The sequence below is a fragment of the Terasakiella sp. genome, from assembly GCF_048267425.1.
Classification (GTDB): domain Bacteria; phylum Pseudomonadota; class Alphaproteobacteria; order Rhodospirillales; family Terasakiellaceae; genus Terasakiella.
The window spans coordinates 113760-229102 of sequence record NZ_JBLWXN010000004.1 but is presented as its reverse complement, the minus strand read 5'-3'; the positions used below and the strand labels follow the sequence as shown (position 1 = coordinate 229102).

Below are 115343 nucleotides of genomic sequence, written 5' to 3'. Positions count from 1 at the left end.
ATTATGGTCTTGATATGGCAGCATCAAAGAAATCGCCCGTTTATGTGACCGCCCCTGGCAAAGTTACCTTTGTCGGCTGGAAAGGAAACTATGGTAATTTCATCATGGTGGACCACGGAAACGGCATTGAAACACGATATGGTCACCTTCATAAGATACTCGTGAAAAAAGGTGATCCGGTCGATTATAGAACTAAAATTGGACTGGTCGGCAGTACCGGTCGCAGCACGGGGGCGCATTTGCACTATGAAGTACGTGTAAATGGCACAAACGTTGACCCGTTCAAATTCATAAAGGCAGGACGTAATGTTTTCCAAGGCTAGTAAAAAAAGGTCCACACCCACAACTGGTTCTACGCCAAACAAACGTGTACCGCCATCTATTATCAGTGAAGATTTAACTATTACCGGCAACATGAAAAGTGACGGTGAAATCCAAATCGACGGTAAGGTGATCGGTGATATTCAAAGCCATGATCTGCTTGTTGGGGATACGGCCCATATCACGGGCGAAATTGTCGCGGAATCCATTCGCGTACATGGCAAAGTCGTCGGACAAATAAAAGCCCGAAACGTCAGTCTTGCCAAAAGCGCCCACGTGGTCGGTGATATCTTGCATGACAACTTGTCAATCGAGACAGGCGCTTTCCTTGAAGGCCATTGCAAACGATTGGCCGAAGGTGAGTTTAAGCTGAGTGTTAAGGTGGAACCTGCACCGAACACAGTCAAACCCGCACAAGTGGAAACCAAAGCCAAAGCATCCGCCTAGTAGGCTCTCATTACAAGATTATGAGATTGAAGACCGCTTTTTAAATGAAGCGGTCTTTTTCTTTTAGGCAGAGATAAAGTTTAAAACAGCCTGTCGAACATCTTCTTCATCTAACGCCGGAGCGTGCCCCACATCTTTGACTTCAATACCTGTGATATGCGGCAATCTTTCCAGCATCCGCAAATACGTTTCCCGATTAAAAACACTGGAAGCCTGCCCACGGATCAACAAAACCGGGCGCTCAGCCAAGGCATAAAAATACGGCCATAAATCCTGTTTTTGATCATTAGCTGCACTTTGACGCAGGCTATCTGCAATTTTGACATCCCAGCTCGGTACATAGCGCCCCTTTTCCAGTCTATATGTTTTTTTCGCAATCCGGTGCCAATCTGCATCCACAAAGCCATGTTCATCTTTATAGTGCTTTTTCAACTTCTGAACGGCCCCCTCCAGATCGGCTACGCTTTCACCATCCCCCGTATAGGCGATGATTTTTTCCACACCAGTTTCATCAAGGTCCGGGCCAACATCATTTAAAATCACGCTATGGACCAAACCGGGAGATACAACACACATCGCCATACTCAGCAAGCCGCCAAGTGACGTCCCGATTAAATGGCAGTTATGGAGACCTAAGGCAGAGGCGACATTAAAAATATCGGACACATAAACAGTAGGATTATAATTTTCCCAATTGGCATCATATTCAGATTTCCCACGTCCGCGGTAATCGAGCGTTACAACCCGATGACCCAGGCTGTGTAAATGATCTGCAATATTTTCAAAATCCTGAGAATTTCGCGTCAAACCAGACAAGCATAGGATAGGGCGTTTAGCCGGGTCTCCCCCGCGATAGTCACGCGTATACAACCGCAATCCATCTGCCGCACCGATTTCTTTTTCGATATAATTATTCATAAGCGCCCGAAATCAACGTCGGTAATTGATCGAGAGACCGAATTTCAAATTGAGGAATCGCATTGGGGCCAAGCTTTTCCTGTTTCTGGCCAAAACGGTTCACCCATATCACTTGAAAACCGAAAGTTGCCGCACCGACGGCATCCCATGAATTTGCAGATAAAAAACATCCCTGCGACGGATCAATGTCCAATTGGTTGCACACGAATTCATAAATGTTCGGATGAACCTTAAAAACTCCAACATCATCGGCAGAATAAACACCATCCAGCAAATGATAAAGTCCCGCCTTTCGCACGGCACTGGTCAACATGGTGCGTGACCCATTCGATAAAATAACTGTTTTAATATTTCTATCTTTTAGATTTTTCAGCATTTTGCCGACTTCCGGGTAAGCATCAAGCTTCAAATACAATTCCATCAATTTTGCACGCAAAGCCGGATCATGCATATTGAAGGTTTCCATCGTGAAATCTAACGCATCACCGGTCACATGCCAGAAATCCTGAAAATCGCCCATCATGGTGCGTAACCAAGTGTACTCCACTTGCTTCTTTCGCCATAACGCGGAAAAATCCAGCCAGTTCTCGCCGATATCACAGGCACATCGACGAGCAGAAGCTGCAACATCAAATAAAGTGCCATAAGCATCAAACATACAAACTTCTATATTTTTTAACTGTTGCGTCATCCCACGTCTCTCAAATCATTGCTTACGCTGGAGATCCCCCTCCAAAGAAGTTGCAACCTCTTTGGATTTTAAGCGATAGCGGTATACCTGCAAATTTTCAAGCACACGCTGCACATAATTACGCGTTTCACTAAACGGTATTTGCTCAACCCAATCTATCACATAATCATGGTCATCGGTACGTGGATCACCAAACTCGCGTATCCATTGCCGCGTCCGATGGGGACCGGCATTGTAGGAGGACAAGGTCAGTACATAAGACCCTTTAAATTTCTTTAAAAGATCATCCAGATATTCACTGCCCAGCCACACATTCAACTTGGGATGAGTGGTTAGTTTTTTACGAGAATACTTATAATTTTTCTGCTTAGCCAGACGATGTGCTGTACGCGGCATCAATTGCATCAACCCGCGTGCACCAGCACGACTGGTCGCACGTTCATAAAATGCACTTTCCTGACGCACAATACTGTGTACCAAAGCGGATTCCGGTGTTTTCCTCATCAGTTTTTGATCGAGCAAGGGATAAGCTGCTTCAATAACGCCGTGTCCCTCACGCAGGGCTTTTTTCCCGACATAAACAGCCAAGTCAGGCCGTCCGGCATCAATCGCCAACTCGGCAACCAGCGTGCGCCAACCCGCCGTCGTACTCATGGTATTCAGTTGATAGATAAAGTGGCGCATGAGGTCGCGTTCCCCCATACGTTTTAGGAAGTTTACAACATCAACCAAATCACTTTGATGAAAGAAAATCCGTTCCTGACGGTTCGGCTTGGCTTTTTCATTCAATTCGACCTGAATGCGCTTGTTCATACGCTCACCGGCCAATTGCCCATAATAGGCCGTAGGATACAGCGCCGCCGTCTCATACCATTTTTTGGCTTCGTCTGTACGTTTCAAGCTTTCCATCGTACGTGCAATCCAATAGGCGCCACGGGCTTTGCTAATCGGATATTTCACTGCCTCGTACAAATTTTGAAAATGCGTGAGTGCCACTTCGGGTTCTTGTAGAAAACGTAACTTAATCCAACCGGCAATCCATTCTGCATCCGCATAGTCGGCGCCTTCGGTTAAACCGTGATTTTTCACCATTCGATAGGCTTCGCTGTAATAACCATCACGCACGGCACTGCGGGCCATAATGGATCGCTGTTTCCACCAAATTTCGGGGTAGGGGACAACGTCGGGAGTCTCAAACAACAACGCACGTGCGTCTTCCTCACGCCCTTTGATCCGGCGCCAACGCATACGTTCAAACAAAAGGCCCGGATGATCTTTCAATTCATCCGGCACACGGGCAATGGCGCGGTCCACACCGCCCCGCATTTTACGCAAAGCCAGACGTGCCTCTGCCAAATGCTTCCAGTCTTTTTTGACATATCCCAACATACGGCGGGCGGTATAATATCGGCCTTGCCATAACAAACGGTCCAGACGTGCGATATGATCTTCATAGCGCAGTTCGGATTTATAACGTTTGTAAAAATCTTTTTGCTGGTGACGTCCAAAATTTACATCCCGCCACGATTTGCGAATTTGCTCGCGGGCCTCTTGCTTTCGTCCCAATTGGGACAAAGCGGCCGACAATCGAATATGACCGTTTGCACTGAGTGGTTGACGACCATTAAACCATTGAATGACCGATTCTGGCGGGATAGCTTCCGACATGGCTTCTTCTGCACGACGTTGCAAGGCCGACTGACGCGGCCAATCGGAATTATGCGCAATAAAAGCCGCAATTTCCTGAAAGGGAACATCTTTCACCGGATCAACAATCTGCATCCAACGAATGAATTTCGCCGGTAATGGATTATCGGCTTTAACCGCACGGTTAAGCGCGGATTTCCATTTTTTCTTTTTAGCCTGTGCGAAAGCTTCCTTCGCGATCTTGTAATCCTGATCGGACAAAGGTTTTGCCGTTGCCACATGCAACGATCCAAGCCCCCATAAAACAAGTACACAGACGAAAAATATTCTGCCTAATCGGTATAGTCGACGCAAAGCCACGAGCCTTCCTATTCCATGTTATTTCCTGCAACGATACCTTCTCACGTTCGTTGCTTGAAGACACACTTTAAAAGCCTGCAATCCGCCTAGCAAGGGTTGTGACATACTTTTTTAATTTAGAATTCTTGCCCATTGACAATGAAAGAGCTATGTTCCCCAGTTCTTAAAGTAATATAATTTTGTGTGTCGAGAAATTTCTCGCACATTCCAAGGAGATAAACATGTTTCAGGGTTCTATTCCTGCCCTGATCACGCCGTTCAAAAACGGTCAGATCGACGAACAAGCGTTCCAAGATCACGTTGAATGGCAGATCGAGCAAGGGTCTGATGCACTCGTCCCGGTCGGCACCACAGGTGAATCACCGACTCTCAGCCACCAAGAACATCATCGCGTTGTCGAACTGTGTCTTGAAGCGGCCAAGGGACGCGTACCGGTTATTGCCGGTACCGGTTCAAACAACACGGCCGAAGCCATCAGCTTGCAGAAACATGCGAAGAAGGCGGGCGCGGCTGCGGGCCTCGTCGTCACACCTTATTATAACAAGCCGACACAAGCCGGTTTGATTGCACATTACAAAGCAATCCATGACGCTGTTGATCTGCCGATTGTGATTTACAACATCCCCGGTCGTTCCATTATCGATATGTCCGTGGAAACAATGGCTGAATTGTCAAGGCTTCCCAATATCGTTGGTGTGAAAGACGCAACGGGCGATTTGACGCGTCCTCTCAACACCTATCTGGGTTGTGGTGCGGATTTCTGCCAATTGTCCGGCGAAGACGCAACAGCTGTTCAGTTCCTGTCCGCAGGTGGTTCAGGCTGTATCTCCGTTACTGCCAATATTGCCCCCAAACTATGTGCTGATATGCAGCGCGCATGGCGTGAAGGCGACACAAAAACAGCAATGGACATTCAGTTCAAACTGTTGCCGTTACACAATGCCATGTTCTGTGAAAGCAGCCCCGGTCCGGTCAAATATGCCGGCGAACTGATGGGCCGTTGTTCTTCAGAAACACGTTTGCCGCTGGTTGAAATTGCCGAAACCAGCAAAGAACGCGTGCGCAAGGTATTGGCCGATCTTGATATGATCTAAGAAGATGGCTTCTAAAAACAAAAAAGACGACTTTTCGGCGCGCATTGCGGCACAAAACCGCAAGGCGCGCCATAACTATTTTATCGAAGATATTATTGAATGCGGCATGGTTCTGACCGGTACGGAAGTTAAATCCCTGCGCAATGGCCGAGCCAGTATTCAAGAATCGTACGCTGCCGAAAAAAACGGTGAGCTTTACCTCATTAACGCCAATATCCCGGAATATGAAGGCGGCAACCGGTTTAACCACGAACCCAAACGCATGCGCAAATTGCTGCTGCATAGACGGGAACTGGATAAGCTTCTTGGGATGTCGACCCAGAAGGGCTATACGCTCGTTCCTTTACATATTCATTTTAACGATCGCGGTATCGCCAAAGTCGCCATTGGAATCGGTAAAGGGAAACAAAGTCACGACAAGCGCGACAGTATCAAAGATCGCGACTGGAAACGTGATAAAGCACGCCTCATGCGTGAAAAATATTAGACCGTACCTCCCCTAAAAAGAAAAATGCCCCGGCATAGTCAAGCTGGGGCATTTTTAATTTATACAGAGTAATCTGCGCAATAAAGGCAGGTGGATTACATTTTCTTTTTAGCGGCACAAGGGTTCTTAGCTGCACAGGGATTGGCAGCGCAAGGATTCTTTGCAGCACAGGGATTTTTCGCGGCACAGGGGTTTTTAGCCGCACAAGGGTTCGCAGCACAGGGATTTTTTGCGGCACAGGGATTTGCAGCACAAGGATTAGCGGCAACTTCAAACGCACCACTGACAGACGCAGCTTGTACAGGGGCAACAGCGGCACTCATCGCGCCAACCACCACGGCACAGGCCACACCATTGATGATTTGTTTTTTGCTAATTACGGACATATTGGAAACCTCCAGATTAAAATAGAAACATATAAAAGCGGCGTGTTGAACAATGCCGATAAATAGTTTGTCTCACATTTTTGATGTAGAAGGGGAATCACAACGGATCACAAGAACGTGATTACCTGCCTATACTTGACCATATTTTGAAATTTAAAATAAAAATAATATAAACAAATCATAAATACATGTAATAACTATCCGGTATTACCTTTTTCTTGGTAATACCAAATATTTATTAAAATAACTGATTGAAATACATATATCGCATGCGTATATTTATTAAAAATTTCGCTGTTTGTTACTTTTACTTGAAAAGGAAAGTTCTATGGAGAAGCCTCTGCTTCATTTGGTTTTTGGCGGTGAAGTTGCCGATCCGCAAACCAATGATTTCGTCGATCCTGACAATCTTGATATCGTCGGCATTTTCCCCAGCTACGAAGCTGCATTGAATGCATGGCGTGGCGCTAGCCAAGCGCGCGTAGACGAAGCACACACAAAATATGTGATCGTCCATATGCACAAGATGCTCGATCCGGACAAATCCGAATAAGTCGAAAAAACATCAAACACAAAAAAACGCTCCCCATATTTGAGGGAGCGTTTTTTACTGATCATATGAGGCCTATTCGTCCTCGCGCTTTGCGTCATCTACATTTTTACGCAGCTTATCTGCTTCAAATGCTTCTTTTTTCTTCTGCTCTTTTGTGCGTCCAAATTTCACGCGATTTTCTTCGGCCTGTTTTTCTTTATCGGTGCGCGCCTTTTGCTTTCGTTTTTGCCTCAAATTAATAATATCAGCCAAAACGTGGGCTCGCTGTACGAATATGAGCCATCAATTCATCATATTTAAAGGCTGTTTTAAACTGCGGAAATTCAGCAATCACATTATCCGGCGCGCTAAATAGAATGCCGGTATCGGCTTCGCCCAACATCGTTGTATCATTATAGGAATCACCGGCTGCAATCGTATAAAAGTTCAGCTTCTTAAAGGCTTCAACCGCTTTGCGTTTATGGTCGCTCAGGCGCAATTTGTAATCCGCTACCCGATCATTTTCATCAACGATCAAACGGTGGCAGAACAGGGTCGGCAAATCCAATTGACGCATCAAAGGTTCAGCAAATTCATAGAATGTATCCGACAGGATAACCACTTGAAAATCTTCGCGTAACTTCCCCAAAAAATCACGTGCACCGTCCAGCGGGCCAAGACTGTCGATGACATCCTGGATGTCTTTCATCTTCAAACCGTGCTGATCCAGAATATCCAGACGATAACGCATGAGAACATCGTAATCCGGTTCATCACGTGTCGTCCGTTTCAGCGCTTCGATCCCGGTTTTTTCTGCAAAATTAACCCAGATTTCCGGGATTAAAACCCCTTCAAGATCAAGACATACGATTTCCATTTATTTTCCCCTTAGATTAAACGTTTAATTCTGCACAGACAGAACGAAATACATCGTGAAACATCTCTTGTGTCAAACGGCCTGTATTCGTGTTGTAGCGCGAACAGTGATAGCTGTTGAACAGGACGGGCAAACCATCCCCAAGGTCGTGACGTATATTATGACCAAATTTCCAATGTGATTTTTTAAGCCCCAATGTTTGAATAACCGCATTGTGTGCCACACCGCCCAAGGCAACAAGAACACGCAAGTTCTTCATAGCCGCCATTTCATCAATCAAGAAGGGACGACATGCCCGTTCTTCAGCTGCAATGGTTTTATTCTGCGGCGGAACGCACCGCACCGCATTGGTAATCCGACAATTGTGCAGTTCAAAGCCATCATCCGGGCGCGCTCCATACTCACCGTGCGCAAAACCAAATGCTTTCAGCGTGGGGTAAAGCAAGTCACCTGCATAATCACCGGTAAAAGGACGCCCTGTACAATTGGCCCCCTTCAATCCGGGTGCCAAACCAACGACCAACATCTGAGCCTCAAGCGGACCAAACGAGGGCACAGGGCCATTGAAAAAATCCGGGAATTTTTCACGATTATTTTCACGAAATTCAACCAAACGCGGGCAGAACCCGCAATCGTGTGCCGGCATAGAAGGGGCGTTAAAAGTCATCGTAACTTACTCGTCGTAGTCTTCTTCTTCCTCGTCGTCGATAAAATCGGCATCTAAGGTCGGTTGAGAAGAACCGCCCCCAAGCGGTCGCGTAATAGTATCTTCCAAATCGCTCAGTTCAATAAAGTTATCGGCTTGGCGGCGCAATTCATCGGCAACCATTGGCGGATTGGATCGAACCGTACTGACCACAGTAACCCGTACCCCTTTGCGCTGAACAGCATCAACAAGACGTCGAAAATCACCATCACCAGAGAAAATAACAATATGATCGAGGTGCTCAGCCATTTCCATAACGTCAATAGCCAGTTCGATATCCATATTGCCTTTAATTTTACGACGCCCTTGTGCATCGGTAAATTCCTTGGTCGGTTTTGTCACCATCGTATAACCGTTATAGTCGAGCCAATCGACAAGCGGGCGAATCGGTGAATATTCTTGATCCTCAACCAAGGCCGTATAGTAAAATGCCCGAATAAGATGTCCCTTGCTGGCAAACACTTCTAAAAGGCGTTTGTAATCAATGTCAAAATTGAGGGCACGGGCAGCGGCATAAAGGTTGGAACCATCAATAAATAAACCCATACGTTCTTGTGGATAAAAAATCATCTTTATTTCCAATTGTTAAAGTATAAATACATTGCCAAAATACAGCGGCAACACTATAAAAACGCCTAACATATTACGCGAAATCTCTTTTTTCGCAAGGATTTATCACATGATCTACATCGGACTTGGCGCAAATCTGCCATCCCCTGTTCACGGCAGCCCGGTCGACACGTTAAATGCCTGTATAAAGCGCCTTCACGACTTTGACTTACAGGTTGTCAACGTCTCACGCTGGTATGAAAGTGCTCCGGTTCCCATGTCGGACCAACCTTGGTACGTAAACGGTGTGGCCGCAATTAAAACGAACCTAAATGCTCGTGACGTCTTAAAGCGCCTTTTAGAAATCGAACATGAATTCGGGCGGGTCCGCTCAGAACTCAATGCCCCGCGCGTTCTAGACCTTGACCTGATCGCCTATAACACCCAAATCATTGAAGATGAGGGAAAAATAGAAGACAAACCGTTTTGCGTCCCACACCCGCGCATGCATGAACGGGCCTTTGTTCTTCTGCCACTTACGGACCTCAACCCGCAATGGATACACCCAAAACTGAAATCAAACCTTTCAGATTTGGTGGCGCAATTGCCAAAAGATCAGATTATTCGCCCGATTGAGCAAGAATAGGCTTGATTTAACAGGTATCGGCGCTATATTTTGCGCCCTTCGCATTTTTATATATTTTGGAGTGACGACTTAATGGCTCGCGTTACCGTAGAAGATTGTATCGTTAAGATCCCGAACCGCTTTGAGCTGGTGATGTCTGCAGCGCAGCGCACACGCGACATTTCCGCTGGCGCAGAACTGACTGTAGAGCGTGACAACGATAAAAACCCGGTCGTCTCCTTGCGTGAAATCGCTGATGAGACCATCGCAATCCCCGAATTGAAAGAGTCTTTGATCCGTGGTTCTCAACGCATGGCCCCGTCTCGCGACGAAGACGACGACGCGGAAGATAATGCAAACGAAATCGAAGAAAGTGCAGATGCTTTGGCAGATGCCTTAAATGCACAAGACGATAGCGCCACATTGGATGCTGCTGGCGCCTTTGCTTTCCAAGACGAAGTTGAAATCGACGACGAAGACTAAGGAAAAGACCCCATGATCCGTCAATATGAGCTGGTTGAGCGGGTCAAGGCCTATGATCCAAGCGCGGATGAGGATGCCCTCAACCGCGCTTATGTTTTTGCCATGAAGGCACACGGTTCACAAAAACGTGCCTCTGGCGACCCTTATTTCATGCACCCGCTGGAAGTCGCCGGTATCCTGACCGATTACAGGATGGATACGGACACCATCATTACAGCGTTGCTGCACGACACCGTTGAAGACACCGAAGTCACACAAAAAGATATTGAAAATGCCTTCGGTGAACGGGTATCACGTCTGGTGTCCGGTGTGACCAAGCTGACGCAGATCGAGTTACAGTCTTCGCATACCAAACAGGCGGAAAACCTGCGCAAGCTGGTCATCGCCATGTCGGATGACATTCGCGTCCTGCTGGTCAAACTAGCCGATCGCCTGCACAACATGCGCACGATCCACTTTATTAAAAAAGAGGAAAAACGCCGTCGTATCGCTGCCGAAACAATGGAAATTTATGCCCCATTGGCGGAACGGATCGGTATGCATGAAATCAAGGACGAATTGCAGGATATGTCCTTTGCCCAGTTGAACCCGGAAGCCCGCGATTCCATTATCACACGACTGGAATTCCTGCGTGAACAAGGCGGCGGCTTGGTCGGGCGCATTCTCAAAGAGCTCCGCGACACGGTAAAAGAACAGGATATCGATGCCGATATCACCGGGCGGGAAAAAGCCCCTTATTCCATCTGGCGCAAAATGCAGCGCCAAGACGTCGGTTTTGAACAGCTTTGCGATATCATGGCCTTTCGTATCATTGTCGATAGTGTCGAAGATTGTTATCGCACGCTTGGTATTATCCACGGTAAATATTCGGTCGTTCCCGGTCGCTTTAAAGATTATCTGTCCACACCAAAACCAAACGGATACCAATCCTTGCACACCGGTGTTTTTGGACCAGACCATCATCGTATCGAAATTCAAATTCGCACCTGTGAAATGCATGAAATTGCCGAATACGGTGTCGCAGCCCATTGGCATTACAAAGCACAAGGTGGCTCAAACAGCCAAATGACCGAAGGGCGCCAGTATCGTTGGTTGCGTGAGTTATTGGATATTCTTGACAGTGCGGATGATCCCGAAGAATTTTTGGAACATACCAAATTGAGCATGTTTCAGGATCAAGTCTTCTGTTTTTCACCAAAGGGCGACTTGATCAACTTGCCACGTGGGGCCACACCCGTTGACTTTGCCTATGCTGTTCATACGGAAATAGGTAATCGTTGCGTCGGTGCAAAAATCAATCGTCGCATTGTTCCCTTACGCACAGAATTACAAAACGGTGATCAGGTCGAAATTATCACGTCCAAAGTCCCGCAACCGTCCCCAACATGGGAACGTTTTGTGGTTACCGGCAAAGCGCGCGCCTGTATTCGGCGATATATCCGCCTGCAACAACGTGACGAATATCTTGCCCTCGGCAAAATCATGCTGCAACGCGCTTTCAAGCAGGAAGATTATCAGTATTCAGAAAAAGCACTGCACGGCGTTCTTAAGAAGTTTAACGTTACAGATTCAGAAGATTTGATCGCCGAAGTTGGTAGTGGTCACACACCGGCACGCGAAGTCGTCGAGGCCGTTTTCCCAGGCATTAAGGCCAAGAAAACTACAACATCAACAAAAATTCCGGTTAAGTCTCATAAAGACAAACCGTCTGCAGACTCTGTCCCTATTCGTGGACTCATCCCCGGCATGGCAATGCATTTTGCCGGTTGCTGTCATCCCTTGCCGGGGGACCGGATCGTCGGCATCGTAACAACCGGGCGCGGTGTCACAATTCATACAATTGATTGTGATAGCCTCATGCAATTCCAAAACGAGCCGGAACGCTGGCTGGATGTATCGTGGGATATGTCACAGCACGATATTTCGGCCAAACACGTAGGACGCATGAAGCTGATGGTTATGAATGATAAAGGGGCACTGGGCGCACTTTCTATGGTTATTGCCAAAAATAACGGCAATATTCACAACCTTAAAATTATGAACCGCACTCAAGAATTTTTCGAAATGATCATTGATGTGGAAGTGGACGATGTCCGCCACCTGACCAATATCATCGCGGCCTTGCGCGCGACACCGGAAATCAATTCCGTTGAACGTTCCAGAAGTTAGGAGCGGATATGTTTCGACGTCGCAACAAACCTTCCATTCTGCAACGGATCTCTGGCTTTTTCTGGCCTTCAATCGGATGGAAACGATCCTCGAAATATGTCGGACACCGTGTTGCTCGCTTGCCCGGAACGCCTTATAGCATCGCAGCCGGTTTTGCCTGTGGAGCCGCCATTTCCTTTACCCCTTTTGTTGGCCTTCATCTGGCAGGTGGGGCGCTGTTTGCATGGTTGATGCGTGGTAATCTGCTGGCCTCGTGGATCGGTACATTGGTCGGGAACCCTTGGACTTTCCCCTTCATCTGGGTTGGCATTTATCGCTTGGGCTTATGGATGGGGGCAGGGGATGTTCATGCCGCAAATGATCTGGATTTTATCAGCTTCTTCGAACATCTGATGACCGCGGTTAAAAGTCTCAACCTCGCCTATATCGGTGAAATTGCATGGCCTGTGCTTTGGCCTATGTTTATAGGCGGGCTTCCCAGTTTTGTTGTTGTCTGGATTTTATTTTTCTTTCCGATTAAAATCATGGTTCAACGTTATCATGCCCGTCGTGTAAAGAAACACGCGATTGCACAAAAATCTACGTTCAAAGGACATTCCCATGATGACCAATAAATTGCGTCTGGGCGTCAATATCGACCATGTTGCAACCATTCGAAATGCCCGCGGCGGTTCGTTTCCCGATCCGGTACGTGCGGCCCAATTGGCGGCAAGCGCAGGGGCCGATGGTATCACAGCCCATTTGCGCGAAGATCGCCGTCATATTTCAGATAATGACATAACCCGGCTGACGAACGAGATTAATCTACCGCTTAATTTTGAAATGGCGGCGACCGAAGAGATGGTTTCCATTGCGTTGCGCCACCGTCCGCACGCAGCCTGCATCGTGCCGGAAAAACGTGAAGAACGCACCACCGAAGGCGGGTTGGACGCAAAAGGGCAATTCGATCATCTAAAACCGATTGTCGCAAAACTGTCTGATGCCGGTATGCGGGTCTCCCTTTTTATCGAGGCTGACCCGGCACAATTGGAAGCGGCAAAAGAACTCGGCGCACCGGTGATTGAACTTCATACGGGGGCGTATTGTGATGAAACAGGGGCGGCCCGTGATCGTGAATTAACCCGCATCATCAAGGCCGCAGCCTATGCCGATGAATTAGGGTTGGAATGTCACGCCGGTCATGGCTTGACATTCAACACCGTTAAACCCATTGCCGAAATCTCCAGTATTGTTGAACTCAACATCGGACATTTCCTGATTGGTGAGGCTATCTTCTGTGGCTTAGCCGAAGCAATGGAAAAAATGCGCAGCCTGATGAACGAAGCACGTCTGGGCGTTCAAAAATGATCATCGGTATTGGGACGGATCTCATTGATATCCGGCGCATCGAAAAAACTCTGGAAAAATTTGGGGATCGTTTTATTGAACGGGTCTATGCCCCGGAAGAAATTCAAAAAGTACAAAAGCGTGCCCATGTCGCAAATGGTTTTGCCATGCGCTATGCTGCAAAAGAAGCTGCCTCCAAGGCTCTGGGCACAGGCTTTCGAGAGGGTGTTTTTTGGCGCGACCTTATCAATGATAACTTGCCTTCCGGTAAGCCAACCCTGACTTTGCGCGGTGGGGCAAAAGAACGTTTGGATAAATTAATCCCCGCAGGCATGACAGCGCAAATCGACATTTCCTTAACGGATGAATACCCTATGGCCCATGCTATCGTCATTATTTCTGCCCTTGCAAAGGCAGATGATGCTTGACAAGTTACCCATAAGGTTGGATTCATCTTCCCTCAAATTTAACGAGACATAAAAGCTTATTCATGGATACGATTAAAACAGTCTTTTGGGCAATTGTTCTTGCCTTGGGCATCCGCACCATCGCCTACGAACCTTTCAACATCCCATCCGGCTCAATGAAACCGACACTTTTGATCGGGGACTACCTGTTCGTATCCAAATTTTCTTATGGATATAGCACCTATTCCTTACCTCTTGGTGTCAACCTGTTTGATGGACGCATTTTTGAAAGTCAGCCGGAACGTGGCGATGTCGCCGTTTTCAAATTGCCGACCAATACGTCCAAAGACTATATCAAACGCATCGTTGGTTTGCCGGGTGATAAAATCCAAGTGACCAACGGTATTCTCCATATCAACGGTGAAGCCGTCAAACGCGAAAAAATCGGGGAATTCGTTTCCCGCGATCAATACGGCAGCGTTCAACGTACAACCAAATATATGGAAACCCTTCCCAATGGGGTGAAACACCTGATTGCAGAAGCCAGCGATAACTGGCGTTGGAACGATAACACACCGGTCTATACCGTTCCGCCGCAACATTATTTTGCAATGGGGGATAACCGCGACCATTCACAAGATAGCCGCTGGATTGCCGAAGTCGGCTTTATCCCGGCAAAAAATCTGGTTGGTCGTGCGGAGTTTCTCTTTTATTCTAAAGACACATTGGAACCGATCTGGGATTTGTCTGCTATTCGCTTTTCCCGCCTCTTTACAGGTATTGAATAACATATGCTTGACCCGGCACAGCTTGAAGACACGATAGGCTACGCCTTTAACGACAGGGCCACTTTAAAACTGGCCCTTGTTCATTCCAGCACACATCGTCGTAAAAAAGACGGACAAAGCGTCGATAACGAACGTCTCGAATTTTTAGGAGACCGCGTTGTCGGCCTCGTCGTCGCCGATATGCTCTTTAATCGCTTCCCCAAAGACAGGGAAGGGGACTTGGCACGCCGTCACACCGCCTTGGTGCGCCGCGAAGCCTTAGCCCGCGTTGCAGAGACTATTTTGCTGGGTGAATATATTGATATGCTTCCGGCCGAAGCAGCAAGCGGCGGGCGTGAAAACCCAGCCATACTTGCCAATACATGCGAGGCCGTCATCGGTGCCATTTTCACAGACGGTGGATTTGATGCGGCAGAAACCTTTATATCGCGTTTTTGGGCTGAACTGGTCGAAGAAGACCTAACACCACCGCAAGACAATAAAACCGCCTTGCAAGAATGGGCCCAAGGCCGTGGTTTGCCATTGCCTGCCTATAAAATCGTCGAGCAAACCGGTCCCGCACATGCCCCTGTTTTTGAAATTGAAGTCAGGGTCTTAAACCATACACCACAACGCGCACAAGGCACCTCAAAACGCAAAGCTGAACAGGCTGCTGCCGGTGCCCTTTTAGATGTACTTTTGGATCAAAACAAATGACAGAGCAAAACGATTTTGCCAATCAACGTGCCGGTTTCGTCGCCTTTGTAGGCGCCCCGAATGCAGGTAAATCCACCGCGATCAACCATATGGTCGGCACAAAAGTTTCCATCGTCTCCCCGAAGGTGCAAACCACGCGTACCCGCGTATTGGGCATTATGATGCGCGGTGACAGCCAGATCATTTTTGTGGACACACCTGGGATTTTTGCTCCGAAACGACGTTTGGACCGCGCAATGGTTGCCGCCGCGTGGGGCGGGGCAGCCGATGCCGACCACATCGTTTTATTGATTGATGCCAAACGCGGGATCAGCCACGAAACACAAAGCATCATTGATACGTTGAAAGAACAGAAACGCAAAGCCATCCTGATTATCAATAAGATTGATCTGGTTGACAAAGCAGCCTTACTGGAATTGACGCAAAAATTGAATGATGAAGGCATCTTCACAGATACCTTTATGGTTTCCGCCATCAAAGGGGACGGTTTGGATCATTTTGTTGATTTTATCGCAGAGAAGCTTCCCAAAAGTCCGTGGCTTTTCCCGGAAGATCAAGTTTCTGATATGCCGGAACGTCTTTTGGCGGCTGAGATCACCCGAGAACAGCTATATCTTAAACTGCGCCAAGAACTTCCCTATTCAACAACTGTTGAAACAGAAACATGGGAAGAAAAGAAAGACGGCAGCGTCAAAATCGAACAAATCATCTATGTTGCCCGCGATGGTCAGAAGAAAATCATTCTGGGGAAAGGTGGTCAACAGATCAAAGCGATTGGCGCAAACGCCCGAAAACAGCTTGAAGAAATTCTGGATTGTCGTGTTCACCTATTCTTGTTTGTCAAAGTCCGTGACAAATGGGGGGACGACCCGGAACGTTTCAATTACTGGGGGCTGGATTACAACGCGTAAACCATATTAATCTTATGATTTTCTTTCCCATTTCTGCTGTTCTGATGTCTGCTGTTTGGCTGTTAAGCCTGACCTTATGGCTTATCCCCGAACAAACGAGATGGGACTACGGGTTGTTTTCGATCTACACCAGTACTTTTTTTGAACTGCCTATATTAGCTGTTCTTATCGGCACCCTTGGTATTTTCCTACATAAAAAATGCACCGATAGCCGCCTGTTCAAAATAACTATGGCGTTGAGCTGGGGATATGTCTTTTTCCCCATTCTCACCTCCGCCTTATTGATTCTCGCTGCCTTTACAGGCTTGACCGGCTATTAACGACTGCTGCGCAATTCTTCATTAAAGGCTAAAATCTTCTCAGCCAGCGTATCGACAAATACGTCTACACCAGTGAACTTAATCATTTCGTTCACTGCTTTGATCTTCTTATCTTTAAGAATTTTGCCTGATCTTTCATCGATCTTGACATCAAAATCCATTTCTAATTCTTCTGAATAAAGCCCCAACCACGTACAATTGGGTTCCAGATCGTGTTCAACACTGACAAAAAGGCAACCGTTCTCTTCGTCAGTCACTTGGATGCGGTGCTCCTCGTTACAAAGAAGCGGGTCCGGCCCCAGTTTTTTGCGCAATTTTTTGATGACCATATCGACAGGTGTCTGACGTCCCACAGCCTTATTCCTTATGTTGTCTTATTGTTGAGTAGTAAAACGATCCAGTTCCAGCCCTAAACGGGCAAAAACATCCGCCCAATCCCCATGCGCCGATTGACGGTACAGTTTCACAGACGGATACCACAGACTTGTGACAGCTTCGCCCGCAACAGGCAAGCCCCAACGCCAATCAACCGCATAAGGCAAAACCATCCAGACAGGTTTACCCATTGCACCAGCCAGATGCCCAACGGCCGTGTCACAGGTGATAACCAGATCCAGTGCTTCGATCAGGGCTGCGGTATCGGCAAAATCCAATAAATCCAAACCGTAATTGCGCACGACCTTAGAAAGCTGCGGGTCTGTCAGAACATCTGCGCCATCCCCCACCTGCAGGCTGAAAAAATCGATATTGCGCATATAAAAAAGACGTGAAAACGGCCAAATTCCGGGGGAGCGGCGGAGGTCCTTGCGATATTGACGATCACCTTGCCACACAAGGCCAACCTTTGTGCCCTCTGCCTCTTTCTCCAAGCGATCCTGCCATTGCGCAACATCACGCTCCGCAGCTTTCAGATAAGGTGTAAAGGCCGGTAAATCATCGGGGGAACCAATGCCAAGTAAACCGGGCAGGCTATTTAAGGATGCCCGTAGATCATGGCGCGGCAAGGGGGTATCTTGTGGTACAACACCATCCAGACAATCCAATGGCGCAAACAAGCGGGCCAAATCTTTGGGACAGACGAGATAAACTTCCCCGACATGTTTTTTAACCAAAGGAACAAAGCGGGCAAATTGAATCGCCTCACTGAAGCCACCTTCGGTGTACAAGACTATTCTTTTGTTTTTAGCCGGTTGTCCATCCCATAAAGGCGCATCATCGCCCCCCTTGGGTAAGACACAATGATAATGGGGTAGTTGAATGCGACTTTCATAGGCTGTCCAACCCTCGGCCCAATCCCCGTTTTGCAACAAAATCTGGGCTTTACGGAAATCAACTTCCGCATCTTTCGGGGCTAAGTCCTGTGCCTTTAAAATGTACTTCAAGGCACGCTTGGCATTTAAGTCATCCTGATAGGCTAACGCCAACTCCAGACAAGGGCGAACCTCGGTCGGGGCCAGTTTGGCGGCCTTCCCCAAATAATCAATCGCATCCAGAATGTCGTTATCTTCACGCATAACAACGCCAAGCGCACATAGGCCTTCCCAATCACCCGCATCAATCTGGACGGCTTTTTGGCAGGCTTGGCGCGCTTCCTGTATCTGTGCGAGATTAAGCAGGGCCAAGCCGCGCCGTGCATGTGCTTTGGCCAGCATAGGACGGTTTTCAAGGGCGCGTTCATAACTTAAAATCGCACCGTCATATTCTTCTTTGCTAGACAGGCAGTCCCCCATCATAAGATAGGCTTCTGCATGATTTCCATCCAACTTGGTTTCGCGACGCAAAACAACAAGGGCACCATTCCAATCCTTCAAGTGCATCAGTTTTGCAGCCGATTTCATATGAATATCATTTCGCCCTTTGCTATGTTCTGAAGCCAACAGGAAATGTTTGCGCGCACGTTGCGTATCCCCGACAGCCAAGACCAACAAGGCATAAAGCAAATGCGCTTCGGCATAATTTGCTTTAATTTCAAGGGCTTTCTTTACATATTCACGGGCTTGATCCCGGTTGCCAAGACGGGCTTCAATGGCCCCGCACCGATAAAAGGCTTCAAACAAATCTGGCCATTTTTCTAAAATATAGCGATATTGCTGAACAGCCCCCTGAATGTCGCCATTGCGTTCCAACAGTTGCGCCCGCCCGATATGAAATCGCACATCATCTGGGGCAAGGTCAGCGGCGCGCTCATACGCCGCATTTGCCCGTTCAGAACGCCCCAATAAGGTGAGGATTTCGCCAAGTTTACCAAAATAAGCCGCGTTATGTGGATCGGCCTCAATCGCACGTTCGATCATGGCAACCGCATCCATTTTCAACCCTCGTTCAAACGCGGCAACGCCCAACAGGTAATTTGCATCCGCATGATCAGGGTACTTGCGCAGAATATCACTGTAGATCTGAACCGCTTTTTCCATTTTCCCTTTCTTATGGGCGCGAATGGCAGCGGCTAAAGACAAGGAAACAGCAATGGGAATAGGAGCGGGCGTTGCTTTATCCTCATTGGAATCAACGCCGTTTGTGGCATGATCATTTTCTTGCGCTTGATCGGTCAAGCCGGAAAATGCAGACACGTTCTTCACCCCGTTTACTGAATTTCATCACTTTAAGCTTCCATCATATGAAATCATAGGCCATGTTCCCATAGTGTTTTTTAACTTTTTTTCTTTTTTGGTCTTACGACAATGATCTGGTCCGACCTCGGCATCGTTCTCTCCACACGAAAACATGGCGAAAACAGTATTATTCTATCTGTTTTAACACGCCAACATGGCCGCCATAACGGACTGGTACGTGGCGGGGCGGGAAAACGGTTATCGGCAATCGCTCAACCCGGCAACCTGCTGCATTTGGAATGGAAAGGGCGATTGGATGAACATCTGGGGCAATTCACCCTTGAACTGGAAGAATCCTACAGCGCCAAAGCCCTGCATTCGCGTGAAAAACTAACATACCTGAATGTTGTCTGCGCCATGTGTGAAACCTGCCTTGCAGATCGTCAACCCGTTGAGGGCTTGTTCGGCGCTACATTGATCTTGCTGGATATGCTGGATCAGCCCCGTTTATGGCCGGAAATCTACCAACGCTGGGAATTAGGTCTTTTAAATGAGCTTGGTTTTGGATTGGACTTAACTTCATGTGCAGCCACAGGGCAAACAGGCGATTTAATTTACATTTCCCCCAAAACCGGACGGGCCGTCAGCCGCGATGCCGGGGAACCTTATAAAAACAAGCTTTTCCCTTTACCTCATCATCTACTTGTAGATGAGATAAAACCAACGAAAAAAGACCTTCTCAGCGCTTTTACCATTACAGGACACTTTTTGGACCGCTGCGTTCTTGCCCCCATGAACAAGAAGATTCCCTCGGCACGTACGCGATTTATTGACCGAATGAAATAGATGGTTAAACTAGGGCCAAATCTATTTGATCAAATTTTTTCCTTAATTTTCGAGGACCAATGACCGATACAAACCCAGCAGGCGACATTCGCGAAACGCGATTAGCCGACGCCTTAGGCGAGCGTTATCTCGCTTATGCCATGTCCACAATTATGTCGCGCTCTCTGCCCGACGTGCGCGACGGCCTCAAGCCCGTTCACCGGCGCTTGTTATTTGCCATGCGCCAACTCAAACTGGACCCACAGAAAGGCTTTAAAAAATGTGCCCGTGTGGTCGGGGACGTCATCGGTAAATATCACCCGCATGGTGACAGTGCGGTTTATGATGCGATGGTTCGCCTCGCACAGGACTTTGCCGTGCGTTACCCCTTGGTCGATGGTCAAGGAAACTTCGGTAACATCGACGGTGATAATGCCGCCGCCATGCGTTATACCGAAGCCCGCCTGACCGAAGTTGCAATGGCCTTGCTGAGCGGAATTGACGAAGATTCTGTTGATTTTCGCGATACCTATGACGGGGAAGAAGAAGAACCCTGTGTCCTGCCCGCAGCTTTTCCAAACTTGCTGGCAAACGGATCCAGCGGTATCGCAGTCGGCATGGCCACAAACATTCCCCCGCACAACGCAGGTGAACTTTGTGACGGCCTATTACATTTGATCAAATTCCCCAATGCCAGTATCGAAAAATTGGTCGACCTTATCCCCGGACCTGATTTCCCGACCGGTGGCGTATTGGTCGAAGAACGTGCCAGCATCATCGAAACCTACACAAAGGGGAAAGGCTCGTTCCGTATTCGAGCAAAATGGGAAAAAGAAGAACTTTCCCACGGCATGTATCAAATCGTCATTACCGATATTCCCTATCAGGTCCAAAAATCCAAACTGATTGAAAAAGTAGCCGAGCTTCTGATTGCGAAAAAACTGCCTTTGCTGGCCGACATTCGCGACGAGTCCACCGAAGAAGTGCGCGTTGTACTGGAACCGCGTAACCGGACCGTTGAAGCCGAAATTTTGATGGAACAGTTATTCAAACTAACGGATTTTGAGGTTCGTTTCGGATTGAATATGAACGTTCTTGACGCAGACCAGACCCCGCGCGTCATGGATTTGCGCGAAGTCTTGCAGGCTTTTCTGGATCACCGCCGTGTCGTCTTGCAACGTCGTTCCAATTATCGTTTACAAAAGATCGAACACAGGTTGGAAATTTTGGAAGGCTACTTGATTGCTTTCCTCAATCTGGATGAAGTCATTCGTATTATCCGCGAAGAAGACCATCCCAAAGAAGACCTTATGTCGACCTTCAAGCTGACAGATGTGCAAGCCGAAGCCATTTTAAACATGCGCCTGCGTTCCCTTCGTAAGCTTGAAGAAATGGAAATCAAGACCGAACACGACCAACTCAGTGCAGAACGTGACGGTTTACAAACCTTGCTCGCTGACGAAACATTACAATGGGCACGTATTTCCGATGAAATTCGTGAAACCAAGAAAAAATTCGGTCAAAAAACCGAACTGGGGAAACGCCGCACTAACTTTGGGGATGCCCCCAGTGCAGATATCGTCAATTTCGAAGCCTTCATTGAACGCGAACCTGTCACCATTGTCTGTTCGCAAAAAGGCTGGATCCGTGCCTTTAAAGGGCACAACAACGACGAAGCCGCCATGAAATATAAAGATGGCGACAAAGAACGCTTTATTCTGAAAGGCTACACAACGGATAAGCTTTTGGTCTTTGCAACAAATGGTCGTTTTTTCACCATCGGCTGCGACAAGCTGCCGCCGGGACGCGGGCAGGGGGAACCCATCCGCCTGATGGTTGATATGGGCAATGAAAACGAGATCGTCGATATGTTCATTCATCAACCGGAACGCCAAGTCTTGCTGGCCTCAAGTGCTGGGCGCGGTTTTGCCATTCAGGAAAAAGATGTCGCTGCCCAAACCAAAAACGGGAAGCAAATTCTCAACCTGCAAGACGGTGAGAAAGCCAAAATATGCTTGCCCCTTACCGGTAATGCTATTGCCGTGGTTGGGGATAACCGCAAAATCCTGATCTTTAAAACTGAGGAATTGCCAAATATGGCCCGTGGGCGTGGTGTCATCTTACAAAAATACCGTGATGGCGGTATGTCCGATGTCACAACCTTTAACCTCGAAGATGGCCTCAGTTGGCAAATGGGCGGGGATAGTGAACGCACCCGCACCGTAACGGACCTGTTGCCCTGGATTGGTAAACGAGCCGGGGCAGGGCGCTTGGCCCCCACCGGCTTCCCCCGCAACAACAAATTCACCTAAGGTTTTGATCATCAATAAAAAATGGCGTCTCTGGTAAAACAGAGACGCCAAAGCCTGATATACCCACAAAAAATAAATCGGCATTCCAATACCGATTTATCTTGAAAACTATTTTCGGCTGGTATATCTAGGTATTCAAATAACGTGGTGCGCCACTCAGGTATTATGGAAAAAAAGAACATGACCCCCACTATTTCTGCTACGCCGCGCAATGACTGGACCTTGGAAGAAGTCGAAGCGCTTTTTGCCCTTCCTTTCAACGATCTTCTCTTTCATGCGCAGAGTGTTCATCGCCAAAATTTCGATCCGAACCGTGTACAGCTTAGTACGCTGTTAAACATCAAAACAGGCGGTTGTGCAGAAGATTGCAATTACTGTTCTCAATCAGCCCACCACGAAGCGGAACTAAAAGCGGAAAAGATGATCCCGTCTGCCGATGTCATCGAAGCTGCCAAAGCTGCCAAAGAAGGCGGGGCAACCCGTTTTTGTATGGGCGCGGCCTGGAGCTCCCCCAAAGATCGCGACATGCCGGAAATTCTGAATATGGTCAAATCTGTTAAAGATCTGGGCATGGACACCTGTATGACATTGGGCATGTTGTCTGATCAACAAACCGAACAGTTAAAAGAAGCCGGTCTGGATTATTATAACCACAACATCGACACGTCCCGTGAGTATTACGACAAGGTTGTCAGCACACGTACATTTGATGACCGTCTCGCCACATTGGACCGCTGCCGTGACAATGGCATTAAACTGTGCACTGGCGGTATCATTGGCATGGGCGAAACGCGCACAGATCGTGCATCCATGATGGTAACCTTGGCAAACCTGCCCAAGCATCCGGAAAGTGTGCCGATTAACATGCTGATCCCGATCGAAGGCACACCGTTTGAAGCCAAAGCTAAAATCGACGATTTTGATTTTGTCAGAACCATCGCGGTTGCCCGTATCGTTATGCCCGCATCCTACGTTCGTCTATCCGCAGGACGGGAAGAAATGAGCGAAGAATTACAAGCCTTGTGCTTCTTTGCCGGTGCGAACTCCATGTTCTATGGTGACAAGTTGCTCACCGCTGGAAACCAAAGCGTCTCCAGTGACCGCAACATGTTTGAGCGCCTCGGCATTCAGCCCGAAGAACACCGCGAAGGTAAACCCATGTTGGAAGCAGCCAGTTAAGCTGACACCACAAAAACGCGAAAAAGGCTGTCGAAACATCGGCAGCCTTTTTTATTGTAAGAAAAAAAAGGGCCCCTGAAATTCTTCAGGAGCCCTTTTTTAAATCCGGTTAATCCTATCCGAAGATCACCGTCGGCAACCAGGTTGCCAACCCCGGGAACAAGGCCAGCAAGCCAAGTCCGATCATTTGAATAAGAATGAACGGGACAACGCCTTTGTAAATTTGCATCGTTGAGACCTCTTTCGGGGCAACACCACGCAAATAGAACAGCGCAAAACCGAAAGGCGGTGTCAGGAACGATGTTTGCAAGTTCATCGCCATCATCACACCCAACCAAACCGGGTTCAAATCCATCATCAACAGAACCGGGGCCACAATCGGAACAACCACGAATGTGATCTCGATAAAGTCGAGGAAGAAGCCCAGAACAAACATAACGGCCATCACAACCAACATGGCACCGACAACACCACCCGGCAGATCGTGCAACATCTCGTGAACCATATCGTCGCCACCAAGGCCACGGAAGACCAAGGAAAAGACAGACGCCCCGATCAAAATGACAAACACCATCGAGGTGATGTCCATCGTTGAACGACAAACCGTTTGCAGGATTTCTGCATCCCAGACCCGTTTCAACGCCATGATAAGGCCGTATACTAGAACCAGACAGCAAACAACGGACAGTCCAATCCCGAACATATTGGCGAGATTAATCTCGTTCATGCCAACGCGTAAGTCCATTGTATTGGTCAAAATGAGCATCACAACCAAGGACAACCCCGCCGCATAGAAAGGAACACCGTGGTTTTCATCAATACGCAACCCAGCCAAAAGCAAAGCGCCGATTGAACCAACTGCTGCGGCTTCGGTCGGTGTCGCAACCCCTGCCAAGATAGATCCCAACACAGCCACAATCAAAATGATTGGCGGGATCAGGGCATGAGCGATACGTTTGCCCAAACCTTCAACATTCAGTTCTTCTTCCGGGATCGCCGGTGATGTTTCCGGCTTTAACCACGCGACAATCAATTGATAGGTAATATACATACCAACCAAGCCGAGGCCCGGGATCAAGGCACCCGCAAACAAATCACCAACAGAAACAGGTTCCGGTGAAAAATTCCCCATAGCCCGTTGCGCATCGGAATAGGCGTTTGAAATCTGATCGCCCAACAAGACCAAAACAATAGAAGGCGGAATGATTTGCCCCAAAGTCCCAGCGGCACAAATGGAACCACAAGCCAGTGACGGGTTATATCCGCGCTTTAACATGGTCGGCAAAGACAACAAACCCATTGTCACAACAGTTGCCCCCACGATCCCCGTCGATGCAGCCAACAAAGCCCCAACGATAGAGACAGAGACACCCAGACCACCCCGCATGGTTCCAAACAACATCCCCATGCTGTCCAGCAATTCTTCAGCAACCTTGGAACGTTCTAGCATAACCCCCATGAAAATAAATAAGGGGACGGCCACCAAAACCTCGTTGGTCATCGCGTTGCCAAAGATACGCGAGGGCAGAGCCCCAAATAAGGACCACGTGAAAACATCCGTGGCAACCCCCATAGCGGCGAAGAAAATACTTGTACCCGCCAACGTAAACGCGACAGGGAAACCCAACATCAAAAAGCCGCATGTCACGACGAACATGGCAAGGCATAAAATTTCAGCGATTTCCATAATCAGGGCACCTCGTGTAATTCATGGTCTTCTTCCGGTACCACGACGCCCTTTAAGATCAGGAACGAGCGCAACGCCAGCCCAATTCCTTGTAGGGCAAGCAGAAAACAGAATACCAAAATAACGGATTTTAAGATAAACAAAGCCTGAATACCGCTTGTCTCAACAGAACCTTCCATAATCGACCAGGATTGGTAGACATATTTCCATGAGGAATCTGCGATCAAAACACAAACGGGTAAAAGCAGGAAGACAACGCCGAAAATATCAATCACGGCCTTTTTATGAATGCTGGCTTCACGGTAAAAGACATCGACCCTGACGTGTCCATTGTGCAACAGGGTATAACCGGCACCGATCATAAAAAGGAAGGAATGCATATAGACGACTGATTCCTGCATCATAATGGAACCAAAGCCGAAAACGTAACGCAACACTACGACAGAAAACTGGGTGATTACCATAATCACGGCCAACCAAGCGACAGTCTTACCGATCGTCTGATTCAATCCATCGATGAAACGCATTAAAGCCACAAGAAAACCCAAGGCTTTTCTCCTTTTAAAAAGAGAGTGTGTATCATCATAAAAATTTATGATTTTTCTTGATTATTGGATGGAAAATGGTGGATCGAAATAAATCCGACCCACCATTTTGTTCATCATTAGTCGTATTTGAACGGCAAGCGACGTGCATCCCAGTACGCGTTCTCAGACATATCAGACCAACGCATTGCTTTCTTACGGAAGTCTGCAAAGTGTTTGAAGACCTTGCCTGTCATGTCGTCACTGGCAGCCACTTCGCGCATAACTTCACCAGACGCTTCACCAATTTTGGTCATAACGTCATCAGAGAATTTACGCAATTGTACACCATGCTTGTTCAACAGAACATCAAGGCTGTCACCGTTACGGGCGTTGAATTCAGCCATCATGTAGTTGTTTTCCGCCATTGTAGCATTGCGAACGATTTCTTGATGCGCCGGAGATAAAGATTTCCAGACATCCAGGTTTACGCCGCAAGACAATGTAGAACCCGGCTCGTGGAAACCCGGGTAGTAGTAGAATTTGGTTGTTTTATAGAAACCAAATGCCAAATCATTCCACGGACCAACCCATTCCGTTGCGTCAATCGCACCGGACTGAAGGGACGGGAAGATTTCGCCGCCCGGCAGTGTGATCGCTGCTGCGCCCAATTTACGCAGAACTTCGCCACCCAGACCCGGCATACGGATTTTCAGACCTTTCAGGTCTTCTACTGTATTGATTTCTTTATTGAACCAACCGCCCATCTGAACGCCTGTGTTACCACAAGCAAACGGTTTTACGTTAAAGCCGGCTGCCAGTTCGTCCCACAGTTCCTGACCGCCTGCATGATGGATCCATGCATCCATTTCACCCGCTGTCAAACCAAACGGCACAGCAGTGAAGAAGTTGAATGCTTTGTGTTTACCTTGCCAATAGTATTCTGCACCGTGGTACATATCGGCTGTACCACTGGAAACAGCATCAAACGCTTCAAGAGCCGGTACCAATTCACCGGCTGCAAACAATTTAACGGTCAACTGACCGTCTGTCATGTCCGTGATACGTTTCGCAGCACGTGCAGCACCTGTACCTAGGCCGGGAAAATTTTTCGGCCAAGTTGTAACCATTTTCAGTGTACGTTTACCGCTGGCGATTGCAGGCGAAGAAACTGCAGCCGCTGCACCAACCGCGACGCCGGAAGCAGCTCCGGCGAGAAAATCACGACGCTTCATGTGAAAACCTCCCTAATCACATTACAAATAAGAGCTCGGGATTAATCCCGAACATCGGTATAATCAAACCAATGAGAAATAATGTTACGGGAGATGCAAATGCGATGCAATGAAAAGCAGCTACCAAGTACTACTTAGTCCGTTGCATTAATTAATTTTTTCTAGGTATTAGTCGGTATCCAGCGGTACCCAAAGTCCGTCAACACAGCCTTCCAGAGGTGTGTAACGTTGCTTGTACGACATTTTGCGGCACTCTTTAATCAAGTAACCGAGATAAACATAGGGCAAGGCATTTTCCCGAACATGTTGAATGCACCAAAGCACTATATAGTTTCCGACTCCACTATAGGCATTGTCGCTGGAAAAAAAGCTATAAACAGCAGATATACCGTCATCCAAATGATCCAACAATAACGCGGCAACCAACTTCCCTTGGTCGCGAAACTCGACAATAGATGTTTCCACTGGTGTTTCTTCGACCATCGAACGATAGTCAAAAAAGTCCATAGACGCCATATCCCCATCGGTATGACGCCCATGTTGATATTTTTCAAACAATTGAAATTGTTCCTGCGTCGCAATAGGCTCGCAAAATTGTGCCTGCAAGTGTGAAAAACGTTTTGCACTGCGCCGCTGATTTTTAGAAAAGACAAATTGCGTCGCATCAACACGTACCGGAATGCAGGCAGAACAATTGGGACACACGGGCGAATAGGCCATAAAATGACTGCGTCGAAAACCGCCCTTGGACAAGGCATTATGTAGGGCGTTCGCGTCCTTACCGCTCAACTCCGTCACAATACGTCGTTCCACCTGCCCATCCAGATACGGACAGGCGAGGGGAGAGGTCGTATAGAAAAAGACTTTGGGTTTTACCCGGTCCTGACGCATGACACTCCGCCTTACTGTTTAATTACGTTCCACGCTATTCAACACCAACGTTCCTGCTAACATATCATGTAAGCAGCGTCTTTTGGTATTGAAAAGACTGACAATTAGAATCAAAAACGACGTTGGCGGTGCCGTAAAGAAAAAAACCGCCGTTTGGATAAAAGCCTGCAATATTTCCGGTTGCCCGCCATCCAGACGATAGACACGAATGCCGACAAAACGCATGCCGTATGTCGCACTTTGGGGCGAGGCAATTAAAAACGTATGATAAAGGATCGGGATCAGTGCCAAAACCGCCATTAAAGGGCCAAACAACAAGCCAAACGACATAATCCCGGCGATACTCGCAACAACGGCCCCAACCAACCCCAGGCTTGCACATATAATGAAATCAATCACATATGCGATAATCCGTTTGACTGAAATACCCTCATAATATTCAGGACTTTCAATCGGATCTGGGCCTTCCGCTTTTCGGTTGGCACTCGTCTCTTGCCACCGCGCAGACGGTGTTACGGATCGAATTTCAGTCATTCTTTTTCCTTCGTTTTCGACATTTCGTTCATATATATATACAATTAGGTCGAAGGTAATAAATAAACAAGTTATTGACGGAAGTTCCTTCAATCTCTATTGAATGCTTCCAAGTGACACTTACACGATAAAGAAGTATAAAGAAATGAATATCGATCCACGAGAGTTTAGAGACGCGTTAGGAAATTTTGCAACCGGAATTACGGTTGTGACAACCTTGTGCCCCGACGGGAAACCGATCGGCGTGACAATCAATTCCTTTGCCTCTGTTTCTCTGGAACCGCCGTTGGTGCTCTTTTCCCTGAAAACCGACAGCCCCTTAAGCGATTTTTTCCTAACACAAGATCATTTCAATATCTGCATTCTGTCTGAATCACAGGAAAAGGTCTCCAACCTGTTTGCTGGTCGTGAAGAAAATAAATTCGATCAAGTCGAATGGGTTCGCGGTGAAAACGGTTGTCCCAACCTAAAAGGGGCGCTCGCCATTTTAGAATGCAAACGGGCCGAAGCCCATATCGGGGGCGACCACACCATTTTCGTTGGTGAAGTCACCCGCATTGAAATGGAAGAAAACGGCGGACCTTTATTATATTATAAAGGTGGCTATAAAACGTTTTAATCAACGTGCCTTGAAGACAGGTTTTGTTTTGTCCATAAAGGCCTTGAAACCATTCTGATAATCCTCAGAATCACATGTTGAAAAAGCTTCGTCCAGTTCTTCGTGGCTCAACGGTTGCGGCTGCTTCAATCGACGGACCATCTTTTTATGTAAACGGGCCGCCAACGGCGCACCTTTGGAAATTCGCTCTGCACACAGGCGGGCTTCTTCTTCGACTTCCCAATCTTCAACAATCCGGTTAATCAACCCGACACGCAGAGCATGGGCGGCATCGATAACCCGGCCTTCCAGCAATAATTCCAGCATCACAGCCGGGCTGACAAGGCGTAAGATCGCATCCAGTTCAGGATAGGCCAACGTATGCCCCAGACGGTTAATCGGTACGCCAAAACGCGCGCTTTCACCTGCAATGCGCATATCACAGGCACAAGCGATTTCCAAACCACCCCCCGTGCAAGCCCCCTTGATCATGGCAATGGTCGGATGCTGACATTCTTCAATCGCCTGAACGGTACGTGTGACAACCTCGCCATATGCCTTCGCCTGCGCTGCGCTGGACCTTTGTTCAGGAAATTCCGATATATCGGCACCAGCAGCAAAAGCTTCATCACCCGCGCCACGTAATATTAAGCAGCGCAACGTATCATCTGCGGATAATTCTTCGATCACATCGCCTAACTGTTGCCATGCCGGCTTGGTCAAGGCATTGCGTTTATCGGGATTATTTAAGGTAATCGTTACCGTTTCACCATCACGTTGGACTAAAATCGGGTCAGTCATTGTCTTTATTTTCTCCGCACGTTCCAAAATTGTTTGACGAACAAACTATCAAGTTTGCAAGATAAGGCAAATTGTTTGCACATAAGGATGAACTCTCATGCAACAAAACAGCTTTCTCAGCCTTGGCCCACACGGGTTTCACCGTATCGCCTATACACAATGGGGATTTGCCGAAGCCGGTAGAACGGTCTTTTGCGCCCACGGTTTAACACGCAACAGCCGCGACTTTGATTTTCTGGCACAAAGCCTGTGCGAGAATCATCAAGTTATCTGCCCCGATATGGCAGGGCGCGGTCAAAGCGATTGGTTGTTAAACCCGAATGATTACGGTTTTCCAACTTATCTCAGCGACGTGGCTGCCTTAATGGCAAAAGTCGGCGAAGAACAAATCGACTGGATCGGCACCTCAATGGGCGGGCTGATCGGCATGATGCTCGCCGCCCAAGTCAACAGCCCCATCCAACGCCTGATTGTAAATGATGTCGGACCTTTTATCACAAAAGAATCGATTTCTTTCCTTGGTAGCTATCTGGGACTTGATATGAGTTTTCCCTCTCTGGAAAGTATCGAAAAACATTTGCGCCAAGTCCACGAACCTTTTGGGAATCTTAGCGATTCCATGTGGCATCATTTGGCACAACATAGCTCCAGAAAAAACGAAGACGCTCAGCTTGTCTTGCATTACGACCCGGCAATTTCCGTTCCTTTCAAAACTTCAGAACCTGCCGATGTCGACCTTTGGCCTGTTTGGGAGGCTATTCAATGTCCGGTTTTAATTCTTCGAGGGGAAAATTCCGACCTGCTTTCAAAAGAGACTGCAGAAGAGATGTTGAGACGAGGCCCCGATGCTGAACTCGTTGAAATCCCTCAGGTTGGGCATGCTCCGGCATTGATGGAAGAGAGTCAAATCGACCTTGTCAAACGGTGGTTGGCAGGTTAATTTTCAAAATAACTCGAAAAAATCAATTATTTGGCTTAACTCCAAGGTAGACTTTCGTGTAAATTGATCGTTAAATCGCTTTGTAGTAATGGTTTGGATAAAAATCCATCCCAACGCCGTAATGATATAGTGGCCGGAGACAAAATATGAATCAGCTTGTGACGACAAACGATGCGCAATCCACAGACCTTATCAAAGGCGATGGTTTGGAAGATTACGTAACATTTAAAATTGCTGATCAATTGTTCGGCATTCCTGTTTTGAAAGTTCAGGACATTTTAATGCCCGACCATATCGCCTTCATCCCATTGGCCCCGAAAGAGGTTGCAGGGTCGATCAACCTGCGTGGTCGTATCGTCACTGTGATTGATGTGCGCGTCCGTCTTGGCCTGCCCAAACGCGCCGACAAAGGACAAAGCATGGGGGTGACCGTTGAACACGTCAACGAGCTTTACAGCTTGTTGGTTGACAATGTGGGTGAAGTCCTCAGCCTTGATGAAAAGAATTATGAACGCAATCCATCTACGCTGGACCCGATCTGGCGCGAATTTGCTTCAGGCGTCTATCGCCTTGATGGGCAATTGATGGTTGTTCTTGATGTGGATCGTATGTTGGACATTCAAACGTCAGAACACAAAGCATCCTGATCTAATCAACAAAGATTCAAAAAACGCCGTATCCTTAAAAGATACGGCGTTTTTTATTGCACATAAGAATACTTATTTTGCCAAAAGCTTTGCCGCTTCAACCGCGCAGTAGGTAAATATAACATCTGCACCGGCACGTTTAAAGCACATCAGGCTTTCCAAAACAGCACGGTCATTATCCAGCCAGCCATTTTGAACCGCCGCTTTCATCATCGAATATTCACCACTGACATGATAAACAGAGACAGGCACACCAAAAGCTTCCTTAATACGGTGTACGATATCCAGATAAGGCATCCCCGGCTTGACCATCACCATATCGGACCCTTCGGCAATATCCAGCGCGGTTTCCCGAATGGCTTCGTCCGTATTGGCAGGGTCCATCTGATAGGTTTTTTTATCCCCTTTACCCAGCGCACCGGATGACCCGACGGCATCACGGAAAGGCCCATAAAAGGCTGAAGCATACTTGGCTGCATAGGACATCATCATAACATTTTGGAAACCCGCCGCATCAAGTGCATCACGGATCGCCCCCATACGTCCATCCATCATATCGGACGGGGCGACAACATCACAGCCCGCCATTGCCTGATTGATCGCCTGTTGACACAGGATTTCAACGGTTTCATCGTTTAACACGCAACCGTCTTTAACCAGACCGTCATGGCCATCACTATTATATGGGTCCAGCGCGATATCTGTATAAATGCCGAGATCGGGATATTTCGCTTTAATGGCGCGCACCGCACGACAGACGAGGTTATTTGGATTAACCGCTTCCTTACCATCGGGTGTTTTCAAACTCTCATCCGTGTAAGGAAAGAGTTCCACGGCGGGAATACCCAGCTCGTAGGCCTCACCAACCGCATCAACCAACAGGTCGATCGACAAACGTTCCACACCGGGCATGGAGGCCACTGTTTCACGACGGTTTTCACCATCCAGAACGAATACAGGCCAAACCAGATCATCGACACTCAGTGTGTTTTCACGCACGAGGCGGCGCGACCAATCGAACTGACGATTGCGGCGCATACGGGTGCGCGGCAAAGATTCAGAAGTGAGAAATTGCGGACGTGACAAAACGGTTTCCCCCTAAAACAAAGTCTACTCAATCCGATCCTTTTACAGATTGTGCAGATAACATAAACGCCGGACGCTATATAGCCCGGCGTTTATGCTTAAATTATGGCAAAGTGTAACTCTTTGTTACGCTTTATCCAAAGCCTGTGCGATATCGGCAATAATATCGTCAGCATGTTCAATACCAATAGACAAACGCACATACCCCGGTGTGACACCAGCGCTTATTTGTTCATCCGCAGTCATCTGGCTATGCGTTGTTGAGGCGGGATGAATGGCGAGGGAACGTGCATCCCCAATATTGGCAACATGGTATAACAGTTCCAATGAATCGATAAAGTTACGCCCCGCATCCAGACCGTCTTTCAATTCAAAGCCAATCAGGGAACTATACCCACCTTTCAGGTATGTATCAGCACGGCGTTTCGCTTCACCTTCCTGAACGGATGGGTGGTTGACGCTTGCGACCTTCGGATGCTTTTTCAGGAAGTCCACGACCTTCAACGCATTTTCACAATGTTGGCGCATGCGCAACGGCATGGTTTCCAAACCTTGAATGGTTTGCCATGCGTTGAACGGACTGGCAGCAGAACCCAGATCACGCAACAACGTTACACGGGCACGGATGATATAGGCAATCGGCCCCAACGGCTTAACAGCCTCGGTCCAAATCGCACCATGATAGGATGCATCAGGTTGGTTGAGGGTAGGGAAGCGATCACCTTGAGCTTCCCAATCAAAATTACCGCCATCGATAATCGCCCCGCCAACAGATGTTCCATGTCCGGCAATATATTTGGTGGTGGAATACATCACAATAGCCGCACCATGATCCAGCGGACGGCAAATCATCGGGGCAGCCGTATTATCAACGATCAACGGCACACCCAATTCACGACCAATATCAGCCACTTCTTTAATCGGGAATACATTCAGTTTCGGGTTCGGCAGGGTTTCTGCAAAATAACAACGTGTTTTTTCATCCGTTGCCTTACGGAAAGCTTCCGGATCACTCGGGTCCACAAAACGGGCTTCAATGCCCATTTGCTTGAACGTGTTGGCAAACAGGTTCCATGTCCCCCCATAAAGATCGGTAGAGGTCACAAAGTTGTCACCTGCCTGACATAGGTTAAAGATTGAGAAAGTGGCAGCAGATTGCCCGGATGCCACGCACAGCGCAGCAACACCACCTTCAAGCGCGGCAAGGCGTTGTTCCAGCACGTCCGTTGTCGGGTTCATAATCCGTGTGTAGATGTTGCCAAACTCTTTCAAAGCGAACAGGTTGGCAGCATGTTCTGCGCTATCAAACTGATAAGAGGTTGTCTGATGAATCGGAACGGCAACGGATTTAGCAGTCGGATCATTACGATAGCCTGCATGCAGCGCCAGTGTTTCCGGGTGAAGTTTCTTATCAGTCATTGGTGTTATTCCCCTTTGAATTGGTAAAATATTGGGCAACAACAGACCATTTCACATATCAAGCGTCAAGACCGGAATGCAAAACAACCAACAAGACGCAACTTTATAAATTTTAGACTTATTGAATATACAAGACAGTTCAAAGAAATAAAGCTTTCCTTCCAACGGACCAAAAGGCAAAACACGATGAAAGGAAAGCCTTAATTATATTCTTATCGGCTTGAAGAAAGCTGATTCGCACGCCTCAACTATGATCTTGGACGTAGTGAACCAGCTCCTTATCAGCATTCAGGAAATGGTCTTTCAGCCAGCCGGATAGATATTCAAGAAAATCAACACTAATATCCTTACCAGCCTCGTGGTTTGCTTGAATATCCAAAAACTTATTCAAGAAATCACGGTGCGATTTTTTATGCTGATCCGCTTTCGGAAACGCGTATTTGTCCATCATAGCTTCTTCATGTTCCATATGATCACGAGACAGGGCGGCAAAACGTTCCATTGTGTCTTCAACCACACGTGCACCGTCCCCAGTCATCATTTTGGAATAATAGTCGTTCAACAAATCGACAAAGGCGATGTGTTCACTGTCGATTTCTTCATCTCCCGTGCGTAAACTTTCATCCCATTGGATTAATTTACGCTCGTCTTTTTCACTACGAACTTCGCTGAGAAACTTGTTCACTTCTTCACGTAAGAACTCGGCCTGTTGCGAAAGATCGGATGAGGATTCTGAAATTTGTGTGGCCGCCATACCTGTTTCACTAGCAGCCTGTTGTACAGACTGGATATTGCAGGATACTTCTTGAGTGCCCCGTGATGCCTGATCAACATTTTCCGCAATTTCAGAGGTGGCGCGATTTTGTTCTTCAACAGAGGTTTCAATCGCACTGGCAATTTCATCGATCTCAGTAATGGTCGTGCTAATTTGCTCAATCGCTTCCGCAGCTTTATGGGTGACGTTCTGAATTTCCCCAATTTGTTTGGCAATTTCTTCCGTTGCTTGTCCGGTTTGATTGGCAAGTGTTTTCACTTCTTGCGCAACCACCGCAAATCCCTTGCCCGCATCACCGGCACGCGCGGCTTCAATTGTTGCGTTCAACGCCAGCATATTGGTTTGCTCGGCAATATCGGAGATCAATTTAACAACTGCCCCGATTTTGCCGACTTCCTCAACCATATCCTCAACGGTTTTCTTGGTTTGCTCGGCTTGAGAGGCCGCGAAATCAGCCACTTCAGAAGATCGGTGAACGTGTCTGGAAATTTCACCTTCGGATGCTGCCAGCTCTTCCGCAGCGGCAGCGACTGTTTCCACATTGGCAGCGGCTTCTTCAGACGCGCTGGCAACGGCTGTCGCTTGTGCGCTTGTTTCACTTGCCGTCGCTGACATTTGACTGGCTGAGGCTTGTAATTGCGTTGCAGCTGCCGTAACGGTTTCAACGATGGAACCGACACTGTCTTCAAAACTATTTGCCATCTGGATCATGGCAGCGCGTCGTTGGGCTTCTGCTTGTTTTTTCTGTTCTTCCTGTTCCTGTTCCAGCTCGCGCACACGGATCATTTGTTCTTTAAAATGATTAACCGATGTCGCCATTTCACCGATTTCATCGGTTTTATCGGTAAAGGGAACATCTATTTTCAGGTTATCGTTTGCCAGTTCATGCATCACCGATGTCATAGCCCCCACCGGGCGGGTAATCGTGCGGGCAATCAAGATACCAACCACACCGATGACAACGATTAATCCTAAAACCATCAACATCAGGATGTTGCGTAATTCATCAACAGGTTCATCCACTTCTGCCATTGTGATTTCAGCCAAGGCCGCCCAGCGCACCCCCTGAAAATCAATCGGGCCATAGGCCGACAAAGCCTGTCGCCCATCATCATAAGTGACCAGCGTTAAACCTGTTTTTCCCGCCAACGCGTTATTTACAGCCTCAGTATCAACCTTTTTCTTCAAAATCGTTGCATCTTTGGAAAAACGAGAGTCACTGCGCATCATCTTGTCTTTCCCGACCAGATAGGCTTCACCCGTCTTTCCCATCCCGGCAGAGGCTTGCATAATCTCGTTAATACGTGAAATCGGCAAGCGCAGGACCATAACCCCCATAAAGTTATTGCGTTTATCAAACATCGGGCTGGCTAAAAAGCTGGCCGGGGCATTATCAGCGGCTTCATATACACGAATGTCTGAAAAATAAATCGTACCGCGTTCTTTGTCTTTTACGGCATTGAAGGCTGTCGCAAGGTCTGTATCCTTCCACAGGCCTTTGACAATATTGGTTGCAAACTCTTTGCCTTTTTTGACGCTATAAACAACACTGCCTTCTTCATTTAATAAGAGGACATCTTCATAACCCCGTGATTTCTGAAATTCACGGAACCAGGGATGATAATGTTCATGGGCGCGACTATAACTGGATCCGTCACCGGCATCATCCAGCATGCTTTTGTCATCTTGTGGATTTTCCGTTACATAAAACTTTGCCAATTCCTTTGCGGCAACTTCAGGGGTGTCAAAACCATAAAAACCGCGTTGCAGGTTATTGAGCGCCTTGATGGTCATATCACTTGCTGTCGTGATGTACACATCATCTTCCACAGATTTCAGAAATGCTTCCAGTTCATCGAAACGCCCGTGTTGAACAGCTTCTAGTTTTTCAAATGCTGCTGTTTCCAGTGCCTGCTCTGAACGCACAAACGAAATAACCCCAGCAATGCAGACCGCAATAACCGACAAGCCCACAATAATACCAGGCAGTTTAGCCGATAGCCGCATACCTCAACCCCCATGTAACATTTTTTATCACTCGTAACTCTATAGTTGCCCCAATTCCATAAACATGACGTGTGTCAATTCCTGCAAAAAACTTAGGGACTTATACGTACAATTCATATGGAAAGATCACCTTCGTCGATTTCCAATGAAATTATTTCTTTACCTCTGTCGAATTTTGCTTTACGTTTACGTAAACGTCATTAGAATATTATGGCCTACAGGTAAAAACTTGTTGGCTTTTTGCAACGTCCTACCTTTATGAAGTTAGGGCGTTTTAAAAACAAATAAATCGGCATTCGAGTACCGATTTATTTCACGACAAATTTTGGAGGACGGCATGCCAGACGGTAACGCTAAAACAAACAAGAAGGCTTATAAATTGAAAAACCCGGTCCGTTTTGTAACAGCTGCAAGTCTGTTTGACGGGCACGATGCATCAATCAACATCATGCGCCGTATCCTGCAGTCTTGCGGGGCAGAAGTCATTCATCTGGGGCATAACCGTTCTGTAGACGAAATCGTTACAGCCGCCATTCAGGAAGATGTGCAAGGCATCGCGGTTAGTTCCTATCAGGGCGGGCACGTCGAATACTTCAAATATATGATTGATCTGCTGAAAGAACGCGGTGCTGGCCACATTAAAGTCTTTGGCGGCGGTGGCGGTGTTATCGTTACCGACGAGATCAATGATTTGATGAGCCACGGCGTTGAAAAAATCTATTCGCCGGAAGACGGTCGTAAAATGGGTCTTGAAGGCATGATCCAGGATATGGTCAAGCGCGCCGACTACGCCCCGGCAAAAGATATTTCTTGCCCAAACAGTCTCGCAAAATTGAAAAAAGGCGACAAGTTGGATCTCGCGCGTGTCATTACCGCGCTGGAGAACGATCAACTTGACGCTAAATTGAAAAAAGATATCGACGAAGGCGGCGAAAAACTTACAAGTAAAGTGCCCGTTCTGGGCATTACCGGGACGGGTGGTGCCGGTAAATCATCCTTGACCGATGAATTGATCCGTCGTTTCCGCATGTATTCCAGCGAACCGAAAATCGCCGTTCTCGCCATCGACCCGACACGCCGCAAAACCGGTGGCGCTTTGTTGGGTGACCGTATCCGCATGAACGCAAACAACGCTGACAATATCTATGTTCGCTCCATCGCAACACGCGACAACAAAGCAGAAGTCCCGCCGAGCATGACGTCCATCGTCAATGCCTGTAAAATGGCGGGTTTTGATCTCGTGATCGTTGAAACACCGGGGATCGGGCAGGGCGACGCAGGTATCGTGCCTTACGTTGACTTCCCCATGTACGTGATGACGCCGGAATTCGGTGCTGCCTCCCAGCTTGAAAAAATCGACATGCTTGATTTTGCTGAAATCATTGCGATTAACAAGTTTGATCGCAACGGAGCAATGGATGCCTTGCGTGATGTTGCCAAACAGGTCATGCGCAACCGCGAACAATTCCATGCAAAACCCGAAGATATGCCGGTTATCGGGACGATTGCCTCACGCTTTAACGACGAAGGCGTCACAGCCCTTTATTATGAACTGGTTACACAGCTACAGGCGAAAAAGCTTGGCAAACTGAAAACCACGCTGAAAGAAGCCCCGGGCATTCGCCATTCTTCCCCGAAAACGGCCATCGTTCCGCCAGAACGCCGTCGTTATCTGGCTGAGATTGCTGATACCGTGCGCGGTTATCACAGTGAAATTGACAAACAAACCAAAATTGCACGCGAACGCCAACAATTGCGCGAAACCGTACGCATGCTGGATGAAGCAGGCGAAAAAGGCAAAAAAGTCATTCGCAAGCTGATCAAAGAACGTGATCAATCACTGGACGGACGCTGCCATAAACTGTTGGAAATCTGGCCGACTGTTAAAGAAAATTATTCCGGTGACGAATATGTTGTCAAAATTCGCGACAAGGAAATCCGTACAGCCTTGAAATACGAAAGCCTGTCCGGCTTGAAAGTACCGAAGGTCTCTTTGCCGCAGTTTGAAGACGAAGGCGAAATCCTGAAATGGTTGTTGAAAGAAAATGTTCCGGGTAGTTTCCCTTACACTGCCGGTGTGTTTGCCTTCAAACGTGAAGGCGAAGACCCAACCCGTATGTTCGCGGGCGAGGGGGATCCTTTCCGCACGAACCGTCGCTTTAAGTATCTTTCTCAACATTCTGATGCAAAACGACTTTCCACGGCTTTTGACTCTGTAACTCTGTATGGTCAAGACCCGGATCATCGCCCAGACATTTACGGTAAAATCGGTAACTCCGGTGTTTCCGTTGCCACACTTGACGACATGAAAGTCCTTTATGGCGGCTTTGATTTGACGGCGCCGAGCACATCTGTTTCCATGACCATCAATGGTCCGGCCCCGATGATTTTGGCGATGTTCCTGAACACAGCCATTGATCAGCAACTTGAAAAATTCGAAAAAGACAATGGTCGCGTTCCGACCGACGAAGAGATCGAAAAGATCAAGGCATGGGCATTGGCAAATACCCGTGGAACCGTTCAAGCCGATATTCTGAAAGAAGACCAAGGGCAAAACACCTGTATCTTCTCAACTGAATTCGCCTTGAAAATGATGGGGGACATCCAGCAGTACTTTGTGGATCACGACGTCCGTAACTTCTACTCCGTCTCCATCTCCGGCTACCATATTGCCGAAGCGGGCGCGAACCCGATTTCACAATTGGCCTTTACGCTGTCAAACGGCTTTACCTTTGCGGAAAGTTATCTGGCGCGCGGTATGAGCATTGATGATTTTGCACCGAACCTGTCTTACTTCTTCTCCAACGGGATGGATCCGGAATATACCGTTCTAGGCCGTGTCGCACGTCGTATCTGGTCAACCGCCATGCGTTTCAAATACGGGGCAAACGAACGTTCCCAGAAACTGAAATACCATATTCAAACATCTGGTCGTTCGCTGCACGCACAGGAAATGGATTTCAACGATATCCGTACAACCCTGCAAGCTTTGCTGGCGACTTATGATAACTGTAACAGCCTGCATACCAACGCCTATGACGAAGCCTTCACCACACCGACCGAAGAGTCTGTGCGTCGTGCCTTGGCCATTCAGATGATCATCAACCAGGAATTCGGTCTTGCGAAAAACGAGAACCCGAACCAAGGGGCCTTCATCATTGAAGAACTGACTGATCTGGTCGAAGAAGCTGTTCTGCGTGAATTCGAACGTATTTCCGAACGTGGCGGTGTTCTGGGTGCAATGGAAACCGGCTATCAACGCGGTAAAATCCAAGATGAATCTTTATATTATGAAATGAAGAAACACGATGGCTCTTTGCCGATCATCGGTGTGAACACCTTCCTTAATCCGCAAGAACAAGACCCGGTTACACCTGATCTGGCCCGTTCAACAACGGAAGAAAAAGAAAGTCAGATTACACGTCTGAAAGACTTCCAGACACGCAATGCCGAACAAGGTCAGAAAGTGCTGGAAAAATTGAAAGACACGGCACGTGCCAACGGCAATATGTTTGAAGTTCTCATGGAGGCAGTACGTTATTGCTCTATGGGGCAAATTTCAGAAGCCCTGTTTGAAGTGGGTGGTCAATATCGCCGTAACATGTAAAACAGATTTTGCATAACGACTAAAAAGGGGAGCGTTGATCAGACGCTCCCCTTTTTATTTACACACCGATGTATGTCACTTCATATTTTTTTCGATAAAAACCTCAGATGTGGTGTCATATCACCCAAATAGGGGTATTTAAAACTGTTAAAACAAATCATATATACGATTAATACTTATAAATAACTACGCTTAGAAAACAACGTTTCTCTCACATTGGCATACAGGGATAAGTCAATGAGTACAGAAGCATTTAAAACCATAACATACAAGCCCAACACTACCTTGTTTCGGGAAGGCGAACAGGCTGACTTCGCCTATATAATCCGCGAAGGTAGTGTCAAAGTTTCAAAACGCGGCCCAAGTGGCGCTGACATCCCCATCGCACTGGTTAAAAAAGGTGGTATCGTCGGTGAAATGGCAATTGTGTCAGAGGCACCGCGTTCCGCAACCGTCACCGCACAAGAAGAAACAATCGTTCTTGCCATTAGCAAGACCTCCTTTGAAAACAAACTCCAGTCCATTGACCCCTTCCTTTACTCGTTGATAAAAACCGTTATTGCCCGCTTGCGTCAAACGTCCGACCATACGGTCAACCTTTATGAGAAGATCAAAAAAATACAGGGGAAATCCATACAAAATACCTCACCCAAAAACGATCTTACGCAGCAAAAATTTGCCAATGTAAACTTCATTTTTGCAGACCCGAACCCACAAACGAGAAACAGTTTGCGCGGTGGGCTTTTCGGCTTGGGATTCAAAGAAATCTGTGATGTCAGCACATTATTTCAATTGCGCGAACAGATTAAAAAAAACAGATATGACTTGCTGATCCTTGATGCGGCTTTTGGTGGGCGAGAAGTCGCAGGCTTTATCCATGACATCCGACACGGAATTGACTGTAAAAACCCATTTTTATCCATCATCGTCTTAACGCAAAATAAATCCCCGCAAAACCGGGATGCTTTGTTACATGCCGGATGTGATCATGTGCTTTTAAAACCAATTTCCATTGAAAAAATCTCAAATGCAATAAAAGCCCTGTGTCATTACGGACGCAAATTTATTGTCACCCACGATTATGTCGGCCCTGACCGGATAAATTATCAAAACCCAAACGGCGAAAGCGCCCCAGTTTTTGACGTGCCTAACACTCTTGCTGCCAAGGTTTTAAATGAGGCCAGAGCAGAAGATCTGGAACACGCTATCCATAACAGCCTTTGTAAGTTCAACGAAATCAAGCTGGAACGCCACCTTGTGCAGTTGGCGTGGCTCATGGATCGCCTGACACCGGACAACCCGGAAGGCTATGATCCAGATTATCTGCTGGATTGCATTGAAAATTCGCTACAGGATTTATCCATACGGATTGATCAAGATCACGCCAAATCGGCCAATACCATTTGTAAAAACATGCATCACCTGATCGACACCATACGCGAAGACAGTACACAACGGATTGAAAAGCTGGCCGACATGACCTTGTTTTACAAACAGCTGTGCGAAAACATACCGTTGGGGCAGGGGGCCCATCTTTCTTCACACGCGCAAAGACACGCTTAAGCGCAAAAGGGGATTGTGTAAAAACAGAACATCATTACATTAAGGATAACATTCTTTAAGTTCTCATATGGTATCCACATAATGAATGACCGCGTTACGCTTTCCCATGTGTATTACGAAATGCGCGTTTACGGCAAATATCTGCGCGTTCACGCCATTGATCCCGACAGTGGGCAGGAAGCGATGGCAACAGGCCTGCTTTCGATGGGCGAAACCACCCTTAAAAACAATGCCAAACGCAAACTGGAATATATCCTGACCAAAAAACGCCGGGAAGGCCGTTCCTAAAGAGCGAAAACAAAGCAAAGCCCCGAGCCTGCAGCAAAAATGCACCGGGCTTTTTCGTTGTCTAAGCTATATCGGCTGTGCTACATAATCGCCCAACTATCGACCATTGATGAGGATAACGGATCATGGCATCGAAAATTATTGCAATCGCCTGTGATCACGGCGGTTTTGGACTGAAATCCACCCTTGTGGAAGAACTGAAAAAACAGGGCTTTGATGTCTTGGACCTCGGTTGCAACAATACCGATTCTGTCGATTACCCCGATTATGCATACAAACTGGCTCAAGCCATCAAGGATGGACAGGCCGAACGCGGTATTGTCGTGTGTGGATCCGGCATCGGCATTTCAATTGCCGTCAACCGTTTCCCCGAAGTCCGCTGTGCTTTGATCCATGACGCATTGGGCGCACGTATGTGCCGCGAACATAATGATGCCAATGTTATTGCTTTTGGTGATCGCATGATCGGTGTTGCAACGGCACTGGATGCGATGAATGTCTTCCTCAATACCGAATTTGAAGGCGGTCGCCACGCGCGGCGCGTCGAGAAATTATCCAACCCGCCCGTTTAATTACGGCCCCCTCCCAAGAAAGGCTCATGCCCATGTCTTTTGAAAACTTCTTTACAGCCACATTGGCTGAATCGGACCCTGAAATCTACGCTTCCATGCGTAAAGAACTGGGGCGTCAACAGGACCAGATCGAATTGATCGCTTCTGAGAACATCGTGTCACGCGCTGTGATCGAGGCTCAGGGTTCAGTTTTGACAAACAAATATGCTGAAGGTTATCCAGGGCGTCGCTATTATGGCGGTTGCGAATATGTGGATATTTCTGAAGACCTCGCTATTGAGCGGGCAAAAAAACTGTTTAACTGCGAATATGTAAACGTTCAGCCGCATTCCGGTGCGCAAGCAAACGGTGCCGTATTTCAGGCATTGCTGCAACCGGGCGACACCATTATGGGCATGACATTGGCGTCCGGCGGTCACTTGACACACGGTGCACCACCTGCACAGTCCGGTAAGTGGTTCAATGCGGTTCAATATGATGTCTCACGCGAAACACAAGACATTGATTATGATGCCGTTGAAAAAATTGCTATCGAAAACAACCCGAAACTGATTATTGCCGGTGGTTCCGCCATTCCGCGCCAAATCAATTTCGCCCGTTTCCGCGAAATCGCTGATAAAGTCGGTGCCTTGTTGATGGTGGATATGGCGCACTTTGCTGGTCTGGTTGCCGGTGGCGTTCACCCAAGCCCGCTTCCGTTTGCCGATGTTGTTACAACAACAACTCACAAAACCCTGCGCGGCCCACGTGGCGGCATGATCCTGTCCAACAATGTCGATCTGGGCAAAAAGATCAACTCCGCAGTTTTCCCCGGCTTGCAAGGCGGCCCATTGATGCACGTGATTGCAGCCAAGGCCGTTGCCTTTGGCGAAGCTCTGCGTCCCGAGTTTAAAGACTACGCGGCACAAGTGGTTGCCAATGCCAAAGTTCTGGCGGCAACATTGGTTGAACGTGGCTGTGATATCGTTACAGGCGGAACAGACACCCACTTGATGCTGGTTGACCTGCGCCCCAAAGGAGTTACCGGTAAAATGGCGGATGCGGCACTGGAACGTGCGGGTATCACCTGTAACAAAAACGGCATTCCGTTTGATCCGGAAAAACCGATGGTGACATCCGGTGTTCGTCTGGGAACGCCTGCGGGCACCACACGCGGCTTCAAGGAAGAAGAGTTCAAGCAGATCGGGAACCTGATCAGCGACGTTCTTGACGGTCTTGCCGCAAACGGTGAAGATAACAATCAAACCGTTGAACAGGAAGTTCGCGCCAAAGTCGGTGAACTTTGCGCCAAATTCCCGGTCTACAAAGACTTCTAAGGAAAACGGATCATGCGCTGTCCTTTTTGCGGTAATCAGGATACTCAAGTCAAAGACTCGCGTCCCACCGAGGACAGCGCAGCCATCCGTCGTCGCCGTTATTGTCCGGAATGTGCATCGCGCTTTACCACCTTTGAACGGGTGCAACTGCGCGAACTGATGGTCGTGAAACGCGATGGCAGTAAAACGCCATTTGATCGCGAGAAAATTCTCAGCTCTATCAGAATCTCGTTGCGCAAACGTCCGGTCGAAGAAGATCAAATTGAACGTATTGTCAGCTCTATCCAGCGTCAGTTGGAAACATCGGGCGAAACAGAAATCCAATCCAATGCTATTGGTGAAAAGGTGATGGACGTTTTGCTGGAATTGGATAAAGTAGCCTACGTTAGATTTGCATCTGTTTATAAAGATTTCCGTGAAGCAAAGGACTTCGAGGACTTTGTCGAAAATTTGGGAACACATAAAAAATAAAGGTCCCGTCGCACGATGCGATGATGAAGCCTTTATGAAATCCGCATTGAATCTCGCAACACGCGGGCTCGGTAATGTTTGGCCGAACCCGGCTGTTGGTTGCGTCATTGTGAAAGACAATACAGTTATCGGGCGTGGTTGGACACAGCCCGGCGGTCGCCCCCATGCCGAAACAGAAGCACTGGCGCGTGCCGGTGACGCCGCACAAGGTGCGACGGCCTATGTCACGCTTGAACCTTGCGCCCATCACGGCCAAACGCCCCCCTGTGCGCAAGCGTTAATTGATGCGGGTATCGCCCGCGTTGTTATTGCCTTGGAAGACCCGGACGAACGGGTCTCCGGCAATGGCATCAAAATGCTAAAAACCGCAGGTATTGAAGTTACACAAAACATCTGTCGACAAGAAGCCTTGGAAATCAACGAAGGTTTCTTCCTGCGTATCCTCAAAAATCGTCCGCTTTTCACTATGAAAATGGCCACATCTCTGGATGGTCGCATTGCCGTTCATACCGGGGAAAGTCAGTGGATTACCGAAGCGCCGACACGCCAACAGGGCCATCTTTTACGCGCCAATCACGATGCCATTATGGTCGGCATTGGAACGGCAACAGAAGATAACCCGCAACTAACCTGCCGTTTACCCGGTCTGGAAAATCATTCTCCGGTCCGCATTGTGGTAGATCGACGCATGCGCCTACCTTTGACGAGCAATCTGGTCATACAGGCCCAAGACATTCCCACATGGATGATTACACTGGGGGATCAGGACGATATTCGCGCCGAAGCCTACCGTGAAGCTGGGATCGAAATGATCACGCCAGACGACGTGAGCGAAATGGACGGCGGCATTACCTTGTCGTGGGTTGCTGAAGAATTGGCAAAACGGGGCCTGACCCGTGTCCTGGTCGAAGGGGGCAGTCATTTGGCCGCCGCCATGTTGCGCCGACGTCTGATCGACCGTCTGTCATGGATGCATGCGCCACGCATAATGGGCCATGACGGTATTCCGGCGGCACAAGCCTTCGGGGTGGACCACCTGGAAGATACGCCCTTTTTTGACCGCACCGATAGCTTTTCCTCCGGTGGGGATCTTGTTGAACTGTATCGCCGGCGCGATTTAGATATTACCTGAAAAAGAAAGAAAGATTTAACGTCATGTTTACTGGCATTATTACCGATCTCGGTCGCGTAAAGACCATTGAAAAAAACGGTGACACGCGATTTGAATTTGAAACGGCTTATGACCTGAACACAGTTGATATCGGTGCCTCGATCGCCTGTAATGGCGCCTGCATGACGGTAATTGAAAAGGGAACGAACTGGTTTGCTATTACCGCCTCGGCTGAATCGGTTTCAAAAACCACAATGGGATCGTGGACCGTTGATATGCCTGTCAATTTTGAACGCGCCTGCAAGGTTGGCGACGAATTGGGCGGGCATATTGTCTCTGGTCATGTTGATGGTGTTGCTGAAATTATCGCCATCGAACCAGAAGGTGATTCACATCGATTTAAGTTCAAAGCGCCCAAAGAATTAAAGAATTTCATTGCGCCCAAGGGTTCAGTTACGCTAAACGGCGTATCTTTGACGGTAAATGAGGTTGAAGATGACATCTTCGGCATCAATATTATTCCCCATACCCTGCAAGTAACAACCTTTGGCAAATCCAAGGTCGGTGACTTTGTCAATTTGGAAATAGATATGCTGGCTCGCTACGTGGCGCGCTTGCTCGAAAAGGACGATTAATAAAGTGAGCGAATATAGCCAATACCTGTCCAGCATCGAAGAAATTATCGAAGATGCCAAAAATGGACGTATGTTCATTCTCGTGGATGATGAAGATCGCGAAAATGAAGGTGACCTCGTTATTCCGGCCGAAAAAGCCGATGCCGATGCCATTAACTTTATGGCAAAACATGGCCGTGGCCTGATCTGCCTTGCTATGACGGGCGAACGCATCGATCATCTCGGCCTGCCGTTGATGACCACGCACAATGCATCGCGCCACGAAACAGCCTTTACCATTTCGATCGAAGCCCGCGAAGGGGTTTCCACAGGGATTTCTGCCGCAGATCGCGCCTTGACTGTCGGCGTTGCTATTGCCGAACAATCATCGCGCGCCGACATTGCCACACCGGGCCACGTCTTTCCGTTACGCGCCCGTGATGGCGGCGTTCTGGTCCGTGCCGGTCATACAGAAGCTTCCGTCGATGTGGCCCGTCTGGCAGGTCTCAACCCGTCTGGTGTGATTTGCGAGATTATGAATGATGACGGCACAATGGCACGTATGCCGGATTTGGTTGAATATGCCAAAAAACTGGACTTGAAAATTGCAACGATTGCCGACCTGATTGCCTATCGTCGCAAACATGATCGCATTATCGAAAAGAAAAACGAAACCAAACTCAACAGCATCTACGGCGGCGAGTTCGATATGTGTGTTTACACAAACAACGTTGAATATGCCGAACACGTCGCCCTGATTAAAGGCGACATTACAACCGATGAGCCGGTTCTGGTTCGTATGCATGCGCTGAACGTTCTGGATGATGTACTTGGCGATTGCGCAGCCAACAAGGCAAAAGAACTGCATAACGCCATGCAACATATTTCAGATGTTGGGCGCGGTGTCATTGTCTTGTTACGCGAACCCCAACGTGCTTCACTTTCCGAACGGGTGGAAGCCCACGCCACAGGCAGTAAATCAGCCGGGCAATTACGTGATTACGGAACAGGTGCACAAATCTTGCTCGATCTCGGGATTAGCGATATGATTCTCCTGAGCAACTCTGCCCGCAAAAACATCATCGGTCTGGAAGGTTACGGCCTGTCCATCGTTGATCAACAACCTATCCCGCAATTGGAGGACTAAATGGAAACCCCGCGTATTTTTGTCGCTGAAGCGCGTTTCTACGATGATATCGCAGATGAGCTTTATGCCTCCGTCGAAAAAGAATTCGAAGGGAAGGGGTATGAGCTGAAACGTTATCAGGTTCCCGGCGTTTTCGAACTTCCTTCTGCGTTCTCCTATGCTATTCGTGCAATGGAAATTGGGGCCGCCGGTGCCCGTTACACCGGTTTCATCAGCTTGGGCTGTGTCATCCGTGGCGAAACGACCCATTATGATGTGGTGGTAGATGAAACATCACGCGCCCTGATGGATTTAAGCGTTAAGCATAACCTTGCACATGGTTTTGGCATGATTACCTGTGAAAACCGGGATCAAGCCCTCGCACGTGCGTATCGCGACCAAAAAGATGTTGGTGGTAAAGCGGCACGAGCCTGCCTGCAAATGATCGAATTGAAAAAACAACTTCACCTGTTGCCCAGATAAGGACACCGTCCCCGATGAAAAAGAATAAATCCGTCAAAAGAAGTTCCGCACGACTGGCTGCCGTTCAGGCCCTTTACGAAGTGGAACTGTCCGACAGTAATGTCGATGATGTCCTCATTGCGTTTCTGCGCACCCGCTGGGATACACCGCAAGAAGACGGTGATGAAGATCGTGATTCCAGCCCCTTGGCAGAACCAGACAAACAATTGTTCAGCGATCTTGTGCGCGGTGTCTCCAAACGTCGTGACGAACTGGAAGAAATGCTCTCGGGTGCGTTGTCTCAGGAATGGACGATTGACCGATTGGAAGCCATTGTTCGCATCATCCTAATGAGCGGCATTTACGAACTTTACATTCGCCTTGATGTCCCGCCGCGCGTTGTCATTACACAATATGTCGATGTTGCCCATGCCTTCTTTGAAGGGCCGGAACCGGGCTTTGTAAACGGCGTTTTGGACCGTCTGGCAAAAACATTGCGCCCGGACGACTTCAAGAAAGCCTAAAGAGTGTTGGGTGAATTCGAACAGATTGCGCAAATTATGGCTCCTTTGGCTGAAAAGGTCGAAGGAGCTTTTGCGTTGAAAAATGACGCGGCCGTCTTTTCACATCAAGCCGGATATGAAAACGTCATTACAACGGACACGTTGATTGCCGGTGTTCATTTTTTTGCCGATGATCATCCACACGACATCGCGCATAAATTGCTGGCCGTCAATTTGTCGGACCTCGCGGCAATGGGAGCAACGCCGCGTTATTATACGCTCAATGCCTCCTATCCCGACACTATAGAAACCGACTGGATCCGTGCCTTTGCAAATGGCCTTGGCGATATGCAAGACCGTTATGGTATTCACCTGCTGGGCGGGGACACAACACGGACAACAGGACCCTTAACCCTTAGCCTCAGCGCAATTGGCGAGATAGAGCAGGGCAAATCCCTATCCAGACAAGGTGCAGGCATCGGTGATTTATTGTGTGTCAGCGGAACCATTGGCGATAGCGCCCTCGGTCTATTGGTTGCCCAAGGTAAGTTGGAGGATCCAACAGGCATACTCCACAAACGATATCTATGCCCAACGCCGCGTGTGGAACTTGGACAACAACTTATCGGGTTGGCTCACACCTGCCTGGATATATCGGATGGCCTGATGACAGACTTCGAACATATGAACGTCGCAGCCGATATTCATATCAACGATATCCCGCTGAGCGCGGCTGCACAACGCGCCTTGCAAAAGGATTCTGCGTTACTTTCATTCATATTGAATGGCGGAGATGATTATGAACTCCTTTTTTCCATCGCGCAAAACAGACAGAGCGAGTTGGTTGAAATCGCACAAAACAGTGCCACAAAAATCAGTGTGATCGGCAGAATAACAGACAAAAACAAGACCCGCCTCATCAAAGAAGACGGCACGCAACTTACTGATTTGAAAAAAGGATATCGTCATTTCTAAGCGCCGACCTTGCAATCTGCATGTCGGACGACGATAATAACAACCTGTTAATCGGGTACTTTGGGCAAAATGAATGAAAAAAGCTATTCTCTTCTTGGTCTTGTTAGTTGTTGTGGCCGGGGGCACCGTTGGGGCGCTCTATTTCCTCAAACTTGGTCCATTTGAACCCAAGGAAGCGCCACAGAAAACACCAGAACAGATCGAGCTGGAAAAAAAGACGACAACAACCACAGTCGCCATTAAACCCTTTACCATCCCCATGTTCCAAGGGGAGCGCGTTGCCGGCAGCATTCAAGTGCAATTCGCCCTTGAAGTCGCACTGGATCAGGAAGAAGTTGTCAAAGCGAAGATGGTCCGTCTGGAAGACGCCTATCTGCGTGACCTCTATGTCTTCATGCCCCGTCTATTACGTAACAAAGACAAATTGGATATCGCGGCCCTGAAAAGACGTCTTAAACGCATCACATATAAAGTTTTGGGGGAAGAGGATAGCAAAGTTGTCTCCGACGTCCTGATCCAGTCCGTCGCAGATAACCCCGGCTAATACCGTTTTTATTCACCTTTATTGAAGCGACCCAAGTTGCCGAAAATCTGTTCAAAGAAGGACAGTTCATTACCCGCTGTCGGGGTGGTACGTTCGACGAACTGAATATCGCGCGTGTGCTGATTGTCGCGTTCATCAACCTTTTCGACCGTACCATCTTTACTGAACTGGACGCGAATCACTTTCCGGTCGAGAATTTTAGGTTCTAAAAAGGCGAAATATTCGACACGTTCGCTGATATAATACCAGGATTCACCCCCGAATGTAGAAAAGGTAGAAGGCGTGCCAAGAATTTCTGCAACATCACGCGCATGCACTTCACCGGGGATCACTTCAGACAGGCGTTGTTCTGTCGGAAGGTTGCCCCGCGTTGCATATTGCGCCCCACAGGCATTAAGCATAAGCGCTGCCCCCAGCAAGGCACCTAGACCAAAAACAGTATTTGAGCGAACCTTTTTCAACATCGCAACTCACAAACCTTGATTTTCACTTTGATAAGAGCCCCTACAATATCTTATAAAACCCGATGATCAAGTTTTATTGGAGCCCGGCGCATCGTGATCTTTTCCAAACTGTTTAAAACCAAGCCCGCTTTTGCCGAAGAAGTACAAAAGCTTTATGTCTCGATTATCAATCAATCGCGCAATCCCGACTTTTATCTGCATCTCGAAGTCGCAGATACCGTGGAAGGGCGCTACGATATGATCGTCCTGCATACCTTTGTTGTCATGCGTCGATTAAAAACCGAACAGGAACGCACCGAAAAATTCCTACAGTCCCTATATGACCTCATGTTTGCCGATATGGACCAGAACCTGCGTGAATTAGGCGTTGGCGACATGGGACTGGCCAGACGCGTTCCCAAGATGGCAGAGGCTCTCTACGGGCGTATTACGGTGTATGAAGAAGGATTGGCTGAAAAAGAGAACGCCATGTTGAAAGCTGCACTAGATCGTAACCTTTATCGCAAAACGCCGGTAAGTGACGAATCGCTTGAAAAAATGGCGCTATACCTGCGTCGCGAGGCGAAAAACCTTGAAAACACATCCATTGACGAGCTTTTAAAAGGGAATGTATCCTTCGGCCCTGCTCCTGTAGGAGATAAAAACGCATGAATACGCAAGACTTCACCTATATTTTTCAAGCCGATAAGTTGGGGCCTAATCCCAAGAAAATTCACATTGAAGCCAATGGGGAGGAATTATCGGGTCTTAAAGAGCGCTTTGATCTGAAAAACATTGCTTTTTTCAAGGGAACCGCCACCTTAAAACGCCTAAGCGGGAAAAAAATCGCCTGCGATTTTCAAGCACAGGCAAAAATTACGCAAGAATGTGTCGCAACCTTCGCACCGATTGAAACCGTTATTAATCTTGACTTTCAGCGTATCTATGACAGCTCAATTACGCCCCCAGACAAAGAAAAAGAGGTAGAAATTGAAATTGATGCGACAGAGGAGCTTGATCCCATCATCGATGGTGTGATAGACCTCGGCGCGGCGATGGCAGAGGAACTGGGTTTGGAAATCGATCCCTTTCCCCGCGCAGATGGTACGGCCTATACCGAATTGGGTGTCGGGCCTGAAATCACGGAAGAAGAGATTGAATCGAACAATCCTTTTGCCGTTTTAGCCGAATTGAAAAATAAAAGTGACAAATAGCGCCATTTAGGCTTGCTCTATATGACACTTTCGTTTAAATAACCGCTCCCTCGTTGTCGAGCTTATATTAAAGAGTACAGAATAATGGCTGTTCCTAAGAAGAAAGTTTCCACATCCCGTCGCAACATGCGTCGTTCACATGATTCTCTCAAAGCATCTGTGTACAACGAATGCCCGAACTGCGGTGAATTGAAACGCCCACACCACGTTTGTTCTGAATGCGGCCACTACGATGGCCGTGAGGTTACTGACGTCGAAGCCGTATAATACGCTTCGAAGGAAGGATTACCCTCTTGTCAAACGTAATGACGCTAGCCATTGACGCCATGGGCGGTGATGATGCGCCCGATATGGTCGTCAAAGGCTTAAGCATCTGCAAGACAAAGCTCCCTGGTGTTCGTTTTCTCCTCGTGGGTGATGAACGTCAGTTGGAGCCTTTGTTGACTCAATACCCTGACGTCAAAGCAATTTCGACAGTTATCCATACTGACGAAGTCGTGACGAATGATGATAAACCGGCCGTTGCCCTTCGTAACCGCCGCAATTCATCTATGCGTCTGGCAATTAATGCCGTCAAAAAGGGGGAAGCTGCCGGAATTGTTTCTGCCGGAAACACCGGTGCGCTTATGGCAATGGCAAAATTTGTCCTACGCACACTTCCCGGTATTGATCGTCCTGCAATTGCAACGTACCTGCCACATCGCACCGGCGGGTCGGTTATGCTTGACTTGGGCGCAAACGTTGAATGCGATGCAGACAACCTGACCCAATTTGCCGTAATGGGCGAAGTCTATGCACGTAACGTGCTGGGACTAGCCAAGCCGAAAGTCGGTATCCTCAACATTGGGGAAGAAGACCTCAAAGGCAATGATTCGGTCAAGCAAGCCCACGCTATTTTGCGAAACACGAAATTAAATATCGATTTTTACGGTTTCGTCGAAGGTGACGACATTGGTCTGGGTACGGTCGACGTGATCGTGACAGACGGTTTTACGGGAAACGTTGCCTTAAAAACAATTGAAGGCACAGCCCAACTTCTCGGTTTTTTCCTGAAAGACGCGCTTACCGGTAGTTTCCTTGGAAAATTAGGGGCAACCATCGCAAAACCTGCGCTTATGAACTTCAAGAAAAAGATGGACCCACGCCGCTATAATGGTGCAATGTTCCTCGGCTTGAATGGAATTTGCGTGAAAAGTCATGGCGGTACAGACGCTTTAGGGTTTGCAAATGCCGTCCAAGTCGCACATGATCTGGTGCATCACGGCTTCAACGACCTGATAAAGGAAGATCTGGAGCGTCTCATGGATGCCCACAGCGGCAACGATTCATAACATTTGGTGGCGACTTTCACATGGCTTTACGTTCTAGAATCCTCGGATGCGGCTCTTACCTTCCGGAAAAAATCGTAACAAACGACGATCTTGCAAAATTTGTCGATACAAGTGACGAATGGATTACTGCACGTACAGGCATCAAACAGCGTCACATGGTTACAGATGGTGAACTAACATCCGATCTGGCCCGTAAAGCTGCCCTGAAAGCTATTGAACATGCCGGGATTGATGTTCAGGATATCGACCTGATCGTTCTGGGCACTACCACACCGGACAATACCTTTCCTTCAACCGCGACCAAGGTACAGGCTCAGCTTGGCTTGACCCACGGATTTGCAATGGATGTACAGGCGGTTTGTTCCGGCTTTATGTATGCTCTGGCAACTGCCGACAGTTTTCTAAAAACCAGACAGGCCAAAACGGCACTGGTCATTGGGGCTGAAAGTTTCACACGCCTGCTGGATTGGGAAGACCGCACAACTTGCGTTTTATTTGGCGATGGGGCAGGGGCTGTCATCCTGCGCGCCGAAGAAGAAACAGCCGAATCTGCAGGTATTTTATCCACGCACCTGCATTCTGACGGGCGTTACCAAGATATTTTGATGGTTGATGGCGGACCGTCCAGCACCCAGACCACAGGGCATGTTCGCATGGCAGGCAAAGAAGTCTTTCGTCATGCCGTTGTTAATCTGGCCGAAGTCGTCAAAGAAGCACTGGCCGCCAATGACCTGACGGCGGATGATATTGACTGGATTGTTCCCCATCAGGCCAACAAGCGTATTTTGGACGGCACAGCGAAAAAGCTGAAAGTGGACCCGAACAAGGTGGTTGTCACGGTTGATAAGCACGCCAATACCTCCGCCGCATCCATCCCGCTGGCACTGGACGAAGCCGTGCGCGATGGCCGCATAAAGCGCGGAGATCTGCTGATTATCGAAGCAATGGGCGGTGGTTTGACCTGGGGTTCCGCCCTTATTCGCTGGTAAGCAGCATAAATTAAAATCAACTACGCAAACCTTTGATATTGACGGATTAATCGTCCTAAGGTACCGTTTAAGTCTGTCTATTCCAACTTTGCGAGGACCCCCAATGAGTGAAAAGACCATTACCCGCGCCCAATTGACCGAGGCTGTTTATCAAGAAGTTGGTTTGTCTCGTAATGAATCTGCGGACCTGCTTGAATCTGTTCTGGATATGATCGCAGATACATTGGCCAATGATGAAACGGTAAAAATCTCCTCTTTCGGCAGCTTTTCCGTCCGTTCCAAAGGCGAACGTATCGGGCGCAACCCGAAAACAGGTGAAGAAGTGCCGATCCTGCCACGCAAAGTACTCGTCTTCCGCCCCTCTCAGGTGCTCAAGGCCCGTATTAACGAAAACCAATAATGCCGCCGAAAGCGCATAGTTGATAGATGACCAAATCGAACGATGCGTTCCGCACGATTAGCGAAGTCGCCAAGGAACTCGGATTGGCAACCCATGTGTTGCGTTTTTGGGAAAGCAAGTTTCCACAAATCAAACCGCTGAAACGCGCGGGCGGTCGACGTTATTACCGCCCCGACGATGTCGCGTTGCTGCGTCGTTTACAGACATTGCTCCATGATGAAGGCTACACCATTAAAGGTGTCCAAAAACTCATGCGCGAAGAAGGCGCCCGCAGCTTTATCAACGAAGGCAGCGTGACGGCATCTGATGACACCTCAGAAACGCCGGAACCACAAACTCCGGCACCTGCTGAAGGGGAAAGAACAACCGTCTCCGTACAGTTGCGCGCACAAGTCGCCCCGGCGGTCCAGCAAGCCAGCCTGTTCGATAGCCCATCAGAAAATATGGGGCAAATACCGGACGAACGGGAACCAGAACAAAGCCTTGAATCTATTTCTGAGGATGAGGTTGAGGAAAGCACAGGCGGGGCTTCCTACTTTCAACCGCTTGCGACACATGATTACGAAGAACTGAACGACCTGCCCGAACCGGAACCCATTCTCGCCCCGGATGCCCCGGAACCTCAGATCATTGTCAAACGCGCCCTCAGCCCCACACAGCGTAACAAACTTGAAGATGTCTTAAGTGAGCTCAAAGCTATGAAAGACAAAATTGAGAGCGCGGCATAAAAAGTGAAAACTTTTGCAAACTAACCATTGCATCGCCTGAAAGCCCTCTATATATTGCCGCCACAAACATCGTCGGGACATAGCGCAGTCTGGTAGCGCACTACACTGGGGGTGTAGGGGTCGTGGGTTCGAATCCCGCTGTCCCGACCATAGAGAGAGGAAGTCTTTAATTTCAAGGGCTTCCTCTTCTTGTAAGTACTAAGTGATGTATGTATATACTTACACCCATGAGTACTGAAATGAGCATTCGAAAAAACTTGAGACAACGAACTGGCGGTGGTTGGGCCGTTGTTTATTATGTCCCTGATGAGTTCAGAGAACTGATCGGCAAGCGTGAGATTGTCCGAGGGCTTGGCACAAAGGACATTCACGAAGCCAACCGACGCAAACATAAAGTCCTCATCCAAATCCAAAAAGAAGTATTTGATCGTATCGACCCACTTAAAGAAGCTGCGAATCTTGCTGTTACAATCAACCCAGATGATGACCCCGAAGAGGTTTATCTGATCTCTAAAGCTGAAGAGATCGAAAGACAAAAGGGCTATACAACGGCGAAACAATACTATGACATTGCCACGCGTAAAGTTGTCCCTGTCTCGATGGCACTTGATCAATGGCTTCAAGCGTCTGACGGTATCCAGCAAAGCACGCTCAACAGGTATAAAATCGCAGTAAAAGAGTTCATTGATTGGGGCGGTGATGTTCCCATAGCTGATCTGACAAGGCGCAGGGCAGGGGATTACTTCGAATACCTGAAGCAAACCCTGTCACCCAAAACAAAACGTCCATACGCCCCAAAGACATACAATGCCAAACTTAAGGCCCTGTCGTCCCTATGGCGCTGGTGCGGCATGCGTGGATATTTTGAAGACCATAATCACAACCCGTGGCGAGGTATCGCATCTTCTGCACCGGGCGAACGGAAGAAACCTAAGACAGTTAAAACCCTCAGACCGATTTACAGGGAAGAAGCACAAACTTGGCTTAGAGCTATCAATGATGGGACCTTTAAACACAAGTCAGCGATGAACGACCTTATCATTCTCGCTTGGCATACGGGTGTCAGAGCCAACGATTTATGCGAACTGACAACAGACCGAGTGGTCTTTGACAAAGATGACCAAGAAAGTGAAGTCGTTTGGATTACTATCATCAGCGGAAAGTCTGAAGCAAACACACGCATTCTACCCATCGTATCACCTGAAGCAATCAAAGCACTTCAACAGCGTGTAAAAGCCGCTGAAAACAATGAACTATTCCCTGAACTAACTAGAGCAGGGGAAGACAACAAGAAGTACCATAATCTTCAAAAGACCATTAACCGCATCAGGACAAGCACTTTCAAAAATGCACCGTTTGATATGCACTCTTTCAGAAGACGCTTCTCCAGCGCATGCGAAGACGTAGGAATGGACCCTGTGCAATGGTCAAGGATGATGGGCCATAGTGCGCCTACCTTGGCAGCATCGGTTTACAATAAAGGTCATAAAGCACGTAAGCGATTGCTTACGGGTATCAAAGAAGTGCATGAGGAACTTGGAGAACTAACTTGAAGAATAATTTTAGCCTGTAGATCGTATCAAACCAATCGTAAGTTACAATCCACTCAGAACTTGCTTGATAAGTTCAAGAATATCAACTTTAAAATGGATTTGTCGCATTAAATTTAGAAAAGCTCTCATAATGACGGCCTACTTTTATTTGCAGGCCGTTTTCAATATTTCTCTTGATTTTACATCATATAAATTATTGTTTTTATTTACTTATTAAATATACATATAAAAATATATTGCATTATATATCATTCATGTTGTACAAAAAGTTAACTAAACTTTTTTAGAACATAATTAGAACATATAACGTGTCATGGCATATGTAAATGTAAAAGAAGCAACTGCCTACTTGCTGGGACAAGGGCTAGTTAAGGGCATTGAAGGCACAAGACGGTTCATTCGCAAGGGTGACATTTTAGCTGAGAAAACGTCGAACCATGATGGCTACCAAATCGACCTCGATGCACTGGAGGCTTTTGTATGGGTAAAAACAGCTTCGCATGGAGAAATTGTTCAGCGATTAATGGACGCTGAGCAAAAAAGAATCCAGCCCAAAGGTATAAATGAGTACCGGGTAGCTTCATTCTTTGCAGGTATTGGCGGATTTGATTTGGGGTGCGAACGCGCAGACATGAAAGTTGTTTTTCAGTGCGAGATTAACAGTTTTTGTCAGAAGGTTCTCAAGAAACATTGGCCTAGCGTTCCGTTGCATGGAGATATAACCAAACTAACCGCATCTGAAATACCTGATGCAAACGTATGGTGTGGTGGTTTCCCTTGTCAGGATGTATCACTTGCCAATCAAGGTAAACGAAAAGGATTGAAGGGAGAACGAAGTGGATTGTTCTACAAGTATGCGGAACTCGTTGACGCAAGAAAACCTGACTGGTTGGTACTCGAAAACGTTCCCGGCCTCCTCAACAGTCACGGTGGAGAAGATTTCAGAATCTTGCTCCAAACATTGGATGAACTCGGGTATGGCGTATCTTGGCGAGTCTTGGATGCAAAATACTTTGGAACACCACAGCGACGACGTAGAGTGTACATTGTCGCAAGTCGTGGAAACCTCCGCTCCGCTGGAGTGCTTTTTGAACCCGGAGCAACTTCAATCACTGATAAGCAGGGCCAAGGCGAGAGATCAACAACTTCCGAAAGACTTGGAGGAAAGCTACAAGAAACAAATCTCTATTCTATCCAACATGCAAGCATTGGAAGAAAGCACACTGCAGGGCCACAAGCAAAAGGCTACCGCTCAGACGGAGAAACCTACACTCTCGACTCTAGAGGAAGCACCGACGCTGTTTGTGCGCCGAATGACGGCTTCGGAATACGAAGAACTCCAAGGTTTTCCAAAGAACTGGACTCTAATCGAGTGAGAGCTGCAGGGAATGCTGTTGCCGTTCCAATCGTGGAATGGGTCGCTAAGCGTATCATCAAAGTAGATAAAGGCGAGATTGGTTAATCAATTGTCTTGATGTTTCCATCAAGCATTATGAACTCACCATCAAACATTTCAGGGTTGGGGCCACCTTGATCAGTGAGGAAGCGGACAAAGGTGCCGTAATTTGTAAAAAGAATTCGGGCTTTATCTATCTTCAAGGGTATCTGCCCTGAAACCGGAGGAGAGCTTGTATCCTCTACAAACGCCAGAATGCATAATGTCCAGTTGTAATCACGTAAGTCTCTAAATGAAGCATTCTTGAAGCGTTTTTCGAGGTAGTCAAATAAGGCGTTTCCAACTGCAAAAACCAGCTTGCCACCTGTTTGATTCACCACGTTCCCCTTGACAAGAAATTGCTCTTGTTGTCTCCTCCATGCATTCGTTTCAATTGTGTTGGCCTTAACTGGTATTCTTAAGAATTCATTTGTTATAGGTGTTTGCTTTGCCCATTTAGCCAAATGTCTAGTGATCGCTCCGGTGGAACTCGTTTCTCCGCCGCCCTGCATTTCTAAGAGAATTTCATCCACTTTGGTTCCTTGAGTAAAGTTCCTCATTACATAGTCGGCTTTATAATTTACTCCAGCTTCAGCTAAGGGAATATTGACTTCTCTTTTAATACCAATGTCAGATTTAGTGAAGTCGCCACGATAAATGACTGTTGCAATTTTCCACAAGGTATCTACTTGATAATCATTTAAGCCGATTGGGACATTGATATTTTTTGAGGGGTCTGTTGGAGAAGGAGCTTGTTTCTTTGTCCGGGTAGCGCATAAACGATGCTCACATACAATCCATATGGCATTGTCAGCTTTGCGCACCATACAAACAGGTTGCCCCCCTTTGGATACTTTATCGCAGTGGCGGTCCATGAATGGACATATAGCACCTGATTTTGGCTCAACTGGCGTGATTGCAGGAAAGTCAACGTCAGTACGCTGACCAAGATATTCGGCAACAGAGACGACCATTAATTTTCACTTCCTCTTTGACAACTTGGAGACGAAACTTAATATTGAATCTATTGAGAGTCTACAGCTTTAAACAGATTTATAATTGAAAAAACTATACCTTCCCTCATTATTAGAGACATATGGTAGATAATTTTCGCTCAACATCAGAGTGATACTTATTTAACCCACAGCATACGCCATACACATCATCTCTCCGGTCAGAGAAAATACCTCAAAAATGTGAGAGGGCATTATTAATATAACGTATCGCTCTTTTGCCCCCTTAGGCCACCCCTATGCTTTTTCAGGACTTCCACTTAACCCCCACCATAGAACTCAATCAGTCTCACATGACCAAGCCCGTGTGACACTGTTTTCCAGCTTTCGTATCCGTCTCACATAAAAGGCATTGACTTTTGAGACTCTGAATCTTATGACATTTAAGAGACGTGTGAGACATGGAGGTGATGAATGTTAATCGGATATGCAAGGACAAGTACTCTTGAACAGGAAGCAGGACTTGAAGCACAACTTAGAGACTTACAAGAAATAGGCTGTGAGAAGATATTTCAAGAACAGGTAAGTTCTGTTGCACAGCGTCCTGAGTTAAACAGGGCTATCGACTACCTACGCGAAGGCGACATTCTGTATGTTACTAAACTAGATCGGCTTGCACGGTCTATGAAGCACCTTGGGGATATTGTTGAGACGGTCAAAGAGAAACAGGCATACCTGAAGGTCATGGACAATCTGGGTCTTGATACGACAACAGCAACTGGTGAACTTGTCTTGAATGTACTTGGTTCAGTAGCGCAGTTTGAACGCTCCATGATGCTTGAACGCCAGCGAGAAGGTATCGCTAAAGCCAAAGCAGAAGGGAAGTATGTTGGGCGACAGAAGACAGCTCAGAAGAAGGCCAAGGATATCTTCAAGCTTAAGGAAGAAGGCATGAAGCCCAATGACATAGCCAAAGAGCTTGATATTTCCAGAGCCAGCGTTTATCGCATCCTAAAAGCAGGGGAAGACAAATGAACAAAGACACTATCATCTTCATCAAGGAAATGATTGCATTGTTCCTTATGGTAGCTGCAACAGCGGGTGTTATCGCGTTTGCTGAATGGATTTCATAAACAAAAGGGCTTATGTCCCTGTATCTATGTTTTGCTAAATAGCACCACATATATGTATTAATTTTTATAAAGCAACTTTAATAAAGTAACTTCAATAATGACCGATAACAATAAAGACGATGACACAATCCGCCTCTTCAGGCCTGCATTAAGAGCTGCTTCAGATAACTTAAAGGAAATCTGCCAGCTTGCTGTGCAAGAGGTCATGGAACTGGAAACACGTAAACGCAAACGTACAGCAGAAGCTCAGTTAAGATTTGAACAACGCATTGATGCAATCATTTGTAACGCGCTTCATGCTTATCTTTCTTCCAATTATGACTACTGCGCAGTGCCTCGTTCGAAAGTCCATATGAATAGCAGTCGATATAAGTCTGACTTAATCACCAAGGATTTCCCTGTTGTTTTGGACCAATTAGATATTGCTGACTTTGTTACACTCAAGCAGCCTAAAAGTGATTGGCACAGGCAACGTCTATTTCCTTCTGAGAAGTTGATAGACCTGACTAGAAAGATTGACTTGAGCTTCGATGATTTCGACTACCTTATTGACGAAGAAGAAACCATCATTCTTAAAACTGAAGACCCGACAAGGAAACGTGACAAAAGTGGCACTATTCCAAAGAAGCTAAAGGAATACCCTGACACTGATGAGACAAATCGTTTCAGAAAAGAGCTAACTATCATCAACAATCACTTACATTCCTTTGACGTAAATCTTGAAGGTGCTCAGGACCATGACTTTGTTCATAGGCAATTGGTGCGGAGCTTTAATGACATGTATGACGGTGTTGACTTTGCAGGTGGTGGTCGCCTTTGGGGTGGTACGTGGCAGAACATGTCAAAGAAGGATAGACGCAGTCGTCTCATGATTGATGGACAAAAGATTGCTGAAGTGGATTTCAATCAGATGATGCCCTGTCTTATGTACACTTTGGCTGACAAAGAGCCGCCTCAAGATGACCTCTATGATGTTAGTGATTACAGCCGTGCAGGTCTAAAGAAAATCTTCAATGCTATGACGTTCAGGGGACGCTTGAGAAACTACCCTGATGGCGTTGCCAAGTACTTTAACGATGACACAAAAGTTTCTGAAATACAGAACGCTATCAAGGCTAAGCATAAGTCTGTTGCTCATTTGTTTCAAAAGGGATTAGGTCATAAGCTTCAGCGGATGGAAAGTGACATACTGGTCAAAACAATGCTGGTGCTTGCTGAGTTTGGTTGTCCATGCCTTCCAATCCATGATGCGCTGTTATGTCGTGAAACTGATGCGAAGAAGGTTGCGATGACAATGGAAAACAGTGCTACTTTGATTACTGGTTATAAGTTGAGGGTATCTATCAAGTAGGTAGATAACACTAAAGCTCCACCTTGATCTTACCACTCTAGGACCCGTAAGGATAATCAGCTCTAAACACCACTGAGCAACATGAATACTACAGTTTGTCAATTACTCAGCTTGCCCTGAGAGTCCGCAGGAGAGTCGATAATTCAATCAGCTAGGGTAGGTGCAGCACCCACAACAAAGACTCCCTACGAGCCTTAAAAACACGACCTGAGACTCATCCAAACATCCATATACCCATCGGGCATATACCCATCGGGAATACTTTCACCAAAATTCACATGGAACATTTGACAGAGCTTTGACGAATATGTAAGTGTAAGTACGACATACATCAATTTTATACTTACATTTAATTTTAGTAAGTTATTGTTATTTAAAGACTTTATCAGTTACGGTCGGAGTCCCGCTGTCCCGACCAAAATGAAAAAAGCCTTGTTTTTCAAGGCTTTTTTCATGCCTGAAATTTGCAATAGGGCATGTAGGGCATAGTTCCTTTAGAGGCTTTCGACGGAACCCACAAACAATCACACACCAAAGTTCGCCAGCAGCGAATATTGTATTGCATATTGCGAATAGCATTGCTATGATCGTTTCGTTAAGTGGCGAGATGTCGCATTACCCGAAGCCTTTGGCTTGCGGGGACTTCGGTCCCTACCAACTGCTGCTCCGAAGAAGACGGAAGAGTGGAAGCATCCCTCGGAAGAAATCAAGGACACAGCGGTAAAGCCGTAGCCGACGCGATCGGCTACGGCGGATAGGTTAAGGGGGAATGCTCCTGTCTGGACTCGTTTCTGGTTTACGCGACGCTATGGCAATGGTGCCATGGTGAACCAGAAAGGTATATATATGGAAACATTGAAACCAACAGCCCTTAACACCAGACAGGAGACGTTGTTCAAACGTGCCCTTCAAGGTGGGAAGCGATGTATTCGCTTTTGCTTGGTAAACCGGCGCGTTCTGTTAGCTGTGTTTGCCTTCGTGGTCAAACTCGTGCGGATGGTGTTGTTTTTCTCAACTGAATAACTCCCCCTAACCATTTCAATGATACAGGTAACGAACATGATTAACGACGCACTTAGATTGATACGGGTTTATCATAACCAAACCCAAACCCAAGTATCAACTGGCGTAGGGTTATCTAAGTCATATGTCTCGGAAATTGAATCACGCAGAAAGAAGGTCACGCTTGAAACCCTTGAAAAATACGCAAGGTATTTTGACATACCAGCATCTTCATTAATGCTGTTTGCCGAGAATATCGAAGACCCTACGTTAGTCAAAAACATCAAGCAATCAGTAGCTGGCAAGGTAGTCAAAATGCTGGATTGGATTGCTACGATCTCTGACGCAGACCCTGAGAAACACAAGGATTAGATGATTGGATAGCTATCCACTTGAGACTTCACCATTTTACAGAATGAGTTCTCCGCATAAACTCGCGGAACTACTATTCGTTTCAAAAGAGAAACTCGAAACCTTAGCCAACAAACCTGATGTTGAAAGGTATCGTTTCTTTAATGTAGATGGTCGCAAGGTACAGGAACCAAACCCTCAACTTCAAGTTATCCACAAACGTATCTATCAATTGCTATCCAGAATTGAAGCACCAGACTATCTCCACTCTGCACGGGCAGGGAGGTCTTACCTCACAAATGCCAGAGTCCATATCGGTCGCAACTCCATCATCAAGGCTGACGTAAAGAGATTCTATCCATCGGTGACAAGGAAATCGATTTACGGTTTCTTTCGAAACCTATTGGAATGCTCATCAGAAGTCGCAGCTATTCTCTCAAAACTAACTACTGTGGATGAGCATCTGGCGACAGGAAGTAGCGCAAGCCCTCTGCTGTCATACTATGCCCATAAACCTATGTTTGAAGAGATCAATACCTTAGTCACAGACAGCGACTGTAAGATGACCGTCTACGTTGATGACATCACCATATCTGGTGAATTCGTGAGCAAGAAATTTCTCTCAATCATCAGAGGCATTATCTCTCGGCATGGCTTAAAATCTCATAAAGCTCATTACTTTCCTGTCTCCACACCAAAGGTTGTTACGGGTGTCATAGTTCAGCACGACAAGATTGCCCTTCCCAATAAAAGGCACCTAAAGATCAAACAAGGGTTCGATGATCTAAACGCGGCGCAAACCATTGAAGAGAAGCTGTCAATTTTACCGTCATTAACCAGTCGTTTATTTGAAGCTGTTCAAATCGACAAGGGATGGCTACCCCAAGCTCAAAGCCTTGTCGATTTACGAAAGAAGCTACAGCGTGATTTAAGGACTAAAAAGGCTTTAGCAGGTCGCTAACCTACATACCATACACCGAACCAAAGTGGCATCTCTTGCAATAATAGCCCAAAGGATCAAGCGACACCTACCGTACAATTCAATCTCCGCTTCAATATCATCGTCGTCGACTGGACCCGTTCCCTAAAACTCAAACCTCTTCTCCGTTCAGTAATTCTCACGCTAAACGTCCTCAACCTCATCATGCTCTCGCAAGGGAAAGTGCTTGCATTCTGGCAGGCGGAAGTGTAGGTAAGGGTTTCGGTTCATTTGCGCTTATATTGGATACGCGTAAATCATTGATTTAAAGCTCATTTTTTGGTTTTGGTTATCATTTGTTTTCTCATAATCTTAATCATTGGAAAGTTTTGCTCTTTTAAGCGAAGCTTTTTTTCAACGGACCGGATCCGCGCAAACCTGACGGGAACTATTCTCGAAAACAGATAAAGAGCGTGCCATGACCGGACATTACGGTCATACTTAGGGCACATGAAAACAAGAGAAGCATAATAATATCTTCTCTTTTGAAAGATACAGTATGACAAAATTTGAAGGTGTTGTTTCATCACTCGAACAGGCATTGGTAAAACGAGGCTATGAAACGTTAACACCTGTTCAGGAGGCCGTGATTGCCCCTGAAATGCTTGATGTAGATGCGCTTGTTTCTGCACAAACCGGCTCGGGTAAAACCGTTGCGTTCGGGTTGAACTTTGCCCCCACAATTTTAGGCGAAGCGACAAACTTTTCCCGTGCGGAAAAGCCCTTGGCGCTGGTGATTGCGCCCACACGCGAACTTGCCCTGCAAGTGAAGCTGGAACTTGAATGGCTTTATGAATTCACCGGAGCCAAAATCGCGTCTTGTGTCGGTGGTATGGATATGCGAACCGAGCGTAACAACCTGTCACGCGGCGCACATATTGTCGTCGGTACGCCGGGACGTTTGCGTGACCATATCGAACGCGGGTCTTTAGAACCCTCGGCACTGCGGTGTGTCGTTCTGGATGAAGCCGACGAAATGTTGGATCTGGGTTTCCGCGAAGAGCTGGAATGTATCCTGGATACCACACCGGTTGAGCGCCGCACGCTGATGTTTTCCGCAACTGTCGGGCGCGGGATTGCCACCTTGGCGAAACGCTATCAACGGGACGCTGTTCGCCTTGAAACCAAGGCAGCGGAAAAGCAACACCGCGATATTACATATAAAGCCTTTCAAGTCGCCCCGAGTGACCGCGAAAATGCCATTATCAATATCTTGCGTTTCCATGAAGCCAAAAATGCCATTATTTTCTGTGCCACCCGTGCGACCGTAAACCATTTGCACAGCCGTTTGAACAACCGCGGATTTTCCGTCGTGGCTTTGTCCGGTGAACTGAGCCAGAATGAGCGTTCCCATGCCTTGCAAGCCATGCGTGATGGACGTGCCCGCGTTTGTGTGGCAACAGATGTTGCCGCACGCGGCATTGACCTGCCCAATCTCGAACTGGTGATCCACGCCGATATTCCACGCAACAGCGAAGCCTTGCTGCACCGAAGCGGGCGGACAGGACGGGCAGGGCGAAAAGGGGTCAGCGCACTGGTCGTGCCATACAATCAACGCCGCCGTACAGAACAAGTCTTGAACCATGCCAAGATCACCGCAGACTGGACCAAGCCGCCTTCTGTCGAAGAGGTGCTGCAACGTGATCGGGAACGTTTTCTGACCAATCCTGTGTTCGAACAGGAAATTGACGAAAATGAAAAGGACTTCCTGCAGGACGTCATGGCAAAATTCAGCCCTGAACAAATCGCACTGGCCTTGATCCGTCTGCAAAATACCGAACAACCGGCCCCTGAAGAATTGCTGGATGCCCCGCAAGGCAAAGACCGGGAACGCCCGGAAAAAGGCCCACGGGTCGATTTTGAAAACGGCGTCTGGGTCAGCCTGTCTGTTGGACGCAAACATAATGCAGAACCGCGCTGGATTTTGCCGATGCTCTGTCGGGCGGGCCATATCACCAAAGGGGAAATCGGTGCGATCAAAATTCAGGACGACACCACCTTTGTTGAATTTCACCCCGACAGCATTGATAAATTCCTCGCCGCTGTCGGCCCCAGCCGCAAAGTCGAAAACGGCGTTACGATTGATCGTTTAAAAGAAGTCCCTGAGTTTAGCGCTGATACACGGGGCAAACGCGGTCCGCGTGACAATCGTAAAGGACGCGGCAGAAATGATCGCGAAGACCGCGGTGATCGTCGTCCACGCAAACCCGCCCATCGTGGAAAATCCGGTGAGCATAAAAAGTTTGAGGGCAAATCAAATGAAGACAGCGCCCCGAGAACGGACAAGCCAACAAAAAGCAAAAAGTCTTATAAACCCAAAAAAGACGGGGATAGTAAGGCTGGCATGGGCCCGATAAAACGCAAGCGCAAGCCAAAGAAAAGCTGATATGAAAAAAGCCTTGTTCACTTGAGCCAGGCTTTTTTTTATTCCAAAATAGAAAATGGATGTTCAGCTTCGATCACCTTGGAAAAATCCGCCATAAAAGTCGAATAATTGCTGCTTAGATAATGATAGAGCGGTTTACTTTCCACCGTCAATTTAAGACGAGGAGAAACAGTCAGTCGTCCATCCTCCGACAACAATTTGACCGTTTGTTTTTCACTTAGAAAAGCACCTATTATGCCACGGTTAAAGGCCTCATACATTTTATCTTCTGAATTAAACTGAGCAATTTTTTGCATATCCAGAAAATGGTTTTGAACATATTCTTCATGCCACTTAATGCCCCTGACATACCCCAAGGGCTTTTTGCTGGATATATTATAGTCAGGGTTTTCCCAGACAGCATTTGTCAATTTAAAGAGTGGGACGAGCGAACGTACAAAAGTTCTCTCATAGGCTTTTTCTGCAAGGGGTAAACGATAAAGTTCACCATCAACTAACTTTTTATTGAAGTGCAAAATCCCTCGCGCGCCAGGTAACGGGACGACCTTGATATTACAGCCTAATTTCTTGTACACTTTCAACAGAATTTCTTTGGCCGGAACTGCCAGAGGGTCCCCCTGAATCATTCCGATTTTTTGGGGGCAATAACTATTGGGAGACTGTGCGTTTACGCTAAAATTTCCCAAAAGAACGACAAAAACAACTGTCAAAAATATATGCATATGCATGAACACCCCTGTTCCTATATACAAATTCTATAATTACCCGCATTAATTTTCAACTCTAAAACATAATCAGTCCGTCATCCGGATCGTATCATCATCGTCAAGGGCTTCCTGATCCGCGATTTCTCGTTCTTCCATTTCTCTTTGTGCTTCATCCGCCAATTCCTCAGCCTCTTGGTTACGAGGATCAAGAGGACTGACAGACGGTGTAACCTTGGGCATTTCGAAAACGAAGTCTGTTTTCTCTTCGCTCGACAACGCCTCTTTCTTAAAGATGCGAATGGATGCGAGAACAATCAGCGGAATTTGAATAATAAACATAAACATAAACAATCCCTGCGGCCCGATAATTTGCATCGCTTGGGCAGAGACCAACGGTGAAATGAGAGCACCCACTCCATAAAACAACACCATCGATCCACAAGCCGGGACAAATTCATCTTGTTCAAGATAATCACTGATATGGCTGGATGAAATGGCATAAAGCGGGAAGGCCATAAATCCTAAAAGAGCCGCCAGATATTTAATGGTATCGGCATTTAGGAAGGCCGGAATTAAAAAGAGGGTACAGACCAAAGAGGTCCCGAGCCCCAATCCAAGGATAATTTTACGTCGGTCTATACGATCTGAAAGTTTCCCGATCGGCCAAAGAGAAATCATCCCGCCAACCATCAGAAAAAACATAACCTGAGAGACATCGGATGTATCCAGCCCGATCCGCAAAACATAAACAGCCAGCATTGTCCACAGTGCCCCACTGACCAAACCGGACACTGCAATCCCCAACATACCCAGCGGAAAGCGTTTGGCCAGTTTGCCAAAAGCCATTGTCGCACTTTCCTGAATTTCAGGTGCAACAATCTTTTTCCCCAAAGTAAGGGGTAAAAGGGCAACCGACAAAGCAACAGAGACCAATACAAACAAGTTATAACCTGAAACCGAGGTCAGGTTGATCAAGATTTGGCTGATTGCAGAGGCACTTAATACAATTAACATGTAAATCGAAAAAACTGTCCCGCGATTATCATTGCCGGAGGATGCATTCAGCCAGCTTTCCCCAACTAAAATCAATCCGCCAAAACATAACCCGGTCAGAAGGCGCAAACAAAACCAGACATAGGGGTCAACAAAAACCGCATGCAACAACGTCGCCGCAGAAGAAAGCGAAGCAAAAGCCGCAAAAGACCGGATATGCCCGACACTGTTAATAAAAGAGGGAATAACGAAAAAGCTGACAATATAGCCCAGAAAGTAAGAAGACAGGATAAAGCCGGTGGAGGTCAATTCAAAAGACTCCATTTCCGCACGCAAACCCAGCAAAGTACCTTGCAATCCACCACCGAGGTTGATCAACCAAATACTCGCTAACAACGCGATAAACGGTGAGATTGCTCTGCTCATATTCTTATTCACCCTAACTGTATTTTCGATAATTCACTCTGTCTTTTACATTCTATGGAAACATTTTAAAGACTTGTTGTGCAATGATTGTTTAAAAAAAATAAACAAAACTTGACAGCCCCGACAACGAACAATTAAAAAGTGTAAATATTGCAAAAATGGAAATTTAAAATGATTAAAAAATTTGCGCTGTCTTTAATGGCCTCTATGTCTGTTGCGTGCGTTGCGCAAGCTGGCGATAACTCACCTTATTATGGCCGGGTTGATGGGGGCATCGTGATCGCTGAAGATACCTCCTTTTCTTCTTCCGCCACTCAATACGGGGTTACGGTAAACGCCACAGGTAACATCGAAAGGAAAGCTGGCTACACCATATCCGGCGCAGTAGGCCGCCATATGAACAACCTTGTTGCCCTTGAACTTGAAGCCGGATACAGCAAGTTTGATTACGACAAAGTCACGGGGAACCTGACGGCAAGCGCTGGGGGGACAAACTATGTTGTCAACGGCAGTGCAGATATTGATGGTTCTATTCAAACCGTTACAGCAATTGCCAATGCTATTTTCACCCCTCTGGGGAACAAAAAAAGCAGACTTTCGCCCTTCGTTGGCCTTGGGATTGGTGCGGTTTATAGCAAAGATACAATTGATTCTATCGGAACATTGCAAGTCAATGGCAGCGAAAGCGATACAAACCTTATTGCAAACGCAATTGTTGGGTTGGATTACGCAATCAACAAGAATACATATGTCGGCGCAAAATACCGTTATCTCTGGGCAAACACTGGTCAAAACGGTTTTGACGATATGAAAGCACATACGCTTACAGCAAACGTCACATTTAACTTCTAAGCTGTCATCGCTGATTTTACAGTTTTACAGTCTATTAAACGGGGCAGATTATCTGTCCCGTTTTTTTGTAAACTCGCCAATATACTCCATTTAAAATACCGTCAACAATTAATGAAAATCATTTGCAAATAGGTTTTTTTTATGCAAAAAGAATAGATATTGATAATTACTCGCAACAAACCAATTGGAATACAAATGTCTAAAACACTTAAATTCCTGAGCTTAACTTCCGCACTGGCTCTTTCCAGTGCTGCCTTTGCCGACGGTGTAAAGGTGGAAGTCGTCGATAAAACCTTTAATCCCGGGGGCGGTTTTCTGGCATATACGGAATTTGAACTTTCCGGCGAACCCTTGGCTGAAAGCCTCGGCCTTGACCTTGATGTACTTGACCCTGTGGCCTTGAACAAACCGACAGCCTTCGATTACACCGCCGGGATCGAGTCTTATGAGTATTCCGAAGAAGCCATGTATGCGGTCAATTATCAATCAAAAATGGGGCCGCATCTTGCCAACGGTCCATTGAACGCAAAACGCGGTGGTACACCGGAAAGCTTAGGCAAACGTTTTATTGAATTGTCTGCTTCCGTTGCTTTCCCGACAGAAGAAATTCCCTTGAATATGTACCCGGTCACGTTCCCGTATCGAAAGGGTATGCCTGAATTTGCCGGGCCAGTAGATACCGCAATCGTAAATACCGACGAAGTGGAAATGTTGGATGCAACGGGTAAAACATCCAAAGTCAAAGTCGATATCCCGGCTTATTTCCGTGATTATGCCTCCCTTGCATGGATTGAGTCCGGTATGGACAAATCCTTCAATCCCGCAGCCGTCGGCGGACAGATGTTAAAAGACGTTATGTGGTCACAAGATTTCCTTGGCGGCATGCATACAGTTGAAGGTGACGAAGAAGTGGAAGCCACCTCATCCGATATGGATGCGGACGGCAAACATGCGTTGGGTGTGTCTTCAGCAGACGGTTTCAACGGTGTTATCCTGACAGAAATCACATGGGACAAGCTCCTTACCTTGAAAAACCAGTTCGGCTATGACGGTAAACAACTGGGCACAAAAATCACCAGTACCTATGATCCGGCAAACGGTCCGGTCTGGTTCCCGGCCAATGTTGCGGTTAGCGAAAAAATGGTCAATGGCACCAAAGCCATTGGGGACCTGAAAGTGACAGATGGTCGTTCCACATTACGCGACACATGGATGCTGTTGTGGCCCCTCAGCGAAGTTTACGCCTTTAGTGACCAACGAAGTGCTAACACGAACCAAAACCCGGCTTTCCTTTCTGTATTTGATGGGGCGCCATTCCCCAGTGCCCCGGCGGCCAACACAGATACAGACCTGAATAACGATGTAGAAAGCGATGATCCGTTCTCCGTCGTTAGTGTCTTGGCAAATGCCGCTTTCAAAAACTTGGATGCCCTGCATTTTGATGCCAAAGCAGGCACATTGGTTGATGATGTTATTGGTCAAAACGTGACCACTTTTGATGCCGCTTACGCCTTGCAAGCCCTGACGATCTTCCAACGTTCACAAGATGCGCTGCCGGTTGGTTATGCGTCAGCTGCTGCCGGTGAAAGCCTGAATACAGAACGCGGTCAACGTGCTTTGGAAATGATCAAGGCGCAAGCTGACTTTATCGTTGATAAACTGATTGCAAAAAATGGCTTGGCTGTTGATAGCTATAACCTGAAAGATGGCGCAGGCAAAAACCAAACCGTTGGCACTCAGTTTGCCGTGATCCGTGGTCTCGCAGCCGCAACAACCGCCACAGGCGATATGCGTTACAAAGAAGCTGCACGTAACGTTTATAACCAAGTCGAAGCCCTGATGTTTGACAAAGATACAGGCACTTATGCCAATGTTATCGGGCAACCAACGCAATATACACCGTACACAGTGGCAGCTGTCAGTGCCGGTTTACGTTCCTTGATGCTGGATCTTCGTAACGAAGAAGGTGAGAACAATCCCAATCTGAACTTGGCACACCTGACAAAGCGTTACACCACGTGGTTCCGTACCGTCATTAACGGTGAAAAAACCAATGAAGGTATGCAGTTGGCTGAATGGGTCGGCGACTCCGGTGAGAACCTGCTCAGCGAAAACAACAATGGTGACACAGATAAAGACGGTGTGGCCCAAGTTGTTTATGCCGGCGGAAAACACGGTACCGCTATGACAATGGCAAATAAGGTAATTGTTTCAAAACGATAAGCCTATTTCATTTTAAAACCGGGGAAGCCTCTCTCAAAAGGTTTTCCCGGTTTTTTGCGTTCTTTCATAGATTATTTGACGTATATCAATTAAGACGCATTTGCAATTATGTAGACCTTCTGAGATTAATATTTATTCTTATTTACTTCCGGATAGAATGAGCGAACATGAGTACGCAAACAAGAAAAACACATAAAGAAGTTGTTGCGGCGGCGTCCCTTTGGCGCAAACTTTCGTATCAATCCAAGCCTGCCGAATTTATCCTTTATATTCTCGTGATTAGCGGCCTTTTATTATGGGATGGATTTAATCTGCCGTGGCAAGTGACACGACCGGCATTGGGAATTCATTTCCTTGTTTCCTTAATTCTTTTTCCCATTTTCGTTCTGCCGTTTTGGTTATCGCATCGTGATTTAATGAAATCATCAACCAAACCTTTCCTGCGTAAGTCCGGTACCCTTATCGAATATATTTTAATCTTACTGTTTCTGAGCGGTCTGTATTTATCCTTTTTCGGCAACCGGGGTGACCTGATGGGGCAGGCTGTGTACTGGATGCATTTATTACCCAGTATCCCCCTTGCCATCATTGTCTATATGCATGCAAAACGCTGGAGCATGCTTAAAGCCTTAAAATGGCTTCTCGCCTTTGGTCTTGCCATTGCAGCTCTTTCCACCACCGCATTTGCAGCCGTTGAAAGTACGGGCTTCACACTCGGTCCCGATACAAAAATCCTGTATAGTGCCAATGGTGATACGGGCAGTGTCTCGTGGGTTGATAAAGACAGCGCAAAACGATTAGGCGAGATTAAACTTGGCGGTGATATTCGTCGTATAGCTCTTGGCGAAAACGGCTTAATCGCAGCGACCGATTATAGCGGCCACCGTGTTGTTTTCTTCAATCAAAACAAAATCCTCAGCGAATATAAAGTCGCCTATCGTCCGTTCGGGATTGTGTATGATCCGCGAAACAAACTTTTTTGGGTTGCAGCTTTTGAAGGGCACCGCCTGTTGGGTCTGCACCCGGATAAGGGCGTTATTTACGATTTAAAAACCCGTGAAACGCCACGTGGTTTGGCACTGTTATCAGATGGGCGCTTGTTGGTGACCCATGCCATGATCGGTGAAGTCTCCATTTACGATACAACCGTTTTACCGCCTGCGCTTAACGTGACCTTGAAATTACATGAAACACAGGAACCTGAAGACGAATTTATCTCACAAGGGGTGCCACGCCTGCTGGACGACATTGCCGTCAGCCCGGATGAAACGGAAGCCTGGCTACCACATGTTCTTTGGAATTTTGATCACCCATTCCAGTTTCAATCCACTGTTTTTCCCACTGTCTCCTTGCTCAGTCTGAAAAAAGGCAAGGAAAAGGAATTGGTTGATCGCCGCAAACATTTGTTCAAGCAAATCAACATCGTGGAAACCACCAAACGCACACGTATTGTATCTAACCCGCATGATGCAACATTCAGCGCAGACGGTAAAAAAGTTTATATCACACTCAGTGGCAGTGAAGATTTGATGGTGTTTGACCTGTCACGCCGAACCTCGATTAAGAAAAAGAAAAAACGCCGCGCGCGCCGTGTGGGTAAACTCAATCAAGGGGGGGCAAAAGCACAACAAATTTATCGCCATCTCCCCGGTGATACACCACGCGGAATTGTCGTATCCGGGCAGGATATCTTCATCCAGAATGCCATGAGCCTTGATATCACCCAAATGACCCGTGGTGGGGAGGGACCGTTTGCACGTGCCAAGCTGGTCAAACCCGTTTTCGCCAAACTGGTGGAAAACGACCCCTTGGACCCCCAGCTCAGACGTGGCAAAGCCTTGTTTATGTCGGGTAACACCAACGATGATACCGATTATCCAATGGCGGGTGATTTTTGGATGAGTTGCCAAAGCTGCCATCTGGACGGGTTTAATTTTACCACCGGCTATATGTTCCGTGATACGCCAACCGATAAATATGATAATGCCCTGATCGGTCACCAGAAACTAGGCAATATGGTTGCCGGTGATTTTGCGGGTGATTACGTTCGTATCATTCAGGAAACACAAGGCGGTATGGGATTTGATGAACGTGATGGTGCCAAAAAAGTAGACCCGGCGAACCTGCCTGAAAAAGTCAAAAACAAAATGGATGATCTCCATAGCTTTGTTCTGGCAAAAGGTAACCTGCCGCTTCTGTCCACATGGTTACGACTGGATGATGAACGCAAGACCGTACACGCCGAAGAATGGGTCAATTCCGCAGCCTGTGCAGAATGCCATTCCGATATGTTTGATCAATGGGCAGACTCATTGCACCGTTTGATGGGGGATTCCAACCCTTATTACAAGGTTGTGGAAGAAGTCGCCGCCCAAACCGAAGGCGAAGAATTCCGCAAATGGTGTATGGGCTGTCACCATCCCCAAGGATTGTTGACAGGTTTAACCGCGACGATCGAAAAAGGCCATATGTTCGAAAAAGGCGGTGAAACCCTGTTTAAAGCCTTGGAAGAAAAGAAACCTGATCTGGATGAGGGCACGGGCTGTCTCTTCTGTCACCGCATCACCAAATTGGAAGATGCCCGTGGCAAAAAAGCAGGTGGGAATGCCAGTTTCTCCGTCAATGTTAAAGACCGTGAGCTTTATATCTTTGAAAACAGCAAAAACGATTTGTTGAAATGGGCGGGAAACCACCAGATTAATGCCAAGCCGGAAGTCCATGCAAAATCCTATAGCCAACCGTTCTACAAGGACTCCGAACTCTGTAGCACGTGCCATAACGAATTTGCCCCCGGCACAGGTGCCGTTATTGTCGATACCTATGGCGAATGGGAAAAATCCGAATACAACAACCCGGAAGATCCCAGCAAACACCGCGATTGTATTGATTGCCATATGCACGGCGACATCAAACGGATCGGGGAAAATGTTCCCGGTATTTCCACCGATGGCGGACGAGTAAAAGACAACGTCGTCACCCATCAGTTTACAGGGGCCAATCACCATCTTGTCGGATTGCGCAACGAAAAACTGGCAAACATGAGTATTGAGCTGTTGCAAGCTGCTGCCAAGGTGGAAAACAGCATCAGTGCGGATGGAAAGTTAAACGTGCGTGTTAAAAACGTTGGGGCAGGGCATGCCTTACCCACCGGTGTTGCCGATTTCCGTCAATTATGGCTGGATATTACCGTTAAGGATGCCAAGGGCAATATCGTTTTGTCCGAAGGTAAAATGGATGACAAAGGCAATGTGGCAAAAGATGCGCGTTTCTTCCAAAAAGTCTTTGGCGACAAAGATGGCAAACCGGTTGGTCTTGTGTTCTGGCGTTATGAAAAAATGCTGAAAGATACCAAAATTCCGGCAAACGGATATCGCGATGAACGTTTTGACATCCCGACAGATGCCGTTTACCCGTTACAGGTCGAAACCAAACTGATGTTCCGTATCTATCCGCAATGGGTCACAGATGCGGTGCGTCAAACCTATCCAGAACTCCCCAATCCGGAAACCGTCCTGATGACCCAAGCCACCACCATGCTGGAGCATCCCTGATATGGTTGAAACCATCGCTGTATTGGGTGCCGGGCCTGCGGGCCTTATGGCCGCTTATGAGCTTGCCAAGGCAGGCAAGACGGTCACCTTGTATGAAAAGCGCAAGGTTGAAGGCGGATTATGTGGCACCACAGTCTTTGAAGGCAAACACGGTACGTATCGGTTTGATTTTGGTGGGCATCGTTTCATCACCCATGATCCCGACTTGCTGCAACTGGTCGAAGACTTGGTCGGGGATGATCTTTTAACGGCCTATCGCAAAAGCGTCATTCGCTTTCGTGGTCGAACCTATGCCTATCCGCTCGCCCTTGGGAATTTGTTAAAAACAGCCCCAACTGCGTTATTGGCTGGCGCGGGGCTGGATTTGGCAACTTTGCCCTTTCAAAAACCGGATAACACCAGCTTTGCTACATGGATCGAAAGCCGTTTTGGCAAAACGCTCTATCGTAATTTCTTCGAAGGTTATACAGCAAAACTTTGGGGGATTGATCCTAAAAACCTGTCTGCCGATTGGGCCTCCCAGCGCATCAGCCTGCTGGATTTAAAAGATGTTGCACGTCGCCTGCTGCCAACACGCGATGCGACACCGCGCACCTATGCTCATTCGTACCGCTATCCCAAATATGGCTTTGGTGTTATTTTTGAAAAAATCGCCCGTGAATTCGAACACCTTGGCGGAACAATCCGTTATGGGACGCAAATAGACGGGATTGAATGTGGACAGGATCGAATTACCGCTATCTTTGCCAATGGTGAAAAAATTATTGCAGATCAATACCTTTCAACAATATCCTTACCCGATATGGTAAGGTTATGTGGCGGGACCAGCACCTTAAAATTTCGTGGTGTGCGTTTTTTCTGCATGCCGATGGAAACGGATAATATTTCGGATAACACATGGCAATATCTATCCGATCCACACATCATGGCGACCCGTCTGCAAGAACCCAAACGACGTTCCCCCTATATGGCACCAAACGGGCATAGCTCGCTCATGCTGGAAATTCCTTGTGATCCGGGCAGTGACCTCTGGACAATGGAGGATGCCGACCTGTTTAAACGCGCTTGCATCGACTTGGATCGCCTTGGTGTTCCGTCCCGACAAGCGACAGGGGAATATTTTTCCACCTTCGGGGCGCAGGCCTATCCCTTGATGTCTGTGGGATACGAAATCGAACGGGAAAAAGCCATTGCCTATCTCAATCCATTTAACAACCTTATTCAATGTGGACGACAGGCAACATTTCGCTATATCTTCACAGATACAGCAATGGAAATGGGCCAAATGGCGGCACGCGCTGTTCTGAACGGCCAAGACTGCCGCCGTGCCATTTTTGATCATCGCAACGAACGTACGGTCATTGAGACCCAAAGTGTCGCTTAGGAGAATATTATGCGCTTTCTTCTCATTCTTCTGCTTGGTTTTACCATTTCAGGGCATGCCAGCGCCTATTCCTATTCCGCTGCCGGCAAAGAACCCCTGATCGATGGGCGTAACGGGATCGTCAGCGGACTTCAAAAAAATGATTTCGATAAAGTTGTTAAATATTTCAACCTGATGAAAGATGATATCGAGTTTCTGTCACATAAGTTCGATAAGCCGTTGTTCAACAATTTTGAAAAGGCTGTGGAACAAAAAGATCAAAAAGCCATCCTTCACAATATTCATCGCTTATATGCGGCCGAAATTCAACGCCGCCTGATTATCGCGGCGCGTAATCTTAAGAACTATCAAAGCGCAAAAGTCATGGTAATGAAATCCAAACGTTTCTTCGACGTGATTGAACCGGAATTACCAAAAGCACAAGCAAACAACATCGAAAAAATCTTACAAGGTTGCCTGAATGCTATCGGCAAACCCGGCGTATTTGGGGCAGGCCAAACACCTGCTGACCCGGACGCATATCAAAAGTCACTCGATCAATTGGTGAAAGAATTTGCCAAGCTTTAGGGCAGGGGGCTGGATTATCGCCTGCACCCTTTATGGAGCTTTGGCTGTTTGGCTATTTTCATTTGCGCCCTCGCTTTCAAACGATGATGCCTATTTTTTCTTACGTGGTATCGAACGTTTCAGTATTCTGGAATTCAGACCACACTTTCCCGGTTATCCGGGCTTTATCCTGTTAGGCAAAGCTTTATATGGCCTTGGCCTTAGTCCGCTAAGCGCCTTGTCTTTTCTCTCCCTCTCAATGGCACTTGCCATTCCCGTCCTTTGCCTCTTGTGCGTGGAAAAAAACCGTCTTGCCGTGTTTCTATGCGCACTCAGCATGCCGCTTTTGCCATATTTAGGGCTAAGCCTTATGTCTGACGGTGCGGGCATTGCCTTTTTTCTCGCAACCCTATGGCAATACCGAAAAGGTAATTTCACAATCAGCGGCCTGTTACTTGGTGGCGCTTTAGCCTGTCGTCCTTCCTTTGTTATTTTTGCGGCAATCTTTATAATTGCGGCAATTGTAAAAGACAAAAAAGCGGCCCTTCCTTTTGTTCTTGCCTGTATCATACTGTGTTTGCTGTTTCTGCTCGGCCTGCTCGCCATCGAACAAATGCCACTTGTTTGGGAAGGCTGGCGCTTTATCGAAGGACATTTCCTTTTATGGGGAAATACAACACTGGGTACCAACAAGCTATCCTGGTTTGACAGCTTTTCTCTTATCCCCGGCGGGGTAGCCTATTTCTTAGCTCTCAGTCTTGGTTTGGCCTTCAGCCTCTATTCTCATCGTAAAAGCATTTTGCTCTTTATCGTCATATTCGGATGGGGGTGGATTCTGCTTTTCCAAAATCCTGAAAATTTGCGTCACTTGGCTTTACCTTTGATTTTAAGCCTCATATTCATCGCAAAAACCGATCATCTTATAAATAAAATCGCCCTTTATAGCCTTATCGCTTTACAGGTTTTCATTTCGAATCAAATGAACATCCATTCCCCCCGACTGTCCCCTTTAGAACTCACACGGCAACACCTGCTAAACGAAAGTGCCGATAAGGTGATAACCCATCATGGTGTCCATTACCTCCATGATCGACTTCCCAATAGCCATGTCTTTGACAAATATTACCCTTATCAAGTGGATTTCCCCCTATGGGATATCAGTACCACTGCCCCCTCAAGTCTTTCTGAAATAAAAGTTTTTCCAGCTCGTATGATGGGTGAACAAAGCTATTACATACATAAGCAAGAACTGAAACGCGATTAGAATTAATAATCATTATTAACTAAATCATTGAATTTATTAAACTTTTTTATATTTCCCACTTGTTTATTCTCAACAAATACACATATCATGGGCTCAACAATATTTCGCGACCCCTGAAAGGAAAACAAAATGAAAGGCAGTCCAAAAGTCATTGCCCAACTCAATAAAATTCTGGGCAACGAATTGGTTTCCATTAACCAAACGTTCTTGCATTCACGTATGTTTAACGACTGGGGAATGGGCGAGATCGGTAGCAAAGAATACAAAAAATCCATCAAGGACATGAAACAAGCGGACAAGCTGATTGAACGCATTCTGTTTTTAGAAGGTCTGCCCAATCTGCAAAGCCTCGGTAAATTGCGCATTGGTGAAAATACCGAAGAAATTATCCAGTGCGAAATGGACCTTCTGGACCCCATGTTGCAGGATTTGCGCGCAGCCATCGCACTTTGCGAAGCTGAAAGCGATTTCGTTTCGCGCGATCTTCTGGATGACATCATCGAAGATGAAGAAGAATTCCTCGACTGGCTGGAAACCCAGCAATGGCAGATCAAAGAACAAGGTCTGCAAAACTACATTCAATCACAGACGTAAGATAAGGAGCCGATCAAATGAAAGGCAACAAAAAGGTTATTGAGGCTCTGAACGGCCTTCTTGCCCACGAAATGAGTGCTGCGGATCAATATTTCATCCATTCGCGCATGTATGACGATTGGGGCATGAGTGAATTGTTCGAACGCCTGAAACACGAACAGGAAGAAGAACTGGAACACGCAGCCCGCATCGTGGAACGTATCCTGTTTTTGGAAGGTACACCGGATGTCGCAGCACGCGACGCGCTGAAAATCGGCAAAGACGTTCCCTCCATGCTGCAAAACGATCTTGAATATGAACTCATGGTCGGTAAAGAGCTGAAAAAGGTTATTGCCCTCTGTGAGAAGGAACAAGATTACGTTTCTCGTCAAATGCTGATTGACCTGCTGAAAGACACAGAAGACGATCACACCTATTGGCTGGAAAAACAGCTTGGCCTGATCGATAAAATGGGTCTCAAAAACTACATTCAGTCCAAATCCTCTTAAACAACGGATTTATACGGACATTCCTAAACGGCTTTGCATCATCCGGTGCAAGGCCGTTTTGTTTTCTAAAAAGCACACTTTTCACTTGTGTAATTAATGCGTATTATACACGTGGGGAGGAAGGTTAATGAAAACAAAAAAACGTTACCTGATTGCAACTTCTGTTCTATCCGCCATCACATTCGCCCACACCGTTTGGGCCGATGTCATTCAGACGCGACGCGGCGAATTCCATAACGGGATTATCGCACAAAAGACAATTCAGCTTGCTACCGACTATGGTAACATAACGCTGACACGTGACAGACTGACACATATTTTCTTTGCCCCCACACCACAGGCGAATGATCGCGTCACCACAACAGATGGCGAAGTTTTCAGTGGGCAGATAAAAGAAAATACATTTGTCACCACCCGTGCCTTGGGTCCCGACCTGCCCTTGGATAAAACCGAAATTCAATTGATTGAATTTGAACACAGCCGAAAAGAACGCGCCCAAAGAAAACCGTTAGAAGCCGCCCCTGATATTATCGAAATGAACAATGGCGACGTCTTTTTAGGCTACCATACAGCCACCTTGTTCCGGGTCGAGCAAGATGGACAAACCGCTATTTTACCCAGCACAGAGGCCGACCTACTGGACCTGACCTATTCCGAGGATGAAGAGGTTCTTAAAATTCGTTTGCGCCGACGAAACGATCACTCATGGTTGAGCGGTCTACATGCTGAAACCGATTTGGGGCTGACAGATTTAAATGGGAACGCCCTGCAACTGGATTTGAAGTCCATACAAGCCATTGAATTTAAAAGCGGGTATAGCCGTAACGATCATCCAGAGAAGCTATTGGTATCTGGATTCAAATCCCAAATGAACAAAAATACCTTACGTGATCATTTTGTCGATGGCAGCAGTGGGCCGCTTTTGCGCCTGATCAAACCGGGCAGTTATTTGCGCGGTGATGCCAATGGTGACTTCGACGAAAAACCGATCCAACCCGTCACCTTGACCAGACCTTTTGCCATAGGGGTCTTTGAAATCACTTTTGCCGAATACACCCGATATTGCCGGGAAACAGATTGCACCCCACCAGAAGATTCTGCATGGGGCAGGGGACGGCGTCCCGTCATTAATGTCGCGTGGGAAGAGGCCAAAGCCTATACCCGCTGGCTCAGTGAAAAAACCGGACATACCTACCGCTTACCCAGCGATGCCGAATGGGAATATATATCGCGCGCGGGAACCACAACAGCTTATCCCTGGGGGGATAAACTGGGCAAAGGCCTTGCCAATTGCGCAGGATGCGGCAGCATTTGGGATAGTGAAAAAACAGCACCTGTTGGACGCTTTGCCCCCAATCAGCTTGGATTATTCGATACCAGCGGCAATGTATTTGAATGGGTGGAAGATTGCTGGAATGATCAATTTGAAGGGATCGGGCTGGACGGCACCGCCTATCAAAACCCCGCAGGGTGCGGCAAACGCGTTATTCGCGGCGGTGGCTGGAGCTTCCCGCCCAAAGAAATCCGTGTCACCAACCGATGGCGCGATTTCCCGACACGACGTAGCGACGATACCGGATTTCGTGTTTTGCGTGAACTGGATGATCAGGAAATTGCAAAGTTAGATCAATAAGCACACATATCTTTTCCTCATCCCAAAACACAATCTTTTCTGCTATAAACAAGAAAATCGGTTCACAGGGGATAAAGAACATATGTTTAAACGTGCCTTTTTGATTTCCACACTTTTTATCAGCACACAATCGGCCTTGGCTGATAATCTGGATCGTGCCATCGAAATCGTCGAAGAAAAATGCCACTTGTGTCACGGTACAGACGGGGAAAGCTCCAGTGCGATTTATCCCCGGCTTGCTGCCCAGCATGAAGAATATATCGCCAAACAACTGGCTGACTTTCAAGCCGGGCGACGTACAGGCACCATGAATGAAATGGCACAAGACCTGACACCGGATGAAATGGTCGCACTTGGCAAATATTTTGCGGCCAAACCGCCGCTTTCCCACCGCGTGCGTGATGAAGAATTTGCCGCCGTTGGTCAATATATTTACATGAACGGCAACAAATATTCAGGCGTTACCGCGTGTAAAACCTGTCATGGGGACGAGGGTAAAGGGACACAAAAATTACCGCGACTGGCAGGTCAACACAAACGCTACCTTGCCGACCAGCTTACCGAGTTCCATAACCGCAATCGAACCAACGATAACGCGGTTATGCATTCCATTGCCTCCAAATTGACCGAAATGGAAATTCAAGCCCTCGCCACATACATCAGCGGTATGAAATAACACAAAGAAGGGGGCGTTTTAACGCCCCAAACTCTTTTCAATTGCCGCAATTACTTTTGGGGCATCGGGTTTTGTTGTTGTCGCAAACCAATCAACAAGCTTACCATTGCCATCAATCAGATATTTGTGAAAATTCCATTTGGGTGCAGCCACAAAGCCCAATTCCTTGCGCGCCCATTGATAAAATGGATGGGCATTTTTACCGCTCACAACCTCTTTTTGCGTCATCGGAAAATCAATATTGAAATTCACTTCGCAGAATTCCTTAATTTCTTTTTCCGTTCCCGGTTCCTGTTGCCCAAAATCGTTAGACGGTACCCCCAAGACAATCAGTCCACGGTCGCGATATTTTGCCCAAACAGCCTGCAAAGCATCATACTGTTTGGTAAAACCGCAATAAGAAGCCGTATTGACCACCATCACCGTCTTGCCTGTAAATTTAGACAGGGGCAATTCTTCGCCGTCAATATCTTCGAAGATAAAATCAAACGCTGTTGTCTCAGCTTTGGCCTGTGTCATTGTAAATCCCACAATCAATAAGATCAGTATAAAGAAGCGTTTCATCACAGTCCCATCCTTAAACATGATTACGTAAGGCAAGGTCACGCGGGTGAGGGGCCAAATAGGTCTGATTGGCCAGATAACCTTCTTCCAAACGACGGATCATATGTTGCATCAACGCCATCGGCACAGTCATCGGAACATAGCCCTGACGATAATCTGAAATAACGGATGCCAGTTCCGCCCGACCAGATTGACTGAGCTTGTTTTTCAGGTACCCCGCCATATGCATCATCGCATTCGTATGACGGCCTTTACTTGGGTTTGTATTCATACAGCCCATATAAGCCTGAATATAGGCCGCTGCAAAGTCATCGCGCTGATACTGTTTAATTCGTCCAACCAATTGGCCCAGCAACTTTGCCTTATGCGGCGCATGCGCCATCAGCAACAGTTTTTCACGGGCTTGAAATGCAATGACATCACGGCGGCTCCATTTGCGATCAAATAAATCTTTGACACGGCGAAAGGCAAAGACCCGTTCCACAAAATTTTCCCGCAAGAAGGGATCAGACAAGCGACCTTCTTCTTCCACCGGCAATTCGGGGTAACGTTCCATGATCGCCTGAGCAAACAAACCAGTTCCCCGACGTTCACTCGGTTGGTCATTTTGATAGATTTTCACACGAAACACACCACAACTTGGCGAATTTTTCTTAAAAACAAATCCGTCTAAATCATTTAACTCAGCCGCTTTTTCAGCACTGTAGGCAACCATATCATCGGTGTAATCATGGCCGCTTTTTGGTTCAATCATTCGCACGGCATCGCTCGTGGCATCTTCACGTTCCAAACGTACCGATTTGCGTGGAATACCCATGCCGATTGCCACTTCCGGGCAAACCGATTCAAACACGGCATATTTGGAAAAATAATGGGTTAGGAAACGATGATTGCAATGACCGCCGTTAAATCGAACTTCTTGTCCCAACAGGCAGGCGGATACCCCAATTTTCAATAGCTGTTCCATCTTCTTTTTCTCCTCAAAAAAGAAAGTGTGCTGCCAAGGAATTGTAGGTCTGCTATAAACTCAATTTAGAACATTTATAAAGTCAGGTCCAGCTTATTTTTTTCATGGGCTGGTAAGACCAATAAAATAAAAAATATTTACATTTCAATACTCTAATTTGCGAATTATTATTATCAACATGCCCAAAAAAACGACAATAATTTACAAAGTCATGCTTGAAGATTAGGCAGAATGCCCGTAAAGAAGTCATAGTCGTTTTGACTCTTTTATGACAGTTTGTGAGATAGGTTTACCGTGAAACCCACCAACACATCTGATCCTTCCCACTTTCATAAAGTGGTGGATTGCCAGTATGCCTGTCCGGCACACACGCCGGTCCCGGAATACATTCGCCTTATTTTAGCCCGCCGTTATACGGACTCCTACATGGTCAACTGGGAAGCAAACGTGTTCCCCGGTGTCTTGGGCCGTGTATGTGACCGTCCGTGCGAGCCAGCCTGTCGACGCCAGCGCGTCGAGGAAAAACCCGTAGCGATCTGTCGCCTTAAACGGGTTGCCGCTGACAATAAGGAAGAGATCAAAGACCGTCTTCCCATCATCCCGACCAAGAAAAATGGCAAAAAGATTGCCTTGCTTGGTGGCGGACCGGCATCCCTGACAGTGGCACGCGATTTGATGCCCTTGGGATACGAATGTACAATTTTTGAACGCGATGCTCTGGCTGGCGGCATGATGCGCACCCAAATCCCATCTTTCCGTCTGCCCTTGACAACCTTGGACAGCGAAGTCGATGTGGTTTTGGATATGGGTGTTGAACGTCGCTTTAATGGCGAAGTAACCTCTATGAAAGCCGTGATGGATGAAGGTTTCGACGCTGTCTTTGTCGGTACTGGCGCCCCAAGTGGCCGTCCGTTAAAAATGGATGGATTGGAAGAAGCCGGTGATCATGTCGAAATCGGCATCAACTGGCTGGCGGGTGTCACGTTCGGTCATATTAAAGAAGCACCGAAACGGGTCGTCGTTCTGGGTGGCGGCAACACGGCAATGGACTGTACACGCACAGCACGCCGATTGGGCGCACAAGAGGTCAAAGCCATTGTGCGATCTTCCTATGAGGAAATGAAATCTTCAGAATGGGAACGCGAAGATGCAATGGCGGAAAACGTCGAAATCCTTCCCAACCACACCCCCTTGCGGTATGTGGTGGAAGATGGGAAATTTATCGGTGTTGAATTTGACCGTGTAGAAACACACTGGGAAAAAGGCAAACGTAAACTGATTTCAACAGGGGAGGCACCTGTTCTGGTCGAATGCGATCTCGTTCTGGTCGCAATCGGTCAAGATGCAAGCTTCCCGTGGATTGAACGCAACCTCGGTATCGATTTTGATGACTGGGGCATGCCTGTTCTGAACAAAGACACCCTGCAATCCAGCAATGAAAAAGTCTTCTTTGGGGGGGATGCGGCCTTTGGTCCAGAAAATATCATTACCGCCGTTGCCCACGGACATATCGCAGCCGGATCCATTGATCGTTTTCTCAATAAGGAAAAAGACGTCAATGCCGTTCCGGTCGGGGAATACAACTTAACTTCACAGAAAATGGGCATTCACGAATGGTCCTATCAAAGTGCTGTTTCCAACGATCCGCGCAACACGGTGCCGGTGATGAATTTGGAAGAAGCATTGGCAAATATCGATGCAGAAGTCGAACTGGGATTTGATGAGAAACTCGCTTTAAGCGAAGCTGCCCGATGTCTAAGCTGTGATGTACAGACCGTCTTTTTGGGGGAACGCTGCATTGAATGCGTTGCCTGTGAAGATATTTGCCCAATGGACTGTATCAACTTCATCACCAATGGTGACGAAGACGATTTACGTTCACGCTTACGTGTCCCGGCAATTGGAAACGACCGCGATATATATGTTTCCGGCGAGCTGAAAAGCCGCAAAATTATGGTTAAGGACGAAGATGTGTGTCTGCACTGCGGACTATGCGCCGAACGATGTCCGACAGGAGCATGGGATATGCAGAAATTCCTTTTCAAAGCGACACAGATTGAGGTGGCATAAAGATGAAAACCATTAATTCAGTCAACGAATTCGTCATTCGCTTTGCCAACACAAACGGAACCGGCTCTGCCAGTGCCAACAACATGTTCGCCAAAGCAATTTTCCGCATGGGCGTTCCCGTAAGCCCGCGCAACGTCTTCCCATCAAACATTCAGGGTATGCCGACATGGTATGACGTGCGCGTCAGTGAAAAAGGCTATCTGGGGCGCCGCGCCGGTGGGGCCGACATCGTTGTTGCCATGAACTCGCAAAGCATGATGGATGATGTACAAAGTGTCGAGGCAGGCGGTTATTTCCTCTATGACTCAACCAAGGAAATCGATCCACAATTGATGCGCAAAGATATTACGTTTCTGGGGATGCCCATCTCAGCTATCTGCCTGCGTGAATATAACGACCCGCGTCAACGTCAGCTGTTTAAAAACGTCATCTATGTCGGTGCGCTAGCAGCCTTGCTGGATATGGATTTCGAAGTGTTGAAAGGCTTGATTGCCGATCAGTTTAAAGGCAAGGAAAAGCTGATTTCACCGAACGTTCACGCGTTAGAGCTTGGTTATCAATATGCCAAAACAAATTTCAACTGCCCCCTGAGTATTCGCGTTCAAAAATCAGACAAAGTCGGCAACCGTATTTTGATCGACGGCAACACAGCCGCAGGTCTCGGTGCCGTTTATGGCGGGGCAACGGTTGCTGGGTGGTATCCTATCACCCCATCCACCTCCGTTGTGGAAAATTACGAAAAATACTGTAATCGTCTGCGTATTGATCCGGCCTCGGGCAAAAAGAACTTTGCTGTTATGCAGGCCGAAGACGAACTGGCCGCCATCGGTATCGCCATTGGCGGAGGCTGGAACGGGGCACGTTCCTTTACCGCAACATCCGGTCCTGGTGTCTCCTTGATGACGGAATTCCTCGGCCTTGCTTACTTTGCCGAAATTCCTGTTGTTTTAATTGATGTGCAACGTGCGGGTCCCTCAACCGGGATGCCGACACGGACACAACAATCCGACATTCTTGCCTGCGCTTATGCCTCTCATGGGGATACGAAACAGGTCTTGATCTTCCCCTCCACACCAACGGAATGCTTCCATATGACAGCGGATGCGTTTGACTATGCCGAACGCATTCAAACACCGATCATGGTGATGACGGATCTTGATCTCGGTATGAACGATCACATGAGTGACGAACTCAGTTGGGACGACAGCCGCACCTATGATCGTGGCAAGGTCTTAAATGCCCAACAACTTGAAGAAGTTGAAGAATTTGGACGTTATCTGGATGTGGACGGTGATGGTATTTGTTATCGCACATACCCCGGCACACACCCGGAAAAAGGCATTTATTTCACACGTGGGACGTCACGCAACGAATATGCCGCTTACACAGAACGTGGCGAAGATTACGTGCGCAATATGGAACGTTTAAATAAAAAGTTCCGTACTGCTGCCGAAATTCTGCCACAACCGGAAATGCACAGCCAAAACATAGGCAGCAAAATCGGTGTGGTTTATTTCGGCACAACGAATGCTGCGATGGATGAAACGTTTGATCTTCTCCGCTCACAAGGCCAAAACGTCGACGGGATGCGCCTCAAGGCGTTCCCCTTTGCCAAGGCTGTGGAAGATTTTATCGAACAACACGATCAGGTCTTTGTTGTTGAACAAAACCGCGACGCCCAAATGCGGACCCTGTTGATGAATGAACTTGACATTGACCCGGCAAAACTAGTCAAGGTTTGTAACTACGACGGTTTACCGATTACGGCCGATTTCATCAGCGCAACCATTCTCGATCATATCGCCGTTGCACCGGCTTCAAAAGTGGCAAGAGGGTAAGAACATGAGTTACTTGAAATCCAAATTTCACCACCCGAAACTTGCAAAAAACGATCTTGGTCTGACATATCGCGATTATGAAGGGGCCTTGTCCACCTTATGCGCCGGTTGCGGGCATGATGCGGTTGGTGCAGCCCTTGTTCAAGCTTGTTTTGAACTATCGCTGGAACCACACAAGGTTGCCAAGCTGTCCGGCATTGGCTGTTCGTCCAAGGCACCGACTTATTTCCTTGGTAAATCGCATGGTTTCAACACGGTTCATGGACGCATGCCGTCTGTTGCAACCGGGGCCAGCATGGCCAACCGCAGTTTGAAATATGTCGGCATGTCCGGTGATGGGGATACAGCCTCCATCGGTATGGGGCAATTTGCCCATGTGGTGCGCCGCCGCCTTGATATGACCTATATCGTTGCCAATAACGGCGTATACGGCCTGACAAAGGGGCAAACAGCTGCCACCGCAGACAAGGGGTCACATACCAAAAAAGGGGAAGAAATCCTTTGGTCTGCCATTGACCTGCCGACAATGGCCCTGCAATTGGGGGCAACTTTTGTTGCGCGCAGTTTTTCAGGTGATAAGGATCAGTTGGTCCCCTTGTTAAAAGCGGCCCTATGCCATGAAGGATTTGCCTTTATCGACGTATTGTCGCCTTGTGTAACCTTCAACAACCATGCGACTTCCACACGCAGCTATGATTATGTGCGTGAACATGTCGAAGCCGGTAATATTGCCGATTTCGTACCCTCACGTGAAGAAATCACCACAAAATACGCAGAAGGTGAAAGCAAAGACATCTGCCTGCATGACGGATCCCTGATCCGCCTGCATAAAGGAAAAGATGGCTATGATCCAACAGATCGCTTTGCCGCTATTAACGCGATTGAACAACACCGCGTTAAAGGTGAAATCCTGACAGGTTTGCTCTATTGCGACCCAACCTTGCGCGATATGCACGATTTCTTGGGCACAACGGAAACACCGCTTAATACGCTGGATGAAAAAACCCTGTGCCCCGGCAATCACGCCTTGGCCGGGATCAACAACAGCTTCCGCTAAAATCATTGCAGTCAAAAAAAGGCCTCACTATCGAGGCCTTTTTTTTATTCTATCCTTTATAAAACAATAACTTCAGTCCTAGTCCCAACAAGCACGCACCTGTAACCTTTTCCAGTCCATCTTTAATCTTAGTAATAACAGTATCCAGTTTTTGATGTGTCAACGCGATGGCAACACATGAAAACCAGATCCAGTGTGCACAAGCAATAAAAAGACCAAAACCAACTTGGGTTTGCAAAGATGTTTCCGGCAAGACGACTTGTGTAAATAACGCAATGAAGAACAAAGCTGTTTTTGGGTTAAGTGCATTACAGATGAAGCCTTGGCGAAATGCATAACCATTTCCGAAGCTTCCTATATTCTGCTCGCTTTGCACCAGTTGGTTATCTTTCTTTTTTGAAAAAAGCGACTTAAGCCCGATCCAGACGAGATAGCTGGCTCCCAGATATTTCATAATTTCGAGGAGCCAGAGATTTTCCATCAGGACAAAGGTAAAACCCAATAGAGTATACAAAATATGTACCGATACCCCACAAGCAATGCCAAGCGCCGTCATTAATCCGCCAACACGCCCATTTTGCAAACTGTTACGTACTGTCATTGCAAAATCCGGTCCCGGACTGATCACGGCGAGAAGGGTAATCATTGCAACGGCAAAAAATTGAGATTCCATTTTATCCTCCATTTTATTTACATATTAAATTCCCTTTCTCATTTGATCATTTGAAAAAATTATATAAAAATCATATCTTGTATTCTTTATTGTGAGCAAAAGTCACAGATGATGAAAAACTTACCTCCCATATCCGCATTAAAAGCGTTCTGCGTTGCTGCCAAATACGAGAGCTTCACCAAAGCGGCTCAGGAATTAAATCAGACTCATGGTGCAATTAGTCGAGGCGTAAAGCAGTTGGAAGATTACTTCGGTGTTTTATTGTTTGAACGCCGTAACCGCAGACTTTACATCACCGCAAAAGGGAAAAACTTTGCAATACGGATGAATGATATCCTTGCGCAAATGGAACGGGCCTGTGAAGAATTGGCAAGTAAAGCGACAGACCAAAAGCTGTCAGTTTCGTGCGAACCCTCACTCGCAATGCGCTGGCTTATGCCCCGGCTTGAAAACTTTCGTAGCCAGCACGCAGGCCTGGACATTCATCTTTCCACGGCAGGCGGTCCTGTCGATTTGGCAGAGCAGGGGATTGACATTGCGATCCGGCGTTCGGATTTTAAATGGTCAGATGACTACTGGGTCACACCATTAGGCAAAGAAGAAATTGGTCCGGTATGCCGTCCTGACTACGTACAAAATCACCCAGAAAAACAATGGACGCTGCTGCACACCCGGACACGACCACAAGCGTGGAAAGACTGGGAAATTTTATCAACTCAATCCATTTCACCGCAAACAGAAAAGTTTTTCGATCATTTCTATTTCAGCCTGCAGGCCGCTGTTGCGGGTATGGGGGTCGCGATTGGTCCACGGGTTCTGGTTGCAGACGATATAAAAAACGGGCTGCTGGTGGCGCCATTCGGTTTTGTCAACACACCTGTGGACTATGTCGTACTATCATCCAAAAAACCGCAAACCTGTGAAAAAACAAACCGTTTTATCACGTGGCTGCAAACGGCTTTTAACTAATCGCCTCACACCTTTTGCAGTAAGTTCATACGGGTAGGCTGATCGAAATAGGTACAGCCATCTTCTTTTTGAACACCATAATGGGCAAAGGCTGCGCGAAGTTTAGCATCCTGTTCTTCGAAAATGACATCGCGTTCCGGGTTCGGACCTGTCAATTTATCGCGCAATTCTTCAAAACTTTGACGACGCACGGGGTGATTGTATGTTTCCTCTTTCACCCATTTAAGCCCCAATTCCTCGTATCGCTTCAAAGCTTCATAAGCCTTCGCACGCACATAGGTTTCATCATCGATGGGTTTAAGCAGTTCAAAATGCGGGCCTTCTGCCACTGGTTCGGAAACATAAACAAATCCACCGGGGCGCAAGACACGCACGGCTTCTTTTAAGGCGTTGAACTGTTCATCAACCGGGATATGGTGCAAGCTGTTGAAAAAGACGACCACATCCATAGTGGCATCTTCAAACGGTAAATCCTGCCCAACGGCATCGATGAATTTTTCATCACGGACACAGTCATAAGACAACGCCTTTTTCATCTGACGGGGTGAACATTCAATCCCGATAACATGCGCACCTTGTTTGGCCATCATGCGGCTGAGGTGACCTTCGCCACTGCCAACATCCAGAATGTGTTTTTCTTTTAATTCAATGTTTTCTTTTAAAACATCCGCGTTCTTTTTGGTTTGCATCACAATTTATTCCACACGATAAGATGAATGACAGGCACTACACACATCAATTATTTCACTAAGCGCTGTAAAGACGCGTTGATAATCATCAGTCGTCGGCGGTGTCGCAACATTTTTGGCGATATTTGCAAAGTTAGCCGCCGCATCATGGAAAACACGTCCCATTTCACGGACTTCATCCGGCATAAAACGACCCATCCCACGACCGGGGTGATCAATGCGTGATTTACTTTCTCGCAATTTTATCAACATTTCTTCGATTTCTTCATCGGTTCGCCCCTGTTCCTTCATCACAGTGCGAACTGAAGATCCAAATCCCATTTTATTTTCCGCGATATAAGCGGCCATTTTGAAATCCCCCGCAGACAAGGCCAAGGTTATTTCGTTTAGATTATCAAGGTGTGTGCGCATTTCTTCCAGAAAAATCGATTTCACTTCTTGTGGAACCAAAATGACATTGCGATCATCCCCATAAGCCGTAGACGCCCCGAACACAAAGAGGCAGCACGCCCCCATAACCAATAAACGTTTCATTTCATCCTCCGACTTTAAACCAGTCGTGATTTTAAATTCGAAAACACTAATAATACAAGATAAATCTAATCTGAAAAAAACAACCTAATCTATTGAAGGATAAGAAAACTCAGCCTATCTTATTTGGATAACAAAAATAATTTTAGATCGAATAGGGGAAATAAGATGTCAGCCGCTTTATCACAGGAAGTCCTAGATCAACTTTTTTTAGAAGCCCGCACCCATAACCTTTGGCTGGATAAAGAGGTAAGCGACGATCTTCTCAATCAGGTTTGGGATTTGGCACGCTGGGGCCCCACCAGTATGAACTGCTGTCCCGCACGCATAACCTTCATCAAAAGCCCAAAAGCCAAAGAAAAACTAAAAGACTGTTTATCCGAAGGCAACATTGCCAAAACAATGGCGGCCCCCGTTACGGCCATTATTGCGACAGATATGCGTTTTTTCACCAATATGCCGCGTCTTTTTCCCAGCTTCCCCGGTGCCGCCGATATGTTCGAGCAAAACCCCGAACTTAGCGAAGAAACAGCAATCAGGAATTGTGATTTGCAAGGCGCCTATTTAATCATGGCATGTCGCACTTTAGGACTTGATTGTGGGCCGATGTCCGGTTTTGATTCTGAAAAACTCGACAATATTTTCTTTAAAGATTCCAGCTTCAAATCCAACTTCCTATGCAATATTGGCTATGGGGATAAAGCAGGCCTTTATGACCGTGGTCCAAGACCTGCATTCGATGAAGTCTGTTTGATTGAATAACTCATACTTTCGGTCGAATACGAAAAGGTAACTGTTTTTTTACTTACCTAACGTGATAGTTTAATATCAAATGTAATATAACAAATGTGAACGCCTCTGAACATGAACCCCATAAACGAAGAGATCAGCAGCATCGTAAACCGGACTTTGCTCACCTGCAAACCCGATGATACGATTACAAAGTGCGCCGCAGCCATGCAAGAAGCCGGGGTCAGTTCTATCCTTGTCCAAGAGAAGGGCGTTCCGATCGGAATTTGGACAGAGCGTGACAGCCTGCGTCTTGATGTTTCCAATCTGGCCGTTTTTGATCGTCCGGTACGTGAGCTGATGAACGCGCCGGTTAAATCCATCCGCGAAGATATTTCCATTGGCGCGGCTGCCGTCCGGTTTAAAGAAGAAAAAGTTCGGCATTTGCTGGTCCTAAGCAAAGACAGCACTCCTTGTGGCATTATTACGCAAACCGATGTTATCTTAAAACACGGGGAAGAATACTATCTGACAGTCAAAACAGTGGAACAAACCATCACTGTTGCCGCCCCCATTGCCCCTGAACATGTCAGTTTCAGCGATGCTTTGAAAATCATTCAGAACGCTCCACAGGCGGCGGTATGTGTTCTGTTTAACGACAACAGCTACGGCATTGTCACAGAAAAAGATGTTACGCGTTTTCTGTCGCAACGCAACTTCCCGGAAACGATCGGGGAAGCAGCTTCACGACCGCTGAAAACCATTCCTAAAGACTCAAACCTTCTGGAAGCCCGTAATATGCTGGTGTCAACAGGGTTTCGTCATCTCGGCGTATCTGACAACAGCGGCAATATCATTGGCCTGATCAGTTTTTCCGGCATTTTATCCAGCTTACAATTTGAATATGTCCGGCGCATCAATTCTATTTTGGAAGAACGCTCCCAAGCCTTGCGCGCGTCGCAGAACAGCCTTCACCTTGCCCACAAAATTATCGAAGCCTCATTGGATGGGATCATTATCGTCAATTCACAAGGCAAAATCGATTATGTCAATCCGACCTTTACCCATGTAACGGGATACAGCAGCGATGAAGCCGTGGGGCAGACGCCCGCGCTCCTCAAATCCGGTCGGCATGAGGAAAACTATTACACAGAAATGTGGCAACAGCTTCAGATCGATGGCTATTGGCAGGGTGAAATCTGGAACCGCCGAAAAAACGGGGAAGTCTACCCAGAATGGCTAACCATCACCGCCATTCGTAATGATGCCGGCGATATTTATCAGTATGCGGGTATTTTCTGCGATATTTCCGAGCGTAAAAATCAGGAAAACCAAATTCGCAGACTGGCCTATTTTGATGAACTGACCAAACTGCCAAACCGTCGACTGTTTTCTGATCGCCTGAATATGGCTGTTGCCCGTTCCAAACGCCATCACGAGCGCCTTGCGATCATGTTCGTCGATCTGGACCATTTCAAAAAGATCAACGACACCCTGGGCCACAACACAGGCGATGCACTTTTGGTTGAGGCCGCAGAACGCCTGAAACATTGTACACGTGATGAAGACACCGTTGCCCGGATGGGCGGGGATGAGTTTATCTTACTCTTCCCCGAGATTGAAAGTGTTGATGAAGTAACAAAAGTCGCTCAACGCATTGTCGAAGCGTTCTCCGAGCCGTTTATCGTTGATCAACAAAATCTGTTTGTCACGGCCAGTTTGGGTATCAGTGTTTTCCCCGATGATGGCGAAGACACGGAAACGATTATTAAAAATGCTGATGTCGCCATGTATCGTTCAAAAGATGCCGGGCGCAGTACATATAACCTGTTCAATGCATCCTTTACATCTCAAAGCTTGCGCCAACTGGAAATCGAAAATGCATTGCGCGGCGCAATCGCACATGATGAATTCGAACTTTACTTCCAACCGCAAGCCGCCGCAGAGGATCGTACGATTGTCGCCGCCGAAGCGCTGCTGCGCTGGCACAACGAAAAAATAGGTGAAATCGGCCCGGCAGAATTTATCCCCATTGCCGAAGAAATTGGCATTATCTCAAAAATCGGTGAATGGGTCCTGACAAAGACGTGTCGCCAAATTCGGGAATGGCAGGATAAGGGATATCCAGCTCTTACCGTTGCGGTCAATATTGCGCCCGAACAGATCAAAGACAGTACCTTCCCGTTGTTTGTTGAGAAAACACTGGAACAATTTGACTTATCCGGTCGCTGTCTGGAAATCGAAATCACTGAAGGGTCCTTTATTGACGAACCCGAACAGGTGAAAACCAACCTTTTTGCGCTCAAGGAAATCGGCGTACGCATTGCGATTGATGATTTTGGAACCGGCTATTCCAATCTGGGCTACTTACGAAACCTACCGATTGATCACCTGAAAATCGATCAAAGCTTTATTCGCGGCATGTTTCAGGAAGAAGGCAATCGCCAACTTATCTCCACCATGATTACAATGAGTGAAAACCTTGGCATGCATAGTATTGCAGAAGGTGTGGAAGAACAAATTCAAGCGGACTTCCTCAGTCAAGGCGGCTGCTCATTGCTGCAAGGTTATCTGTTATCACGTCCGGAACCAGCAACAACATTTGAACGCCATTTAAAAAACGGTTTACGTTGGCCGGATAAAGATTAATTGGGTTAATTTTTTAATTCCTGCTCCAACCAATCGGCAATCTCTGAAACTTTATTTGGCGCACCACCCAAATAAAAATTACCCCCAGCAATACGCATGCTAGGGCCATCATTGCACTGTCCCAAACAGGTAATTGCCTCTAATTCAATGGCAATGGAACGTTGCGTCACTTCCTCTTGCAAGGCCGCCATTATTTTTTCGCTCCCACGCAGGCCACAAGACGGACGGCCCAAGGCAACAGCTTTATTGGTACAAATGTATAATTTTTTCATAGGGTTAAATATAATCCTTGGGAGATATTTTTTCCAGATTACTTCATTTCCACCCCCTCATGCCTTTCAAAAATCTGCGCGCGCAGTTATTTTAAAGAAGAGCAGGGCATTTTTTTATTAATCTTCGACAAATCACGCCTGAAAAAACTTCATTTGCAGTAGCAATTTAAAAAAAGAAAAATGAACGAGCCGCCTTCGAATTAAAGAAAACTAAAATTAAAACAATTTAATTATGTTGTTTGCATTAATTGAACATAAATAAATTTGTAGAAATTATTAACCTCCCTTTAAAACCTCTCGTCCCACATCGGTTAATTTACAAACCAACCAGTCCGGTTTTAACGGATTTGAAAACCAAGGTTCGGCCCAACCATTTCGGATGCAGCTTTGAACCGTCTGGGAATTGATCTCTTGACCAAATTCGTCAAACAGAGGGAGTTTTCCACCTGCCTGTTGCAATCCGCGTGACAGCCATTTTCGTTGTGCATCACTCGGTTTTAAGGACAGGTCTTCATCATGAATTTTGGCATCGTCCTTTGTCATGGCAATCTCATTTTGCATTCGTGAAGGATTATCGTATGGTAATCCGTCTGACAAAAATAGCCAAGTCTTATACGTACCGCCCCGGCAACGGCAGGCACAAACCCTTGAGGAGAGGAGGCCAACATGAAATCAATGGTCCTGTATGTAACCTGTTCAAACAAACAGGAAGCGCGATCCATCGGGCAAATATTATTGAAAGAACGCCTCGTCGCCTGCGTCAATATTTTACCGGCCATACAATCCTTGTACTGGTGGAACGATGACATTCAAGAGGATTCGGAAACAGCCTTTTTCGCAAAAACGACGGATAAAAATATTGACGCGGCAATCGCCTTGATCAAGGCTTCCCACAGCTACGATTGCCCTTGTATCGTGACCCTGCCTATCGAAAAAGGTAACCCCGATTTCCTAAATTGGATTAAGGAGCAAACCACAAAACCACACGACAATGAGTAATGATGCCATTTCGTCATCGTTACATTTTTATCGGTAAATTTTCACACTCGCACTCGCCTGCGCAGCAATGCCTTCACCGCGACCAGTAAAGCCCAGTTTCTCCGTCGTGGTTCCTTTCACGCTCACCCGATCCAGATCAATATTGGCTATCTCGGCAACAGATTGGCGCATAGCTTCCCGATAAGGCCCGATTTTGGGACGTTCACAAATAATCGTTACATCCAAATTGACAACTTGCCCGCCGCGCTCAGTTACCAAATCACAGGCTTTTTTTAGAAAACGATCCGATGAGGCACCTTTCCATTGCGCTTCACTGGGCGGAAAGTGACTGCCGATATCACCAGCGCCAATAGCGCCCATAATCGCATCGGTTAAAGCGTGCAACGCGACATCTGCATCGGAATGACCGGACAAAGCGTGTGTATGAGGCACCTGAACACCACATAAGGTGACGAAATCACCCTTATCAAAACGGTGTACGTCAAACCCTGTCCCGGTCCGAAATTCCACATCCATTTGCAACATCCTTTCCGCCCGATGCAAATCATCTGGCGTTGTAATCTTAAAATTATCTTCACTGCCCAGCGACAAAACGATATGGCGCCCGTCGACCTCCATCAAGGCCGCGTCATCGGTTAATTCCTGACCACGATGTCTTTGATGTGCCTGAATAATTTCATCAAACAAAAAACCTTGTGGTGTTTGCGCACGCCATAATCCGGTACGGTCCACGGTTTCAGGACATTGAGCATCCTGCATTTCACGTTTCAATGTATCAGAAACCGGAACAGCCGGAATAACACCAACGCCTGTTTCGATATGTGCAATCACACGATCTATTACATCCAGTGTTACAAAGGGACGGGCCGCATCGTGGATCAAGACACCACGTGGTTCCAAATCCACCAAGCTTTCCAAACCGCGACAGACCGATTCTTGTCGGGTATCGCCGCCAAAGACCGGATCTAACAGGTCTAAACCGTCCACAGCTTTACGATATAAATCAAGATCATCAGGATGAATGATGACGCGCACGCCAATTACATCAGGATGGGATAAAAATGCGCAAGCCGTCTTGCGTAATACCGCTTGGTCGCCAAGACGACAATATTGCTTGGGCAAATCCCCGCCAAAGCGTCTTCCACGCCCTGCGGCAACAATGATGGCATAAATATTTTTCATATGATCTTCATACCCAGCGAAAGGTTTTCAGACAATAGCTATTGCATCCTTGGCTCACATAAGGCTAGATACTGCCATGATGATACAGTCGATGATCTTCAGTTTAAGCGCGGTATTGGCTCTGGCTGTCCCGGCGCTCTATTTTCTAAAAGAACCCAAAGGGCAGGGGGGATCTTTCTGGTCCCTCATGGCTGTTGCATTGGCGGGTTCTGTAAGTTGGACCCTTGCGCAGCTTTCCGGTGAATGGCGCACCTCGCTTTCCTTGGCAATCTGGGTCACAATTTCTGCGACTGTTATCAGCCACACCATTCTTTGCGGATTCTATCAATTGGCATGGCGCTTAACGCCCCTTTTGATGCCTTATATGGCTGTAATGGGACTTTGGGCGATTCTCTGGTCCGCATTCCCCGGGCATGTGATTGAAAATAGCGAAGGACCTTTAAGCCACTGGATTGCGTTCCATATCCTCATTTCAATCTTCACCTATGCCTTGGCCACAATTGCCGCGATTGCCGCACTCAGTGCTTTTTTGGTGGAACGTGCGCTTAAACAGAAACGCCCCACAAAACTCAGCCGTATTTTGCCATCCGTTCTTGATAGCGAAAAACTATTGGTTCACCTGCTCATTGCCTGTGAAATCATTTTGGGGCTTGGCGTGTTATCCGGCATGGGTGTTTCCATGATGGAAACCGGCAATTTGCTGCCAGCCGACCATAAAACGCTTTTCTCCATTGCAACTTTCATTGCGATTGCTGGCTTGTTATGGGCGCATCACAAAAGCGGTATTCGTGGGCGCAAGGCCACCCGTATCGTTCTCGTCGCTTATCTGTTGCTCAGCCTTGGCTTCTTTGGTGTCAAATTCGTCACCGATGTTATGATGACTTAACCCCCTTCTTAAAGCTCATATGTATTAAAGGATAAGCGCGTCCTTGATCATCCAGTGGCGAACGCCCTGTTTCTTCGAAACCAAGCCGCTTGTAAAATCCAACAGCCTGTTCATTTTGTTCATTCACATCCGTGGTTAGCTTCGGATTCTCAATCAGTGCGTGCTCCACAAGCTTGCGCCCGACACCACAACCACGAAAATCAGGATCAATGAATAACGCTTCCATATGTCCCTCATGCACAAACATAAAACCAATTGGTCGGTCCAACGTATTCACAGCAAGCATCAAAGGAAGTTTCGGTAAAAATTCAATAACCTCACTCTCAATTTCTTTGCGATCATGATCACTGAGAAAATGATGTGTTGCATCGACAGAACGGCACCAAACGTCGACAACTGCCGCTTCATCTTCATCTGTATATTTTCGTAATTTAATCATAATCCGAGTATATAAACGTACCCTTGCGACCCAACAAGCGTAATGAAACAATTTGATTTTCATTTCTGTTTTTTTCGATTGCCGCGCTGCAATAAAATGCCTATAGTTTGTGCAGAGAGTGATTATGATTAAAAAACAGACATTATCCATAGGCCCTATAAAGCTGGAAAGCCCCGTTGTGCTCGCCCCTATGTCCGGCGTAACGGATATGCCCTTTCGAAAACTGGTCAAACGTTTCGGGGCAGGGCTTGTTGTATCCGAAATGATTGCCAGTCAAGAAATGCTGCGCGCCTCAGACAAAACACAAAAAATGGCCACATCCTGCGCAGATGAAAGCCCTATTGCGGTCCAGTTGGCGGGTACAGACCCACAAATCATGGCTGAAGCCGCAAAATTAAACGAAGAACGCGGCGCTGACATTATCGACATCAATATGGGATGTCCGGTTAAAAAAGTCGTGAAATCATTCGCCGGGTCAGCCTTGATGCGCAACGAAGAACTCGCAGGCGATATCATGCGCGCCGTGAAAGAGGCCGTTTCTATTCCTGTCACCGTCAAAATGCGCCTTGGCTGGGATGAAGACAACCTGAATGCCCTGACATTGGCCCGCATGGCACAGGATATTGGCTTGGCTTGCGTCACCATTCATGGGCGCACCCGAAATCAGATGTACAGCGGTCATGCCGACTGGAACGCGATTGCCCCGATCAAGCAAGGCCTTGATATTCCCGTCATCGGCAATGGTGACCTCAACACCCTTGAAGACGTTGAAAAAATGATCGAGCAGGCCGGTGTCGACGGCATTATGATTGGGCGCGGGGCCTATGGTCGTCCGTGGTTTTTACGACAGGTTATGGACTATCTGAAAAACGGTCAAAAAACACCATCGCCGTCATTAGAAGAACAATGTGAAATTCTTTTATCGCACTACGATGCCATGCTGGATCATTACGGCGAACATGTCGGTGTGCGCCATGCCCGCAAACATATCGGCTGGTACTGCAAAGGCCTGACCGGTGCCACAGATTTTCGCAATCAAATTATGAAACTTGCCTCACCCGATGAGGTGCGCAGCCTAATTCAAAAATTTTATAACGATAACATAACCCGAAAGGTTGCCTGAACATGCCGAAAGCCAGCATCTCTTTTGATGGTGAAGTCATCCTCAATTCTGTTGCCTCTTGTGTCTTCGTCATTAATTCAAAAGGTATCCTCCAGTTCGTCAACACGGCAGGGGAACAGCTTTTACAAGCCAGCGCACCTTATCTAAAAGGGCATGATCTGGAAGAATTCATCCCGAACGACAGCCCAATCCTTTCCCTGATCCATCAGGCCCGTATTGATCAGGCCACCGTTTCGGAAAACAGCATCACACTTGAATCACCACGTCTGGGGAAACATCTGGTCAACGCGCATGCCTCACCCCTGGTCGAAGATCCGTCCTTAATCATCCTGACCCTGACCAAGCGGTCTTTGGCCGACCAGATTGCCCGGCAACTGAAACATCGTTCCGCCGCGCGCACCATTACCGCAATGTCCGCCATGTTGGCCCATGAAATTAAGAACCCCTTATCCGGTATTCGTGGTGCAGCTCAATTATTGGAAAGTACAGCCAGCGAAGAAGATAAAGCCCTTACCAAGCTGATTACGGACGAAACTGATCGCATTTGCGCCCTCGTGGATCGCATGGAAACCTTTACAGATGGTCGCCCTATCAAGCGCGATGGTGTCAATATTCACCAGGTTCTGGAACATGTTCGCCAATTGGCACAAAACGGTTTTGGTTCTCATATCCGTTTTTCTGAAAATTATGACCCCTCCTTACCTTTGGTTTTTGGCAATAAAGACAACTTGATTCAAATCGTTCTCAATCTTGTTAAAAATGCCTGTGAAGCCACCACAGGTGAAAACGCGGAAATCACTTTAACAACCGCTTACCAACATGGTGTGCGCTTGGCAGTTCCGGGGTCCAACACACGCGTCCATTTACCATTAATGGTTTCCATTCAAGATAACGGCCCCGGCATACCGGAAGATTTACGCCCCCATCTATTTGAACCTTTTGTGACGACAAAACAAAAGGGCAGCGGCCTTGGCCTTGCCTTGGTTGCAAAAATGGTGGGCGATCATGGGGGCCTGATTGAATGCGAAAGCGAACCGAAGAAAACCATATTCCGCATCATGCTGCCCATGTATTCCGAAAAACAAAACGGCCCGTTAGACAAGAAGGGAAAATAAAATGAGTGCAACAATCCTAATCGCAGACGACGATGCTGCCATCCGTACCGTTCTCAATCAAGCATTGGGGCGCGCTGGTTATGAAGTCCGCGTAACGGGAAATGCCTCAACCCTTTGGCGATGGGTCAATGACGGGGAAGGGGATCTGGTCATCACCGATGTGGTCATGCCGGATGAAAACGGACTTGATCTCATTCCACGTATCAAAAAAATTCGCCCAGAATTGCGCTGCATTGTCATGAGCGCCCAAAACACCTTGATGACAGCCGTGCGCGCTACCGAACGCGGCGCCTTCGAATATTTACCAAAACCTTTTGATCTCAATGAATTAATATCCGTTGTCAAACGAGCACTTGAAACACCACAAGCCAGTAAGTCGAACACGGCACCAGCCAACAACATGGAAGAAGAACTCCCGCTGATTGGGCGTTCCCCTGCCATGCAGGATATTTATCGCACGCTTGCACGTTTGATGGGGACCGACCTGTCCGTGATGATTACCGGGGAGTCCGGCACAGGTAAGGAACTGGTGGCACGCGCCCTGCATGATTATGGCAAGCGTCGAAATGGCAGTTTTGTAGCCCTTAACATGGCCGCGATCCCCAAAGAATTAATCGAGAGTGAACTGTTTGGTCACGAAAAAGGATCATTTACCGGTGCCACCAACCGGAAATCCGGTCGTTTCGAACAAGCCGAGGGCGGCACCCTGTTTCTGGATGAAATCGGGGATATGCCAGCCGAAGCACAAACCCGCCTTCTGCGCGTCCTGCAAGAAGGTGAATTTACGACAGTCGGTGGGTCGACCCCGATCAAAGCCAATGTCCGTATTGTTGCCGCAACCCACCGCGATTTACGCAGCCTGATCCGCCAAGGTCTGTTCCGTGAAGATTTATATTATCGCCTGAATGTGGTGCCGATCCGATTACCCCCGTTGCGTGAACGTACAGAAGATATCCCTGAGCTCGCCAACCATTTCCTATCTCAGGTCGCTGAAGAAGGGTTGCCGTGGAAAACCATTGAGAAACCAGCACTCGAACGTTTAAAACAACATAATTGGCCCGGTAACGTCCGCGAACTGGAAAACGTCATTCGGCGCCTTGCTGCCTTATATTCACAAGAAACCATCACCTTGGAAGTCATTCAACAGGAATTGGCTGAACTGAACGCCCAAAGTGCAAACGGTGGCGGCGATAGTGATCCCGATAACCTTTCTTCTGCCATTGAAAAGCATTTACGATCTTATTTCGATGCCCATGGCGACAGCTTGCCGCCGTCCGGTCTTTATGACCGGGTCTTAAAAGAACTGGAACGTCCCTTACTTTCCATGACGTTAGAAGCCACAAACGGAAATCAGATAAAATCTGCTCAACTTTTGGGATTAAACAGAAACACTCTTCGCAAAAAAATTCGGGAGCTGAATATTCCTATAACCAAAAATGCCGTGAAATAATCTTTGGTAAATGCGCAACAGGCGTTGCAACTTTGCAACAGATATGTCTAAACTCCTTTCAACATGCGATGGGGCAAGCAAGCCGAGGGAGTTATAATAAGCCATCATGTCTGCGTCTTTTCCCAAATCCAGTGCTGATCAACTGACCAAACTAATGACCTGGGTTCGTCGAACGGGATTAAGCCGAAAACTGGCTTTCCTGCTGGTTATCTGCGCAGTTTCGTCGGGGGTTGCAACTTTTGTTGCCATGACCAGTTCCGGTCCTTCAGGGGCCGATCCTTCGGACATTCTGAACTTACTTTATGTCGATGCCGTCTTGCTTTTGCTGCTTGGCGCCCTCATCATTCGACGCATACTCAAATTACACACGCAACATTCCCGTGGCATTGCCGGTTCAAAACTTCATACCCGGCTCGTTGTATTTTTTAGTTTACTTGCCGTAACCCCTGCAATTCTGGTTGCCGTTTTTGCCGGATTATACTTGAACCTAGGGATGCAATCTTGGTTCAGCGAACGCGTCTCAACCGCGCTGAGTTCCTCTCAAACCGTTGCCAAGGCCTATCGTGATTCCCATGTCAGGTCCATTCAGATCGATGCACTGGCAATGGCCAACACGCTCAACCGCAAAGCCGCACAACTTTCACGCTCGCGCTATGTTCTGGAACGTGAGTTGAACCAGCTGGCACAAGAAAAAAACCTTGTTGAAGCCGCCATCATTGACGGGCAAAGCCGCGTTCTTGCCCATACAGCTCTGACACTCAGTCTTGCTTTTGACCAAATATCACGCGGGGTTCTGGATCAGGCCGATCAAAATGAAGTTGTCGTCACGTTTGAACCGCAAAACGATCGGACACGCGCCATTGTCAAACTGGATAACTACATCGACACCTATCTGTTTATCGGGCGCTTTATCCCGCCGGAAATCAGCGGATCCATTGACCGGGTCGAAAATGCCTATAAACAATATTCGGAACTGGAAAAACAACGCGAAGGCATTCACATCAGCTTTGTGATGATCTTCATGGTCATTGCATTGATGCTCCTGCTGGCTGCGGCATGGCTGGGGATGACCTTTGCCAACCAGATGGTTCAGCCCTTGATCGACCTGATTACCGCCAGTGAACGTATCCGCAAAGGCGATCTTGCCGCACGGGTTGATAAAGATCATAGCGGTGATGAAATCGGTCTTCTCGGTCGCGCCTTTAACCGTATGGCCGAACAGCTTGAAACGCAACGTGAAAGCCTCATTGAAGCAAACCGTGAAATGGCAGAGCGCAACCGATTTACCGAAACAGTTTTGGATGGGGTCAGCGCCGGTGTTATCGGTCTTGATGCAGAAGGCAAAATCCATCTTCCCAACCGTTTTGCCAGTCTTTTTCTAAAAAGTGAAATCAGTACACTTGCAGGCAAGCCCTTGGAAGAAATCGTCCCGGAATTGAAAGACCTCCTGTCGCAAGCTCAGCAAAAGCCCATTCGCGTCGCGCAACGGGAAGTTAAGCTTTTGCGGGATGGTCAGTTGCGTATCATCAATGCCAGCATTGCCGCAGAATGGGTTGATAACGATATTATCGGCTATGTTCTGACATTCGACGATATTACTGAACTGCAAAGCGCACAACGCCGGGCGGCATGGGCAAACGTAGCCCGTCGCATTGCTCACGAGATTAAAAACCCGCTGACACCTATTCAATTATCGGCAGAACGTCTTAAACGTAAATACGCCAAAGAAATTACCAGTGACCCCGAAACATTTGAAATGTGTACCGCAACCATTATCCGACAAGTGGACGATATGCGGCGCATGGTTGATGAATTTTCCTCCTTCGCCCGCATGCCACGCCCGGTCCTGAAGCCCGAAAATATTAGTGAGTTATGCGGCGAGATCATCTTTCTGGAACGCAACCGTACAGAAATGGTGGAATACGACATAAAACTGGCCGCCCCGGACATGTCCTTGCTGTGCGACCGTCAGCAAATTGCCCGACTTCTCACCAATCTGGTAAAAAATGCAGCGGAAGGCATTTTTTCAAAATACGATTTTGATCCAGATGATGCACATATAACGGAACATGACGCCCCCTTGGGAAAGGTTTCGCTGGAGCTTTTGGAAACCAATCAGGAAATCATTATTCGCATTGAAGATAACGGCATTGGCTTTCCACAGGAAGAACGCGAACGTTTAACAGACCCTTACGTCACAACGCGGACCAAAGGAACGGGATTGGGGCTTGCGATTGCTAAAAAAATCGTAGAAGAACACCAAGGAAAAATGGCCTTGAAGGATAGAGCAGGGGGCGGCGCAATTGTCGAATTGCACTTCCCGGAATTGGAAGAACACGGGTCCAGCCCGCAAAAAGAGAAAGAAAGTAATCCGATGGATATGGCAATAAGGTTGGTAAGCGATGGCGTATGATATTTTAATTGTCGATGATGAAGCCGATATTCGCATGTTAACAGCGGGTATTCTTGAAGACGAAGGATATGAACCGCGCGAAGCCGGCAGTGACGTACAGGCGTTAGATAGTGTACGCAAACGCCGTCCCAGCCTTGTATTACTGGATATCTGGTTACAAGGCAGCAGGCTTGATGGCTTGGGTATTTTAAAGGCACTGAAAAAAGATCATCCCGACCTGCCGGTTATTATGATGAGCGGCCATGGTACCATTGAAACGGCTGTTAAGGCGTTACATGATGGTGCCTACGATTTTATCGAAAAGCCTTTCAAAACTGATCGCCTTTTAATGGCGGTTGAACGCGCACTGGAAACTGCGACCTTAAGGCGCGAGAACGAAGAATTGCGCAGCCGTGGCGCGGTGGAAAGCGAACTCATCGGTATCTCCTCTCGCTTAAATCAACTGCGCCAAAGCGTTGAAAAGGTAGCACAATCCAACAGTCGCGTTTTAATCAACGGACCAGCCGGGTCCGGCAAAGAAGTTTGCGCACGTCATCTTCATTTTCAGTCACGCAGAGCAAAAGGCCCCTTTGTTGTACTCAATTGCGCAACGATGGACGCAGATCGTGTAGAAAGTGAACTATTTGGTGTTGAAGCAGTCAACGGCAATCCCGGTAAAGTCGGCTTCTTTGAACAGGCCCACAACGGCACCCTGTTATTGGATGAAGTCAGCGATATGCCCAGCGAAACACAGGGGAAGATTGTCCGCGTCCTTCAGGAACAGCGTTTTCAGCGGGTCGGGGGGAATACCCCTGTTGAAGTTGATGTCCGCGTTGTCGCTGCATCTTCCAAGGATTTAAACGTGGAAATGGCAGAAGATCGTTTTCGCGAAGATCTGTTTTATCGCCTCAGTGTCGTTCCAATTGATCTTCCCGCTTTATTTGAACGGCGCGAAGATATTCCTTATCTCGCGAATTATTTTATGAATAAAACCGCACAGGTGCTGGGACATTCACCGCGCATTTTCAGTGAGGAGGCCTTAGCCGCCATGCAGGCCTATGACTGGCCTGGCAATGTGCGGGAACTTCGCAATGTGGTGGAACGTATTTTAATTATGGCCCCAGGGACACCGGATGACCCGATAAAAGTCGATATGTTGCCCCGTGAGGTTACAACCAGTGATTCCGATACATTAAATTGGGACCCCACCAGTGAAATTATGAGCTTGCCGCTGCGCGAAGCCCGTGAAATCTTCGAACGCGAATATCTTAATACCCAAATCAGCCGTTTTGGCGGTAATATTTCCAAAACGGCCAGTTTTGTCGGCATGGAACGCTCCGCTCTTCATCGCAAGTTAAAATCTCTGAACTTGACGATGGATGAAAAAGCAAAAGCGTAAGGAGAGTTTGAAATGAAAGTCATTATTTGCGGTGCCGGTCAAGTTGGCTCCAACATCGCCCATTATCTTGCGCTGGAAGATAACGACGTGACCGTCGTCGATCAATCCCCTGCATTAATTGGTAAAATTACCGACACGCTGGATTGCCGGGGGGTAACGGGGCACGCCAGTCATCCTGATGTTTTAAAAGAAGCCGGCGCTGAAGATGCTGACATGTTGATTGCCGTGACCTATACGGATGAAATCAATATGGTTGCCGCACAAGTGGCCCATTCTCTATTCAAAATCCCCAAAAAAGTGGCGCGGATCCGTTCTCAAAGTTATCTTGCACCGGAATGGCAAAATCTGTACACACGCGACAACTTACCGATCGATGTGATTATTTCACCTGAGATCGAGGTTGCCCGCGCGGTTATGCGCCGTCTAACCGTTCCGGGGGCAACCGATATGATCCCCTTGTGTGATGGGAAAGTTCGCCTTGTCGGGGTTCGCTGTGAAAAAGACTGCCCCCTTGTATTCACACCTTTGCGCCAACTGACACAACTGTTTCCTGACCTCAACATCGTCGTCATCGGGCTGGTTCGGGATGGGAAATCCATTATTCCGACAGCGGACGACCAGTTGCTCCCCGGTGACGAGGCTTTCTTTGTTGTCGATGAAGAACATATGGTGCGCGCCCTGACAGCATTTGGTCACGATGAAACAGAAGCCCGCCGCCTGTTGATTTTCGGTGGCGGCAATATCGGTCTGTTCCTCGCCCAACAGTTGGAACGGGAATATCCGTGGGTCAATGCGAAAATCATTGAGAAAAGTGAAACACGCGCCCGTCAAATTGCTTCCCAGCTTACGAAAACCACCGTGTTATGCGGGGATGTCCGTGATCAGGAACTTTTGATCGAAGCCAACGTCACAGCCGCTGAAACCATCGTCGCCGTAACCGATGATGATGAAACCAATATTTTAGGCTCCTTACTTGCCAAACGCATGGGATCTCAACGGACAGTAACCCTGATCAACAAGGCCTTATATGAGCCTCTTTTAAACAATTTAGGTATCGATGTTGTTGTGAACCCACGCAGCATCACCGTTTCACAGATTTTGCAGCAAGTCCGTAAAGGGCGTATTCATTCGGTACATAGTTTACGCGAAGGATTTGGAGAATTGATCGAAGCCGAAGCCTTGGCAACCTCACCACTGGTCGGTGCGCCGTTGCGTGATGTTAAAATGCCTAATGGTGTTGTTCTAGGGGCCATCGTGCGCGACGGGCAGGTCATTTCACCACGGGGGAGCACAATCATTGAGCCCAAAGACCGGATCGTTCTGTTTGCTGCATCCGATGCAGTGCGCAAAGTGGAAAAAATGTTCTCGGTCCGGCTGGAGTTCTTTTAAAAAATGTCAAGGTTTGCCTATGTTAACGGTGCTTATGTGCCGCACGAACATGCCAGTGTCCATATTGAAGATCGCGGTTTTCAGTTTGCCGATAGCGTCTATGAAGTCATTTACCTTTATAAAGGGAAACTAATTGATGCAGAGGCACACCTGAAACGGCTGGAACATTCTTTGAATGAGCTGGATATGGACATGCCCAAATCACGGGCGGCCTTCATGGTTAATATCAAAGAACTGGTGAGGCGTAATCGTGTGAAAACCGCATTGATCTATGTGCAAGTGACACGTGGCAGCGCCGCACGCGATTTTCCCTATCCCGAAAATACACTGCCAACCGTTGTTATGACGGCAAGACGGGTGGCCCCCTTTGATGCAAATGCCCCCCTTAAAGGGATTAAAGTGATGAGCCTGCCGGATATCCGCTGGGTACGTTGCGATATAAAAACCACATCCTTACTCGCAGCTTCCATGAGCAAACAAAAAGCACAGGATAGCGGTTTTGACGATGCATGGCTTTTAACTGACGACCTGTTCGTAACAGAAGGGACGTCAAACAATGCCTGGATTTTACGCGAAGATGGAAAACTGCAAACGCGCAAACCATCCCACGAAATCCTGAACGGTATTACGAGGCAGGCAATCATCAAACTTGCCGGGCAGAAAGGCATTGAAATTGTTGAAGATGCCTTCAGCCTTGATGAAGCAAAAAAAGCGAAAGAAGCCTTTGTGACAAGCTCAAGCGCCTGCGTCAAACCCGTCATTCAAATTGACGACACAACCATCGCAGATGGAAAGCCCGGTCTTTTCACCCAACAAATTGCAAAAATCTATGCCGATTTTCTTGAGGAATAAAAACGTGAGCCATTTCCCCCGCCCGCAAGCCGTGATCTTTGATTGGGATAATACCCTTGTCGATACATGGCCTGCCATTCACGATGCGATCAATCATACGCTGGTGGCAATGGGACATGATGCATGGACCTATGACGAAACCCGCCAACGCATTCGTAAATCCATGCGTGATAGTTTTCCCGGATTGTTTGGAGATCGTTGGGAAGAAGCCGGTAAAATATTTTATGCCCGATTCGAAGAATCCCATATCAGCCGATTACAGGCAATTGACGGTGCCGAAAACCTTCTCAAAGCCTTATACAGCAAGGGGTTTTACCTTGCTATTGTCTCTAACAAGAGGGGAAAATACCTGCGCCAAGAAGTTGAGCATTTAGGATGGGGAAAATATTTCAAAAAACTTGTCGGAGCAGGGGATGCTCAACTGGATAAACCCGACCCTTCACCTGTTGATTTAGCCCTTGAAAACAGCGGAATTCCTAGGGGTTCAGACGTCTGGTTCGTGGGGGATACAGATGTGGATCTGGAGTGCGCACACAACTCAGGATGTATATCCGTACTGATAAGAGAGCAAGCACCGAGTCAAGGAGAATTTGACGAGTTCCCTCCTTCTTGGTATTTCAGTAATTGCATGGAGTTAGCTTCGACATTGAATAAATGTGACGTTTGGGAGACTGATCAACAAGTCGAGCAAACTCTATAAAAGACCAAACCATAAATGCCAACGATAAAGATAATTAGGGAATATAGACCCATGGCTGCTGAAAAGTCTCAGAATGTGCAAGACGTTTTTTTAAATCACATTCGTAAACAAAAAAACTCCGTCACCATTTTTTTGGTAAACGGTGTAAAACTCCAGGGGATTGTAACTTGGTTTGACAACTTCTCTGTGCTGCTGCGCAGAGACGGTCATACACAACTGGTGTACAAGCATGCGATTTCGACAATCATGCCTTCTTCACCTGTACAATTGTTCGATCCGTCCGGCGAAGACGAAGAGTAAACGTGACGAACGAAAATAATCCGCCCAAGAACCAATCAAAAACGGGCTGGAGCGATGATAACGACCGAACTCCTTGTTTGGTCGTTCACCCGCATTTAAAAAGCGAACGCGGTGCGTTACGTTCCCCTCAGGCTCGTCTGGAAGAATGTATCGGCCTTGCCTTGGCTATTCATGTGGATGTGGTCCATAGCGAAGTCGTCAATATTGCACGTCCCAAACCGGCCACCTTGTTTGGTCAAGGGGTGGTTGAGGCACTGGCAACCACCATTGGCCGCGTGGATAAGCATAAAGACGAATGGGATGACGATGACATCGGACTTGCCATCGTTGATGCAGCGTTGTCTCCTATCCAGCAACGCAATCTTGAAAAAGCCTGGAATTGCAAAGTCATTGACCGTACTGGACTTATCCTTGAAATTTTCGGGGAACGTGCCCGCACGGCAGAAGGGGCCTTGCAGGTCGAACTGGCGGCCCTGACGTATCAACGATCCCGCCTGGTGCGATCCTGGACCCACCTGGAACGCCAACGTGGTGGCCTTGGCTTTATTGGCGGTCCCGGTGAATCACAAATCGAGATTGATCGTCGTCTCATTGACGAACGCATCGTTCGATTGAAAAAAGACCTCGGCGAAGTCAAACGCACCCGTGAATTACACCGCAAAGCCCGGCGCAATACGCCATACCCGATCGTTGCACTTGTCGGTTATACCAACGCCGGGAAATCAACGCTTTTCAACCGACTGACAAAAGCGGAGGTATTTGCACAGGACTTGCTGTTTGCCACACTGGACCCGACCATGCGCTCCATCACGCTACCATCCGGGCGTGATGTCATCATTTCCGATACGGTCGGCTTTATTTCCCAACTTCCGCATGAATTGGTGGCGGCCTTCCATGCCACGCTGGAAGAAGTTCACGAAGCCGACGTCATTTTACATGTTAGAGATGCCTCCCACCCCGACACAGAAGCCCAAAGAGCCGACGTTCTGGATGTTCTCAAAACATTGGGGGTGGAAGAAAAACTCGAAGATTGCTTGATCGAGGTCTATAACAAAGCCGACCTGCTGGATCAGGACGATCTGGATATCATTACCAATCGCGTCAATCGCTCAAACGGTCTGGTCAGTATGGTCTCTGCCGTTACAGGGCAGGGGTGTGATCAACTTCTTGACGATATCAATAAACTGCTCAGCGCACGTTTCCAGATCTTCGAAGTCGAGGTCCCTTACAGTGACGGCCAAATGCTCAGTTGGATTTATGGACATGGCGAAGTGACAGAACGCAATGAAGGCGAGAACGGATTTCATATCACCGTCAAAATGAATGATATGAATAGCTCGCGCTTTCAGCAAAAGTTCCCACAGCTTTTCCCTGCTATCGAACCAGAAGAAACAGACGAAGCCTCACAACAACCAACCGGATGGTCCCCAACTTAATAACGGGAACTGTCCGTAAATATTGTCTTTCCAACTGGCTTTGTGCTTCTCTTTTGCCTTTCTTTAACTTCTTTCCCGCAAACTGTTTGTAAAATCACACAGATGATCTTATCTACAAGTAGATGTGAAAGAGGGATAGAAATGGCAACAAAACAAGCACAAGCCAGATGGCGTTCCCGACATCAGCTTGTTAAAAAACAGCTTAATGTCATGGCGAAACACCTGATTCACGAAGATCTGGAAGAAATCGCACGCGATTATGACCTAAAGGGAAAGGGTGAAGCCGTCACCTTCGCCACCTTCATCACCAAAGCCATGCGCCAACAAGCCGAATATAACCCGGAAGCCAAACGCATTATGGACCTGCTGGAACATGCCTATAAACGGGACCGCGATATTTACAAACCTTAGGGTCCTGACCCTAAATAAAATCAATCATCCTGAACAGACAAAAAGGCGAGAACGTCTTCGATATCCTTGTCTGTCATTTCCCCGAATAGTTCGACTTGATCCACATGCTCACGTTCGCCGGATTTGAAATCCTGAAACTGTTTTTTCAGGTATTTAATATGCTGTCCGGTGACTGCCGGCTTATTGCCACGGCCCATACCATCCTTGTTGTGGCACCCGCGGCACATTTCCATATAATATTCTTCGCCATTTTCCAGATCACCTTCATGCTTGGGAATTTGTACAACGGCTTCTGCCTGTTGCAAACGTTCCAACCCATCTATACGACCGCTCAATTCAGGCAATTGGCTTGCCAGCTTGATATTGGAGAGATACGTCGTGATATCACGGACATCTTCCGGCGGTAATTCACGGTCATTGGCAAAAGGTACCATCGGAATATTAACCCGTTTGCGGGTTTTGAAATTCTTGATCTGCTCTTCCATATATTCTTGCGGCAATCCTGCCAGTCGCGGATAAACGCCACCGCCGCCGCCTTGGCCTAAACTACCGTGACAACCCGCGCAGAGTTCATTGATGTCTTCGGCATTATATTTGTCATACTCATAATCTTCAGGAACATCCGCCGCCCAGAGGGATCCGGCAAACAACAGACATGATAATCCAGCAGAACGTGCAAGCGCTTTCACGAACATCTTGGGGGGCATCCTTTACACTCAGATTTGTTTATACATTTTCTGCATGTGATAATTATTCCGACCAAAATCCACCTTGATGTTCATCAACAAAACAAAGTCAGCCACTCATTTCTCCCTCAAAGCAATCACTATGCCCCGTAAAACAGTCAATCAGTGAAATTCAAACCACCTTTCAATCCTGCCAAACGTTAATTTTTTAACATTTCGTGCATGACTCTACATTCGAGCATCGCTATAACTGGCGCATGAAATTGGATGTCGATCATATCACCCGCATTATTTCCGAAGTCGCTGAGGAAGAGATCATGCCGCGCTTTCAAAAGCTGGCGGCCAGCGACATTATGGAAAAATCTCCCGGTGACTTGGTCACTACGGCTGATATCGAAGCCGAAATAAAATTAACCGCCCGTTTAATCGATTATTTGCCCGGCTCCGTCGTTGTTGGGGAAGAAGCGGTTGCCAAAGATAAATCTGTTTTAAAATCATTGGACAGCACAGAACCCGTCTGGATTATTGATCCTGTCGACGGGACGCGTAATTTCTCAAAAGGCGATAGCGTTTTTGGCTCTATGGTCGCCTTGGCTCATCAAGGGGAATTAATTGCCTCGTGGATTCACGACCCGGCCCGCAAACGCACCGCTGTGGCAGAAAAAGGGGCAGGGGCAAGTTTGGCCGGTCGTCCCCTTCACGTTAAGAAATTCCACAGTCTCGAACATATGACGGTTTCCTTAAACGCCAAACATCGGCGCTGGCTGGAAAATCGTGCTGTCGATGGCTTAGGCCCCGTTCCCCATATGGCCATTCGTTACGGTTCGGTGGCCCATGATTATATTGCTCTGGCAGCAGGGGAATTTCATTGTGCGCAATACCGTCGTCTTCATACATGGGATCATGCCGCAGGTATCTTGCTTCACCGTGAAGCCGGCGGATATGATTTTATGGTGGGATCGCAAACCCCCTATAAACCAAAAGTTTATGCGCAGGACTGCCTTTTGATTACGCCTAATAAAGATGTTTGGGAAGAGGCGCGCCGTTTCCTCAATCCGGGATCAGACAGCTATCATGTCTAAATCACCACAGGAAATTTTACGGAACGTTTTTGGTTTTTCCGATTTTCGTGGCGTGCAGAAAGACGTCATCGAGCGCACGATTGCAGGGGGAGACTCCCTTGTCCTCATGCCAACGGGCGGGGGGAAATCCCTTTGTTACCAAATCCCGGCCGTATGCCGCAAAGGCTGTGCAATCGTTATTTCCCCCCTGATTGCCCTGATGCAGGATCAAGTCACTGCTCTGTGCCAAGTCGGTATTAAGGCTGCAACACTCAATTCCACCATTGCCCCAGACGAAGCTTACGAAATTGAGCGCGCCATGCGGGCAGGGGAACTGGACCTTGTTTATGTCGCCCCAGAACGTCTGCTGACCGATCGCTTTTTTACACTGCTAAATCATTGCGACATCTCCTTATTTGCGATTGACGAGGCCCATTGCGTTTCCCAATGGGGACACGATTTTCGGCCCGAATACCGCCAATTGGTCAACCTGCACGACCATTTTCCAAATGTACCACGCATCGCCTTAACCGCGACCGCAGACGGGCCAACCCGCCTAGATATCATTGAACGGCTTAATCTGGGGCAAGGCGAAGTCTTTATCACTGGATTTGATCGCCCTAATATTCGTTACAACATCGTACCAAAAAACAATGCGAAGACTCAGCTTTTGAAATTCCTGCAGGAATATGACGAAAACGATAGCGGCATCGTTTACTGCATGAGCCGTAAAAAGGTTGAGGAAATCGCAAACTGGCTCCGGGACAAAGGCTATGACGCTTTATCCTATCATGCCGGTATGGACAAGAACATCCGCAGCCTCAATCAAGATAAATTCGTCCGCGAAGAAGGCATCGTTATGGTCGCCACCGTCGCGTTCGGTATGGGGATTGATAAACCCAACGTCCGATTTGTTGCCCATATGGACCCACCCAAAAGCCTTGAAGCCTATTATCAGGAAACAGGTCGGGCCGGACGGGATGGATTGGCGTCACAAACTTGGATGGCCTATGGCTTGCAGGATGTCACCAAGTTGCGCCAGTTTACAGAAAGCTCGGATCTGCCGGAACGTCAAAAACATATTGAACGTCAAAAATTGGACGCTTTGCTGGCCTACTGCGAAACTCATCGGTGTCGTCGTCAGGTTCTGCTGGAATATTTCGGCGAAACCTTAAGCGAGCCTTGCGGCAATTGTGATACCTGCCTTAACCCGGTGGAAACATTTGACGGCACCGTGCCCGCCCAAAAAATCCTATCCTGTATTTATCGAACCGGAGAAACATTTGGGGCAGGGCATATCATTGATGTTTTACTCGGCGAAGAAAACGACAAAATAATGCGTTTTCGCCATAACCAGCTCAGCACCTATGGCATCGGAAAAGAACTTAAACGCGACACTTGGCGTTCCATCATCCGCCAGCTTGTCGCCCTTGGGCTGGTGCGCATGGATATCGAAGGCTACGGCGCTTTAAAACTTGGCCCCGATGTGCGCGAAGTTTTACGCGGGGAACGCAATGTTTTCATGCGCAAAGACCCCGATGCCCGTCGCTCCGCCAAAGCCAGACGAGAAGCACGGGCCACCATTGTGCTGGAACGTGAAGATGATAAATCCCTGTTTGAAGCCTTGCGCGCCAAACGCAAAGACCTGGCCGAAGAACAAAACGTGCCGCCCTATGTGATTTTTGCCGATGCTACCTTGATCGAAATGGCTAAAACACGCCCGAGTGATGCGGACAGTTTTTTGGCCCTTTCCGGCGTCGGTCAAACAAAGCTGGAACGTTATAGCAGCATATTTATGGATGTTATCAACGGGTTTGAAGATTGATTACATTGTCTCTATAGCAATCTAATCTTTGATTTTCTCATTACACAAACTTATACTGCCTCCCAATTATTTAAGAATTTAAAAGGGAGATAAAGATGAAGGTTGCATTCCTTGGCCTTGGTGTCATGGGCTATCCGATGGCAGGCCACCTGCACAAGGGCGGGCATGACGTCTGTGTCTATAACCGCACAACTGCCAAAGCGCAAAAATGGGTTGCCGAATACGGTGGTTCCTTTGCAGAAACGCCTGCAAAGGCCGCTGAGGGGGCGCAAATTGTTTTTGCCTGCGTCGGTAACGATGACGACCTTAGAAGCGTCTGCACAGGCGAAAACGGCGCTTTTGACGCGATGGACAAAGGCACAGTCTTTGTGGATCACACGACAACCTCCGCCGAAGTTGCCCGCGAAATGTCCGTCGAAGCTGAAAAACGCGGACTGTCATTCATGGATGCCCCCGTTTCCGGCGGTCAAGCCGGGGCAGAAAACGGTACTCTGACCATTATGGTTGGCGGTAGTCCGGAAAATTTCGAACACACCAAACCGGTTCAAGAATGTTACGCCCAAGCCGTCACGCTTATGGGCGATGTCGGAGCAGGGCAATTGACCAAAATGGTCAACCAGATCACTTTTGTTGGTGCCGTCCAATCCATTTCCGAAGGCTTGGCCTTTGCAGAAAAAGCCGGACTGGACCCTAAAAAAGTTATCGATGTGATTTCCAAAGGGGCTGCTGGGTCATGGCAATTGTCCAATCGTGGCTACACGATGGTTGAAGATAAATTTGACTTCGGTTTTGCTGTCGATTGGGTCAGAAAAGACCTTGGTTTTGCCCTTGATGAAGCCCGTAAAAATGGCTCCGCTTTACCGGTCACCGGACTGATTGACCAGTATTACAAAGAGGTCCAACGCATGGGCGGCGGACGCTGGGATACCTCTGCACTGATCAAATTACTACGTGATTAAATGCCCCTCTATATCATGCAAAAATCCCTCAACTTCACCTGAGGGATTTTTCACTTTAACAATACTATTTAATTATTATTAATCAATTATATATAAGTTAAAGTTGAACTCATTTTTCAAGTTTTTTAGCCACTTGCCAATGGTGCTCCATTTCCGCAAGCGTCGCATCCATCATCTCTTTTCCGTCTGCGCGAACACCTGCTTCCATTGCCTTAAAGCGACGTTCAAATTTTACATTACAA

The 115343-nt window shown here is 47.4% G+C and carries 114 protein-coding genes and 1 tRNA gene (2 of these 115 cut by a window edge); 82 read left to right on the top strand and 33 right to left on the bottom strand.

Translation table 11 applies throughout. The annotated features are described in order from the left end of the window. Together ACN0VA_RS08945 and ACN0VA_RS08940 are read left to right on the top strand one after the other, a co-directional pair. Positions 1-323, top strand: the end of a protein-coding gene (locus ACN0VA_RS08945; RefSeq protein ID WP_417820807.1) for a peptidoglycan DD-metalloendopeptidase family protein. The gene continues 988 nt to the left of window position 1, outside the view; only the last 323 of its 1311 coding nucleotides appear in the window; the start codon falls outside the window, past its left edge; its stop codon occupies positions 321-323. Then, positions 307-768 (top strand): bactofilin family protein, encoded by a 462-nt coding sequence (locus tag ACN0VA_RS08940; protein ID WP_417820806.1) that lies wholly within the window; start codon positions 307-309, stop codon positions 766-768. The genes ACN0VA_RS08945 and ACN0VA_RS08940 overlap by 17 nt, the downstream gene beginning before the upstream one ends. A gap of 63 nt (positions 769-831) precedes the next feature. Here the strand turns inward: ACN0VA_RS08940 and ACN0VA_RS08935 are convergent, their stop codons facing one another. The 3 genes from ACN0VA_RS08935 to ACN0VA_RS08925 are packed head-to-tail and all read right to left on the bottom strand — an operon-like array spanning position 832 to position 4384. After that, a complete protein-coding gene (locus tag ACN0VA_RS08935; RefSeq protein ID WP_417820805.1) occupies positions 832-1686 on the bottom strand; it encodes an alpha/beta fold hydrolase in 855 nt (284 codons plus the stop codon). Next, complete coding sequence (locus tag ACN0VA_RS08930) at positions 1679-2377, bottom strand: haloacid dehalogenase type II (protein ID WP_417820804.1); 699 nt, start codon at positions 2375-2377, stop codon at positions 1679-1681. Before ACN0VA_RS08930 ends, ACN0VA_RS08935 begins: the two co-directional genes overlap by 8 nt. Positions 2378-2392: 15 nt before the next feature. Next, on the bottom strand, positions 2393-4384 hold the full coding sequence (locus tag ACN0VA_RS08925) for a transglycosylase SLT domain-containing protein (protein WP_417820803.1): 1992 nt from the start codon (positions 4382-4384) through the stop codon (positions 2393-2395). Positions 4385-4605: 221 nt separating this feature from the next. Here ACN0VA_RS08925 and dapA point away from each other — a divergent pair, with 221 nt between their 5' ends. The 4 genes from dapA to ACN0VA_RS08905 all read left to right on the top strand — a co-directional run bounded on the left by dapA (position 4606) and on the right by ACN0VA_RS08905 (position 6904). Then, complete coding sequence (gene dapA, locus ACN0VA_RS08920) at positions 4606-5478, top strand: 4-hydroxy-tetrahydrodipicolinate synthase (protein WP_417820802.1); 873 nt, start codon at positions 4606-4608, stop codon at positions 5476-5478. Between the two features lie 4 nt (positions 5479-5482). Further along, positions 5483-5965, top strand: coding sequence for an SsrA-binding protein SmpB (gene smpB, locus ACN0VA_RS08915; RefSeq protein ID WP_417820801.1), 483 nt, complete (start codon positions 5483-5485; stop codon positions 5963-5965). A gap of 90 nt (positions 5966-6055) precedes the next feature. Beyond that, positions 6056-6376, top strand: a complete 321-nt coding sequence (locus ACN0VA_RS08910) for a hypothetical protein (protein WP_417820800.1) — start codon at positions 6056-6058, stop codon at positions 6374-6376. A 303-nt stretch (positions 6377-6679) separates the two neighbouring features. Then, complete coding sequence (locus tag ACN0VA_RS08905; protein ID WP_188665935.1) at positions 6680-6904, top strand: DUF4170 domain-containing protein; 225 nt, start codon at positions 6680-6682, stop codon at positions 6902-6904. Between the two features lie 72 nt (positions 6905-6976). On the opposite strand, the gene ACN0VA_RS08900 is transcribed toward ACN0VA_RS08905, so the two are convergent. The 4 genes from ACN0VA_RS08900 to ACN0VA_RS08885 are packed head-to-tail and all read right to left on the bottom strand — an operon-like array spanning position 6977 to position 9036. Beyond that, positions 6977-7156 (bottom strand): DUF4169 family protein, encoded by a 180-nt coding sequence (locus tag ACN0VA_RS08900; RefSeq protein WP_417820799.1) that lies wholly within the window; start codon positions 7154-7156, stop codon positions 6977-6979. Beyond that, positions 7149-7760, bottom strand: coding sequence for a bifunctional phosphoserine phosphatase/homoserine phosphotransferase ThrH (gene thrH, locus ACN0VA_RS08895; protein ID WP_188665939.1), 612 nt, complete (start codon positions 7758-7760; stop codon positions 7149-7151). The genes ACN0VA_RS08900 and thrH overlap by 8 nt, the downstream gene beginning before the upstream one ends. A gap of 16 nt (positions 7761-7776) precedes the next feature. After that, the gene (locus tag ACN0VA_RS08890; protein ID WP_417820798.1) at positions 7777-8427 is read right to left on the bottom strand and encodes a uracil-DNA glycosylase; all 651 of its coding nucleotides are present in this window, start codon (positions 8425-8427) and stop codon (positions 7777-7779) included. A 6-nt stretch (positions 8428-8433) separates the two neighbouring features. Continuing rightward, on the bottom strand, positions 8434-9036 hold the full coding sequence (locus ACN0VA_RS08885; RefSeq protein WP_417820797.1) for an NYN domain-containing protein: 603 nt from the start codon (positions 9034-9036) through the stop codon (positions 8434-8436). A gap of 109 nt (positions 9037-9145) precedes the next feature. Between ACN0VA_RS08885 and folK the strand changes: the two genes are divergently transcribed. From folK to ACN0VA_RS08835, 10 genes are all read left to right on the top strand, one after another. After that, positions 9146-9661, top strand: coding sequence for a 2-amino-4-hydroxy-6-hydroxymethyldihydropteridine diphosphokinase (gene folK, locus ACN0VA_RS08880; RefSeq protein ID WP_417820796.1), 516 nt, complete (start codon positions 9146-9148; stop codon positions 9659-9661). 72 nt (positions 9662-9733) lie between these two features. Then, positions 9734-10123, top strand: coding sequence for a DNA-directed RNA polymerase subunit omega (gene rpoZ, locus ACN0VA_RS08875; protein ID WP_417820795.1), 390 nt, complete (start codon positions 9734-9736; stop codon positions 10121-10123). Between the two features lie 12 nt (positions 10124-10135). After that, a complete protein-coding gene (locus ACN0VA_RS08870; RefSeq protein WP_417820794.1) occupies positions 10136-12292 on the top strand; it encodes a RelA/SpoT family protein in 2157 nt (718 codons plus the stop codon). Positions 12293-12300: 8 nt separating this feature from the next. Further along, positions 12301-12906, top strand: a complete 606-nt coding sequence (locus ACN0VA_RS08865) for a DUF2062 domain-containing protein (protein ID WP_417820793.1) — start codon at positions 12301-12303, stop codon at positions 12904-12906. Beyond that, positions 12896-13639 carry a pyridoxine 5'-phosphate synthase gene (locus ACN0VA_RS08860; RefSeq protein ID WP_417820870.1) on the top strand — a complete coding sequence of 248 codons (744 nt, stop codon included), beginning with the start codon at positions 12896-12898 and terminating at the stop codon, positions 13637-13639. The genes ACN0VA_RS08865 and ACN0VA_RS08860 overlap by 11 nt, the downstream gene beginning before the upstream one ends. After that, positions 13636-14046: a holo-ACP synthase gene (gene acpS / locus ACN0VA_RS08855; protein ID WP_417820792.1), complete on the top strand. Its 411-nt coding sequence runs from the start codon at positions 13636-13638 to the stop codon at positions 14044-14046. The genes ACN0VA_RS08860 and acpS overlap by 4 nt, the downstream gene beginning before the upstream one ends. 62 nt (positions 14047-14108) lie before the next feature. Further along, positions 14109-14813 carry a signal peptidase I gene (gene lepB / locus ACN0VA_RS08850; protein ID WP_417820791.1) on the top strand — a complete coding sequence of 235 codons (705 nt, stop codon included), beginning with the start codon at positions 14109-14111 and terminating at the stop codon, positions 14811-14813. Positions 14814-14816: 3 nt separating this feature from the next. Next, positions 14817-15509 (top strand): ribonuclease III, encoded by a 693-nt coding sequence (gene rnc / locus ACN0VA_RS08845; RefSeq protein ID WP_417820790.1) that lies wholly within the window; start codon positions 14817-14819, stop codon positions 15507-15509. Then, positions 15506-16420, top strand: coding sequence for a GTPase Era (era, locus tag ACN0VA_RS08840; RefSeq protein ID WP_417820789.1), 915 nt, complete (start codon positions 15506-15508; stop codon positions 16418-16420). Before rnc ends, era begins: the two co-directional genes overlap by 4 nt. A gap of 44 nt (positions 16421-16464) precedes the next feature. Beyond that, positions 16465-16740 (top strand): hypothetical protein, encoded by a 276-nt coding sequence (locus ACN0VA_RS08835; RefSeq protein WP_417820788.1) that lies wholly within the window; start codon positions 16465-16467, stop codon positions 16738-16740. On the opposite strand, the gene ACN0VA_RS08830 is transcribed toward ACN0VA_RS08835, so the two are convergent. Beyond that, entirely contained in the window at positions 16737-17093 is a 357-nt protein-coding gene (locus tag ACN0VA_RS08830) for a hypothetical protein (RefSeq protein WP_417820787.1), read from the bottom strand. The genes ACN0VA_RS08835 and ACN0VA_RS08830 overlap by 4 nt on opposite strands. Before the next feature lie 21 nt (positions 17094-17114). Then, entirely contained in the window at positions 17115-19310 is a 2196-nt protein-coding gene (locus ACN0VA_RS08825) for a tetratricopeptide repeat protein (RefSeq protein ID WP_417820786.1), read from the bottom strand. A 111-nt stretch (positions 19311-19421) separates the two neighbouring features. Here ACN0VA_RS08825 and recO point away from each other — a divergent pair, with 111 nt between their 5' ends. From recO to bioB, 3 genes are all read left to right on the top strand, one after another. Continuing rightward, positions 19422-20138 carry a DNA repair protein RecO gene (gene recO, locus ACN0VA_RS08820; protein WP_417820785.1) on the top strand — a complete coding sequence of 239 codons (717 nt, stop codon included), beginning with the start codon at positions 19422-19424 and terminating at the stop codon, positions 20136-20138. Between the two features lie 59 nt (positions 20139-20197). Next, on the top strand, positions 20198-22429 hold the full coding sequence (parC, locus tag ACN0VA_RS08815) for a DNA topoisomerase IV subunit A (RefSeq protein ID WP_417820784.1): 2232 nt from the start codon (positions 20198-20200) through the stop codon (positions 22427-22429). Positions 22430-22609: 180 nt separating this feature from the next. Further along, positions 22610-23608, top strand: a complete 999-nt coding sequence (gene bioB, locus ACN0VA_RS08810; protein ID WP_417820783.1) for a biotin synthase BioB — start codon at positions 22610-22612, stop codon at positions 23606-23608. Positions 23609-23723: 115 nt separating this feature from the next. Here bioB and ACN0VA_RS08805 read toward each other — a convergent pair whose 3' ends face one another. The 5 genes from ACN0VA_RS08805 to ACN0VA_RS08785 all read right to left on the bottom strand — a co-directional run bounded on the left by ACN0VA_RS08805 (position 23724) and on the right by ACN0VA_RS08785 (position 28479). After that, positions 23724-25295: a TRAP transporter large permease gene (locus ACN0VA_RS08805; protein WP_417820782.1), complete on the bottom strand. Its 1572-nt coding sequence runs from the start codon at positions 25293-25295 to the stop codon at positions 23724-23726. A gap of 2 nt (positions 25296-25297) precedes the next feature. Next, complete coding sequence (locus ACN0VA_RS08800) at positions 25298-25843, bottom strand: TRAP transporter small permease subunit (protein ID WP_417820781.1); 546 nt, start codon at positions 25841-25843, stop codon at positions 25298-25300. 116 nt (positions 25844-25959) lie between these two features. Next, positions 25960-27054 (bottom strand): TRAP transporter substrate-binding protein, encoded by a 1095-nt coding sequence (locus tag ACN0VA_RS08795; protein ID WP_417820780.1) that lies wholly within the window; start codon positions 27052-27054, stop codon positions 25960-25962. A gap of 168 nt (positions 27055-27222) precedes the next feature. Then, positions 27223-27945, bottom strand: coding sequence for an arginyltransferase (locus tag ACN0VA_RS08790; protein WP_417820779.1), 723 nt, complete (start codon positions 27943-27945; stop codon positions 27223-27225). Positions 27946-27963: 18 nt separating this feature from the next. Beyond that, the gene (locus ACN0VA_RS08785) at positions 27964-28479 is read right to left on the bottom strand and encodes an RDD family protein (RefSeq protein WP_417820778.1); all 516 of its coding nucleotides are present in this window, start codon (positions 28477-28479) and stop codon (positions 27964-27966) included. Between the two features lie 145 nt (positions 28480-28624). Between ACN0VA_RS08785 and ACN0VA_RS08780 the strand changes: the two genes are divergently transcribed. After that, positions 28625-29098, top strand: a complete 474-nt coding sequence (locus tag ACN0VA_RS08780) for a flavin reductase family protein (RefSeq protein WP_417820777.1) — start codon at positions 28625-28627, stop codon at positions 29096-29098. Here ACN0VA_RS08780 and ACN0VA_RS08775 read toward each other — a convergent pair whose 3' ends face one another. Further along, positions 29099-29878, bottom strand: coding sequence for an enoyl-CoA hydratase-related protein (locus ACN0VA_RS08775; protein ID WP_417820776.1), 780 nt, complete (start codon positions 29876-29878; stop codon positions 29099-29101). A 97-nt stretch (positions 29879-29975) separates the two neighbouring features. Between ACN0VA_RS08775 and ACN0VA_RS08770 the strand changes: the two genes are divergently transcribed. Together ACN0VA_RS08770 and ACN0VA_RS08765 are read left to right on the top strand one after the other, a co-directional pair. Further along, complete coding sequence (locus ACN0VA_RS08770) at positions 29976-30818, top strand: alpha/beta fold hydrolase (protein WP_417820775.1); 843 nt, start codon at positions 29976-29978, stop codon at positions 30816-30818. Positions 30819-30964: 146 nt separating this feature from the next. Further along, on the top strand, positions 30965-31465 hold the full coding sequence (locus ACN0VA_RS08765) for a chemotaxis protein CheW (RefSeq protein WP_188665986.1): 501 nt from the start codon (positions 30965-30967) through the stop codon (positions 31463-31465). A gap of 72 nt (positions 31466-31537) precedes the next feature. Here ACN0VA_RS08765 and hemB read toward each other — a convergent pair whose 3' ends face one another. From hemB to ACN0VA_RS08750, 3 genes are all read right to left on the bottom strand, one after another. Then, positions 31538-32503, bottom strand: a complete 966-nt coding sequence (hemB, locus tag ACN0VA_RS08760; protein ID WP_417820869.1) for a porphobilinogen synthase — start codon at positions 32501-32503, stop codon at positions 31538-31540. 174 nt (positions 32504-32677) lie between these two features. Continuing rightward, the gene (locus ACN0VA_RS08755; protein WP_417820774.1) at positions 32678-33970 is read right to left on the bottom strand and encodes an O-acetylhomoserine aminocarboxypropyltransferase/cysteine synthase family protein; all 1293 of its coding nucleotides are present in this window, start codon (positions 33968-33970) and stop codon (positions 32678-32680) included. A 244-nt stretch (positions 33971-34214) separates the two neighbouring features. After that, on the bottom strand, positions 34215-36752 hold the full coding sequence (locus ACN0VA_RS08750) for a bacteriohemerythrin (RefSeq protein ID WP_417820773.1): 2538 nt from the start codon (positions 36750-36752) through the stop codon (positions 34215-34217). Positions 36753-37089: 337 nt separating this feature from the next. Between ACN0VA_RS08750 and icmF the strand changes: the two genes are divergently transcribed. The 13 genes from icmF to ACN0VA_RS08685 all read left to right on the top strand — a co-directional run bounded on the left by icmF (position 37090) and on the right by ACN0VA_RS08685 (position 49904). Then, a complete protein-coding gene (gene icmF, locus ACN0VA_RS08745; protein ID WP_417820771.1) occupies positions 37090-40359 on the top strand; it encodes a fused isobutyryl-CoA mutase/GTPase IcmF in 3270 nt (1089 codons plus the stop codon). 237 nt (positions 40360-40596) lie between these two features. After that, the gene (locus tag ACN0VA_RS08740) at positions 40597-41922 is read left to right on the top strand and encodes a cyclic nucleotide-binding domain-containing protein (RefSeq protein ID WP_417820770.1); all 1326 of its coding nucleotides are present in this window, start codon (positions 40597-40599) and stop codon (positions 41920-41922) included. Positions 41923-42003: 81 nt separating this feature from the next. After that, positions 42004-42210, top strand: coding sequence for a DUF6898 family protein (locus ACN0VA_RS08735; protein WP_417820769.1), 207 nt, complete (start codon positions 42004-42006; stop codon positions 42208-42210). Between the two features lie 125 nt (positions 42211-42335). Then, positions 42336-42782, top strand: a complete 447-nt coding sequence (gene rpiB / locus ACN0VA_RS08730; RefSeq protein ID WP_417820768.1) for a ribose 5-phosphate isomerase B — start codon at positions 42336-42338, stop codon at positions 42780-42782. 32 nt (positions 42783-42814) lie between these two features. Continuing rightward, positions 42815-44098 carry a serine hydroxymethyltransferase gene (glyA, locus tag ACN0VA_RS08725; protein WP_417820767.1) on the top strand — a complete coding sequence of 428 codons (1284 nt, stop codon included), beginning with the start codon at positions 42815-42817 and terminating at the stop codon, positions 44096-44098. A gap of 12 nt (positions 44099-44110) precedes the next feature. Next, positions 44111-44569, top strand: a complete 459-nt coding sequence (gene nrdR, locus ACN0VA_RS08720; RefSeq protein ID WP_188666003.1) for a transcriptional regulator NrdR — start codon at positions 44111-44113, stop codon at positions 44567-44569. Next, on the top strand, positions 44538-45701 hold the full coding sequence (gene ribD, locus ACN0VA_RS08715) for a bifunctional diaminohydroxyphosphoribosylaminopyrimidine deaminase/5-amino-6-(5-phosphoribosylamino)uracil reductase RibD (protein ID WP_417820766.1): 1164 nt from the start codon (positions 44538-44540) through the stop codon (positions 45699-45701). The genes nrdR and ribD overlap by 32 nt, the downstream gene beginning before the upstream one ends. A 23-nt stretch (positions 45702-45724) precedes the next feature. Continuing rightward, positions 45725-46315: a riboflavin synthase gene (locus ACN0VA_RS08710; protein ID WP_417820765.1), complete on the top strand. Its 591-nt coding sequence runs from the start codon at positions 45725-45727 to the stop codon at positions 46313-46315. A 4-nt stretch (positions 46316-46319) separates the two neighbouring features. After that, complete coding sequence (gene ribB / locus ACN0VA_RS08705; RefSeq protein ID WP_417820764.1) at positions 46320-47441, top strand: 3,4-dihydroxy-2-butanone-4-phosphate synthase; 1122 nt, start codon at positions 46320-46322, stop codon at positions 47439-47441. After that, positions 47442-47903: a 6,7-dimethyl-8-ribityllumazine synthase gene (gene ribH / locus ACN0VA_RS08700; RefSeq protein ID WP_417820763.1), complete on the top strand. Its 462-nt coding sequence runs from the start codon at positions 47442-47444 to the stop codon at positions 47901-47903. Positions 47904-47917: 14 nt separating this feature from the next. Next, a complete protein-coding gene (gene nusB / locus ACN0VA_RS08695; RefSeq protein WP_417820761.1) occupies positions 47918-48406 on the top strand; it encodes a transcription antitermination factor NusB in 489 nt (162 codons plus the stop codon). Between the two features lie 3 nt (positions 48407-48409). Then, a complete protein-coding gene (gene thiL, locus ACN0VA_RS08690) occupies positions 48410-49360 on the top strand; it encodes a thiamine-phosphate kinase (RefSeq protein WP_417820760.1) in 951 nt (316 codons plus the stop codon). Between the two features lie 73 nt (positions 49361-49433). Then, positions 49434-49904, top strand: a complete 471-nt coding sequence (locus ACN0VA_RS08685) for a hypothetical protein (RefSeq protein ID WP_417820759.1) — start codon at positions 49434-49436, stop codon at positions 49902-49904. 8 nt (positions 49905-49912) lie between these two features. On the opposite strand, the gene ACN0VA_RS08680 is transcribed toward ACN0VA_RS08685, so the two are convergent. Next, positions 49913-50368 (bottom strand): outer membrane protein assembly factor BamE, encoded by a 456-nt coding sequence (locus ACN0VA_RS08680; protein ID WP_188666013.1) that lies wholly within the window; start codon positions 50366-50368, stop codon positions 49913-49915. 93 nt (positions 50369-50461) lie between these two features. On the opposite strand from ACN0VA_RS08680, the gene ACN0VA_RS08675 reads away from it, so the two are divergent. From ACN0VA_RS08675 to ACN0VA_RS08630, 10 genes are all read left to right on the top strand, one after another. After that, positions 50462-51019, top strand: coding sequence for a ubiquinol-cytochrome C chaperone family protein (locus ACN0VA_RS08675; protein ID WP_417820758.1), 558 nt, complete (start codon positions 50462-50464; stop codon positions 51017-51019). After that, positions 51016-51561 (top strand): YceD family protein, encoded by a 546-nt coding sequence (locus ACN0VA_RS08670; RefSeq protein ID WP_417820757.1) that lies wholly within the window; start codon positions 51016-51018, stop codon positions 51559-51561. Before ACN0VA_RS08675 ends, ACN0VA_RS08670 begins: the two co-directional genes overlap by 4 nt. An 84-nt stretch (positions 51562-51645) precedes the next feature. Then, a complete protein-coding gene (gene rpmF / locus ACN0VA_RS08665; protein WP_083222825.1) occupies positions 51646-51828 on the top strand; it encodes a 50S ribosomal protein L32 in 183 nt (60 codons plus the stop codon). A 26-nt stretch (positions 51829-51854) separates the two neighbouring features. After that, complete coding sequence (gene plsX / locus ACN0VA_RS08660; RefSeq protein ID WP_417820756.1) at positions 51855-52892, top strand: phosphate acyltransferase PlsX; 1038 nt, start codon at positions 51855-51857, stop codon at positions 52890-52892. Between the two features lie 20 nt (positions 52893-52912). Next, entirely contained in the window at positions 52913-53881 is a 969-nt protein-coding gene (locus ACN0VA_RS08655) for a beta-ketoacyl-ACP synthase III (RefSeq protein ID WP_417820755.1), read from the top strand. 103 nt (positions 53882-53984) lie between these two features. Further along, positions 53985-54281, top strand: a complete 297-nt coding sequence (locus ACN0VA_RS08650; RefSeq protein ID WP_188666020.1) for an integration host factor subunit alpha — start codon at positions 53985-53987, stop codon at positions 54279-54281. A 26-nt stretch (positions 54282-54307) separates the two neighbouring features. Beyond that, positions 54308-55009, top strand: a complete 702-nt coding sequence (locus ACN0VA_RS08645) for a MerR family transcriptional regulator (protein WP_417820754.1) — start codon at positions 54308-54310, stop codon at positions 55007-55009. A gap of 73 nt (positions 55010-55082) precedes the next feature. Next, a tRNA-Pro gene (locus tag ACN0VA_RS08640) sits at positions 55083-55159 on the top strand. Between the two features lie 89 nt (positions 55160-55248). Continuing rightward, on the top strand, positions 55249-56562 hold the full coding sequence (locus tag ACN0VA_RS08635) for a tyrosine-type recombinase/integrase (protein WP_417820753.1): 1314 nt from the start codon (positions 55249-55251) through the stop codon (positions 56560-56562). Between the two features lie 313 nt (positions 56563-56875). Further along, on the top strand, positions 56876-58024 hold the full coding sequence (locus tag ACN0VA_RS08630) for a DNA cytosine methyltransferase (protein WP_417820752.1): 1149 nt from the start codon (positions 56876-56878) through the stop codon (positions 58022-58024). Here ACN0VA_RS08630 and ACN0VA_RS08625 read toward each other — a convergent pair. Next, positions 58021-58971 (bottom strand): hypothetical protein, encoded by a 951-nt coding sequence (locus tag ACN0VA_RS08625; RefSeq protein ID WP_417820751.1) that lies wholly within the window; start codon positions 58969-58971, stop codon positions 58021-58023. The genes ACN0VA_RS08630 and ACN0VA_RS08625 overlap by 4 nt on opposite strands. Before the next feature lie 453 nt (positions 58972-59424). On the opposite strand from ACN0VA_RS08625, the gene ACN0VA_RS08620 reads away from it, so the two are divergent. The 5 genes from ACN0VA_RS08620 to ACN0VA_RS08600 all read left to right on the top strand — a co-directional run bounded on the left by ACN0VA_RS08620 (position 59425) and on the right by ACN0VA_RS08600 (position 66152). Then, positions 59425-59985, top strand: a complete 561-nt coding sequence (locus tag ACN0VA_RS08620; protein WP_417820750.1) for a recombinase family protein — start codon at positions 59425-59427, stop codon at positions 59983-59985. A 195-nt stretch (positions 59986-60180) separates the two neighbouring features. Continuing rightward, positions 60181-61434 carry a hypothetical protein gene (locus ACN0VA_RS08615; RefSeq protein ID WP_417820749.1) on the top strand — a complete coding sequence of 418 codons (1254 nt, stop codon included), beginning with the start codon at positions 60181-60183 and terminating at the stop codon, positions 61432-61434. 1059 nt (positions 61435-62493) lie between these two features. Next, positions 62494-62808 (top strand): helix-turn-helix domain-containing protein, encoded by a 315-nt coding sequence (locus ACN0VA_RS08610; RefSeq protein WP_417820748.1) that lies wholly within the window; start codon positions 62494-62496, stop codon positions 62806-62808. Positions 62809-62812: 4 nt separating this feature from the next. Next, entirely contained in the window at positions 62813-63748 is a 936-nt protein-coding gene (locus tag ACN0VA_RS08605) for a reverse transcriptase family protein (RefSeq protein ID WP_417820747.1), read from the top strand. 517 nt (positions 63749-64265) lie between these two features. Further along, complete coding sequence (locus ACN0VA_RS08600; RefSeq protein WP_417820746.1) at positions 64266-66152, top strand: DEAD/DEAH box helicase; 1887 nt, start codon at positions 64266-64268, stop codon at positions 66150-66152. Positions 66153-66190: 38 nt separating this feature from the next. Here the strand turns inward: ACN0VA_RS08600 and ACN0VA_RS08595 are convergent, their stop codons facing one another. Together ACN0VA_RS08595 and ACN0VA_RS08590 are read right to left on the bottom strand one after the other, a co-directional pair. Then, positions 66191-66886, bottom strand: coding sequence for a hypothetical protein (locus ACN0VA_RS08595; protein ID WP_417820745.1), 696 nt, complete (start codon positions 66884-66886; stop codon positions 66191-66193). Positions 66887-66946: 60 nt separating this feature from the next. Beyond that, positions 66947-68278, bottom strand: coding sequence for an MFS transporter (locus ACN0VA_RS08590; protein ID WP_417820744.1), 1332 nt, complete (start codon positions 68276-68278; stop codon positions 66947-66949). A gap of 171 nt (positions 68279-68449) precedes the next feature. Between ACN0VA_RS08590 and ACN0VA_RS08585 the strand changes: the two genes are divergently transcribed. From ACN0VA_RS08585 to ACN0VA_RS08540, 10 genes are all read left to right on the top strand, one after another. After that, positions 68450-69130 carry an outer membrane protein gene (locus ACN0VA_RS08585; RefSeq protein ID WP_417820743.1) on the top strand — a complete coding sequence of 227 codons (681 nt, stop codon included), beginning with the start codon at positions 68450-68452 and terminating at the stop codon, positions 69128-69130. Positions 69131-69325: 195 nt separating this feature from the next. After that, on the top strand, positions 69326-71353 hold the full coding sequence (locus ACN0VA_RS08580) for a hypothetical protein (RefSeq protein WP_417820742.1): 2028 nt from the start codon (positions 69326-69328) through the stop codon (positions 71351-71353). A gap of 167 nt (positions 71354-71520) precedes the next feature. Further along, complete coding sequence (locus ACN0VA_RS08575) at positions 71521-74904, top strand: hypothetical protein (RefSeq protein ID WP_417820741.1); 3384 nt, start codon at positions 71521-71523, stop codon at positions 74902-74904. Position 74905: 1 nt separating this feature from the next. Continuing rightward, entirely contained in the window at positions 74906-76288 is a 1383-nt protein-coding gene (locus ACN0VA_RS08570) for an FAD-dependent oxidoreductase (protein WP_417820740.1), read from the top strand. Positions 76289-76297: 9 nt separating this feature from the next. Then, complete coding sequence (locus ACN0VA_RS08565; RefSeq protein ID WP_417820739.1) at positions 76298-76855, top strand: hypothetical protein; 558 nt, start codon at positions 76298-76300, stop codon at positions 76853-76855. After that, positions 76842-78098, top strand: coding sequence for a hypothetical protein (locus ACN0VA_RS08560; protein ID WP_417820738.1), 1257 nt, complete (start codon positions 76842-76844; stop codon positions 78096-78098). Before ACN0VA_RS08565 ends, ACN0VA_RS08560 begins: the two co-directional genes overlap by 14 nt. A gap of 129 nt (positions 78099-78227) precedes the next feature. Next, entirely contained in the window at positions 78228-78692 is a 465-nt protein-coding gene (gene bfr / locus ACN0VA_RS08555) for a bacterioferritin (RefSeq protein WP_188664124.1), read from the top strand. 17 nt (positions 78693-78709) lie between these two features. Further along, a complete protein-coding gene (gene bfr / locus ACN0VA_RS08550; RefSeq protein ID WP_417820737.1) occupies positions 78710-79180 on the top strand; it encodes a bacterioferritin in 471 nt (156 codons plus the stop codon). A gap of 127 nt (positions 79181-79307) precedes the next feature. Continuing rightward, positions 79308-80813 carry a formylglycine-generating enzyme family protein gene (locus ACN0VA_RS08545; protein WP_417820736.1) on the top strand — a complete coding sequence of 502 codons (1506 nt, stop codon included), beginning with the start codon at positions 79308-79310 and terminating at the stop codon, positions 80811-80813. 82 nt (positions 80814-80895) lie between these two features. Further along, positions 80896-81489, top strand: coding sequence for a c-type cytochrome (locus ACN0VA_RS08540; RefSeq protein WP_417820735.1), 594 nt, complete (start codon positions 80896-80898; stop codon positions 81487-81489). Positions 81490-81507: 18 nt separating this feature from the next. Here ACN0VA_RS08540 and ACN0VA_RS08535 read toward each other — a convergent pair whose 3' ends face one another. Together ACN0VA_RS08535 and ACN0VA_RS08530 are read right to left on the bottom strand one after the other, a co-directional pair. Continuing rightward, complete coding sequence (locus ACN0VA_RS08535; protein ID WP_417820734.1) at positions 81508-82053, bottom strand: glutathione peroxidase; 546 nt, start codon at positions 82051-82053, stop codon at positions 81508-81510. A gap of 13 nt (positions 82054-82066) precedes the next feature. Next, positions 82067-83020: a YbgA family protein gene (locus tag ACN0VA_RS08530; RefSeq protein ID WP_417820733.1), complete on the bottom strand. Its 954-nt coding sequence runs from the start codon at positions 83018-83020 to the stop codon at positions 82067-82069. A gap of 294 nt (positions 83021-83314) precedes the next feature. Between ACN0VA_RS08530 and ACN0VA_RS08525 the strand changes: the two genes are divergently transcribed. Genes ACN0VA_RS08525 through ACN0VA_RS08515 form a run of 3 tightly spaced genes read left to right on the top strand, consistent with a single transcriptional unit; the run spans position 83315 to position 87985 of the window. After that, positions 83315-85090, top strand: coding sequence for an FAD-dependent oxidoreductase (locus ACN0VA_RS08525; RefSeq protein WP_417820732.1), 1776 nt, complete (start codon positions 83315-83317; stop codon positions 85088-85090). A gap of 2 nt (positions 85091-85092) precedes the next feature. Beyond that, the gene (locus ACN0VA_RS08520; RefSeq protein WP_417820731.1) at positions 85093-86928 is read left to right on the top strand and encodes a 2-oxoacid:acceptor oxidoreductase subunit alpha; all 1836 of its coding nucleotides are present in this window, start codon (positions 85093-85095) and stop codon (positions 86926-86928) included. Between the two features lie 4 nt (positions 86929-86932). After that, positions 86933-87985 (top strand): 2-oxoacid:ferredoxin oxidoreductase subunit beta, encoded by a 1053-nt coding sequence (locus tag ACN0VA_RS08515; protein ID WP_417820730.1) that lies wholly within the window; start codon positions 86933-86935, stop codon positions 87983-87985. Between the two features lie 49 nt (positions 87986-88034). Here ACN0VA_RS08515 and ACN0VA_RS08510 read toward each other — a convergent pair whose 3' ends face one another. After that, positions 88035-88658, bottom strand: a complete 624-nt coding sequence (locus tag ACN0VA_RS08510; RefSeq protein ID WP_417820729.1) for a LysE family translocator — start codon at positions 88656-88658, stop codon at positions 88035-88037. Positions 88659-88769: 111 nt separating this feature from the next. Here ACN0VA_RS08510 and ACN0VA_RS08505 point away from each other — a divergent pair, with 111 nt between their 5' ends. Further along, positions 88770-89627: a LysR substrate-binding domain-containing protein gene (locus ACN0VA_RS08505; protein WP_417820728.1), complete on the top strand. Its 858-nt coding sequence runs from the start codon at positions 88770-88772 to the stop codon at positions 89625-89627. 5 nt (positions 89628-89632) lie between these two features. On the opposite strand, the gene ACN0VA_RS08500 is transcribed toward ACN0VA_RS08505, so the two are convergent. Further along, entirely contained in the window at positions 89633-90316 is a 684-nt protein-coding gene (locus ACN0VA_RS08500) for a class I SAM-dependent methyltransferase (RefSeq protein ID WP_417820868.1), read from the bottom strand. 6 nt (positions 90317-90322) lie between these two features. Beyond that, on the bottom strand, positions 90323-90850 hold the full coding sequence (locus ACN0VA_RS08495) for a hypothetical protein (RefSeq protein ID WP_417820727.1): 528 nt from the start codon (positions 90848-90850) through the stop codon (positions 90323-90325). 165 nt (positions 90851-91015) lie between these two features. On the opposite strand from ACN0VA_RS08495, the gene ACN0VA_RS08490 reads away from it, so the two are divergent. Both ACN0VA_RS08490 and ACN0VA_RS08485 read left to right on the top strand, forming a co-directional pair. Beyond that, the gene (locus ACN0VA_RS08490) at positions 91016-91609 is read left to right on the top strand and encodes a malonic semialdehyde reductase (protein ID WP_417820726.1); all 594 of its coding nucleotides are present in this window, start codon (positions 91016-91018) and stop codon (positions 91607-91609) included. 102 nt (positions 91610-91711) lie between these two features. Then, positions 91712-94225 (top strand): EAL domain-containing protein, encoded by a 2514-nt coding sequence (locus tag ACN0VA_RS08485; protein WP_417820725.1) that lies wholly within the window; start codon positions 91712-91714, stop codon positions 94223-94225. A 5-nt stretch (positions 94226-94230) separates the two neighbouring features. Here ACN0VA_RS08485 and ACN0VA_RS08480 read toward each other — a convergent pair whose 3' ends face one another. Both ACN0VA_RS08480 and ACN0VA_RS08475 read right to left on the bottom strand, forming a co-directional pair. Continuing rightward, positions 94231-94497 carry an NAD(P)H-dependent oxidoreductase subunit E gene (locus ACN0VA_RS08480; RefSeq protein ID WP_417820724.1) on the bottom strand — a complete coding sequence of 89 codons (267 nt, stop codon included), beginning with the start codon at positions 94495-94497 and terminating at the stop codon, positions 94231-94233. Between the two features lie 276 nt (positions 94498-94773). Continuing rightward, positions 94774-95040 (bottom strand): hypothetical protein, encoded by a 267-nt coding sequence (locus tag ACN0VA_RS08475; protein WP_417820723.1) that lies wholly within the window; start codon positions 95038-95040, stop codon positions 94774-94776. 123 nt (positions 95041-95163) lie between these two features. On the opposite strand from ACN0VA_RS08475, the gene cutA reads away from it, so the two are divergent. Next, on the top strand, positions 95164-95496 hold the full coding sequence (cutA, locus tag ACN0VA_RS08470; RefSeq protein WP_417820722.1) for a divalent-cation tolerance protein CutA: 333 nt from the start codon (positions 95164-95166) through the stop codon (positions 95494-95496). 27 nt (positions 95497-95523) lie between these two features. Here cutA and ACN0VA_RS08465 read toward each other — a convergent pair whose 3' ends face one another. Further along, positions 95524-96678 carry a bifunctional 2-C-methyl-D-erythritol 4-phosphate cytidylyltransferase/2-C-methyl-D-erythritol 2,4-cyclodiphosphate synthase gene (locus tag ACN0VA_RS08465; RefSeq protein ID WP_417820721.1) on the bottom strand — a complete coding sequence of 385 codons (1155 nt, stop codon included), beginning with the start codon at positions 96676-96678 and terminating at the stop codon, positions 95524-95526. Between the two features lie 76 nt (positions 96679-96754). Between ACN0VA_RS08465 and ACN0VA_RS08460 the strand changes: the two genes are divergently transcribed. Beyond that, a complete protein-coding gene (locus ACN0VA_RS08460) occupies positions 96755-97564 on the top strand; it encodes a cytochrome C assembly family protein (RefSeq protein ID WP_417820720.1) in 810 nt (269 codons plus the stop codon). On the opposite strand, the gene ACN0VA_RS08455 is transcribed toward ACN0VA_RS08460, so the two are convergent. Beyond that, a complete protein-coding gene (locus ACN0VA_RS08455; protein WP_417820719.1) occupies positions 97551-98003 on the bottom strand; it encodes an acetyltransferase in 453 nt (150 codons plus the stop codon). The two genes, ACN0VA_RS08460 and ACN0VA_RS08455, sit on opposite strands and share 14 nt — an antisense overlap. A gap of 124 nt (positions 98004-98127) precedes the next feature. Here ACN0VA_RS08455 and dusB point away from each other — a divergent pair, with 124 nt between their 5' ends. The 11 genes from dusB (at position 98128) to ACN0VA_RS08400 (ending at position 110570) form a co-directional block, all read left to right on the top strand. Next, on the top strand, positions 98128-99126 hold the full coding sequence (gene dusB / locus ACN0VA_RS08450; RefSeq protein WP_417820718.1) for a tRNA dihydrouridine synthase DusB: 999 nt from the start codon (positions 98128-98130) through the stop codon (positions 99124-99126). A gap of 2 nt (positions 99127-99128) precedes the next feature. Beyond that, the gene (locus tag ACN0VA_RS08445) at positions 99129-100241 is read left to right on the top strand and encodes a two-component system sensor histidine kinase NtrB (RefSeq protein WP_417820717.1); all 1113 of its coding nucleotides are present in this window, start codon (positions 99129-99131) and stop codon (positions 100239-100241) included. Position 100242: 1 nt separating this feature from the next. Beyond that, entirely contained in the window at positions 100243-101691 is a 1449-nt protein-coding gene (ntrC, locus tag ACN0VA_RS08440) for a nitrogen regulation protein NR(I) (RefSeq protein ID WP_417820716.1), read from the top strand. Positions 101692-101797: 106 nt separating this feature from the next. Then, positions 101798-104104: an ATP-binding protein gene (locus ACN0VA_RS08435; protein WP_417820715.1), complete on the top strand. Its 2307-nt coding sequence runs from the start codon at positions 101798-101800 to the stop codon at positions 104102-104104. Next, positions 104094-105482, top strand: coding sequence for a sigma-54-dependent transcriptional regulator (locus tag ACN0VA_RS08430; RefSeq protein WP_417820714.1), 1389 nt, complete (start codon positions 104094-104096; stop codon positions 105480-105482). Before ACN0VA_RS08435 ends, ACN0VA_RS08430 begins: the two co-directional genes overlap by 11 nt. A 12-nt stretch (positions 105483-105494) precedes the next feature. Then, positions 105495-106871 carry a Trk system potassium transporter TrkA gene (trkA, locus tag ACN0VA_RS08425; protein ID WP_417820713.1) on the top strand — a complete coding sequence of 459 codons (1377 nt, stop codon included), beginning with the start codon at positions 105495-105497 and terminating at the stop codon, positions 106869-106871. Positions 106872-106874: 3 nt separating this feature from the next. Next, positions 106875-107723 carry a D-amino-acid transaminase gene (locus ACN0VA_RS08420; protein WP_417820712.1) on the top strand — a complete coding sequence of 283 codons (849 nt, stop codon included), beginning with the start codon at positions 106875-106877 and terminating at the stop codon, positions 107721-107723. 4 nt (positions 107724-107727) lie between these two features. Continuing rightward, positions 107728-108423, top strand: coding sequence for an HAD family hydrolase (locus ACN0VA_RS08415; RefSeq protein WP_417820711.1), 696 nt, complete (start codon positions 107728-107730; stop codon positions 108421-108423). A 51-nt stretch (positions 108424-108474) separates the two neighbouring features. Next, positions 108475-108723, top strand: coding sequence for an RNA chaperone Hfq (gene hfq, locus ACN0VA_RS08410; RefSeq protein WP_069185874.1), 249 nt, complete (start codon positions 108475-108477; stop codon positions 108721-108723). A gap of 77 nt (positions 108724-108800) precedes the next feature. Further along, complete coding sequence (hflX, locus tag ACN0VA_RS08405; RefSeq protein ID WP_417820867.1) at positions 108801-110159, top strand: GTPase HflX; 1359 nt, start codon at positions 108801-108803, stop codon at positions 110157-110159. A gap of 141 nt (positions 110160-110300) precedes the next feature. After that, positions 110301-110570, top strand: coding sequence for a hypothetical protein (locus tag ACN0VA_RS08400; protein ID WP_417820710.1), 270 nt, complete (start codon positions 110301-110303; stop codon positions 110568-110570). A gap of 20 nt (positions 110571-110590) precedes the next feature. Here ACN0VA_RS08400 and ACN0VA_RS08395 read toward each other — a convergent pair whose 3' ends face one another. Next, positions 110591-111265 carry a c-type cytochrome gene (locus tag ACN0VA_RS08395; protein ID WP_417820709.1) on the bottom strand — a complete coding sequence of 225 codons (675 nt, stop codon included), beginning with the start codon at positions 111263-111265 and terminating at the stop codon, positions 110591-110593. A 248-nt stretch (positions 111266-111513) separates the two neighbouring features. Here ACN0VA_RS08395 and ACN0VA_RS08390 point away from each other — a divergent pair, with 248 nt between their 5' ends. The 3 genes from ACN0VA_RS08390 (at position 111514) to ACN0VA_RS08380 (ending at position 115101) form a co-directional block, all read left to right on the top strand. Beyond that, positions 111514-112338: an inositol monophosphatase family protein gene (locus ACN0VA_RS08390; RefSeq protein ID WP_417820708.1), complete on the top strand. Its 825-nt coding sequence runs from the start codon at positions 111514-111516 to the stop codon at positions 112336-112338. Beyond that, a complete protein-coding gene (gene recQ, locus ACN0VA_RS08385) occupies positions 112331-114142 on the top strand; it encodes a DNA helicase RecQ (protein ID WP_417820707.1) in 1812 nt (603 codons plus the stop codon). Before ACN0VA_RS08390 ends, recQ begins: the two co-directional genes overlap by 8 nt. A gap of 95 nt (positions 114143-114237) precedes the next feature. After that, positions 114238-115101 carry an NAD(P)-dependent oxidoreductase gene (locus ACN0VA_RS08380; protein WP_417820706.1) on the top strand — a complete coding sequence of 288 codons (864 nt, stop codon included), beginning with the start codon at positions 114238-114240 and terminating at the stop codon, positions 115099-115101. 109 nt (positions 115102-115210) lie between these two features. Here ACN0VA_RS08380 and mazG read toward each other — a convergent pair whose 3' ends face one another. Continuing rightward, positions 115211-115343, bottom strand: partial view of a nucleoside triphosphate pyrophosphohydrolase gene (gene mazG, locus ACN0VA_RS08375; RefSeq protein ID WP_417820705.1) — the 3' end only. It continues 698 nt past the right edge of the window; 133 of the gene's 831 nt are visible here — the last part of the coding sequence; its start codon lies off the right edge, out of view — the gene reads right to left on this strand; it ends in the stop codon at positions 115211-115213.

Bases quoted from the DNA above. Each gene is read 5' to 3' on its own strand.
- ACN0VA_RS08630 (WP_417820752.1), top strand. From the start codon at position 56,876: ATGGCATATGTAAATGTAAAAGAAGCAACTGCCTACTTGCTGGGACAA.
- ACN0VA_RS08530 (WP_417820733.1), bottom strand. From the start codon at position 83,020: ATGGAACAGCTATTGAAAATTGGGGTATCCGCCTGCCTGTTGGGACAA.
- dusB (WP_417820718.1), top strand. From the start codon at position 98,128: ATGATTAAAAAACAGACATTATCCATAGGCCCTATAAAGCTGGAAAGC.
- era (WP_417820789.1), top strand. From the start codon at position 15,506: ATGACAGAGCAAAACGATTTTGCCAATCAACGTGCCGGTTTCGTCGCC.
- ACN0VA_RS08795 (WP_417820780.1), bottom strand. From the start codon at position 27,054: ATGAAGCGTCGTGATTTTCTCGCCGGAGCTGCTTCCGGCGTCGCGGTT.
- ACN0VA_RS08755 (WP_417820774.1), bottom strand. From the start codon at position 33,970: ATGACTGATAAGAAACTTCACCCGGAAACACTGGCGCTGCATGCAGGC.
- ACN0VA_RS08540 (WP_417820735.1), top strand. From the start codon at position 80,896: ATGTTTAAACGTGCCTTTTTGATTTCCACACTTTTTATCAGCACACAA.
- nrdR (WP_188666003.1), top strand. From the start codon at position 44,111: ATGCGCTGTCCTTTTTGCGGTAATCAGGATACTCAAGTCAAAGACTCG.
- trkA (WP_417820713.1), top strand. From the start codon at position 105,495: ATGAAAGTCATTATTTGCGGTGCCGGTCAAGTTGGCTCCAACATCGCC.
- ACN0VA_RS08545 (WP_417820736.1), top strand. From the start codon at position 79,308: ATGAAAACAAAAAAACGTTACCTGATTGCAACTTCTGTTCTATCCGCC.
- bfr (WP_188664124.1), top strand. From the start codon at position 78,228: ATGAAAGGCAGTCCAAAAGTCATTGCCCAACTCAATAAAATTCTGGGC.
- rpoZ (WP_417820795.1), top strand. From the start codon at position 9,734: ATGGCTCGCGTTACCGTAGAAGATTGTATCGTTAAGATCCCGAACCGC.
- ACN0VA_RS08420 (WP_417820712.1), top strand. From the start codon at position 106,875: ATGTCAAGGTTTGCCTATGTTAACGGTGCTTATGTGCCGCACGAACAT.
- ACN0VA_RS08395 (WP_417820709.1), bottom strand. From the start codon at position 111,265: ATGTTCGTGAAAGCGCTTGCACGTTCTGCTGGATTATCATGTCTGTTG.
- rpiB (WP_417820768.1), top strand. From the start codon at position 42,336: ATGGCATCGAAAATTATTGCAATCGCCTGTGATCACGGCGGTTTTGGA.
- ACN0VA_RS08710 (WP_417820765.1), top strand. From the start codon at position 45,725: ATGTTTACTGGCATTATTACCGATCTCGGTCGCGTAAAGACCATTGAA.
- folK (WP_417820796.1), top strand. From the start codon at position 9,146: ATGATCTACATCGGACTTGGCGCAAATCTGCCATCCCCTGTTCACGGC.
- ACN0VA_RS08505 (WP_417820728.1), top strand. From the start codon at position 88,770: ATGAAAAACTTACCTCCCATATCCGCATTAAAAGCGTTCTGCGTTGCT.
- ACN0VA_RS08735 (WP_417820769.1), top strand. From the start codon at position 42,004: ATGAATGACCGCGTTACGCTTTCCCATGTGTATTACGAAATGCGCGTT.
- ribH (WP_417820763.1), top strand. From the start codon at position 47,442: ATGGAAACCCCGCGTATTTTTGTCGCTGAAGCGCGTTTCTACGATGAT.
- ACN0VA_RS08770 (WP_417820775.1), top strand. From the start codon at position 29,976: ATGCAACAAAACAGCTTTCTCAGCCTTGGCCCACACGGGTTTCACCGT.
- ACN0VA_RS08685 (WP_417820759.1), top strand. From the start codon at position 49,434: ATGAAAAAAGCTATTCTCTTCTTGGTCTTGTTAGTTGTTGTGGCCGGG.
- thrH (WP_188665939.1), bottom strand. From the start codon at position 7,760: ATGGAAATCGTATGTCTTGATCTTGAAGGGGTTTTAATCCCGGAAATC.
- ACN0VA_RS08860 (WP_417820870.1), top strand. From the start codon at position 12,896: ATGACCAATAAATTGCGTCTGGGCGTCAATATCGACCATGTTGCAACC.
- bioB (WP_417820783.1), top strand. From the start codon at position 22,610: ATGACCCCCACTATTTCTGCTACGCCGCGCAATGACTGGACCTTGGAA.
- parC (WP_417820784.1), top strand. From the start codon at position 20,198: ATGACCGATACAAACCCAGCAGGCGACATTCGCGAAACGCGATTAGCC.
- ACN0VA_RS08930 (WP_417820804.1), bottom strand. From the start codon at position 2,377: ATGACGCAACAGTTAAAAAATATAGAAGTTTGTATGTTTGATGCTTAT.
- ACN0VA_RS08940 (WP_417820806.1), top strand. From the start codon at position 307: ATGTTTTCCAAGGCTAGTAAAAAAAGGTCCACACCCACAACTGGTTCT.
- glyA (WP_417820767.1), top strand. From the start codon at position 42,815: ATGTCTTTTGAAAACTTCTTTACAGCCACATTGGCTGAATCGGACCCT.
- ACN0VA_RS08565 (WP_417820739.1), top strand. From the start codon at position 76,298: ATGCGCTTTCTTCTCATTCTTCTGCTTGGTTTTACCATTTCAGGGCAT.
- ACN0VA_RS08785 (WP_417820778.1), bottom strand. From the start codon at position 28,479: ATGACTGAAATTCGATCCGTAACACCGTCTGCGCGGTGGCAAGAGACG.
- ACN0VA_RS08865 (WP_417820793.1), top strand. From the start codon at position 12,301: ATGTTTCGACGTCGCAACAAACCTTCCATTCTGCAACGGATCTCTGGC.
- ACN0VA_RS08740 (WP_417820770.1), top strand. From the start codon at position 40,597: ATGAGTACAGAAGCATTTAAAACCATAACATACAAGCCCAACACTACC.
- ACN0VA_RS08590 (WP_417820744.1), bottom strand. From the start codon at position 68,278: ATGAGCAGAGCAATCTCACCGTTTATCGCGTTGTTAGCGAGTATTTGG.
- ACN0VA_RS08655 (WP_417820755.1), top strand. From the start codon at position 52,913: ATGGCTTTACGTTCTAGAATCCTCGGATGCGGCTCTTACCTTCCGGAA.
- ACN0VA_RS08585 (WP_417820743.1), top strand. From the start codon at position 68,450: ATGATTAAAAAATTTGCGCTGTCTTTAATGGCCTCTATGTCTGTTGCG.
- ACN0VA_RS08445 (WP_417820717.1), top strand. From the start codon at position 99,129: ATGCCGAAAGCCAGCATCTCTTTTGATGGTGAAGTCATCCTCAATTCT.
- ACN0VA_RS08480 (WP_417820724.1), bottom strand. From the start codon at position 94,497: ATGAAAAAATTATACATTTGTACCAATAAAGCTGTTGCCTTGGGCCGT.
- ACN0VA_RS08500 (WP_417820868.1), bottom strand. From the start codon at position 90,316: ATGCAAACCAAAAAGAACGCGGATGTTTTAAAAGAAAACATTGAATTA.
- ACN0VA_RS08625 (WP_417820751.1), bottom strand. From the start codon at position 58,971: ATGGTCGTCTCTGTTGCCGAATATCTTGGTCAGCGTACTGACGTTGAC.
- ACN0VA_RS08520 (WP_417820731.1), top strand. From the start codon at position 85,093: ATGAAAACCATTAATTCAGTCAACGAATTCGTCATTCGCTTTGCCAAC.
- ACN0VA_RS08430 (WP_417820714.1), top strand. From the start codon at position 104,094: ATGGCGTATGATATTTTAATTGTCGATGATGAAGCCGATATTCGCATG.
- ACN0VA_RS08460 (WP_417820720.1), top strand. From the start codon at position 96,755: ATGATGATACAGTCGATGATCTTCAGTTTAAGCGCGGTATTGGCTCTG.
- acpS (WP_417820792.1), top strand. From the start codon at position 13,636: ATGATCATCGGTATTGGGACGGATCTCATTGATATCCGGCGCATCGAA.
- ACN0VA_RS08600 (WP_417820746.1), top strand. From the start codon at position 64,266: ATGACAAAATTTGAAGGTGTTGTTTCATCACTCGAACAGGCATTGGTA.
- ACN0VA_RS08475 (WP_417820723.1), bottom strand. From the start codon at position 95,040: ATGACAAAGGACGATGCCAAAATTCATGATGAAGACCTGTCCTTAAAA.
- hfq (WP_069185874.1), top strand. From the start codon at position 108,475: ATGGCTGCTGAAAAGTCTCAGAATGTGCAAGACGTTTTTTTAAATCAC.
- ACN0VA_RS08575 (WP_417820741.1), top strand. From the start codon at position 71,521: ATGAGTACGCAAACAAGAAAAACACATAAAGAAGTTGTTGCGGCGGCG.
- ACN0VA_RS08465 (WP_417820721.1), bottom strand. From the start codon at position 96,678: ATGAAAAATATTTATGCCATCATTGTTGCCGCAGGGCGTGGAAGACGC.
- ACN0VA_RS08650 (WP_188666020.1), top strand. From the start codon at position 53,985: ATGAGTGAAAAGACCATTACCCGCGCCCAATTGACCGAGGCTGTTTAT.
- ACN0VA_RS08435 (WP_417820715.1), top strand. From the start codon at position 101,798: ATGTCTGCGTCTTTTCCCAAATCCAGTGCTGATCAACTGACCAAACTA.
- ACN0VA_RS08455 (WP_417820719.1), bottom strand. From the start codon at position 98,003: ATGATTAAATTACGAAAATATACAGATGAAGATGAAGCGGCAGTTGTC.
- bfr (WP_417820737.1), top strand. From the start codon at position 78,710: ATGAAAGGCAACAAAAAGGTTATTGAGGCTCTGAACGGCCTTCTTGCC.
- ACN0VA_RS08510 (WP_417820729.1), bottom strand. From the start codon at position 88,658: ATGGAATCTCAATTTTTTGCCGTTGCAATGATTACCCTTCTCGCCGTG.
- ACN0VA_RS08670 (WP_417820757.1), top strand. From the start codon at position 51,016: ATGAATACGCAAGACTTCACCTATATTTTTCAAGCCGATAAGTTGGGG.
- ntrC (WP_417820716.1), top strand. From the start codon at position 100,243: ATGAGTGCAACAATCCTAATCGCAGACGACGATGCTGCCATCCGTACC.
- ACN0VA_RS08380 (WP_417820706.1), top strand. From the start codon at position 114,238: ATGAAGGTTGCATTCCTTGGCCTTGGTGTCATGGGCTATCCGATGGCA.
- ACN0VA_RS08615 (WP_417820749.1), top strand. From the start codon at position 60,181: ATGACCGATAACAATAAAGACGATGACACAATCCGCCTCTTCAGGCCT.
- ACN0VA_RS08490 (WP_417820726.1), top strand. From the start codon at position 91,016: ATGTCAGCCGCTTTATCACAGGAAGTCCTAGATCAACTTTTTTTAGAA.
- ACN0VA_RS08580 (WP_417820742.1), top strand. From the start codon at position 69,326: ATGTCTAAAACACTTAAATTCCTGAGCTTAACTTCCGCACTGGCTCTT.
- ACN0VA_RS08935 (WP_417820805.1), bottom strand. From the start codon at position 1,686: ATGAATAATTATATCGAAAAAGAAATCGGTGCGGCAGATGGATTGCGG.
- rpmF (WP_083222825.1), top strand. From the start codon at position 51,646: ATGGCTGTTCCTAAGAAGAAAGTTTCCACATCCCGTCGCAACATGCGT.
- ACN0VA_RS08780 (WP_417820777.1), top strand. From the start codon at position 28,625: ATGAATATCGATCCACGAGAGTTTAGAGACGCGTTAGGAAATTTTGCA.
- ACN0VA_RS08485 (WP_417820725.1), top strand. From the start codon at position 91,712: ATGAACCCCATAAACGAAGAGATCAGCAGCATCGTAAACCGGACTTTG.
- dapA (WP_417820802.1), top strand. From the start codon at position 4,606: ATGTTTCAGGGTTCTATTCCTGCCCTGATCACGCCGTTCAAAAACGGT.
- recQ (WP_417820707.1), top strand. From the start codon at position 112,331: ATGTCTAAATCACCACAGGAAATTTTACGGAACGTTTTTGGTTTTTCC.
- ACN0VA_RS08680 (WP_188666013.1), bottom strand. From the start codon at position 50,368: ATGTTGAAAAAGGTTCGCTCAAATACTGTTTTTGGTCTAGGTGCCTTG.
- ACN0VA_RS08635 (WP_417820753.1), top strand. From the start codon at position 55,249: ATGAGCATTCGAAAAAACTTGAGACAACGAACTGGCGGTGGTTGGGCC.
- recO (WP_417820785.1), top strand. From the start codon at position 19,422: ATGATCTGGTCCGACCTCGGCATCGTTCTCTCCACACGAAAACATGGC.
- ACN0VA_RS08765 (WP_188665986.1), top strand. From the start codon at position 30,965: ATGAATCAGCTTGTGACGACAAACGATGCGCAATCCACAGACCTTATC.
- nusB (WP_417820761.1), top strand. From the start codon at position 47,918: ATGAAAAAGAATAAATCCGTCAAAAGAAGTTCCGCACGACTGGCTGCC.
- ACN0VA_RS08835 (WP_417820788.1), top strand. From the start codon at position 16,465: ATGTCTGCTGTTTGGCTGTTAAGCCTGACCTTATGGCTTATCCCCGAA.
- ACN0VA_RS08535 (WP_417820734.1), bottom strand. From the start codon at position 82,053: ATGAAACGCTTCTTTATACTGATCTTATTGATTGTGGGATTTACAATG.
- ACN0VA_RS08790 (WP_417820779.1), bottom strand. From the start codon at position 27,945: ATGCGTCAGGACCGGGTAAAACCCAAAGTCTTTTTCTATACGACCTCT.
- ACN0VA_RS08890 (WP_417820798.1), bottom strand. From the start codon at position 8,427: ATGACTTTTAACGCCCCTTCTATGCCGGCACACGATTGCGGGTTCTGC.
- icmF (WP_417820771.1), top strand. From the start codon at position 37,090: ATGCCAGACGGTAACGCTAAAACAAACAAGAAGGCTTATAAATTGAAA.
- ACN0VA_RS08570 (WP_417820740.1), top strand. From the start codon at position 74,906: ATGGTTGAAACCATCGCTGTATTGGGTGCCGGGCCTGCGGGCCTTATG.
- ACN0VA_RS08495 (WP_417820727.1), bottom strand. From the start codon at position 90,850: ATGAAACGTTTATTGGTTATGGGGGCGTGCTGCCTCTTTGTGTTCGGG.
- lepB (WP_417820791.1), top strand. From the start codon at position 14,109: ATGGATACGATTAAAACAGTCTTTTGGGCAATTGTTCTTGCCTTGGGC.
- cutA (WP_417820722.1), top strand. From the start codon at position 95,164: ATGAAATCAATGGTCCTGTATGTAACCTGTTCAAACAAACAGGAAGCG.
- hemB (WP_417820869.1), bottom strand. From the start codon at position 32,503: ATGCGCCGCAATCGTCAGTTCGATTGGTCGCGCCGCCTCGTGCGTGAA.
- ACN0VA_RS08805 (WP_417820782.1), bottom strand. From the start codon at position 25,295: ATGGAAATCGCTGAAATTTTATGCCTTGCCATGTTCGTCGTGACATGC.
- ACN0VA_RS08645 (WP_417820754.1), top strand. From the start codon at position 54,308: ATGACCAAATCGAACGATGCGTTCCGCACGATTAGCGAAGTCGCCAAG.
- ACN0VA_RS08870 (WP_417820794.1), top strand. From the start codon at position 10,136: ATGATCCGTCAATATGAGCTGGTTGAGCGGGTCAAGGCCTATGATCCA.
- ACN0VA_RS08610 (WP_417820748.1), top strand. From the start codon at position 62,494: ATGATTAACGACGCACTTAGATTGATACGGGTTTATCATAACCAAACC.
- ACN0VA_RS08885 (WP_417820797.1), bottom strand. From the start codon at position 9,036: ATGATTTTTTATCCACAAGAACGTATGGGTTTATTTATTGATGGTTCC.
- ACN0VA_RS08390 (WP_417820708.1), top strand. From the start codon at position 111,514: ATGAAATTGGATGTCGATCATATCACCCGCATTATTTCCGAAGTCGCT.
- rnc (WP_417820790.1), top strand. From the start codon at position 14,817: ATGCTTGACCCGGCACAGCTTGAAGACACGATAGGCTACGCCTTTAAC.
- smpB (WP_417820801.1), top strand. From the start codon at position 5,483: ATGGCTTCTAAAAACAAAAAAGACGACTTTTCGGCGCGCATTGCGGCA.
- ACN0VA_RS08905 (WP_188665935.1), top strand. From the start codon at position 6,680: ATGGAGAAGCCTCTGCTTCATTTGGTTTTTGGCGGTGAAGTTGCCGAT.
- ACN0VA_RS08620 (WP_417820750.1), top strand. From the start codon at position 59,425: ATGTTAATCGGATATGCAAGGACAAGTACTCTTGAACAGGAAGCAGGA.
- ACN0VA_RS08750 (WP_417820773.1), bottom strand. From the start codon at position 36,752: ATGCGGCTATCGGCTAAACTGCCTGGTATTATTGTGGGCTTGTCGGTT.
- ACN0VA_RS08400 (WP_417820710.1), top strand. From the start codon at position 110,301: ATGGCAACAAAACAAGCACAAGCCAGATGGCGTTCCCGACATCAGCTT.
- ACN0VA_RS08515 (WP_417820730.1), top strand. From the start codon at position 86,933: ATGAGTTACTTGAAATCCAAATTTCACCACCCGAAACTTGCAAAAAAC.
- ACN0VA_RS08775 (WP_417820776.1), bottom strand. From the start codon at position 29,878: ATGACTGACCCGATTTTAGTCCAACGTGATGGTGAAACGGTAACGATT.